General features: G+C 35.2%; 140 protein-coding genes, 1 tRNA gene and 1 rRNA gene (1 of these 142 cut by a window edge). 24 read left to right on the top strand and 118 right to left on the bottom strand.

Going from position 1 to position 114,034, the window contains the following annotated elements; genetic code table 11:
- From NW240_RS04475 to NW240_RS04490, 4 genes are all read right to left on the bottom strand, one after another.
- Nucleotides 1–82: ribosomal RNA gene (locus tag NW240_RS04475) — 16S ribosomal RNA — on the bottom strand; the annotation flags it as partial.
- Nucleotides 83–608: 526 nt separating this feature from the next.
- Nucleotides 609–1,952, bottom strand: a complete 1,344-nt coding sequence (locus tag NW240_RS04480; protein ID WP_258436280.1) for a glucose-6-phosphate isomerase — start codon at nt 1,950–1,952, stop codon at nt 609–611.
- Nucleotides 1,953–1,963: 11 nt separating this feature from the next.
- Nucleotides 1,964–2,371, bottom strand: coding sequence for a CvfD/Ygs/GSP13 family RNA-binding post-transcriptional regulator (locus NW240_RS04485; protein ID WP_258436281.1), 408 nt, complete (start codon nt 2,369–2,371; stop codon nt 1,964–1,966).
- A 10-nt stretch (nt 2,372–2,381) separates the two neighbouring features.
- The gene (locus tag NW240_RS04490) at nt 2,382–2,969 is read right to left on the bottom strand and encodes a peptidylprolyl isomerase (protein WP_258436282.1); all 588 of its coding nucleotides are present in this window, start codon (nt 2,967–2,969) and stop codon (nt 2,382–2,384) included.
- A 124-nt stretch (nt 2,970–3,093) separates the two neighbouring features.
- On the opposite strand from NW240_RS04490, the gene NW240_RS04495 reads away from it, so the two are divergent.
- From NW240_RS04495 to NW240_RS04505, 3 genes are read left to right on the top strand one after another with little or no spacing between them, the layout of a single operon-like run.
- The gene (locus NW240_RS04495) at nt 3,094–3,609 is read left to right on the top strand and encodes a divergent PAP2 family protein (protein WP_258436283.1); all 516 of its coding nucleotides are present in this window, start codon (nt 3,094–3,096) and stop codon (nt 3,607–3,609) included.
- Nucleotides 3,610–3,622: 13 nt separating this feature from the next.
- The gene (locus NW240_RS04500; protein WP_258436284.1) at nt 3,623–4,624 is read left to right on the top strand and encodes an NAD(P)/FAD-dependent oxidoreductase; all 1,002 of its coding nucleotides are present in this window, start codon (nt 3,623–3,625) and stop codon (nt 4,622–4,624) included.
- Nucleotides 4,617–5,156, top strand: coding sequence for a phosphatidylglycerophosphatase A (locus NW240_RS04505; protein ID WP_258436285.1), 540 nt, complete (start codon nt 4,617–4,619; stop codon nt 5,154–5,156). Before NW240_RS04500 ends, NW240_RS04505 begins: the two co-directional genes overlap by 8 nt.
- Before the next feature lie 40 nt (nt 5,157–5,196).
- Here NW240_RS04505 and NW240_RS04510 read toward each other — a convergent pair whose 3' ends face one another.
- From NW240_RS04510 to NW240_RS04520, 3 genes are all read right to left on the bottom strand, one after another.
- A complete protein-coding gene (locus tag NW240_RS04510) occupies nt 5,197–5,826 on the bottom strand; it encodes a TIGR01906 family membrane protein (protein WP_258436286.1) in 630 nt (209 codons plus the stop codon).
- A 28-nt stretch (nt 5,827–5,854) separates the two neighbouring features.
- Nucleotides 5,855–6,568 (bottom strand): YutD family protein, encoded by a 714-nt coding sequence (locus NW240_RS04515; RefSeq protein ID WP_258436287.1) that lies wholly within the window; start codon nt 6,566–6,568, stop codon nt 5,855–5,857.
- 965 nt (nt 6,569–7,533) lie between these two features.
- The gene (locus NW240_RS04520) at nt 7,534–8,157 is read right to left on the bottom strand and encodes a hypothetical protein (protein ID WP_258436288.1); all 624 of its coding nucleotides are present in this window, start codon (nt 8,155–8,157) and stop codon (nt 7,534–7,536) included.
- 157 nt (nt 8,158–8,314) lie between these two features.
- On the opposite strand from NW240_RS04520, the gene NW240_RS04525 reads away from it, so the two are divergent.
- Nucleotides 8,315–9,157 carry a DegV family protein gene (locus NW240_RS04525; protein ID WP_258436289.1) on the top strand — a complete coding sequence of 281 codons (843 nt, stop codon included), beginning with the start codon at nt 8,315–8,317 and terminating at the stop codon, nt 9,155–9,157.
- Between the two features lie 61 nt (nt 9,158–9,218).
- Here NW240_RS04525 and NW240_RS04530 read toward each other — a convergent pair whose 3' ends face one another.
- The 4 genes from NW240_RS04530 to NW240_RS04545 form a co-directional block, all read right to left on the bottom strand.
- A complete protein-coding gene (locus NW240_RS04530) occupies nt 9,219–10,334 on the bottom strand; it encodes a lysophospholipase (protein ID WP_258436290.1) in 1,116 nt (371 codons plus the stop codon).
- 14 nt (nt 10,335–10,348) lie between these two features.
- Entirely contained in the window at nt 10,349–11,119 is a 771-nt protein-coding gene (locus NW240_RS04535) for a hypothetical protein (protein ID WP_258436291.1), read from the bottom strand.
- A 9-nt stretch (nt 11,120–11,128) separates the two neighbouring features.
- Nucleotides 11,129–12,019: a polysaccharide deacetylase family protein gene (locus tag NW240_RS04540; RefSeq protein WP_258436292.1), complete on the bottom strand. Its 891-nt coding sequence runs from the start codon at nt 12,017–12,019 to the stop codon at nt 11,129–11,131.
- A gap of 147 nt (nt 12,020–12,166) precedes the next feature.
- A complete protein-coding gene (locus tag NW240_RS04545; RefSeq protein WP_258436293.1) occupies nt 12,167–12,595 on the bottom strand; it encodes a MarR family winged helix-turn-helix transcriptional regulator in 429 nt (142 codons plus the stop codon).
- Between the two features lie 180 nt (nt 12,596–12,775).
- Between NW240_RS04545 and NW240_RS04550 the strand changes: the two genes are divergently transcribed.
- A complete protein-coding gene (locus NW240_RS04550; RefSeq protein WP_258436294.1) occupies nt 12,776–13,351 on the top strand; it encodes a GNAT family N-acetyltransferase in 576 nt (191 codons plus the stop codon).
- Nucleotides 13,352–13,438: 87 nt separating this feature from the next.
- On the opposite strand, the gene NW240_RS04555 is transcribed toward NW240_RS04550, so the two are convergent.
- The 13 genes from NW240_RS04555 to NW240_RS04615 form a co-directional block, all read right to left on the bottom strand.
- Entirely contained in the window at nt 13,439–13,915 is a 477-nt protein-coding gene (locus NW240_RS04555; protein ID WP_258436295.1) for an S-ribosylhomocysteine lyase, read from the bottom strand.
- Between the two features lie 60 nt (nt 13,916–13,975).
- Entirely contained in the window at nt 13,976–14,275 is a 300-nt protein-coding gene (locus NW240_RS04560) for a hypothetical protein (protein ID WP_258436296.1), read from the bottom strand.
- A gap of 89 nt (nt 14,276–14,364) precedes the next feature.
- A complete protein-coding gene (locus tag NW240_RS04565) occupies nt 14,365–15,345 on the bottom strand; it encodes a ComEC/Rec2 family competence protein (RefSeq protein WP_258436298.1) in 981 nt (326 codons plus the stop codon).
- A gap of 87 nt (nt 15,346–15,432) precedes the next feature.
- A complete protein-coding gene (locus tag NW240_RS04570) occupies nt 15,433–16,728 on the bottom strand; it encodes a ComEC/Rec2 family competence protein (RefSeq protein WP_309302397.1) in 1,296 nt (431 codons plus the stop codon).
- A gap of 2 nt (nt 16,729–16,730) precedes the next feature.
- Entirely contained in the window at nt 16,731–17,423 is a 693-nt protein-coding gene (locus NW240_RS04575) for a helix-hairpin-helix domain-containing protein (protein WP_258436300.1), read from the bottom strand.
- Between the two features lie 114 nt (nt 17,424–17,537).
- Nucleotides 17,538–18,023, bottom strand: a complete 486-nt coding sequence (coaD, locus tag NW240_RS04580) for a pantetheine-phosphate adenylyltransferase (protein ID WP_258436301.1) — start codon at nt 18,021–18,023, stop codon at nt 17,538–17,540.
- A complete protein-coding gene (gene rsmD, locus NW240_RS04585) occupies nt 18,016–18,594 on the bottom strand; it encodes a 16S rRNA (guanine(966)-N(2))-methyltransferase RsmD (protein WP_258436303.1) in 579 nt (192 codons plus the stop codon). Before rsmD ends, coaD begins: the two co-directional genes overlap by 8 nt.
- 8 nt (nt 18,595–18,602) lie before the next feature.
- Nucleotides 18,603–18,959, bottom strand: a complete 357-nt coding sequence (locus NW240_RS04590) for a YlbG family protein (protein WP_258436305.1) — start codon at nt 18,957–18,959, stop codon at nt 18,603–18,605.
- Nucleotides 18,959–20,230: an FtsW/RodA/SpoVE family cell cycle protein gene (locus NW240_RS04595; RefSeq protein ID WP_258436306.1), complete on the bottom strand. Its 1,272-nt coding sequence runs from the start codon at nt 20,228–20,230 to the stop codon at nt 18,959–18,961. The genes NW240_RS04590 and NW240_RS04595 overlap by 1 nt, the downstream gene beginning before the upstream one ends.
- 199 nt (nt 20,231–20,429) lie before the next feature.
- Nucleotides 20,430–21,032, bottom strand: coding sequence for a superoxide dismutase (locus tag NW240_RS04600; RefSeq protein ID WP_258436307.1), 603 nt, complete (start codon nt 21,030–21,032; stop codon nt 20,430–20,432).
- A gap of 139 nt (nt 21,033–21,171) precedes the next feature.
- Nucleotides 21,172–23,001: a translational GTPase TypA gene (gene typA / locus NW240_RS04605; RefSeq protein WP_258436309.1), complete on the bottom strand. Its 1,830-nt coding sequence runs from the start codon at nt 22,999–23,001 to the stop codon at nt 21,172–21,174.
- A 9-nt stretch (nt 23,002–23,010) separates the two neighbouring features.
- Nucleotides 23,011–23,790: an inositol monophosphatase family protein gene (locus NW240_RS04610; RefSeq protein ID WP_258436310.1), complete on the bottom strand. Its 780-nt coding sequence runs from the start codon at nt 23,788–23,790 to the stop codon at nt 23,011–23,013.
- Nucleotides 23,791–23,799: 9 nt separating this feature from the next.
- Nucleotides 23,800–24,075: a UPF0223 family protein gene (locus NW240_RS04615; protein ID WP_258436311.1), complete on the bottom strand. Its 276-nt coding sequence runs from the start codon at nt 24,073–24,075 to the stop codon at nt 23,800–23,802.
- Between the two features lie 305 nt (nt 24,076–24,380).
- On the opposite strand from NW240_RS04615, the gene NW240_RS04620 reads away from it, so the two are divergent.
- Nucleotides 24,381–25,790 (top strand): MATE family efflux transporter, encoded by a 1,410-nt coding sequence (locus NW240_RS04620; protein WP_258436312.1) that lies wholly within the window; start codon nt 24,381–24,383, stop codon nt 25,788–25,790.
- Between the two features lie 303 nt (nt 25,791–26,093).
- On the opposite strand, the gene NW240_RS08565 is transcribed toward NW240_RS04620, so the two are convergent.
- From NW240_RS08565 to NW240_RS04840, 45 genes are all read right to left on the bottom strand, one after another.
- Nucleotides 26,094–26,324: a DUF5960 family protein gene (locus NW240_RS08565; protein ID WP_396134564.1), complete on the bottom strand. Its 231-nt coding sequence runs from the start codon at nt 26,322–26,324 to the stop codon at nt 26,094–26,096.
- Between the two features lie 90 nt (nt 26,325–26,414).
- The gene (locus NW240_RS04625; RefSeq protein WP_258436313.1) at nt 26,415–27,434 is read right to left on the bottom strand and encodes an N-acetylmuramoyl-L-alanine amidase; all 1,020 of its coding nucleotides are present in this window, start codon (nt 27,432–27,434) and stop codon (nt 26,415–26,417) included.
- Nucleotides 27,427–27,675 carry a holin gene (locus NW240_RS04630; protein ID WP_258436314.1) on the bottom strand — a complete coding sequence of 83 codons (249 nt, stop codon included), beginning with the start codon at nt 27,673–27,675 and terminating at the stop codon, nt 27,427–27,429. The genes NW240_RS04625 and NW240_RS04630 overlap by 8 nt, the downstream gene beginning before the upstream one ends.
- A gap of 1 nt (nt 27,676) precedes the next feature.
- On the bottom strand, nt 27,677–27,964 hold the full coding sequence (locus NW240_RS04635) for a hypothetical protein (protein WP_258436315.1): 288 nt from the start codon (nt 27,962–27,964) through the stop codon (nt 27,677–27,679).
- Between the two features lie 52 nt (nt 27,965–28,016).
- Nucleotides 28,017–28,148, bottom strand: a complete 132-nt coding sequence (locus tag NW240_RS04640) for a hypothetical protein (protein WP_258436316.1) — start codon at nt 28,146–28,148, stop codon at nt 28,017–28,019.
- Nucleotides 28,123–28,554: a hypothetical protein gene (locus tag NW240_RS04645; RefSeq protein ID WP_258436317.1), complete on the bottom strand. Its 432-nt coding sequence runs from the start codon at nt 28,552–28,554 to the stop codon at nt 28,123–28,125. The genes NW240_RS04640 and NW240_RS04645 overlap by 26 nt, the downstream gene beginning before the upstream one ends.
- On the bottom strand, nt 28,544–28,879 hold the full coding sequence (locus NW240_RS04650) for a hypothetical protein (RefSeq protein WP_258436318.1): 336 nt from the start codon (nt 28,877–28,879) through the stop codon (nt 28,544–28,546). Before NW240_RS04650 ends, NW240_RS04645 begins: the two co-directional genes overlap by 11 nt.
- A gap of 9 nt (nt 28,880–28,888) precedes the next feature.
- Nucleotides 28,889–30,193, bottom strand: coding sequence for a gp58-like family protein (locus tag NW240_RS04655; protein WP_258436319.1), 1,305 nt, complete (start codon nt 30,191–30,193; stop codon nt 28,889–28,891).
- Nucleotides 30,194–30,206: 13 nt separating this feature from the next.
- Nucleotides 30,207–31,109 (bottom strand): hypothetical protein, encoded by a 903-nt coding sequence (locus tag NW240_RS04660; protein WP_258436320.1) that lies wholly within the window; start codon nt 31,107–31,109, stop codon nt 30,207–30,209.
- Nucleotide 31,110: 1 nt separating this feature from the next.
- Entirely contained in the window at nt 31,111–32,811 is a 1,701-nt protein-coding gene (locus NW240_RS04665) for a phage tail spike protein (protein WP_258436321.1), read from the bottom strand.
- The gene (locus NW240_RS04670; protein ID WP_258436322.1) at nt 32,808–33,533 is read right to left on the bottom strand and encodes a phage distal tail protein; all 726 of its coding nucleotides are present in this window, start codon (nt 33,531–33,533) and stop codon (nt 32,808–32,810) included. Before NW240_RS04670 ends, NW240_RS04665 begins: the two co-directional genes overlap by 4 nt.
- Nucleotides 33,526–35,862 (bottom strand): hypothetical protein, encoded by a 2,337-nt coding sequence (locus NW240_RS04675; RefSeq protein ID WP_258436323.1) that lies wholly within the window; start codon nt 35,860–35,862, stop codon nt 33,526–33,528. The genes NW240_RS04670 and NW240_RS04675 overlap by 8 nt, the downstream gene beginning before the upstream one ends.
- Nucleotides 35,862–36,236 (bottom strand): DUF5361 domain-containing protein, encoded by a 375-nt coding sequence (locus NW240_RS04680; RefSeq protein ID WP_258436324.1) that lies wholly within the window; start codon nt 36,234–36,236, stop codon nt 35,862–35,864. Before NW240_RS04680 ends, NW240_RS04675 begins: the two co-directional genes overlap by 1 nt.
- A 14-nt stretch (nt 36,237–36,250) precedes the next feature.
- Nucleotides 36,251–36,511 carry a hypothetical protein gene (locus NW240_RS04685; protein WP_258436325.1) on the bottom strand — a complete coding sequence of 87 codons (261 nt, stop codon included), beginning with the start codon at nt 36,509–36,511 and terminating at the stop codon, nt 36,251–36,253.
- Nucleotides 36,511–37,074: a phage tail protein gene (locus NW240_RS04690; RefSeq protein WP_258436326.1), complete on the bottom strand. Its 564-nt coding sequence runs from the start codon at nt 37,072–37,074 to the stop codon at nt 36,511–36,513. The genes NW240_RS04685 and NW240_RS04690 overlap by 1 nt, the downstream gene beginning before the upstream one ends.
- A gap of 10 nt (nt 37,075–37,084) precedes the next feature.
- On the bottom strand, nt 37,085–37,420 hold the full coding sequence (locus NW240_RS04695; RefSeq protein WP_258436327.1) for a hypothetical protein: 336 nt from the start codon (nt 37,418–37,420) through the stop codon (nt 37,085–37,087).
- Nucleotides 37,421–37,657, bottom strand: coding sequence for a hypothetical protein (locus tag NW240_RS04700; RefSeq protein WP_258436328.1), 237 nt, complete (start codon nt 37,655–37,657; stop codon nt 37,421–37,423).
- On the bottom strand, nt 37,650–37,988 hold the full coding sequence (locus tag NW240_RS04705) for a hypothetical protein (RefSeq protein WP_258436329.1): 339 nt from the start codon (nt 37,986–37,988) through the stop codon (nt 37,650–37,652). The genes NW240_RS04700 and NW240_RS04705 overlap by 8 nt, the downstream gene beginning before the upstream one ends.
- Nucleotides 37,948–38,367: a phage Gp19/Gp15/Gp42 family protein gene (locus NW240_RS04710; RefSeq protein ID WP_258436330.1), complete on the bottom strand. Its 420-nt coding sequence runs from the start codon at nt 38,365–38,367 to the stop codon at nt 37,948–37,950. Before NW240_RS04710 ends, NW240_RS04705 begins: the two co-directional genes overlap by 41 nt.
- 8 nt (nt 38,368–38,375) lie before the next feature.
- Entirely contained in the window at nt 38,376–38,657 is a 282-nt protein-coding gene (locus NW240_RS04715; RefSeq protein ID WP_258436331.1) for a Rho termination factor N-terminal domain-containing protein, read from the bottom strand.
- A 1-nt stretch (nt 38,658) separates the two neighbouring features.
- Nucleotides 38,659–39,546 (bottom strand): phage major capsid protein, encoded by an 888-nt coding sequence (locus NW240_RS04720; protein ID WP_258436332.1) that lies wholly within the window; start codon nt 39,544–39,546, stop codon nt 38,659–38,661.
- 6 nt (nt 39,547–39,552) lie between these two features.
- Nucleotides 39,553–40,032 (bottom strand): DUF4355 domain-containing protein, encoded by a 480-nt coding sequence (locus NW240_RS04725; protein WP_258436333.1) that lies wholly within the window; start codon nt 40,030–40,032, stop codon nt 39,553–39,555.
- A gap of 287 nt (nt 40,033–40,319) precedes the next feature.
- Nucleotides 40,320–40,667, bottom strand: a complete 348-nt coding sequence (locus NW240_RS04730; protein ID WP_258436334.1) for a hypothetical protein — start codon at nt 40,665–40,667, stop codon at nt 40,320–40,322.
- A gap of 151 nt (nt 40,668–40,818) precedes the next feature.
- Complete coding sequence (locus NW240_RS04735) at nt 40,819–41,004, bottom strand: hypothetical protein (protein WP_258436335.1); 186 nt, start codon at nt 41,002–41,004, stop codon at nt 40,819–40,821.
- A gap of 2 nt (nt 41,005–41,006) precedes the next feature.
- Nucleotides 41,007–42,419, bottom strand: coding sequence for a DEAD/DEAH box helicase family protein (locus tag NW240_RS04740; protein ID WP_258436337.1), 1,413 nt, complete (start codon nt 42,417–42,419; stop codon nt 41,007–41,009).
- A 29-nt stretch (nt 42,420–42,448) separates the two neighbouring features.
- Complete coding sequence (locus NW240_RS04745; RefSeq protein WP_258436338.1) at nt 42,449–42,979, bottom strand: hypothetical protein; 531 nt, start codon at nt 42,977–42,979, stop codon at nt 42,449–42,451.
- 76 nt (nt 42,980–43,055) lie between these two features.
- A complete protein-coding gene (locus tag NW240_RS04750; RefSeq protein WP_258436339.1) occupies nt 43,056–44,381 on the bottom strand; it encodes a phage portal protein in 1,326 nt (441 codons plus the stop codon).
- A 118-nt stretch (nt 44,382–44,499) separates the two neighbouring features.
- Nucleotides 44,500–44,844, bottom strand: a complete 345-nt coding sequence (locus tag NW240_RS04755; RefSeq protein ID WP_258436340.1) for an HNH endonuclease — start codon at nt 44,842–44,844, stop codon at nt 44,500–44,502.
- Nucleotides 44,845–44,960: 116 nt separating this feature from the next.
- The gene (locus tag NW240_RS04760; protein ID WP_258436341.1) at nt 44,961–45,395 is read right to left on the bottom strand and encodes a hypothetical protein; all 435 of its coding nucleotides are present in this window, start codon (nt 45,393–45,395) and stop codon (nt 44,961–44,963) included.
- 182 nt (nt 45,396–45,577) lie between these two features.
- On the bottom strand, nt 45,578–45,988 hold the full coding sequence (locus tag NW240_RS04765; protein WP_258436342.1) for a hypothetical protein: 411 nt from the start codon (nt 45,986–45,988) through the stop codon (nt 45,578–45,580).
- Nucleotides 45,989–46,401: 413 nt separating this feature from the next.
- Nucleotides 46,402–48,297 (bottom strand): phage/plasmid primase, P4 family, encoded by a 1,896-nt coding sequence (locus tag NW240_RS04770; RefSeq protein WP_258436343.1) that lies wholly within the window; start codon nt 48,295–48,297, stop codon nt 46,402–46,404.
- A 21-nt stretch (nt 48,298–48,318) separates the two neighbouring features.
- Entirely contained in the window at nt 48,319–49,923 is a 1,605-nt protein-coding gene (locus NW240_RS04775; RefSeq protein WP_258436345.1) for a hypothetical protein, read from the bottom strand.
- Nucleotides 49,924–50,067 (bottom strand): hypothetical protein, encoded by a 144-nt coding sequence (locus NW240_RS04780; protein ID WP_258436346.1) that lies wholly within the window; start codon nt 50,065–50,067, stop codon nt 49,924–49,926.
- A gap of 74 nt (nt 50,068–50,141) precedes the next feature.
- Complete coding sequence (locus tag NW240_RS04785) at nt 50,142–50,372, bottom strand: hypothetical protein (RefSeq protein WP_258436347.1); 231 nt, start codon at nt 50,370–50,372, stop codon at nt 50,142–50,144.
- A gap of 55 nt (nt 50,373–50,427) precedes the next feature.
- On the bottom strand, nt 50,428–50,910 hold the full coding sequence (locus NW240_RS04790; protein WP_258436348.1) for a DUF669 domain-containing protein: 483 nt from the start codon (nt 50,908–50,910) through the stop codon (nt 50,428–50,430).
- Nucleotides 50,900–51,028 (bottom strand): hypothetical protein, encoded by a 129-nt coding sequence (locus NW240_RS04795; RefSeq protein ID WP_258436349.1) that lies wholly within the window; start codon nt 51,026–51,028, stop codon nt 50,900–50,902. The genes NW240_RS04790 and NW240_RS04795 overlap by 11 nt, the downstream gene beginning before the upstream one ends.
- Nucleotides 51,029–51,393: 365 nt before the next feature.
- The gene (locus NW240_RS04800) at nt 51,394–53,202 is read right to left on the bottom strand and encodes an AAA family ATPase (RefSeq protein ID WP_258436350.1); all 1,809 of its coding nucleotides are present in this window, start codon (nt 53,200–53,202) and stop codon (nt 51,394–51,396) included.
- A 164-nt stretch (nt 53,203–53,366) separates the two neighbouring features.
- On the bottom strand, nt 53,367–53,741 hold the full coding sequence (locus NW240_RS04805; protein ID WP_258436351.1) for a hypothetical protein: 375 nt from the start codon (nt 53,739–53,741) through the stop codon (nt 53,367–53,369).
- Nucleotides 53,738–53,932, bottom strand: a complete 195-nt coding sequence (locus tag NW240_RS04810) for a hypothetical protein (RefSeq protein WP_258436352.1) — start codon at nt 53,930–53,932, stop codon at nt 53,738–53,740. Before NW240_RS04810 ends, NW240_RS04805 begins: the two co-directional genes overlap by 4 nt.
- A complete protein-coding gene (locus NW240_RS04815; protein ID WP_258436354.1) occupies nt 53,929–54,228 on the bottom strand; it encodes a hypothetical protein in 300 nt (99 codons plus the stop codon). The genes NW240_RS04810 and NW240_RS04815 overlap by 4 nt, the downstream gene beginning before the upstream one ends.
- A gap of 4 nt (nt 54,229–54,232) precedes the next feature.
- Nucleotides 54,233–55,465 carry a DEAD/DEAH box helicase gene (locus NW240_RS04820; RefSeq protein WP_258436355.1) on the bottom strand — a complete coding sequence of 411 codons (1,233 nt, stop codon included), beginning with the start codon at nt 55,463–55,465 and terminating at the stop codon, nt 54,233–54,235.
- A 19-nt stretch (nt 55,466–55,484) separates the two neighbouring features.
- Nucleotides 55,485–55,721 carry a hypothetical protein gene (locus NW240_RS04825; RefSeq protein ID WP_258436356.1) on the bottom strand — a complete coding sequence of 79 codons (237 nt, stop codon included), beginning with the start codon at nt 55,719–55,721 and terminating at the stop codon, nt 55,485–55,487.
- On the bottom strand, nt 55,721–55,888 hold the full coding sequence (locus NW240_RS04830; RefSeq protein ID WP_258436357.1) for a hypothetical protein: 168 nt from the start codon (nt 55,886–55,888) through the stop codon (nt 55,721–55,723). The genes NW240_RS04825 and NW240_RS04830 overlap by 1 nt, the downstream gene beginning before the upstream one ends.
- A 12-nt stretch (nt 55,889–55,900) precedes the next feature.
- A complete protein-coding gene (locus NW240_RS04835; protein ID WP_258436358.1) occupies nt 55,901–56,227 on the bottom strand; it encodes a hypothetical protein in 327 nt (108 codons plus the stop codon).
- Between the two features lie 33 nt (nt 56,228–56,260).
- Entirely contained in the window at nt 56,261–56,452 is a 192-nt protein-coding gene (locus NW240_RS04840; RefSeq protein WP_258436359.1) for an XRE family transcriptional regulator, read from the bottom strand.
- Nucleotides 56,453–56,514: 62 nt separating this feature from the next.
- On the opposite strand from NW240_RS04840, the gene NW240_RS04845 reads away from it, so the two are divergent.
- Nucleotides 56,515–56,733, top strand: a complete 219-nt coding sequence (locus tag NW240_RS04845; RefSeq protein WP_258436360.1) for a hypothetical protein — start codon at nt 56,515–56,517, stop codon at nt 56,731–56,733.
- Here the strand turns inward: NW240_RS04845 and NW240_RS04850 are convergent.
- Both NW240_RS04850 and NW240_RS04855 read right to left on the bottom strand, forming a co-directional pair.
- Nucleotides 56,714–57,013 carry a hypothetical protein gene (locus tag NW240_RS04850; protein ID WP_258436361.1) on the bottom strand — a complete coding sequence of 100 codons (300 nt, stop codon included), beginning with the start codon at nt 57,011–57,013 and terminating at the stop codon, nt 56,714–56,716. The two genes, NW240_RS04845 and NW240_RS04850, sit on opposite strands and share 20 nt — an antisense overlap.
- A 21-nt stretch (nt 57,014–57,034) precedes the next feature.
- The gene (locus NW240_RS04855) at nt 57,035–57,451 is read right to left on the bottom strand and encodes a hypothetical protein (RefSeq protein WP_258436362.1); all 417 of its coding nucleotides are present in this window, start codon (nt 57,449–57,451) and stop codon (nt 57,035–57,037) included.
- Nucleotides 57,452–57,745: 294 nt separating this feature from the next.
- Between NW240_RS04855 and NW240_RS04860 the strand changes: the two genes are divergently transcribed.
- The 4 genes from NW240_RS04860 to NW240_RS04875 all read left to right on the top strand — a co-directional run bounded on the left by NW240_RS04860 (nt 57,746) and on the right by NW240_RS04875 (nt 61,252).
- Nucleotides 57,746–58,066, top strand: a complete 321-nt coding sequence (locus NW240_RS04860) for a helix-turn-helix transcriptional regulator (RefSeq protein ID WP_258436363.1) — start codon at nt 57,746–57,748, stop codon at nt 58,064–58,066.
- Between the two features lie 12 nt (nt 58,067–58,078).
- Nucleotides 58,079–58,480, top strand: a complete 402-nt coding sequence (locus NW240_RS04865) for an ImmA/IrrE family metallo-endopeptidase (protein ID WP_258436364.1) — start codon at nt 58,079–58,081, stop codon at nt 58,478–58,480.
- A 137-nt stretch (nt 58,481–58,617) separates the two neighbouring features.
- The gene (locus NW240_RS04870; protein WP_258436365.1) at nt 58,618–59,943 is read left to right on the top strand and encodes a DUF4041 domain-containing protein; all 1,326 of its coding nucleotides are present in this window, start codon (nt 58,618–58,620) and stop codon (nt 59,941–59,943) included.
- Nucleotides 59,944–60,133: 190 nt separating this feature from the next.
- Nucleotides 60,134–61,252, top strand: a complete 1,119-nt coding sequence (locus tag NW240_RS04875) for a site-specific integrase (protein WP_258436366.1) — start codon at nt 60,134–60,136, stop codon at nt 61,250–61,252.
- 22 nt (nt 61,253–61,274) lie between these two features.
- Here NW240_RS04875 and lpdA read toward each other — a convergent pair whose 3' ends face one another.
- The 4 genes from lpdA to pdhA all read right to left on the bottom strand — a co-directional run bounded on the left by lpdA (nt 61,275) and on the right by pdhA (nt 66,564).
- Nucleotides 61,275–62,681, bottom strand: coding sequence for a dihydrolipoyl dehydrogenase (gene lpdA, locus NW240_RS04880; RefSeq protein ID WP_258436367.1), 1,407 nt, complete (start codon nt 62,679–62,681; stop codon nt 61,275–61,277).
- A gap of 7 nt (nt 62,682–62,688) precedes the next feature.
- A complete protein-coding gene (locus NW240_RS04885; RefSeq protein WP_258436368.1) occupies nt 62,689–64,401 on the bottom strand; it encodes a dihydrolipoyllysine-residue acetyltransferase in 1,713 nt (570 codons plus the stop codon).
- A gap of 73 nt (nt 64,402–64,474) precedes the next feature.
- Nucleotides 64,475–65,452: an alpha-ketoacid dehydrogenase subunit beta gene (locus NW240_RS04890; protein WP_258436369.1), complete on the bottom strand. Its 978-nt coding sequence runs from the start codon at nt 65,450–65,452 to the stop codon at nt 64,475–64,477.
- A gap of 2 nt (nt 65,453–65,454) precedes the next feature.
- The gene (gene pdhA, locus NW240_RS04895; protein ID WP_258436370.1) at nt 65,455–66,564 is read right to left on the bottom strand and encodes a pyruvate dehydrogenase (acetyl-transferring) E1 component subunit alpha; all 1,110 of its coding nucleotides are present in this window, start codon (nt 66,562–66,564) and stop codon (nt 65,455–65,457) included.
- 292 nt (nt 66,565–66,856) lie between these two features.
- On the opposite strand from pdhA, the gene NW240_RS04900 reads away from it, so the two are divergent.
- Both NW240_RS04900 and NW240_RS04905 read left to right on the top strand, forming a co-directional pair.
- Nucleotides 66,857–66,930 (top strand) — tRNA-Arg (locus NW240_RS04900).
- 175 nt (nt 66,931–67,105) lie between these two features.
- Nucleotides 67,106–68,074: a sulfurtransferase gene (locus NW240_RS04905; protein WP_258436371.1), complete on the top strand. Its 969-nt coding sequence runs from the start codon at nt 67,106–67,108 to the stop codon at nt 68,072–68,074.
- A gap of 98 nt (nt 68,075–68,172) precedes the next feature.
- Here the strand turns inward: NW240_RS04905 and efp are convergent, their stop codons facing one another.
- The 15 genes from efp to NW240_RS04980 all read right to left on the bottom strand — a co-directional run bounded on the left by efp (nt 68,173) and on the right by NW240_RS04980 (nt 82,617).
- Nucleotides 68,173–68,736 carry an elongation factor P gene (efp, locus tag NW240_RS04910; protein ID WP_258436372.1) on the bottom strand — a complete coding sequence of 188 codons (564 nt, stop codon included), beginning with the start codon at nt 68,734–68,736 and terminating at the stop codon, nt 68,173–68,175.
- 95 nt (nt 68,737–68,831) lie between these two features.
- Entirely contained in the window at nt 68,832–69,398 is a 567-nt protein-coding gene (def, locus tag NW240_RS04915; RefSeq protein WP_258436373.1) for a peptide deformylase, read from the bottom strand.
- A gap of 23 nt (nt 69,399–69,421) precedes the next feature.
- Entirely contained in the window at nt 69,422–70,651 is a 1,230-nt protein-coding gene (gene hflX / locus NW240_RS04920) for a GTPase HflX (RefSeq protein WP_258436374.1), read from the bottom strand.
- Nucleotides 70,648–71,601, bottom strand: coding sequence for a tRNA (adenosine(37)-N6)-dimethylallyltransferase MiaA (miaA, locus tag NW240_RS04925; RefSeq protein WP_258436375.1), 954 nt, complete (start codon nt 71,599–71,601; stop codon nt 70,648–70,650). The genes hflX and miaA overlap by 4 nt, the downstream gene beginning before the upstream one ends.
- 11 nt (nt 71,602–71,612) lie before the next feature.
- Entirely contained in the window at nt 71,613–73,337 is a 1,725-nt protein-coding gene (recN, locus tag NW240_RS04930; protein ID WP_258436376.1) for a DNA repair protein RecN, read from the bottom strand.
- A 20-nt stretch (nt 73,338–73,357) separates the two neighbouring features.
- Nucleotides 73,358–74,173 (bottom strand): TlyA family RNA methyltransferase, encoded by an 816-nt coding sequence (locus NW240_RS04935; RefSeq protein WP_258436377.1) that lies wholly within the window; start codon nt 74,171–74,173, stop codon nt 73,358–73,360.
- A gap of 10 nt (nt 74,174–74,183) precedes the next feature.
- Nucleotides 74,184–75,065 (bottom strand): polyprenyl synthetase family protein, encoded by an 882-nt coding sequence (locus tag NW240_RS04940; protein ID WP_258436378.1) that lies wholly within the window; start codon nt 75,063–75,065, stop codon nt 74,184–74,186.
- The gene (locus NW240_RS04945) at nt 75,062–75,307 is read right to left on the bottom strand and encodes an exodeoxyribonuclease VII small subunit (RefSeq protein ID WP_258436379.1); all 246 of its coding nucleotides are present in this window, start codon (nt 75,305–75,307) and stop codon (nt 75,062–75,064) included. The genes NW240_RS04940 and NW240_RS04945 overlap by 4 nt, the downstream gene beginning before the upstream one ends.
- Before the next feature lie 3 nt (nt 75,308–75,310).
- The gene (gene xseA, locus NW240_RS04950; protein ID WP_258436380.1) at nt 75,311–76,678 is read right to left on the bottom strand and encodes an exodeoxyribonuclease VII large subunit; all 1,368 of its coding nucleotides are present in this window, start codon (nt 76,676–76,678) and stop codon (nt 75,311–75,313) included.
- A 128-nt stretch (nt 76,679–76,806) separates the two neighbouring features.
- A complete protein-coding gene (locus tag NW240_RS04955) occupies nt 76,807–78,570 on the bottom strand; it encodes a DUF1002 domain-containing protein (RefSeq protein ID WP_258436381.1) in 1,764 nt (587 codons plus the stop codon).
- 152 nt (nt 78,571–78,722) lie between these two features.
- The gene (nusB, locus tag NW240_RS04960) at nt 78,723–79,163 is read right to left on the bottom strand and encodes a transcription antitermination factor NusB (RefSeq protein WP_258436382.1); all 441 of its coding nucleotides are present in this window, start codon (nt 79,161–79,163) and stop codon (nt 78,723–78,725) included.
- 1 nt (nt 79,164) lies between these two features.
- Nucleotides 79,165–79,590: an Asp23/Gls24 family envelope stress response protein gene (locus NW240_RS04965; RefSeq protein ID WP_258436383.1), complete on the bottom strand. Its 426-nt coding sequence runs from the start codon at nt 79,588–79,590 to the stop codon at nt 79,165–79,167.
- An 11-nt stretch (nt 79,591–79,601) separates the two neighbouring features.
- Nucleotides 79,602–80,663: a Xaa-Pro peptidase family protein gene (locus tag NW240_RS04970; protein WP_258436384.1), complete on the bottom strand. Its 1,062-nt coding sequence runs from the start codon at nt 80,661–80,663 to the stop codon at nt 79,602–79,604.
- 30 nt (nt 80,664–80,693) lie between these two features.
- On the bottom strand, nt 80,694–82,403 hold the full coding sequence (gene rnjA / locus NW240_RS04975; RefSeq protein WP_258436386.1) for a ribonuclease J1: 1,710 nt from the start codon (nt 82,401–82,403) through the stop codon (nt 80,694–80,696).
- A gap of 1 nt (nt 82,404) precedes the next feature.
- Nucleotides 82,405–82,617, bottom strand: a complete 213-nt coding sequence (locus tag NW240_RS04980; RefSeq protein ID WP_258436387.1) for a DNA-directed RNA polymerase subunit epsilon — start codon at nt 82,615–82,617, stop codon at nt 82,405–82,407.
- Between the two features lie 191 nt (nt 82,618–82,808).
- On the opposite strand from NW240_RS04980, the gene comGA reads away from it, so the two are divergent.
- The 7 genes from comGA to NW240_RS05015 are packed head-to-tail and all read left to right on the top strand — an operon-like array spanning nt 82,809 to nt 87,197.
- A complete protein-coding gene (gene comGA, locus NW240_RS04985; protein WP_258436388.1) occupies nt 82,809–83,861 on the top strand; it encodes a competence type IV pilus ATPase ComGA in 1,053 nt (350 codons plus the stop codon).
- A complete protein-coding gene (gene comGB, locus NW240_RS04990) occupies nt 83,839–84,885 on the top strand; it encodes a competence type IV pilus assembly protein ComGB (protein WP_258436389.1) in 1,047 nt (348 codons plus the stop codon). The genes comGA and comGB overlap by 23 nt, the downstream gene beginning before the upstream one ends.
- Nucleotides 84,886–84,897: 12 nt before the next feature.
- Nucleotides 84,898–85,242 carry a competence type IV pilus major pilin ComGC gene (gene comGC, locus NW240_RS04995; RefSeq protein WP_258436390.1) on the top strand — a complete coding sequence of 115 codons (345 nt, stop codon included), beginning with the start codon at nt 84,898–84,900 and terminating at the stop codon, nt 85,240–85,242.
- Nucleotides 85,242–85,697 carry a competence type IV pilus minor pilin ComGD gene (gene comGD, locus NW240_RS05000; protein ID WP_258436391.1) on the top strand — a complete coding sequence of 152 codons (456 nt, stop codon included), beginning with the start codon at nt 85,242–85,244 and terminating at the stop codon, nt 85,695–85,697. The genes comGC and comGD overlap by 1 nt, the downstream gene beginning before the upstream one ends.
- Nucleotides 85,698–85,719: 22 nt before the next feature.
- A complete protein-coding gene (locus NW240_RS05005) occupies nt 85,720–86,013 on the top strand; it encodes a hypothetical protein (RefSeq protein WP_258436392.1) in 294 nt (97 codons plus the stop codon).
- Entirely contained in the window at nt 85,973–86,455 is a 483-nt protein-coding gene (locus tag NW240_RS05010) for a competence type IV pilus minor pilin ComGF (protein WP_396134567.1), read from the top strand. Before NW240_RS05005 ends, NW240_RS05010 begins: the two co-directional genes overlap by 41 nt.
- Complete coding sequence (locus tag NW240_RS05015; RefSeq protein WP_258436394.1) at nt 86,445–87,197, top strand: hypothetical protein; 753 nt, start codon at nt 86,445–86,447, stop codon at nt 87,195–87,197. Before NW240_RS05010 ends, NW240_RS05015 begins: the two co-directional genes overlap by 11 nt.
- Nucleotides 87,198–87,248: 51 nt before the next feature.
- On the opposite strand, the gene smpB is transcribed toward NW240_RS05015, so the two are convergent.
- From smpB to NW240_RS05055, 8 genes are all read right to left on the bottom strand, one after another.
- Nucleotides 87,249–87,716, bottom strand: coding sequence for an SsrA-binding protein SmpB (smpB, locus tag NW240_RS05020; RefSeq protein WP_258436395.1), 468 nt, complete (start codon nt 87,714–87,716; stop codon nt 87,249–87,251).
- 47 nt (nt 87,717–87,763) lie between these two features.
- Nucleotides 87,764–90,103, bottom strand: coding sequence for a ribonuclease R (gene rnr, locus NW240_RS05025; RefSeq protein WP_258436396.1), 2,340 nt, complete (start codon nt 90,101–90,103; stop codon nt 87,764–87,766).
- A gap of 21 nt (nt 90,104–90,124) precedes the next feature.
- On the bottom strand, nt 90,125–90,886 hold the full coding sequence (locus tag NW240_RS05030; RefSeq protein WP_258436397.1) for a carboxylesterase: 762 nt from the start codon (nt 90,884–90,886) through the stop codon (nt 90,125–90,127).
- A gap of 135 nt (nt 90,887–91,021) precedes the next feature.
- Complete coding sequence (gene secG, locus NW240_RS05035; RefSeq protein ID WP_258436399.1) at nt 91,022–91,255, bottom strand: preprotein translocase subunit SecG; 234 nt, start codon at nt 91,253–91,255, stop codon at nt 91,022–91,024.
- Nucleotides 91,256–91,437: 182 nt separating this feature from the next.
- On the bottom strand, nt 91,438–92,568 hold the full coding sequence (gene rlmN / locus NW240_RS05040; RefSeq protein ID WP_396134568.1) for a 23S rRNA (adenine(2503)-C(2))-methyltransferase RlmN: 1,131 nt from the start codon (nt 92,566–92,568) through the stop codon (nt 91,438–91,440).
- Nucleotides 92,569–92,694: 126 nt separating this feature from the next.
- On the bottom strand, nt 92,695–93,978 hold the full coding sequence (locus NW240_RS05045; protein ID WP_258436401.1) for a dihydroorotase: 1,284 nt from the start codon (nt 93,976–93,978) through the stop codon (nt 92,695–92,697).
- 10 nt (nt 93,979–93,988) lie between these two features.
- On the bottom strand, nt 93,989–94,909 hold the full coding sequence (locus NW240_RS05050; protein WP_258436402.1) for an aspartate carbamoyltransferase catalytic subunit: 921 nt from the start codon (nt 94,907–94,909) through the stop codon (nt 93,989–93,991).
- Between the two features lie 4 nt (nt 94,910–94,913).
- A complete protein-coding gene (locus tag NW240_RS05055; RefSeq protein ID WP_258436403.1) occupies nt 94,914–95,837 on the bottom strand; it encodes a dihydroorotate oxidase in 924 nt (307 codons plus the stop codon).
- 320 nt (nt 95,838–96,157) lie between these two features.
- Between NW240_RS05055 and mnmH the strand changes: the two genes are divergently transcribed.
- A complete protein-coding gene (gene mnmH, locus NW240_RS05060) occupies nt 96,158–97,183 on the top strand; it encodes a tRNA 2-selenouridine(34) synthase MnmH (RefSeq protein ID WP_258436404.1) in 1,026 nt (341 codons plus the stop codon).
- A gap of 48 nt (nt 97,184–97,231) precedes the next feature.
- Here the strand turns inward: mnmH and NW240_RS05065 are convergent, their stop codons facing one another.
- Both NW240_RS05065 and NW240_RS05070 read right to left on the bottom strand, forming a co-directional pair.
- Nucleotides 97,232–98,008, bottom strand: a complete 777-nt coding sequence (locus tag NW240_RS05065; protein ID WP_258436405.1) for a nucleoside phosphorylase — start codon at nt 98,006–98,008, stop codon at nt 97,232–97,234.
- A 262-nt stretch (nt 98,009–98,270) separates the two neighbouring features.
- Nucleotides 98,271–98,708, bottom strand: coding sequence for a histidine phosphatase family protein (locus NW240_RS05070; protein ID WP_258436406.1), 438 nt, complete (start codon nt 98,706–98,708; stop codon nt 98,271–98,273).
- Between the two features lie 224 nt (nt 98,709–98,932).
- Between NW240_RS05070 and NW240_RS05075 the strand changes: the two genes are divergently transcribed.
- Together NW240_RS05075 and NW240_RS05080 are read left to right on the top strand one after the other, a co-directional pair.
- A complete protein-coding gene (locus NW240_RS05075; RefSeq protein WP_258436407.1) occupies nt 98,933–99,739 on the top strand; it encodes a hypothetical protein in 807 nt (268 codons plus the stop codon).
- A gap of 245 nt (nt 99,740–99,984) precedes the next feature.
- Entirely contained in the window at nt 99,985–100,860 is an 876-nt protein-coding gene (locus NW240_RS05080; protein WP_258436408.1) for a hypothetical protein, read from the top strand.
- A gap of 52 nt (nt 100,861–100,912) precedes the next feature.
- Here NW240_RS05080 and pepI read toward each other — a convergent pair whose 3' ends face one another.
- Nucleotides 100,913–101,794 carry a proline iminopeptidase gene (gene pepI, locus NW240_RS05085; protein WP_258436409.1) on the bottom strand — a complete coding sequence of 294 codons (882 nt, stop codon included), beginning with the start codon at nt 101,792–101,794 and terminating at the stop codon, nt 100,913–100,915.
- Between the two features lie 134 nt (nt 101,795–101,928).
- Here pepI and NW240_RS05090 point away from each other — a divergent pair, with 134 nt between their 5' ends.
- Complete coding sequence (locus NW240_RS05090; RefSeq protein WP_258436410.1) at nt 101,929–102,234, top strand: DUF4298 domain-containing protein; 306 nt, start codon at nt 101,929–101,931, stop codon at nt 102,232–102,234.
- A gap of 41 nt (nt 102,235–102,275) precedes the next feature.
- Here the strand turns inward: NW240_RS05090 and NW240_RS05095 are convergent, their stop codons facing one another.
- The 17 genes from NW240_RS05095 to NW240_RS05175 all read right to left on the bottom strand — a co-directional run.
- The gene (locus NW240_RS05095) at nt 102,276–102,476 is read right to left on the bottom strand and encodes a cold-shock protein (RefSeq protein WP_090290170.1); all 201 of its coding nucleotides are present in this window, start codon (nt 102,474–102,476) and stop codon (nt 102,276–102,278) included.
- Nucleotides 102,477–102,752: 276 nt separating this feature from the next.
- Nucleotides 102,753–102,953, bottom strand: a complete 201-nt coding sequence (locus tag NW240_RS05100) for a cold-shock protein (RefSeq protein WP_090290170.1) — start codon at nt 102,951–102,953, stop codon at nt 102,753–102,755.
- A 276-nt stretch (nt 102,954–103,229) separates the two neighbouring features.
- On the bottom strand, nt 103,230–103,430 hold the full coding sequence (locus NW240_RS05105) for a cold-shock protein (RefSeq protein ID WP_090290170.1): 201 nt from the start codon (nt 103,428–103,430) through the stop codon (nt 103,230–103,232).
- A gap of 288 nt (nt 103,431–103,718) precedes the next feature.
- Nucleotides 103,719–104,375, bottom strand: a complete 657-nt coding sequence (locus NW240_RS05110) for an ABC-2 transporter permease (protein WP_258436411.1) — start codon at nt 104,373–104,375, stop codon at nt 103,719–103,721.
- 59 nt (nt 104,376–104,434) lie between these two features.
- Entirely contained in the window at nt 104,435–105,100 is a 666-nt protein-coding gene (locus NW240_RS05115) for an ABC-2 transporter permease (RefSeq protein WP_258436412.1), read from the bottom strand.
- Nucleotides 105,097–105,501 (bottom strand): hypothetical protein, encoded by a 405-nt coding sequence (locus tag NW240_RS05120; RefSeq protein ID WP_258436413.1) that lies wholly within the window; start codon nt 105,499–105,501, stop codon nt 105,097–105,099. Before NW240_RS05120 ends, NW240_RS05115 begins: the two co-directional genes overlap by 4 nt.
- A gap of 9 nt (nt 105,502–105,510) precedes the next feature.
- Nucleotides 105,511–105,945: an ATP-binding cassette domain-containing protein gene (locus tag NW240_RS05125; RefSeq protein WP_258436414.1), complete on the bottom strand. Its 435-nt coding sequence runs from the start codon at nt 105,943–105,945 to the stop codon at nt 105,511–105,513.
- On the bottom strand, nt 105,932–106,318 hold the full coding sequence (locus tag NW240_RS05130) for a GntR family transcriptional regulator (RefSeq protein WP_258436415.1): 387 nt from the start codon (nt 106,316–106,318) through the stop codon (nt 105,932–105,934). Before NW240_RS05130 ends, NW240_RS05125 begins: the two co-directional genes overlap by 14 nt.
- A 117-nt stretch (nt 106,319–106,435) precedes the next feature.
- Nucleotides 106,436–106,636 carry a cold-shock protein gene (locus NW240_RS05135; RefSeq protein WP_090290170.1) on the bottom strand — a complete coding sequence of 67 codons (201 nt, stop codon included), beginning with the start codon at nt 106,634–106,636 and terminating at the stop codon, nt 106,436–106,438.
- Between the two features lie 219 nt (nt 106,637–106,855).
- Nucleotides 106,856–107,719, bottom strand: coding sequence for a GNAT family N-acetyltransferase (locus tag NW240_RS05140; protein ID WP_258436416.1), 864 nt, complete (start codon nt 107,717–107,719; stop codon nt 106,856–106,858).
- A gap of 720 nt (nt 107,720–108,439) precedes the next feature.
- Nucleotides 108,440–108,832: a YbgA family protein gene (locus NW240_RS05145; RefSeq protein WP_258436417.1), complete on the bottom strand. Its 393-nt coding sequence runs from the start codon at nt 108,830–108,832 to the stop codon at nt 108,440–108,442.
- Nucleotides 108,833–108,852: 20 nt separating this feature from the next.
- Nucleotides 108,853–109,683, bottom strand: a complete 831-nt coding sequence (locus NW240_RS05150; RefSeq protein ID WP_258436418.1) for a TspO/MBR family protein — start codon at nt 109,681–109,683, stop codon at nt 108,853–108,855.
- A gap of 135 nt (nt 109,684–109,818) precedes the next feature.
- Nucleotides 109,819–110,076, bottom strand: a complete 258-nt coding sequence (locus tag NW240_RS05155) for a DUF5960 family protein (protein WP_258436420.1) — start codon at nt 110,074–110,076, stop codon at nt 109,819–109,821.
- Nucleotides 110,077–110,246: 170 nt separating this feature from the next.
- Entirely contained in the window at nt 110,247–111,863 is a 1,617-nt protein-coding gene (locus NW240_RS05160; protein ID WP_258436421.1) for a PucR family transcriptional regulator, read from the bottom strand.
- Nucleotides 111,864–112,139: 276 nt separating this feature from the next.
- The gene (gene allD, locus NW240_RS05165) at nt 112,140–113,210 is read right to left on the bottom strand and encodes an ureidoglycolate dehydrogenase (protein WP_258436422.1); all 1,071 of its coding nucleotides are present in this window, start codon (nt 113,208–113,210) and stop codon (nt 112,140–112,142) included.
- A 9-nt stretch (nt 113,211–113,219) separates the two neighbouring features.
- Entirely contained in the window at nt 113,220–114,008 is a 789-nt protein-coding gene (gene allE / locus NW240_RS05170) for a (S)-ureidoglycine aminohydrolase (protein WP_258436423.1), read from the bottom strand.
- Nucleotides 114,009–114,034 carry the 3' portion of a DUF2877 domain-containing protein gene (locus NW240_RS05175; RefSeq protein WP_258436424.1) on the bottom strand. Its footprint extends 907 nt past the window's final position, so only the last 26 of its 933 coding nucleotides appear in the window; its start codon lies beyond the right edge, outside the window — the gene reads right to left on this strand; it ends in the stop codon at nt 114,009–114,011.

The raw sequence follows: 114,034 nt of genomic DNA on the forward strand, positions 1-114,034 counted from the left end.
GTTCTCTCGCGGTTCGTTCGACTTGCATGTATTAGGCACGCCGCCAGCGTTCGTCCTGAGCCAGGATCAAACTCTCATGAAAGAATTTGAGCTTTTGCTCATTACTATTACTAGCTATTGATTTTTTTGACTGCTGCTCTGCAGTATGTCTCGAATTTTATTCGGTTGTTTCTATCCGCTTTTACGAATAGACCCTTACACATTTTGGTGTTTGTCTTTGTTCAGTTTTCAATGAGCTTCGCTGTCAGAAGTGACAACTTCTATATACTAGCATGGTTTGGTTTTTGTCAAACCTTTTCGCTTTCATTGGGTCGTTCGTGACGACAAGAAATAATATAACATAAGCTTTTTAATAATGTCAAATACTTTTTGTACTTTTTAATATTTTTAGAAACTCAAGTTTTATTACTTTTCGCTCGTAACGACAAGAAATAATATAGCATGGGGCATCACTTTAAGTCAATAGTTTTTTGAATTTTTTGTAAATTTTTTGTAAATTCTTTTTATTGCTCAATTATTCTAATGACTTATAATGTAGAAAAATCATTTGAGACGGTCTATAACTCGACCATCTCAAATGATCTCAGCTTTTTTATTGATTGATAAATCTATTTTCTCTGACTAAGTTCCTTCGTTAGTTCTTCATAACCAGGTTTACCAAGTAAAGCAAACATATTTCGTTTATAGGCTTCGACACCAGGTTGATCAAATGGATTAACACCATTTAGGTAACCTGAGATTGCGACAGCCATTTCAAAGAAATAAATCGTTTGGCCCAGACTTTCTTCATTCATTGCTGGAATATTAATAATGAGATTAGGAACCTCTCCATCTGTATGGGCAATCATTGTTCCTTGGTAAGCCATTTGATTAACAGATGACATTTTTTCTCCCTCTAAATATGAAAGACCGTCAATATTCTCTTCTAATTGAGGGATTGTTAAATCTTTTCTAACCTTTTTGACATTTAATACTGTCTCAAATATATTTCTTTGGCCATCTTGAATAATTTGACCGATTGAATGTAAATCCGTTGAAAAATTGGCAGTAGATGGAAAAATTCCTTTATGATCCTTTCCTTCAGACTCGCCAAATAACTGTTTCCACCATTCACCGAAAGCTTTTAAGGCTGGTTCATAGTTTACTAACAATTCATTGACCTTGCCTTTGCGGTAGAAAATATTTCTTATAATTGCATACTGCATGGCTTGATTTTTTGCTGAATCTTCAATCAAATAGTTTTCTCTAGCAATTTTAGCGCCTTCTATCAATCCTTCTATGCTTGCACCACTTACAGCAATTGGGAGTAAGCCAACGGGAGTCAAGACCGAGAAGCGGCCGCCAATACCATCTGGTATTACAAAACTCTCATAACTATTTTTTTCAGCTTCTTTTTTTAGTGCTCCTTTAGCTTGATCTGTTGTAGCGTATATCCGCTGATAGGCTTCTTTTTTTCCATATTTATCGATTAATTTTTCTTTTAAAATTCGAAATGCAATAGCTGGCTCTGTGGTAGTTCCAGATTTAGAAATAATATTAATAGAAAAATCACGATTTCCTATTACTTCTATTAAGTCATTCAAATAAGTAGATGAAATACTGTTTCCTGCGAAAAGTATTTGAGGCAAACCCTTGCTTGCAGCCGTCATGTTATAAAAGGTATGGTTCAAAAAATCTATGGCTGCTTTGGCTCCTAAATATGATCCTCCTATACCAATTACTACTAAGACTTCAGAGTCTTTTTGGATTTTTTTAGCGACTTCATTAATTCGCTCAATTTCACTTTGAGGGAACTCAAGTGGCCAATTTACCCAATCTGTATATTCAGAGCCTGTTCCTGTTTTTTCTTTAAGTTGACGTAAAGAAGATTCTGCAAACTTGCTTAGATACTTTATTTCCTTTTCTTGAAAGAAATTCAAAGCCTTCGAATAATTAAAACTAATTGTTTCCATTCATAAACCTCCTAAACTTCTATCTTAGTATTAAACTCATTTTCTTCAATAGACTTCATTGCCTGATCAATCCAATAAGGCATTTTATCTGCTATGGTTTTAAATCCAATATCTGGTAAATTCCGTCTTTTTTTTCTTCGGTTTCTTACAGGAAACAATGGGGTGTTGATTTTATCTAGTGCCCGCATGGATAAAGAAATTTTTTTACTATATTCATCAATATCAATTACAACTACTTTAACTTTTTCTCCAATACTAATGAATTCGTCTAAAGCTCCTACATATCCATGTTTACATTCTGAAATATGCACTAAGCCTTGCTCTTCGTCAGAAAGTTTTATAAAAATACCATAGTTCTGGATACCTGTGACTTCCCCTTCAATAATGTCTCCTATTTTAAACTTCATATCTATCGCCATAATTTCTCAATTATTTAGAGACTGTAACGGATTGAATAATCACATCTTCAACCGGTTTATCCTGAGGTCCTGTTGTAACATTTTGTATGGCTAAAACATTTTCCATACCTCCGGTGACTTGCCCAAAGACAGTATGGCGTTGATCTAACCATGGTGTACCTCCTTTTTCTTGATACCCTTTCACTACTTCCTCGGGAAAACCTAAGTCTTTTAACTGCTGAAGTAAATCTGCCGGTACATTTGGAGCTGTTACAATAAAAAATTGACTACCATTCGTATTAGGCCCAGCATTGGCCATTGATAAAGCGCCATAGAAATTGAAAAGATTCATTGAAAATTCATCTTCAAAACTTTCTCCCCATTTGCTTTCACCACCCATGCCTGTTCCTGTTGGGTCTCCTCCTTGAATCATAAAATCTTTAATAACTCGATGGAAAATAACACCATCATAGTAACCTTCTTCGGCTAAAGTAATAAAGTTCTCAACTGTCTTAGGGGCCTGCTCTTTAAATAAAGCCAGTTCAATATCACCCTTATTAGTATGTAGAACAACTTGAGTCTTTAAGTCCTCTGTTTTTAATTGTGGAAATTTATTCATTTTATCGCTCCTTATATCTATTTTCTTCTTCATTTTAACTGAAAAAAAACTAAATTTATAGTTAAAGGACCTTATTTTTGTTAAGATAGTTAGTGTTAAAAATAAAAAGAAGGACAAGGATGCTATGAATTACCCATTAATTGCTGCTTTTACTGCCATTTTCTTCGCACAGATGATTAAATATCCGATTGCTTATTATTCAAAGCGAACTCCTAAACTTGATATCATTACTTCTACTGGCGGAATGCCCTCATCTCATTCGGCTGCCGTAGCAAGTTTAATTGCCAGTTTAATATTTGAATACGGTTTTGCTTCCGCACATGTAGCCATCGCAACTGTATTTGGTGTTATTATAATGTTCGATTCAATGGGTGTCAGACGTCAAAGTGGTGAACAAGGGCTTGTAATTGATGCAATCATTAGGCATCTGTCTCAATCAAATCTTGATAGTTTAAGTGTTCAATCAATAAAAAAAGAGCTTGAAAGTCCTGAATTTGAAACTGAAATTATTGATAACTATGAAGATCTCATCGTTACCAAATACCTCGGACATAAACCTACAGAAGTATTTGCTGGTATCATAACAGGCGGATTTGTGGCAGTGGTAATGCGTTTAGTATTCCTTGCGTTTTTTTACTAGAAAGGCAAGATTTATGAAAAAAATTTATGACATAACAATTATTGGTGCGGGTCCAGTAGGACTTTATACTGCTTTCTTTGCTCACATAAGAAATGCTAAAGTAAAAATTATCGAGTCGTTAGAAGAAGTTGGCGGTCAACCCAAGCATTTATATGGTGAAAAAATGATTTTTGATATCCCCGCCTACCCTTCAATTAATGGAAATAATTTGACTCAAAAACTACTTGATCAGGTCAACCTCTTTGAAAAAGACCTCTCTCTAGGAGAAGAAGTTTTAGACCTCTCTCCTAATGAGGATGGCATCTATATTATTAAAACCAATAAAGATTCATATTATTCAAAGACCGTCATCATTGCAGCAGGTAATGGTGCCTTTCAACCCCGAAAACTCGAAATAGACAATGCGAATCACTTTGAAAATCATTCCTTACATTATATAGTTAAAAAGCCCGAAAATTTTAAGCATCAAAGGGTAGCTGTATGTGGAGGAGGCGACTCTGCAGTTGATTGGGCACTCACCTTAGAACCGATCGCTGAGGAAGTCTATTTAATACATCGACGTGAAAATTTTCGCGCTTTAGAAAGCTCAGTTTCTAAACTACATGCCTCGACTGTCAAAGTTCTGACTCCCTACAAAATTTTAGAATTAGCGGGCAAAGAGCATCAAATTGAATCACTGAAGCTTCAGCAGGTAAAATCCAAAGAATTAGAAGAGCTTGAACTCGATCAATTAATTGTTAATTATGGCTTTTCTAATTCATTAGGCCACATAAAAGATTGGGGACTCAAGCTTTCTCGCAATCAAATCGAAGTCTCATCATTAATGGAGACCAATTTACCTGGTGTTTTCGCTGTCGGAGATATTGCTGATTACCCAGGTAAGGTGAAAATCATTGCTGCTGGATTTGGGGAAGCCTTATTAGCTGTTAATCAAGCCTTGCACTTCATCGACCCTAACTATCGTCCGTCACCCTTACATTCATCAACTATATTTGAAGGAGAATTCAATGACTAAAGATTACATTCACTTAAAACACTTAGAATCTAGATCCTATGAATTGCTAGCCGAAAGAGGTGTTAGCATTGAAGAAATCGCCGAAATCGTCTACGATTTACAAAGTAGTTATGTTGATACTTTGACCATGCAAGATTGCATTGATAATTTGCATGCGGTGATGCAAAAACGTGAAGTACAAAATGCTATTATAACTGGAATTGAATTAGATATTGCTGCTGAAAAAGGACTTTTATCTCCACTTCTATGTGACTTATTAATGCGCGATGAGGGTCTTTATGGAATAGATGAAATTTTGACTCTGTCCATCGTCAATGTTTATGGATCAATCGGTCTTACTAATTTTGGTTATTTAGACAAGCTTAAACCGGGTATTATCGGTAAACTAAATGATGAAAAAGATCAGCGTTGTAATACATTTATTGATGACATCGTGGGTGCCTTAGCTGCTGCAGCTGCAAGTCGCATTGCACACGCACAACCACAAACTGATGAAATTTCTGTTCCTCCAAAAAAGCCAAGTCACTTATAAACTAAAAAAAGATAAGCTCTACTAATGAGCTTATCTTTTTTTATATTTTCATTTTAATGAATAAGTGAATAATTCCTAGCAATAATTCATATAGCATAACGACAACAATCAATAATAGAAAAAAGTAGCTATCTGGAAGAACATTAATGATAGGATCTGTTAAGGGATCGAAAAGCCATAAATCATTTTGAAAGAAAATTTGGTGAAAAAGAATAAAGATTTTATCAAAAGCTATGACTGCTAAAAACAATAAACCGATTGGTAACATGTAACTTAACATCAAATACATCTTAAGGTAAGGGTTACGTCTTCTTTGCTTGCGGATATTTATCAAAACAAGCACTAAAACAAAAATCATAAACAAAGCTGCCATCATGGTTAGCTGGATTAAAACTTTAACTTCAGAAAAATGTTGAATCCCACCGTCAGAAAAGGCAAAATCAGGTAGTAGCAACTGACTTTCCATCGGATGGGTTAAGAAATCGACAATTGTTTGATAATTTTGATTTAATTGCTCACTCGTTAATCCAACTATTTCATGAAGTTTATAATATTGATTAAAGAATCGATAAATAACTGGTGATAGAAAAACCGTCAGTGTGATTGCTCCGGTTAATGATGCTAGGCTAAATAGGCAGGCTCTGGCAAAATTTTTTATATGATAAGTCAAGCTGCTAATCCTCACTTTCTAACAAAGGCTAGTTGGATCTTTTTTTAATTACAAAATCTTTTTTATGTTTGATTTTATTAGCGGGCTTATGCATATTATTTGATCCGCCATTCGAATTGTTTTTATTTTTAGCTTTAACTTGTGAAGAGTTTTTTTCATTTCTTCTTTTTATTTTAGGGGTAACAGTCTTTGAACGATGACCGAGACTTTGAATTTTTCGGTTTGTTCTTTTTTGATAGTTACGACCTCGTTTATTTTTATTTGAAGTTCTTGGATAAAGTGTCTTACTTTGAATATTATTTAACTTACCCGCCCTCAATCGATCTAGTAAATGAGGGTATTCAGCGATAGAGCTTTTTTTACCAATAACAAAATACTTCGCTCCAAAATTACAGTATTCATTAATATAATCCTCTAACGTTTCAATCCGTTGATCAAAGGCCACTTTGGGCGTTCCGATTTGGTAGAATCCTCTTAATCGAAGTTGATCGAAAGCCCAATCACCAACAATAAAATCATATTTAGCGAAGAGGTCTTGGTAACGATTATAGAAAGCTTCAAAATCAAACGCTTCTTGATAGTTTATAATCAAATCATACTCTTCGTCTTCAATCATTAAGGAATTTTCATTGAATAGTTTAATGTTTTTAATGATTTCTTCATTCGCTTCATTACTCGTCAGATCGTCTAATAGTTGATCCAATTGCTTATTGATTTTTATTTCTTTTGATGAATCTTTCATATTCTACTCCTGTTCTAAAGGGACTTATTTCTGAAAACACTTGCTTAAAATGGTTTAAAAACTTAAGAATAATAATCGTCAGTTTCCCATATTTCATTATACTCGTATAAAGACAAGGGAGGTAGAATGCCCTACTCCGTCTAGTTTATAAGCTTGGTCAATGTTGAATAATTTTAGTTTATTAACCACTGATTACTTTTATATTCATTAGAAATGCCCTTAAAAACTATTTTACCAAAAAGTTTACCTCTAAATCCATTGTCACATTCTTTTTCGCTTTTTAAGGTAAGCCTTTGATTATTAGTTTTTTCGAAACCAACTTTTGAATACCTACCCTTGAGTTCAACAATCATTGCTCGAACCAAATGTGTTTGAGTTTCATAAAATCAATTGAAGTTCATTGTCTCTTTTTACAAATCTAATAAATGAACCGAAAATCAAATGATATTCAGTTTATCGTTCAAAATCTATAACACTTTGGCTTACAAGTGATTATTTCAATATTTTTAGACTACTACTGAGATGGAAATGAAAGAACAAACCACATTTTTATTACCAAGCTGGTTGCCCCCTTTTAATAAAAATAATCAATGAACTCTAGCAACGCTTTTCTAAGCTTTCAAAAAACGAGCGATTGCTTGAAGCATCCATTATTATCGCTTATAAAAACATCATAGTTGGCTGCATGAAATAAATCAACACCGATTAACGCTTGCGTAATTTCTCTAATAGAATGGGAAAGATTCATCGCAACACCTAATTAACAAATGATATTATAATCTCTACTCCATTCAATACTTTTTTAGCTAAGTAACATCAACTATTATATTCTTATTTTCAAGGTGACTGAATAACTCATTAATATATATATATATATAATGTGATTTAATTAATTATTTTTTTGAAGAAGCTCTCTTCAATATAAAAAGACCTCCTCTTAATAAATAAAAGGAGATTTTTATATATTATTTGAAAATACTCAATAGAATGTAAGCGACAACTAAAAAAATCACTCCAAATATTAGATAAGTCATCCAATCTTTTTTTAGACGCGGAATTGGTTTTGCAATTACATAAGCAGCGGCCAAAGCTATCATTACAATCATAATGACCACCGAAAAGACAGATGAAGGTAAAAGGTAGCTTAATAGATAAAGAATCGGTAAAATAACTGCTACAAAAATTAATGGAAGACCCAAATAGAAATTCTCTTCATCCGTTTGATAAGATTGGAATTCTAATGGACGGTTAAAATGTGCTAATCGAATGGCTACAGCGATTATATAAATTGCGATGGTGATAATACCTAATGTTCCTCCTTGAGTAGCTGTTAATAACAGACCCACTGGAATTAAACCAAAAGACAGAAAATCAGCTATTACTTCTAACTCTGTAGAAAAAGCAAGCTGTGCATCTGTTTGATCAAATTGTTCGGAAATATCAATAGAATATTCATTTAAAATAGCTGCTATCATCATAGATATTAAACCATACTCAACTGCTCCTATATAGGCAAACCCTAAACCTACAATCGAAAAAACTATTTGAACCAAGACGATTAAATTGGACCGATGTAGATCTCCTAACATAATCTTTCCTCCTCACATATAATGTATGTCAATTCCTATTTTACCGATAATATACTGTTTTTAGCAAGTATTAATATTAAACTTTCCATAAATTGAAAGTGATTCTAAAATTAGTTATACTACTGATAATTAATTGACCATAATTGGGGGAAATAATATGCAGTGGAAAATAGTTACAGACTCTGGCGCTTGTATTCGTTCAATCAAAGATATCAGTGAGGAAATAGAATTTGAAGTTGTTCCTTTAATGTTGAATATCGATGATCATGCCTATGAAGATAACGATCAAATGGATACCCAAATACTAATTAATAAAATGGAAAGTGGCCAGAAGACTGGAACTGCTTGTTCAAGCCCTGAAAGTTATGCTCAGAGATTTAAGTCCAGTCCAAATGTTTTATGTTTTACACTATCTTCAGGTGTTTCTGGCTCATACAATGCTGCTTGTTTAGGTAGAGAGTTGGCCTTAGAAAAAAATCCAGATGCTAAAATAAAAATTATCGACAGCCGATCGGCCGGAGCTGAAATCGACCTTCTTATTAGTCTTGCTGCAAGTATCATAAAAAAAGAAAATGATTTTGAAGCGGTAGTAGCAAGAATCGAAAAGGAACAACTAAATACAAACGTCAATTTTCTATTAGAATCTGTTGATAATTTAGTGAAAAATGGACGATTGTCTAAAGTTGTCGGAAACATGATTGGATTGCTGAATATTCGCTTAATAGGAAAAAGAAGTCCTGAGGGTACGATTGAATTAGCGCAAAAAGCTAGAGGTCATCAAAAAGCAATAAAAAAACTTTGGTCAGAAATAAAAAATAACGGGTTTAATGGTGGAAAACTAATTATTAATCACGTACTCAATCCTGAAGCTAGTCAAGAACTTCAATCGATGATTCTTGAAGAATTTCCACAAGCAGAAATTAGCATTATACCTTCTTCTGGCTTGTGTGCTTTTTATGCTCAAAGAAATGGTCTAATTGTCGGCTACCAAACCAAATAATTTAATAAAAAAACTGACTTAATTATTGCTTAAGTCAGTTTTTTTATTAACACTTGATATCTCATGCATTTTTATTTACAAAATGAACGATTTGACTAATTACCTTTTTCACTTGATTATCGTGACCTAAAAGAATTTCATGTTCGCTTGAAGGGACAAGATAATTTAATGAATCGGGAAGACAATTATAGAAATGGAAAATTCCTTCTTTTTTAACAACTTTATCATTAGCTGCTCGGAAAATTAAAGTTGGAAAAGTCATTTTTTTTATTTCTTTTTCCTGATGAATAGTTTGTATAGCATCTAAAGATGCATTCAACCAATTAAAGGAACCTGACTTTGTAGGATAAAGATGGAGTTTCTTATTGAGTTCAAAAAAGAAACGACCTCTCGCTTCAGAGTTAGACAGCTGATTGGGCATCTTAAAAACCAAATGACTACCATTTTCTGTGTGCGAATTTTCTGGTAAATAGTACTCACCCCGGCCTAATTTTTGCATCAAACTTGCGCTCATATGAGCCAATTCCATTGGTATCCCTTTAGTGCGAATAGCAAGCATTGGAGATGATAATATCAAACCATCCACTAAATCTGGCCATATTTGAGCAAAACGCGAACTTACAGCCCCACCCATTGAGTGTCCAAAAATAAATAAAGGCTGTTCTTCTCCACCAAGTTCTTTTACTTTTTTCACTAGGCATTTCAAATCATTGATATAGACATTAAAATCCATAATGTCTATTTGAGTTTGGTTAGGGAACAATTTAGATTTCCCATGACCACGCGCATCATATGTCAATACTTGAATTCCTGATTGTAATAAATAATAAACCAGTTCCCGATACTTTTCTTTATATTCATTAAATCCATGAACTATAAGAAAAGTTGCTTTGGCAGACTCTAAAGCATAGAATTCAAATGCTAAGTGATAACCTTCCCTGTCGATTGATCCATCTTGCCTTTTTTTATCGATATAGGGGACTAGCTTTTCATCCCAATTTTTCTCATATTCTTCTTCTGTCAACCAATCAATGGCAAGTTCATTTCCAGCTAATTCAAGTAATCTTTCAGCATGACTAATCTTAGGAAGTGGATGATTAAATTTTTGATGTAATTTAGAAACAGCTGTAACACCCGCTAATGTGAGTGCCCATCTAAAGTGATTTTTATTTTTCATATTTTCCTCCCTATTTAAAGCTTCTGTGTATCAAAATTTAACACCACAACGATACGCACATAGGACGAATCGTCTAAACGAAAGTCAGTAGCTGAAGCTTTAGCGGATAAGTATACCCTCTTCATATCATAAAAATCTTCTGTTTGTTCAAAAAAAGCTTCGGCTAAATATTGAGCAAATACTGCTTCATCTTTTGACCAAGTATCTAAATGAATATCATCGGAAGAAATAAAAACCTCATATAAGTTTTCTCCAATTCGATATTGATTATCTTCAATGCCATAAAAACGCTCTCGGAAATTTACACCATCAATTGTTTTAGAATCCAAATAAGCATAGTCATTTAACTCTTCGAGTCTAAGCAAATTACCATTTGACAGATAAGGAGCTGGAAAGACTGTTCGTTGAGTAAAATAAGCTCTGTTAACTTCTTCTACAAAAGACCTGTTTAACTCACTTATATCTAATTGATCATTAAAAAGGTCTGCCTTTTGTTGACTCTTTATAAATCGAGGATGTTCTACAATTGCTGGAGGATACTGGATAGGTTGTTTATTCCCCGGATATGACTGTATCTGATTAATTATATCTGGAGACTCTTCATCAGGAAGCTTTTCAATCCCAATAAGTTCTTTCGATATTTTACTGAGTCTTTGAAAAGTAGATAGACCTTCTTGGGACAAAACTTGATCAATAACTTCTTCATGACAGTAATAGGCAGTACCAAATCCAAGCACTATAAATAAGATTTTAAAATAAAAAGATAGAGGGAAATGTTTTTTCAATCGGTTCGCCTAGCTTTCTTTTTCAAAATTTGGTTTGCGAATTAATAAAGGATCGACAATATGGTAGCCTTGCTCACGATAACCGTCTACCATCCTTGAAATGGCATCATTTGTCCATGGACGATCATGCATAAGAATGTTTGCTCCTGCCCTTAAATAATCATTGTTTAAAGACACTTCTAATAAAGCTTCACTCTCTAAATAATCATCCATCCAGTCATAACCAAAATTCCAAGTCATTAACTGCATTTCTAGCTCTCGGCATATCTGATAAGTATCCATATTAAACAAGCCAAAAGGCGGTCGGAACCATCTAGGCTTCTCACCAGTAATTTCTTCTACTAAGTCACTAGTTTGCTTAATTTCTTGATATTGTTGATCGTAGGTCATTTCTTTCAAGTTAGGATGATGTTGAGTATGGTTACCAATTTCAAATCCCATATCATAGATTTGCTTAGTAATCTTTCTCCCCTTTTCCTCCGTTAAGAACATACCATTCACTAAGAAAATAGCATTCACATCTTTAGCTTTTAATTGCTGAGCAATTTCAAGTGCATAAGAGTCAGGTCTTTGAGGCGTATCATCAAAAGTAAATAAAAGAACTTTATGATCACCACTATCGTATAAAGGAAATATTTCTGAAGAAATATCAGGATTTTCTTGCATATAATAAGCATAACCATCCTCATCCACTTCAGCATATTTGGAATAATCTGTCCATGCCTGACGTGTGCCATCCTTCTTTAATCGACCTTCTTTAGCGGAATCTTTTTCTTGAGTACTTTCTTTCACTTTTATTTCATTAACCTGTACTTGACTTGCTTCAGTCACTTCTTCTAATGGTGCCTTTTGACAAGCAGATACACAAAATAACAAAAGAATTAAAGCAGAGAATTTCATCAATAATTTGTCCTTTCTAAATCCAATTTGCCTTCTTAGTTTATCATAGAAAGAATTGAAGTTGAAACTAAGAACAGATCCAATTTAAATTTAACTAATTTTTAAAAAAAGACCCCTAACTCATTAAAAGAGATAGGGGTGAATATACTATTCATAACGGGTTAATTTTTGTAATAAACGTTTCATTTCAAGCACTTCATCTGTACTGAAATCTTCAAAGACATCCAACAAGTGTTTACGGTGCTCAGGATAAATCTCATCCATCAACTTAGTACCTTCTGCTGTAATTTCAGCAAAAGTCACACGACGGTCATTTAAATCTGGCTTTCGTTCTACGTAACCCTTATTACACAACTTATCAATCACATAAGTGGTTGAAGATGATGCAATTAATATACGGTTACCAATTTGTTGAATTGGTTGAGGACCACGATTATATAATAATTCTAACACGGCAAACTCTGTCACGTTCATATCTGATTGATTAGCATCCTTTTTCACTAATTTCTCAAAGTAGCCGTGAGCTCTCATCATTCCAATATAAGTTTTTAAAACTTCTTTATCTCGATCTGACATCTACTCTCACCTTCTTCTCTAATAATTTTTATATCTCGAAAGTGAAATAATTATATCTTATCTTTTTAATTAAGTCAACACGCTAGTCTTTATTTTTACAAAAATTTTACAAAATTTTGATTGTAATCCCTATTCCAATATTTATACTATTCTAGAACAAATAAAAAGGAGGCTTCCACCATGTTAATTCATCAAAAAGATATGATCATTAGACACGCTCAAACTATTGATGCTTCAGCAATCCAAAGCATTTATAGTCCTTACATTCTTAAGACCAACTTCAACTTAGATTCGGAAGTCCCCACATTGGAATCAATCAAAGAAAGAATCGAAAACTTATCTCAGAAATATCCTTTTATTGTGGCCGAATATAAGGGAGAGGTGATTGGATTCGCATATTTGAGTGACTTTTATGAGGCTTTCTTAGCACATACCGCTCTTCTATCCATTTATACCGCCGAAAATTGTCCACTAAAAGGGATTGGTCATGAACTTTATACAGTTATCGAATTTCTACTTTCTCAAACAAGTACTGAATATATCATTTCTACCATTGTCGCTGATAATTATCGCTCTTTACGCTTTCATGAAAAAGAAGGCTTTGAACTTATGCTTACTTTTCCAAAATTAGCTCGCAAAGCTGATTGTTTTATTGATGTCGTTTGGATGCGAAAAGCAATAAACGCTGCTTCACCAATCATTCAATACCCTGCAGTTGAGTTCGACTTTGAAAGAGACCAATTAATTACTGAATAATTTTTCAATACACAATCAAACAAATAGCAGGTTTACATGAAGTTGTATTTTAAACTCCATTGTAAACCTACACTTATTTAAAAAAAACTATTCAGGATAAGTAAAGCTTAAGTCAGTCACTTTTTCAAGATTTTTAAGATACCGATTTGCTTGATATTTAGCCATCGGTAAGTTCTGATCCAGATAATTTCCACAATCTCTGGCAGTAGCACCAGGAATTTCGCCTTCAAAGTTTGCTGTGAATTTAAAGGTCTCTTTAATTATGCTCAAAACTTCTTGACCTTCTAAGGCATCCGTTAAAATTAAGTAGAATCCCGTACGACACCCCATTGGTCCAAAATAAATGACTTCGTTTTTATATTTTTCGTGATTACGTAAAAAAGTAGCTGCTAAATGCTCAATCGTATGTATTTCTGCCGTGTTCATTACGGGCTCAGCATTCGGTGCTGTGAAGCGCAAGTCATAAGTGTGTATCTTCCTTCCACCAATCTCATCCGTTCGAGACAAGTAGACACCTGGTTTTAAATTTAAATGATTGATGGTAAAACTTGGTATTTTTTCCAAAAGAATTCCTCCTTTATATTGCTTCAAATGTAACGAAAGAATATATATCTGTCAATTTTTTTAGTTAAATAAAAAGTATATTAGAGTAAAATGGATAATTAAACGTAAAACATGATGACTTATATTAATTTGTCGACCACTTAACAAACGATCTCGATAAAGCGTAATTGAAAGGGCTAATAATAAAATAGAAATAACAATGTCTAAAAGATTCAAGCTTGACCATAAATTAATTAAGGTCAAAAGAAATAGTAAATCAATAACAGTCAATGTTATCTTTGAAATCTTGAGCTCATTTTTTATTCCTAAAATTCCAGTTATAAACATTATACATGCATAGATAAAGACTATTATGTTCATCATATCCCTCCATTTACTTCCTATATATTTTTAAAAAAACATATCACATATTGCTAATTTAGTAAATGTGGGTTTCTAGTCTATTTATTTCAGTGATTCTTGTCTATTGCTGTTCTAATTGACCAACCATAAAAAGGCAGGTATGAAATTTCAATAGCACCGACATCTTGCGTGTCTAAATAATTAAGACCTCTTTTTTCTAATTTTTCAATTGTTTCAATATGAGGATGATTATAAAGATTTTTCTTACCGGAAGATATAAGAGCTAATTCTGGTTGCAGTTGGTCTAATAATGCTTCACTAGTAGATGTTTTGCTGCCGTGATGACCTATTTTTAAAACATTTATTTTTTTACTTGCAAAAAGTTGTAAAAAAGACTTTTCTAACTCAACTGGTAAATCCGCCATATTGAGGAATTTTTTATCATTAATTAAAAAAGAAGTGATTAGAGAAGAAGCGTTACTATGATCATCTTTTAGATTAACAGGTATGTCCAAACTAAATATCTCAATTCGATTATCTCCTAATCTCATCTTAGTTCCCGGATTTAAGATATGGTGCTGGGTCTGATTAGGAATTTCATTTGCCATGGTTTGCCATACTTCAGACTCTTTAGTGAATTTTGAGTAATACAGATTTTTTACATTTAATTCTTGGAAGAGTATTAATAAGTTGCCAAGGTGGTCGATATCAGGATGAGTAATAATGACACCTTCTAAACTAGAAATTCCTTGTGCTTTTAAAGATGGAATTAAATTTTTAAAAGCAAATTGAGTATCTATTCTATTATTCTCCTGAAAACTAGCCATCTTGCCACCCGTATCAACTAACCAAGCTTCTTTTGAAAAAGCTTTTTTATAAAGCAAAGCATCTCCTTGTCCTACATCTAAAACTATGATTCGCTCTCGAGGATCAAGATAAGGGTAAAATAAAATTCCGATTAAATAGCCAAAAATTAATAATTGCCAAGCCAATTTTGGTTTGCTTTTTAAAAAATAAAACCACATAATAGCTAAACAGAATAAAAAGATTGGTAAGAAAAAGTTTCCGCTTCCTAATAAGATTGTCACATTTTCTATAGCAGAATGAAGCGGAAGGAATTCCCACATTCTTTGGAAGACATCAGATAAGTAAGTAATGAGCTTTAGTAGAGCTGGTTAATACTGACTAACATTCAATAAAATTGTGAAAGTAAACATGCTTGGCAGAATCCATTTTTCGAAGATAGGCGTAAATAAAAGCACGACTGCTAGTTGTAAAAAATTAATGGGATAAGTACTTGAGAGTAAAAGGGGCCATGAAAATAAGAAACAAAATAAAGTTAGTTTACTTTTTTCTTTCCAAGTAGTTGAAAAGCTATCGACTATATTTCCTTGATAAAAATAAATAAGATAAGACATTAAAAATGATAAAAGAAAGGCTAAACTTTTTATATTGAAGGGATTAATAAGCAAAAAGGCGATATAAATCACTGACAAAGCGTCTAATGAAGAAGGTGGCCAATCAAACTTTTTTCGTAAATCGTTAATTAAAATAACTGCCATAGAACGGATAACCCCTATAGGCCAAGCTACTAACCAAGCAAAAAGAGTTAAAAGTATGAAATTGATGTTTTTACTTACTAAGGGAGAAATACCTACTCTTAATAAGAAGGTATTGAGAAGTCTTCGTAGGTAGTTAACATGAAAACCTGAAATTGAGAAAAAATGTAAAATTCCTAAAGTCATAAAGGCTTGTTTGTAGTCTCGATAAACTGAAGAGTTTAAATTAAAGAGTAATTTATTATGAATACTAACTAAGGGAAGCTGACTGCACTTTCGCATATAATGGGTTAACTTTGCTCTAACATTAGCAAGAAATACTAAAGGATAGTTAAATAAATCAGATTGATTCAATGAAATTTCTTTAATTTTCTTTACTTCCAATTCCCAGACAATGCCTTTTCTTTTTAAATAGCTTTGATAATTAAAAAGATCAAAATTACGGTTAGGCTCTATTGGTTTAATTTTTCCTTCTACTTTTGAACGATAGGAAGTTAACGTCAAGTCTGGCAAGTCTTCTTGAGAGTCTTCATCATTCCAATAAGTCAGTGTCACAGGTATAGTTATATTATTTTTGATAAATAAGTGGGCTTCGCCATAAAAAGTATTTTCATTTTGTTGAACCTGATTAGGATTGATAGCTATAGTGGCTTCAATTTTCTCTTGTTCATTAAAGATAGAAAGTTGTTCTTGCAACTTGTTTTCTAAAAACCGATGTCTTGCAAACACTACCAATAAAAAAAAGACAGCTAAAATGTTTAAGGCCTTATTATCACACTTAATAATTCGTATAAGACTCAAACAAAATAGAATGAAGAAAGATAAGGTGGAGTGTATAAGAAATAATAAAAATAAACTAATTAGCATCGCAATTAAAGTCCAGTGATAGCGACAACTTCTCAACATATTCATTGCTAAAACCCTACTGTAATAAGATCCTTTAATCCTTCAAAGGTTTTAGGACCGATGCCTGACACCTGTACAATCTCTTCAATGTCTTTAAACGAGCCATAGTCTTGACGATATTGAATGATTTTTTGCGCTTTAGATGGACCAATTTGTGGTAAAGTTTCTAATTCTTCTTGATCTGCTATATTAATATTAATGAGAGTTTGCTTCTCTTCTTCATTAGAAGCTCCTATTAACATTAAGTCATTGTCTAAAGCCAATGTTTTTTGCTCTGATTGCTCGTCTGAGATCAGGGTGTCCCATTCAGACTGACTATATACCGTGACCATCATCTGGTCTTCTAACAATAAAGCTAAATTTAAACTGTCTTGTGCCGCATCTTCAGTAAAACCTCCAGCCTTTTCGATTAAATCAATTAAACGTGACCCTTGCTGTAATTGATAGACTCCTGGTTGTATAACCTCCCCCTTCAAATCCACATATAGTTGATTTAGTAAAGTAGTCTCGTTTTCTTGACTGGTCATTTCTATAGTTAGCGTCTTATCTTCTGCTTGTATGTCTACAGTATCGTTTAATATATTATTTTGGTTCAGCAGCATAAAAATACATGCACAAGCAAACATTATTAATACCAATGGTTTGTTTGTCACTTTTTCCCAAATAGATACTTTTTGGTTTTCTTCAAAATAAGATTTCATGTCTTTCCTCCTTACTTGTCGACTATAAATACAAGGAGAAATTCTTAAAGGTGCTTTAAAGGCCCCCAGCTTCAAAATACTGGGAGCCTTTAGATTAGCTATTGATATTTATTATCATTGCATCTTTTTAGCAAGTGCTTTGGCAACATTTGGAGGAACCATTTGCGAAATATCTCCGCCAAAATGTGCTATTTCTTTGATTAAACTTGAGCTTAAATAACGATATTTTTCATTGGCTAACAAAAGAACTGTCTCAAGGCCTGGCAATTGCGTCCTGTTAACAGTCGCAATGTTGGCTTCAAATTCAAAATCTTGTGCCGAACGCACTCCCCGAATAAGGGAAGTCGCCTTAACTTTTTGATAGTAACTTGCGATTAGACCGTCTTTTAAGTAATCAATTTTTACATTTTTAAATGCTGCTGTAACATCTTCGATTAAAAGCTTTCGCTCCTCAACCGTAAAGACGGTCTTTTTTGTGGTATTCACTGCGATTAATACGATTACTTCATCAAATAATTGGCTAGATCGCTCGATCAAGTCTAAGTGTCCATATGTTAAGGGATCGAATGAACCTGCAAAAACACTAATCTTTTTACTCATGCTTTTCATTCTCCTTACCTTGATATTCATAAATTTGAATCACTGTTATGCCATATTTTTTGTTTTTTAATTTAACAAAGTTTGGAATTTCTTTTATAGAGTGTGCTTCATCAGCTTCATAAACGACTAAGCATTTAGGCTTAAGAAAGTCGTTAGTGATTAACCACTTTAAGTCTTCCTCAACTCGACTTTCAGCGTAAGGCGGATCTAAAAATACAAGGTCAAAGCCTCGCTTGTTATCTAAACCCCAATCTAATAACTTGGAACGGTTTTTACCACTTAGAAGAACAAACTTTTCTTCTTCTTTTGTTATCTTTATATTTTCTTTTATCGTTAAAATGGCTCGCCGATCTTTCTCACACATAACGGCACCCGCCAACCCTCTTGAAACAGATTCTATGGCTAGAGCTCCTGATCCAGCGTAAAAGTCTAAACAATAGCCATCAATTGGCAATCGAGTAGCTAAGAGGTTGAACATCGATTCTTTTATTTTATCGGTTGTAGGGCGTGTGTTTTTTCCAGGAACTGCTTTCAAAGGACGTGAACGATAACTTCCCGCAATGACTCGCATTATACCACCTACTTATTATCTTTTGCTTCTGGAACAATTTCTTGGGCGAGATCTTTAAAGAACTCATCAAAGGAAACATCTTCTTCTTCGTCAGATTTTAAATCAGGATCTATCCGATCCTTTATGGCATTTTTGAACGTCATATCAATATCATCTCGGTATGAAACCTCTACTTCCCGAACAAAATTTAAATTTCGTAAAGAAGTTAGGGTTTCATCAATCTGAGAATCATTAACATATACTATAGCATATTTTAAACGTTCGCTCAGATAATGTACTGTTCCATATTTTCTTAATTGCTTCCATTGTTTCAGGGTATATAACCACACAACAATCGATTTCCTTTTAACTGTTTCAAATGTCATTAGCGTCCACCTTTCAAATTAGAAACCTTGGAGAGACTAGTTGTTTGTTTCATTCGAGCTTCTTCACTGATAAATTTTTGAACAATACCTATCATCAATAAATTTGCCACCATACTTGTACCCCCATAAGATATAAAGGGAAGGGTCACACCAGTAAGTGGGATTAAGCTTGTTAATCCTCCAATATTTACAAATGTTTGCGTAAACAACAAGATAGCAAACCCAGTAATACAAATACGGTGAAACAGTTTGCTCATCATACCGGCTGTTCTTAATAGGTAAAAAACTAAGCCGAGTAATGTCAAAATAACAACGGTTACTCCTAGCAGTCCTGTCTCTTCTGCTATCACTGATAAAACGAAGTCTGTATGAGCTGCAGGGAGCATTTCTTTTACTACTCCTTGACCCAAACCCACACCGAAAAGGCCACCATTAGCGATTGCTTTATACGATTGAATGACTTGATAACCTGTCCCATGTTGATATTTAAACGGATCAATGAAAGATCCCAAGCGCTCAAATAAGTGGCTGCCAGAAGCGACAAAATCATCCGCAAAGTATTTAGAAAAAAAATAAAGGGCGATTAAAAAAGTCATGAAGCTAACAATAGAAAGTAAATTTTTCTTCTTAGAAAGGTAAAAAATCATAAATGGACTGTAAGCACAAAAAATAATGAGAGCCAATGTTCCATAATCTGGTTGCTTAAATATAAAAAAACCAGACAGTACCATTAATATAAAAGGAAATTTTACATTCCAAAAAGAAGACTTTTCTAGAGCTATCAGGTAAGTTCTTTTGAAATAAATGATTAAACGACTACATGTAAGTACCACCATAACTTTAAATAACTCAGAAGGTTGAAAATTATAACCATAAACATTAATCCAAGAAGAAGCCCCTCCCCCTTCTTGGCCGAAATAGGTGGCATAAAAAATTAAGACCATTGTTAGAAAATTTAAAACGTTAAGTAAAAATATGTTAGTAAACCATTCGTCTGGAACAAGCCGTACGAGTAGAATCATGCAAAAGCCAATCAGCATTGACAGACCCTGCTTCTTCACCATACCTAATGGGTCTTGTGACATAGTGGAAGAAAAGACCGCTAAGAGGGAGAATAGTAACAATACAGCGACAATAAGCATCAATAGCTTATCGCCTTTACCATATAAATCAAAATTTTTCTTAAAAGTTGTAATAAATCCCTCTTGCTTCTTTGCTTTAGAATCTAATCCTCTAGGTTTAGGAGTGATATATAAGACTTTGTTTTCCATAATTATTCCTCTCTAATTCACTAAAAATATTATAGCATAAAGCATTCATGGTGGGTATTTATGAAAAAGAGATATCAATTTCCATTAATAAAATTAAAATTAAAAAACACTTACTTTTCTTAGGTCTAATGACTTGGAAAGTAAGTGAAAACTATATAAATAGTTTCAGTAAAAACTTTTTGATTTTTTATTCAAAATATTATGCTGAAAAACGTTCAGCTACTTTATCCCAATTAACAATTGACCAGAAAGCCTTAACATAATCTGGACGTCTGTTTTGATAATTTAAATAGTAAGCATGCTCCCATACGTCTAATCCAAGTAATGGAGTTAATCCTTCAGTTAAAGGATTGTCTTGGTTAGGTGTGCCTAAAACTTTTAATTTTTCGCCTTCTTTAACTAACCAACCCCAACCCGAACCAAATTGACCAGTAGCTGCTTTGGTAAATTCCTCTTGGAATTTTTCGAATGACCCAAAGTCTTCATCAATCTTTTTAGCTAAGTCTCCTGAAGGCTTGTTATCTTCTTTAGGAGCTTGCAATGATTCCCAGAACAATGAATGGTTATAATGCCCACCACCATTATTACGGACAGCTGTTTGAATGTCACTTGGAAGCGATTTTAAGTTTTTAATGATTTCTTCAATCGATTGATCGGCATATTCTGTTCCCTCAACGGCTGCGTTTAATTTTGTTACATAGCCATTATGGTGTTTAGTATGATGAATCTCCATTGTTTTTTGATCAATAGCTGGCTCTAAACTGTCATAAGCATACGGTAATTCTGGTAATTTGAATGTCATTTTAATTCCTCCTAATTTCATTTGTTATATTCATATTATCACGCCTTAGTAAGCAGTCAAAGAAATATGCTTACACTTTTACTTCTATAGATAATAAAAAACCAAAGTAGCGATGCCACTACTTTGGCTTTATTTGATCCTATTTCTTATTTTTCTTAGACTTTTCACGTAAGGACTTATCTAAAATTCGCTTACGTAAACGAATGGATTCCGGGGTAATCTCACAGTACTCATCATCTGCCATAAATTGAATAGCTTCTTCTAAGGTCATTTTCTTAGTCGATTTAATGACTGCTGTTTGATCTTTATTAGCAGAACGCACGTTTGTTAATTGCTTAGCTTTAGTGATATTAACTGTTAAGTCATTCTCACGATTGTGCTCGCCAACAATCATTCCTTGATACACTTCGGTACCTGGTTCAACAAAAATAGTTCCGCGGTCTTCTAAGTTCATGATGGAATATGTTGTTGCTTGACCACTATCAATAGATACTAAGGTTCCATTACGACGTTGACCTAATTCAACATTAATCATGGGACGATATTCATCATAAGTATGATTCATGATCCCATAGCCCCTCGTTAGGGACATAAATTCGGTTGAAAAACCTATCAAACCACGAGCTGGAATTGAAAAGACCAAACGAATCTGGCCATTACCAGAATGTACCATATCAGCCATTTCACCACGACGATTACTAATGGCCTCAATAATACCGCCCATATATTCTTCAGGAGTATCGATTTGTAGACGTTCAAAAGGCTCTGATTTAACACCATCAATTTCTCTAATAATAACTTGTGGACGAGATACTTGGAATTCATATCCTTGACGTCGCATATTTTCGATAAGAATAGATAAATGCAATTCACCACGACCAGCCACTCGGAAGGTATCTGGTGAATCAGTCGGGATCACATTAAGGGAAACATCCGTATGCAATTCTTGCATCAAACGATCTTCTAAATTACGAGCAGTAACGTATTTTCCTTCACGACCTGCGAAAGGCGAATTGTTGGTTAAGAAATTCATTTCAAGTGTTGGTTCATCAATATGTAAAAGTGGCATTGCTTCTGGATTTTCAACCGAAGCGATTGTCTCTCCCACATAAATATCATCCATTCCTGATATTGCAATCAAGTCACCAGCCATGGCTTCTTTAATTTCAATTCGATCTAAACCTAAAAAGCCATATAATTTAGTCACACGGAAATTTTTCTTAGAACCATCAATCTTAATAACGGTTACTGAATCACCGACTTTAATTTTACCTCTGAATACCCGGCCGATTCCAATTCTACCGACAAAATCGTTATAATCCAGCATGGTCACTTGGCATTGTAAAGGTTCATCCGAATTATCAATGGGTGCAGGAATATGCTCAATCACTGACTCAAAAATTGGATCCATAGTATTCTCTTGATCTGCTAAATCACTTGACAGTGAAGAAGTTCCATTAATAGCTGAAGCATAAACAACAGGGAACTCTAGTTGATCATCATCTGCGCCTAATTCAATCAATAAGTTAAGCACTTCATCAACAACCACTTCTGGTCGAGCCGATGGCTTATCGATTTTATTAACAACTACTAAAGGAGTTTTCCCTTCTTCTAAAGCTTTTTTCAAAACAAAGCGTGTCTGAGGCATGGTTCCTTCATAGGCATCCACGACTAGAATGACTCCATCAACCATTTTCATTATACGTTCAACTTCCCCACCGAAGTCCGCATGTCCAGGAGTATCCATAATATTAATCCGTGTACCTTTATAGTTTACAGCTGTGTTTTTAGCTAAAATCGTAATCCCACGTTCACGTTCAATATCATTTCGGTCCATTGCACGGTCATCGATTTGAGCCCTTGCATCTAAAGTATCTGATTGTTTAAGTAGCTCATTAACCAAGGTTGTTTTACCATGGTCGACGTGGGCAATAATTGCAATATTTCTTAAATCATTTCTTATTTTCATTAAATTCTCCTAATTTTCTTTTAAATTGACTATCTGTAAAACTTCCTCATAAACTGCACCATTGCAAAAGATTCCTGGGTTAGCTGTTAAAAGATTCAGAGCTTTTCCATTAGGTTGACTGTATTTAAATCCTAAAGATTCTAAAATAGCAACTCCCGCTGCAAAATCCCAAGGCATTAGTCTACTTGCTAAATAAAAAGCTGATTCCCCTCTAATAACAGAAATCATTTCATAAGCTGCACAACCATAAGATCTAGATCCTAAGGAAGCACGTAAAAGATCTTGACTATTGAATTGGTTTCGAACTAAAATGTGGGCATTTGTAACCATCAGTGATTCTGATAAGGAGTTAATTTTTAACGGCTGCAAAGGACGGTCATTTAAATAGGCACCTTGCCCTACGATTCCATAATAAAGGTCTTCTTGCATCACGTCATAGATGTAACCCGCTAATGGCTGACCATCTACATAAATACCAATCATGATACCGAAGAAACGACCTTGCTTAACAAAATTTAAAGTGCCATCGATAGGATCTATGATCCATAGAACTCCTTGAGTATCCTTAATGGAGTGACCCTTTCCTTCTTCACTTAATACCCGATGATCCGGATAGTGAATATTAATTTGTTGGGTTAAATACTCTTCAACTTCTTTATCCATTCGCGTGACTAAATCACTAGCGTTCGTTTTTTCTTTCACCATTAAATTGGTATTTAAGGAAGCAATCAACGAGTCCCCCGCAGTTTTTAACCAAGACATTACACGTTGATGTATTTGAAAATCCATATTGACCTCCTAAGGCATTTTTAAAGTTTGAGATTCTTTCAATGTTTTAGCTTTTTGCATACATTGATAGATAGAGTACCCTGAAGCCGTTTGAAATTTACGATCAATTTGTTTTTCTTCGCTTATCGAATTGACAATTTCTTTAAAAGCCCGGTACTTATCTTTAATCCGTACTACTTTAATTCCTGTTTCATAGGCGGATTCAACAGCTGCTAAAAATTCAACAACAATCGCAATTTCTTGACTCGACCAATCTTCATTTAATGGATAAGAATAATTAGACATATTATTGCACCTCCAACAAATTCATTTCGGTTAATACTAATATAACGCATTTTTGCGTAAATGAAAAAGTATTTCGAATATAAAACGTTTTCTAACACTAATATTATGAAATTTTATTCACAGAGAGAAACTTGAGTCACTTGTTAAAAGAATTGACTAAGCGTTCTAACTTTTATTAGAATTAATAAATAAGAATCAGAAATACTCTACGACTACCTTAATATTTACCTTTAGAAATATTTGTGCTATACTGAAAAATCGATTCAATCAACTTCTTTATAATTTTATAAGAAAGGAAGAACTTTGTGACCCGTAATAATGAAACAATTAAAACAGTCTCCAAGCAAACGCCTATAGAAACCGAATCGGTCTCAAAATTACTGAGACAGTTTGCAATCCCTAGTATTATAGCTAACCTAGCTAACTCTCTTTACAATATAGTGGATCAAATCTTTATTGGACAAGGAGTTGGCTATTTAGGAAATGCTGCAACCAATATCGCTTTCCCTATAACAACTATTTGTTTAGCGATTGGACTACTAACAGGAATCGGAGCGGCGGCTAACTTTAATTTAAATGTCGGTCGAAAAAATTATTTAACCGCTCGGAATACTCTTGCAACAGCTTTTGGTTTCCTGATTTTATCAGGGATTGTGCTCGCCTTCTCAGTCTTTTGGCTAGCTGGCCCACTAATGGCATTTTTTGGAGCCACCGAACAAGTTTATCCCCTCTCCGTTCAATATGTCCAAATAATTGCTATCGGCATTCCTTTTTTTATGTTAAGTATTGGTGGTGCTAACCTTGTAAGAGCGGACGGGAGTGCAAAATACTCTATGGCTAGTATTCTTCTCGGTGCAATGATCAACACAATCTTAGATCCAATCTTTATTTTTGTCTTTAATTGGGGTATTCGCGGAGCCGCTTGGGCAACTATAATCGGCCAAATAGCCTCCGGACTCTTTATTCTTGCCTATTTCCCAAAATTTAAACAAGTCAGCATCACTTTCCGTGAAATTACAATTCAATTGAAAGAGCTTTTAGAAATATTTAAACTAGGTGTCAATGCTTTGGTCTTCCAACTTTCGAATACGGTTGTCCAAATCATACTCAATAATACGCTAAAATTTGCTGGGGCTAGCTCGATATACGGTGCAGATATCCCAATCGCTGCGGCCGGTATTACTATTAAAGTCAACACCTTGTTCCTCGGTGTTGTAATAGGAATCGTTCAGGGTGCACAACCTATTTTAAGTGTCAATTATGGAGCTAAAAATTATCAACGTGTAAGAGATACATTTAAATTGGAAATGAAGATCTTAGCTGTTTTTTCTTTATTAATGTTTATAGTTTTTCAAACTTTAACACGTCCATTAATAAGTATCTTCGGTAATGGTGATGATTTGTATTTTACTTATTCCGTACATTACTTGCGCACCTTTTTATTTATGACAGTTATTGCAGGTATGCATATTGGAATGGCCAATCTTTTATCAGCTATCGGCTTTGGATTTAAGAGTGCAGTGTTAGCCTTGAGTAAACAAATCATATTTTTACTCCCTCTTATTCTCCTTTTTGGTCATTACTTTGGCGTAGAACTAGTTCCTATGGCGGCGCCAATTGCCGATGGATTAGCTTTTATTCTAGCTAGCTATGTCATCTATCATCAATTCAAATCAATGCCAAAAAATGATTTGGGGACATTACCTTCTCGCTAAATCTTTAACTATACTAATCTCAAAATTTTAAAACCCATGCATAAATTTATGCATGGGTTTTAAGTTAATTATGTTATTTTACTATTAAATGTAATGCCTTCAGATGAGTAAACAAAAACCCTGACAACTTCTGTCAGGGTTTTAAATATATTACATATGAATTGGCATACCTAACAACTAGGCATACACAAATTTATATAGCGTTATGTTCAGCTTTAAATAAGGGTTTTTAATCAAAAATGAGAAGAAGTCTTATACAAAAATATATACTGTTATATACTTTTTGCCCCTTTTTTGCCCCTTTTATTCATAGTGACTATATTCGTACTTGCCATTTTCAATGGTAAAGAAAAATTTATGCGGTATACCATCAGCGCTATATTTCCTGGATATCTCGATAAAGTTTTCATTCCTGGAATCCATAGCTTTTATCATATCATCAATTAGTATGTATATTGGATAACCATAAGTACAAAGTTGCGTGAAGTCTGATTCAAATCTTAAGTGTTTGGGTGTAAAGAAATTATATTCCATGTCATCTCTCCTTCACTTGAATTATAGGAACATTTGTTCTTGATGTAAACAAAAATAACCCCACCTCCGATTAAGGAAGTGGGGTTTGTTTTATAATTTGGTAGCGAATTGTTTGCCACCAACTGCACCAATTTTTACGAATCTTTGTTTGCCGGAGTAAGAGGTGTATTGTCCCCATACCCAGCCATCGCGATCGAACACTTTTTCCAATGAAACGGTATCGTCTTTGTCGTACATGTAACCATCTTTTGAAACGGTATCTTTGCCCTCGTACGCCTCGTTACGCACCCAAACTTTAGTGTTGAACTTGTAAACGCCGACCGACTTCGGTATTTCTACCGGTTTCTTCTTACCGGTGTTCAATTCATCTTTATACTTAGCGACTTCTGCCTGCACAGCTGAATAATTATAGCCGGCTTTGGTTAATTTATCCTTGCGTTCTTGACCGTTACCCCAATCTCCACGATATACTTGTTTAGCAATCTCCCTATTCGTCAATTTAGGTGTGGTGTTAGGTGTTTTCGGTTGCTCTTTGATGTTTTTATCAATGTAAACTATACCACGCTGAGAATCGACTAATTTTCCTGTTTTGACGTATAACTCCAAATCAGCTTTCCAAAGCTTCCACTTCTTCCAGTCGTTAGCCATCCAGTTACCCGGACAAGATTTTCGGCTTGCGTCATAGTGTCGAACCACATGAGATAACGGCACGTTGTACTCTTTCATTAAATGAGCGAACACTAAAATAGCTTGCATTCTTGTGTCTGGGTGGAAGTCCCATTCCCACGCATTGCGTCCGGTTGAGGTGTCTTGGCAAAGTTCAACGCTAATTGAATTGTCATTACTGATTCCATATCTGCCCTGACCGTCTCCAACCGCCCACGATACGCGGTTGAAAGGTACCACTTGCACGGTATAATTCGGGTCAATAAACAAGTGAGCTGACGCATAACGCATTTTATTTTTGAAAAAACTAGCGTTGCCGTAAGCCTGGCCTGCTGCGCCGACAAAATGAAAGACCAAGTATTTAACTCGGTCTTTACTCATGTATCCGCCCATATTGACATTGGTTATCTCTTGCTTGAATGGTCTTAGTTCATATTTACTCAATCTCTGCACCTCCAGCATTTATCTTCTCGCCAGTGTGATAAAGCCCGGTTGCTGTTGCCCCGTATAACAACCCTTGGAAACCATGAACAAAAATATCTTGGCCATAATAAAAACTATAAAAAATACCCAATACAAAGCCGATTAAACAAGCTAGTAATGGGATATATTTCGAAGGTGTGTATTGTTTCAACAGCTCCGTCAAAATCATAGTTGCAGGTACGATAAACATATTAAATTCCATTTTATTTCCCCCTGTTATATAAAATATTAATTCTTTCTTTGTTAACAATAATGTTATCTTCGTTTTTACCGATTCGAGTTTCATGTTCTTTCAAAGTGGCACGAATATTACGTCGATCTTCTTCCGCTTGTTTCATACGTGTGTTCCATAACTCCAACTCATGTTTAATATCTTTTAAGGTGTTGTTTATGAGATTCACTCCTTTGTATGCACCAACGAACATACCTATTAAAACTGAGATAAGAAACCACCATTCTTTTACAAAAAATAACATTTCTTTAATCCACATAATCTACTCCTTCTTTCAAATTAAAAAGCACCCCGAGAGGTGCTTGAACTTATTATTCAATGATTAAATCTTCTGCATCCATCAAAATTAATTGCTCTTTAACAGCTGGTTTCAGCATGTTAGGAACACGCTTATAACTATAGTTGCCATTCACGATATTAATTGCCATTAACATTGCCATCATTAACTTCACCTCCCTCAGAACCTTCAGCATCTTTAATCATTCCTTTCATTTGCTCAATTAAGGGGTATACCTGCTCAGCCATTTCAAACAAAGCCATATTCGCCATTTGAGTCTGGTCCTTAGATTCTTGAATCGCTTTCTGCATTTCTTTGAATAATTCTTCAAACTTTTTCTTCGATTTTTCCAATTCATCGACTTTTTGTATCGCTTCTGGCATGGCTCGGTCAACAAATATCTTTTTGAAAACATCGTCTAAAGCCAAGTCGATAATTTCTTTATCCGTCTTATCATCAACACTTCCGACAATTTCGGCAGTTAAATATTGATAAGGCTCTTCACACGTTAAATTAACACGTGTTACATTCATTGGCTTGTCATAATATTTACTAGTTATTTTAAATATCATTTTCTCCCTCCTTTATAAGCGGCTCTAACATTGCCAGTAAGTAACCATCAATTTCTTTTGGTAATTCATCTAAGCTAATTTCAATCAGGTCAATATCTGATTCTTGATCTAGTAACTTTTCTTGTTCAGCTAGAACTAAATTTTCTAAATCAGCTTCTTCTTGATTGTCTGCTTTAAACTTTTCAATAGCCGATATGACTACCTGCAATTCATCCCCAATACGAGTTCTAAATTTGATTATTTTAAAAGCTATACGAGTGTCCAGCTTTTCATTTAGTAATATTCGTGTTGCATTGTAGATTTCATAAAGATTTTTTAGTTTCATTGTTTCCTCCTAAACTATATTGCCCCAGCCATTTGCACGATATAAGCGATTAATGATTGCTTTCAAACTAACGCCATTTAGCATAATTTCATCTGTAAACAAATTTGACCAAGTATTTCCAGTTCGACCAAGAGTTGCCTCGCCTTTATCTTTGTGATACGACGGATATAACTGCGTTTTTTCATCTTTTGATTTCGCTAAGTTCATCCAGATATTATTTTGATAGGCAGCCTTATCTCCAGTATTAGTGAATTCAATCAAATCCGCTATCAATTGCACACGGTCAACGTATGGTGTTTTCTTTGAGTTGAAAATTCTTAAACCAGCGAAACCACCATCAGTAGTAACGTCATTGTTCAGTCGGTTTGACCCAATAGCGGTAGAAGCCACCTCGACAATTTCCGTTCCATCATTTGAATAAACTTCATCTAATCCAAATTGTACAAACTGGTTAGGGTATCCTGTTCTAATTCTTCGAATTGCAGGATAATCTGTGTAAAAATCTAGCGCTCCTGAATTTAAATCAAAACGAGTGGAGCTATTTAACGCAGTTAAAACCCCACCGCGCATATTTATACCCGACAGAGTTCCCGAAACAATGGAATTAGCATTAAGATTAACAACGTTAACGTTATTTGCGTTTAGTGTCCCGGAGGTAATCTTATCTGCACTTAACTCAATAAAATTAGCAATTTGTGCAGATAGTTTCTTCGCAAACACATCACCATCTAAATAAATTTTGCTAGCTTTTATCATTGTTTGATCTTTTGATTGATTAATTGCATTAACTATTTCTCCCGCACTGTTTTTTATAACACTTTGGATACTGTCCGAGTTTTGTTGTAAAAGCGTTGAAAAATCATCAATAGAAACAATCTTGCTTGAAAATATATCTGACCCCATAACCATTTCAGCAAAGTAGTTGTTGTCTTTAGTAATTTCTACTGAGCCTTCCGAAGTTTCAGCAACATAATAACTTGAGCCATCATCTCGTATGTATCGTCTTAACATACCTTCTGAATTCAATTTAATAAGGTTCTTAGTGTTCTCTCCGCTAGTTGAAATAGCAAACTCTTTCGCATCCTCAATAAGGCGAGAAAGCAACGTCTCTTCTGAGGAGTTATCTTCAAAATCAGTAGGCGTTTCACCTTTTTCGAGTTGAGTCTGTGTGAAATTAATGTCGCATATTTCATTTCCATATATACCGTTATCAACAGCAAGCTTATCATCAGGAGAGGTTGGGATAAATGTAACGTATTTTCTTGCGCCGTCTTGCTTTATTTCTAAGGGTTGTCCGTTTAATGTTATTTGCAATTAAAACAACTCCTTAAACAATTGTTTTACCAATAGCAACATCTAATTTATTAAAGAAATAAGCATCTTTCATTATTACGTCCATTTGTTCTTTTGGAGGCTCTTTACCAAGACCATAAATTGATGTCAAGTTAATAGCGACTGCTCTATAAACGTTGATAACGGCTCCTGGGTTCGCTCCGATAGCAAATCTTGTTTGTTCCGGCTGGGTGAAATTTGAGGACCCTATATCGCTTAAAACCTCTCTTTTTGTAGATAACGTTTTAGTGATTACCTTTTGGTATCCAATGCCGACCTCAATTTCAGCACCATTACTGCTGGACACCTCAACAAACAAGTAAATTTTGTTGTTTGGATTATCACTTATTGAATCCTCTTGAGTAAAGTGGTTGCTGCTGCTTCTTATTAAAGGACCAGTTCCTGTGAACTGAGCTCCGTTAGCTATTTTTCTCCCTTGAATAGAGCTTGAAACATTCCAATAATTCAAGTTATCGCTAAAGTCACCATTTTTAACAAGATTCACTAAAGTTTTAGGATATAAGATAACAGTCTTGGCTAAAATGTTGCTTTCTATGTCTTTTAAATCTTCCTTAGTAGGAATTGACTCTTTATCAACAGAAAGCGTATCACCTTCTTTAGTGAGACCTTTGCCTACTTGAATAACATTCTGCTTCTTATCAATCTCAGTTCTTAGTGTTTCGTCATTAATAAATATATGAGTATGACCTTGAACAGTCATATTTTCAGCACCGTTCACTACTAAATCTTCAATATAGCGACTGACTCCATCTTTAATTAATTCCACTTGATAAGTACCGTGTTCGACATTATCAAAGTGAATGGTATTATCATCAGAAGTCATTTCATAACTTTTGCCTTCTGTGTTTTTGTTTGTTAATTTAACAACTATCGCCATTTTATTCCTCCTCAAAATTGACCGTAACTGAACCAAGGCCGATGCAATTTTCTTTTGTTTCAGACCAACTTAAGGTGTAAGGTCTACCGACTATGAAACCTTCGCCATTGTGCCCGACAGTTACCTTTTCATATTTCGGTAACTTAAAATCAGTTAAACTCTTTCCTTTGATTTTAGGGTCAGGTCTTTCAATAACATTCAACCTGTTTTTGCTGTACGTTACTTTCCCATCTTCACCAATAACATCCATCGTTAAATCAGAACGATCTTTTAATTCTTCAATTGCTTCAGCAGATTCTTTTACTTTTTCTACGGATTCAGAAATTCGTTCTTCTGAGTCTTTGATTTCTTTAGAAAGAGATTTTGCTTGTTCGTCTATCCTTTCGAATTCAACATCAATCTCTCTTCTGAAAGTTTCGGTATCCATATATTTGACCCAGCTATCTCCGCTCCAAAAATACATTCGCATATACTTACCGTTAGGTTGCCACCATTGATCATCCACTTTAAACCCGCCAATTGGTGGTTTAGGTTCAATTTCATTGCGATAAATTTTATTGATGCCGTTGGATGATAGCATGATTGTTTGAGTGTTGTTCTCCACCTTCTCAATTCTGCCAGATAAATCATCAACGATAGTTGATTTTAAGCTGTTTGACAACGTTCCAATTGTAAGCGATATATACTCTTCTTTAATTGGGTCCCACTTAGTAGCGACTACTTTTGCGGCGTTATCTCGGATTCCTAATTTAGGAAAGATAAGTGTTAAAACATCGCACAGCTCAATCGTTTCAGCTTCCCTTAAGTCACCACCTTCAAGCGTTTGTGCTAAGTCCACAAACTTAACTTCCGTGGAAACTTTAGGGATACCTACCCTGTTTGATTTAATGAACTGTTTAGCAAGGTTTCTTAATTTGTCTTGCGTCACTTCCTCTTCGTGTTCGAAGTTGCTGGAAAAGTCTTTTACGGCAATCCGTCGCTGTGGATAGTTATTTACATACTCAGAGTCAATGTATAATTCATCAATGGTATAAACAACTTCATCTTGAACTGCGTATGGATAGATACTGGTGTAAGTTTCATCGATTGTTTCATCTTGTTCAATATCGGTTAAGTTTTTGCCATAGATAATAGCAGCGGCGCTCTTTCGCCCCATACTTGACCATAGACGGATGACGTTATTATCAAACTCATATTCGCCGCCCCATATATCGAGAATAGAGCCAGCAACGCCTCCCAAAACGTTTCTAGCGTTCTGCATTTTATCAATGCGCCAATTAGCGTTGTTTGAGGTGGTGATGTCGGACCATGTTTCAAAATTGTGTTCTCCAACCAGATTGTTTTTCCATATGGTTAGCGCTGCATTTGCATCTCCTACTACTCCGAATTCTGGTTTTAGTCCCAAACGCTTAGTACGATACGAATAGTGCTGCGCATAAATTTTAATCTCTTGATTGTTTATTTTTTGAGTTCGGATAACATCAAAAAGCTGGCCCTTGGTTCTTGGACCAGATGACATTTTTAATATTTTCCCTTTTTCAATTACTTCTGCATTTAAACCGTTAGTTGGATAGGTTCCCTCAAAAATATACTGGCCATTTCTTTCTCTCAAAACAAATGTTGTATCCTTCTTGAAGTCGGTTAACACACCCAGTCCAAGGTGCTTAAAATCAGTTTCATTTGATTTGTAGATAGTTATCAAATTCTAACCCCCCAATTTGGTTTAACTCGTAGTGTAAAGTCGTCGTTATCCCAAGTGATTGTATTGTTTCCCGGAGATAAATAGATAAAATCAGAATACATACGGTCATATTGTGATTGATTCAAATAGGTAACATTTTTCTTTTCCATATCGATGGTTATTCCGTTAGTCACGTTTCTTAATACTAGTTTCTGACTCCCCACGGTGACAGTTACGTTACCGGTTCCCTTTAATATAAAGGTTGGTTGTGCATTCTTGTTATTAGGGTTGAACAACGTTTCACCATTCGGAACATCTACAAAAGATTGTCCACCTTTGTTGTACTTGATTGGATGCATTAAGAAGTTAATAACGCCTTTGCCAAATTTTCTAGTTGTTTCAGTGACATCAAACCCCTCAATCACAGCCGCTTTATAAATGTATTCTTTATCCCAGCTGAGCTCTAAATCTTTAAAACCCTTGACTCCTAACCACGATGACATCCGCTCTTCTCTTAATACGATTGTTTCTTCACTGTCCTGTGGCACTCTAATAGAAAAAGGAAAAGGGCGTTTAACTGGGTTCATTCTATCGTTATCCGATAACAAAACGCCATCACGACCCATTACCTCTATTTGTTCCATGTCATTGGAAGGAGATTCATATTTCGATTGATTGGCTACTATCACATCAAAGTCCAACGATGACGTTCCGTTGAAAATAATATAAGGCAAATTATCCATCTAAACGGTCTCCTTCCCGCTTCGTAATCCAAGTGAATTGTTTAAATAAAGATTCTGCATCACTATCAGTAGAGTTATAAAAATTTTCAATGTGTAAGGTTGGATTGTATCCGCCATTCACACCTTCTCTGTTAGCAAGGCTTGCTGTTTGCATTGTATTAAACGCTAAAGCACTTTCTAATTGAGATTGAGGAAGACTCACTCCGCTTACAGAGCCAGAAACTGCGTAATTCAATTCAGTTCCCATTGAATTTTGAATCATACCAGCTATTCCCGATACAGACTTTTTAACCTCGCCGTAGTTGTTTTCTAAACCATTAAGCAAACTGCCCATAATTGCATTACCAGCAGGGATCAAGAGTTTCTTATCATAAGAGATTGGACCTTTATTTCTTCTAATCCAATCAGCAATACCGCCAACAAAGTTTTGAACTCTTCCCCAAGCTGATTTCAAACCGCCTAAAAAACCATTCATAATAGCGGCACCTGCGCCCGAGATATTGATATTCGCCAACCCTCTAATTGTGTTAGCCACGCCGTTAATAATATTTTTGATTGCACTTCCTACATTTGAAACGGTATTTTTGAAACCGTTGAAACCTGTTTTTACGGCATTAATAGCGCTGGTTATTAAACTCTTAGCTGAACTCATAGCAGACTTCATTGCATTCCAAGCTGACGTGAAGCCACCTTTTAATACGTTGGTTGCTGCTTGCAATCCGTTCCAACCAGACTTAATAACGTTGACTGCCCCACTTATTAGGCTCTTACCTGTATTTATGGCTGAGCCGATATTTGACCAAGCGCTTTTCACAGTAGCGCCTAAGCCTTGAGAAGCTGTTCCAAGATTAGAAAATATACCGATAACATAACCGACTTTTTCAGCTATAACACTTAAAACAGGTTGGAATTTTTTCAATTGTCCCACTAACCACTCAACCGCAGGAGTTAAGAACTCTATAACTTTTGCTAAAGCATCAAAAGCAAATTGTAACCCAGCTAAAACTCCTGAAAGAACACCGCCTAAAAACGAACCCATAACTTGAAAAGCGGGTGTTAGTCCACTTGCGATAACAGATATTAATGGTTGAGCAGCGTTCCAAAGATTAACGAAGGAATTTACAATCCCTTCAATCGCCGGAGATGCCACTGCTGCAAAACTTGAAAATCCAGCTTGTAATGCGGGAATGATTGCTTCTGCTAAATCAGTAAACCCACTAAAATCAAGTTGAGTGAGAGCGTTTTGTATCACTTCTACAAAAGGTAATACAGCCGCCCCTACTTGAGAGAACAACCTCGGTATTTGTCCGGCCATTGTTTGAAAAGAATTTAATAGCGGTTGAAGATTGGCACTCATCTTTGAAGCGAATTCGCCCACACCATTATTAAAGCCAACACCAAGTTGATTCATTAAATCTTGTCCAGCTTTCATAAAGCTAGGGGTAGCTGCCGATATAAACGTACCAATAGCACTAGGGAGACCTTTTAAAATATTTCCTACCATTGGAATTAGATTTCTGAATAAGAAATCAGAAACCGTCTTGGCTAAAGCTGATAAAGCCGGTTTAACATCTTCACCTAACGAAAGATTCCCCATAACATTTTGCCAAGCAGCTTTCATAGCTCCTAAAGATCCACTAAATGTTTCAACGGATTCTTTGGCAAAGTTACCTGAATATTGCTGAGTGCGTTCCATAAACATTTTCATGGCTAACTCTGCTTTTTCTGCCTGAGACGCAGTATTCCACTTAAAGTTTAAACCTTTTTCAAGCGCATAAGCTTCTAAAGTGGTGGCATTCATGGCCACACCTAAGTTGTCCATCATTGTGAAGTTACCTTTTGCAGCTCCGGCAATAGATTCCATCGCCATTGTAGTGTCGATACCCATTACGGATGCCACATCAGCAGCTCGTTGCATAGCTTCGGACGTTAAATCTAACGCTCTTTGTTGTTCTAACCCAGATCCTTGGAATAACGACCCCATTTTATTGGCGGTAGCCATATAGTTCGATGCAGAAAGCCCCATGTTTTTGTAAGCATCTTCTGCTGACTTTTGAATTTTTTTGGCGTGGTTTCCAAATACAGCCTCAGTACCCCCTAAGTTTTGTTCGAGTTCAGCGCCTTCCATTAAGGAAGATTGGAATAGTTTGCCTATCCCAGCAGCCGCTACAATTCCGGCTGCGGCTTTTACTAAACTTTTGCCAAAGCCAATACCAGCAGTTTTGCCTGCTGCTAGCGTTTCTCCGCCCATTTCCTTTTCAATTAAAGACTTAATTCCTTTTGCTGACGGCATTATCTGGACATACGCTTTTCCTAAATCAGTTGCCATTAATTACCGCCCTCCATACTCTCTATTAATTGCATACGATATTTTTCAAAATCCTCACCAGAAGTGAAAGTCTCGACTTTACTTTCCTCTGGTTCTTTAGTTAACAACTCAAAAATAGATTGAGGTCTGTTCTTATTCTTTTGGCCATCTTTTGTTTTAAACCATGTTTGAATAGCCAATTGATCCATTATGCTAGCTAGCAGCATTTGTTCAACTGTTATCTTCTGGTCTGACATTTTCATTTTTATTCTTGAGTTATCACGCAAACCTGCAGCAAAAACGGCCACCATTGTTGCTGGTAGCCGTCTATATTCGTAGATATTATATGTTTCTGCTAAGTCACAAATTAAAGCTTCTTCATCGAGAGCTATCATTCTAGCAAGGATTGTTAGTTTTTTACTTCTTTACTTTCTGAAAATATATCCGCAATTTCTTTAGAAATCACTTCTGCATCAACTATACCGTCTTTATCACGGACATGCTCTTTCAGTTTATCCATTTGGTCTTTACCTAACAACATCTTCATCGCTTTAGGTAAAAGGAATGGATTTTCATCTACTTCTGCAAAGAACTCTAAAAGTTCATAGTTATTTAGTTGCTTGTCGTCGATTTCATACTTAAAGCCAGTTTTAGTTTTCCCTGTAATCACTATTCAGTTTCCCCCTTAGCTTTAATGTATTCGTAGTGAGTATTACCGTTCTCGTCTGGCAATCCGTCCACAGTTAATCCGTAACCAACCACTTCGTCGTCTTTATAAACGATTTCACCAAGGCTTGAAGTGGCTGCGTTAGGGATAACCATACGCTTGACAATGCCACCTTTAAGGACCGTCTCAACTACCAATACACGGTTAGGCAATTCTTTCGAATTAGCTTTTACGCTGATTCCCGTTGATAGGTCGCCTTCTACGTTATCCGGACCAAAAACTTCTTTTAGCACATCGACGTTCAAACTTTCAATTAAAACATAAGTGAAGGCGTCTGTTTTCTCAGTTTGAGCGACCATTACAATGTCGCCACCCCAAGCCTTTATCTTTTCAGATTCCATGGCTAATTCGTTAGTCAATCCATCTTCTGATACATAACCTAACGGCTTAAACGCCATATCCAATCCACTTGTTGCATCTGTCGGTAACGTTGTTCCTAATGGGGCTGTATAAATAGCGCCACCTAGTTTAGGTTTTGCTGCTGTTACTTTTTTTACATCTGACATGTTTTTCCTCCTAATAATGATTTATATCGAATACCGCTTGATAGCGATATTCTTTCGTTTCTGTATCTGTAAAGTTGTAATCGGAATTGAGATGAACACCTGAAACAATATCCACGTGATCAAACAATTCCATTACTTCTTTCACTTGTTCATTTAAGCTTGCCGCTTCATAAAGTGAGGGAGCGTAACTTTGGATAGCGAAAGTTGATGATTTTAGCTTGTTCTCGCTTCTCCCGCCTGTTCGCTCGACCACCACATAAGAAGTCGGCATGCTATTTTCGCGTTCAAAAAAAGACGGTACATTTAAATGACCGTCTAGAAACTTTTTAATTTCTACTTCAATCACTTAACGCACCGCCTTTAAAATCGTATTGTTTTTTGAGTTATCTTTTCTTGCTTCAATCGTTTCAGCCATTACAGAAGCATTTGCCCTGTTTTTACCGACGTGTAGACTCGTTGAATAGCCATCTCCACATCTATCTCTAGCGCTTGAGGCTTTTTCCATTAAAATACTCTGCATTTCTTCAGATTTTAATAAGTCTCGAACGCCCTCTTGATTGAGTTTAAATTTAAATTTACTCAATGCGTTCCACCATCACTTTCTTATTCCATTCAAGGGGGATCAAGTCTTCGATACCTTCTAATGGAATGCCAAAAGTTCGCCATCGTTTGCCGAAAAAGATAACTTCTTTGTTTTCCCAATCGTGAGTATCCTCCTTAGGAATTCCTAGTGTGTATACAGCTTTTCGACCTGTTAAGTTGATTTGAGTGGTAATATCATCAGCAGAAGTAGGAGCGACAATGACATTCTCAACGGTAATTTTTTGGTCCTCGTAGATTGTTTTTCCTAGTGGGTCTTTACCGACCTCAATCTTATCTAATAAAACAATCGGGATTCCTTTTATCTTCCCCATAAAGATGTATAGCCCCCATTCGCTGTTTTTTAAGCCCTAGACGCTTTAATTCTTCTGTTTTGATAAATAGGCCACCTCCGGGAGTTAAGAACGTTCCCGACCAAGAATAGCCCAATGCTGACTGTGATTCTTGGACCATTGGCTCTTTATCTGTAGCAGTCATTAGAGTTCTAGCTACCACATCGACAGTGACCGATTTCAAAACGGAAGCAAAGACAGAGTTCTGTCTTTTATCGTCTAAATCAACACCAACCTTTTCAGCTTCAAGCCTTAAGGTATCTGAAACGATTGGCAACAAGGCAGTAGCCCTTTCGGTTTCTTCCGGTGTCATTTCACGCCATAAACTTTTAAGGTCTTCAAGTGTTGCAAAAGATTCCATAAAATCACCTACCCTTGGAAGGCTTCGGCAATAATTTCAATGATTTCTTCTTTCTTAGCTTCTGAAGGTAATTCGATTTGATTTTCTGCTGCATAGTCACGTAGCTCTGCAACTTTCATCTTTGTTAAGTCAAAATCTTCTTCCACTTCTTCGACTGGTTCTTCTGCTTTTGGCTCTTGAACTTTTTCAACTGACTTAGATTGAGCAGAGTTAAACTCTACCCAATCGCCGCCAGAGATTTTGTGTTCAAAATCCATTACAATCCCTGTCTCTCTGTTGATGTATTTCATGTTACTCGCCCGCTTCTACAATCTTAGCGAATGAATTAGCATCTAAGATTCCCCAACCAATAAATGTTTCGGCACGTAAATAAACCTCGTTATGACCTGCTAAGTCTTTGCCGGAGTTGTCTGGGTCACCATAAGGAATAACTTGTAATGGAATTTCCTTAGCGATTCCGTATTTGAACATTTGACGGAAGTCTCCTACAACACCTTCTAATTTAGAGTTGATAGTCACATTTTTTGATACTTGAACCGGTAATGAGCCTAAAGATCCCGGATTTCCACCGAACTTAAACTCTGGATATAATTTAACACCTACACCGTTTTCGATTTTAGCTAGTGAAGCTCCTGTTAAAGAAGATAATGCAGCTCCGCTGATTTCGCCGTCTGCTCCAGTAACCAACTGAGTTGCTTCTTCGATAACGTCGTCGATAGTTCCAGCTTCGAACGTTACGGATTGAGTAACTTTGTCTGCAAAATTATTCGCTCCAATGATATCTGATTTAGACCCTGTACGAGGGTTTGTTCCAGAGAAAGCCATAATATCTAAACCTTTAGCAAGTTTCTTAGCGTAGCCTTCATTGAATTTTTGTAGTAATTCCAATTGACGCTCTTCATCGGCAATTAGGAATTCATCTGATACACGAGCACCATATTCAACCTTTAATGGCACTACGGTGATAGGTTCTACCTTGATTCCACCGTGAGATTTTGAGCCAGATTCTGCTACAATGTCGATTTCGTTTTCAAATTCGAAAGTGAAATATTTATTCCCATCAAATGAGATAGCATCTTGTTGTGAAAGTTTGGCTAAAACCGATTCACCTTTCACCTTGCTAATTAAGTCATTTACTACTTGCTCATTAAATAAAGTTGATTTTGTTAAAGTTGCCATATGTTATTATTCTCCTTTTAAGTCTTTTAGTGTTTGTAATAAGGCTGAGCGTGTATCGTCTTTCGGTTCACTCTCGGGCTCATAATTCTTAAGCGGTTGCGTTTGTTTTACGCTCACAAATCCCGCCAACCGTTCAGCATCTTGTTGAAGCGATTCTTCATCTTCCCCCATTAAGCGATCGGCTAAATCGAGTGGAAGATTGTTTTTAAGTGCGATAGACGTTTTCAAATCTTTAGTCTTTAACTTTCCGTTTTCTTGAGTTAAGGACTGATTTGTTTGTTCTAATTCTGAATATTTAGTGGTTAGAGACTCTTTTTCATCGTTTAAAGCTTTTATAGTTTTTTCAAGATTCGCCTTTTCATTCTTGAGGGTTTCGTATTCCTCCAGCTTATCCTCACCAAACTTAACCGCTTTTCCGTGTTCGGCCATGATTTTATCTACTGCAGTGTCCTCTAAACCTAAATCTTTTAAAAATTCTCGTTTCATTTTTGTTTCTCCTTCTCGTTTTGTTTTCGCAGTCCGACTGCGTGAAGTTCGCTATTTGTCGCATAGCTGCGTAGTTTAATGTCATTCCGGACAAAATAAATAGCCCTATCACTAGGACTTGTTTGTTTATTATTTAATTGTCGCTAAGTAGCGTTATTACATACCGCAACCACCGAGCATTTGCTCTTGGGTTAGGATAACCGGATCTTTTGGTTTTTCTTCTTTGGTTTCTTTTTCTTTGTTTTCTTCGAACGTTTCAATTTATGGTATCCACATAGTTATACCTCCTAACAAATATCTATTTCTTCAAACATCGTTTTTAATTTCGGAAATTGGATAGCTACCCAATCAACAATTTCCTCGTTCCTTGCCCAATCTGAATTATGGTCAAGTCCACTTTCATATAAAAACGCATGCACCAACTCGTGTCTGATGGTTCGATTGCGGTGTTCCAGTAAGTTGTCTTTTATATAGCCGTTGTCTTCGCTAATATCTGATATGTATATTGTTTTACTAGTGAAGTCACAATAACCATCATAGTTCGATTGGATGCTAAGTTTTCCACGTTCATCGTCACTTTCTTGGATAACAGTGTACTCGGTTCCTAACACATTTACTTTTGCTAATTCTTCCATGTAACCTCCAATTGATAGTTAGATACAGCATCTTTCAGCAAAAGGATCACTACTCCTTTCAGACAAAAGCGACAACAACAAAATTAATTGCCATTAAATCACTTCTTTCGGAAAGAATGGTTATCTACTTATTCTTGCTAAAACGAACAGCTTATCGGCGTTTGTTCATCTCTTCAAGCAACGTTTCAGCATCTTCTGTTTCTATCCTTACAACTTGTTTTGAAACAGACGATAGCATATCTTTAAATAACGATATTAAACCGGCTAATACCAAAATAAGTATCATCAGCAACAAAACCGCGTTTTCTAAATGCCAAATAGTATTCACTCCTTTCAACGCTAATACCCCACTCTTTGTTTTCGCTTAGGTTTGGACTCTACGCAAGCCCAGTAAGCTAATATCATGCTATCCATTAGTGCGATCTCGTGGTCTTCAAACTGGCTGCGATAGCCAAAACCACCCGATGAACCAATCGGCCGCTTCTCACAGTTAGTGACTACTTGAGTGAGCGACGGTTGATTCTTATGAGCGATATTTTGAGTGTTTACACCACGCTCAAAGGCAGCGTTGGCTACAATAACCTCCGAAACCTTAGGTAAGATTGGATGTGGCTTAATTCGCGCTTGTTTCATTTCTGATTCAAGCAATCGTTGACCACTGGCGCCGTCAATAACAACCTTTTCTACATCCGAACGGTTTAAGAAGTCTAAGATCCAACCGTTTCCGTTTCTGACTGATTGGCAATCAATCGCTTCAATGAATATCCGTTCAGTTGAGGTTTTGACTGCAATTGACAAGGCGACATTCACGCCATTTTGGCCATACTTAATACCGACATACAACTTAGAAGCCAATCGAGGAATCCGTTTAACTTCCATATCTTCCCATTCTTCGGTTGTAATGGCTGATTTTTGGTTGTATTTAGGCCAATAACCTAAACGCTGAACGTTATGGTCAAGTTCATCGTCTCCAAGCTCAGCCTCAATTTTACGCTCGTTTAAGTGATAGCCCATTGATGGGTTGGTTTCATACCACGCATCAACATCTCTTATGTCTTTCATATCCGGAACAGACCACTCAGCCCAACCAGAATATTTATTGCCACCGTCTAAAGTGGTTTGTCTGTATTTAGTGAATACCGTACCGCTTGAAACAGGAGTCGGTGGCGTTCCTAACATAATAGTCTGTGGATTGTCTGAGTCGGTAACTGTATATTTTAAAGCTGACTCTTGGTCATCTGTATACTCTTGAGCTTCGTCAATGACTAACAAATCAAAACCTTCACCCAATCCACCGGTAGACGTTCTTGTTCTGAATTGGATAACTCCACCAGAGTTATAGAGTTCTAAACGTTCTTGTCCTTTAGCTTTGATAGAGTTGAAATCTTCACCTTCTACATAACCGAACATTTCAAGATATTTCTTTACCTTCTCATAAGATGAGTGGGCCGTGCTGATTCGGTGGGCAGTGTGTAAGATATTTAAACCTTTTTCTAAAGCCCACAATTCTTTTATATAGACAACCTCTGTCTTACCGTTACGACGCGGAAGTGAATAACCAAATTTTTGGTGAGTCCATAGGCCGTCATCGTCAACGGCCATTAAAGGCTTTAAAAGGTTTTTCTGCCATTCGTAAACTTTAAGACTTGTTCGCTCGTAATATTTAACTGCTTCTTCAAAATCACTTTTATCAAACTCAAAATAATAACTAACGGTAGGTGTTTGTCTCCCAAGTTTCGTAATAACTGACACCCCTTTCTAAGGGCTAGGCATTCCCCTTTCTACGTCCACGTTTTAGAGTGGGCATTCTGTCTTCTTCCATCTCCCGGAAGGTAATTTACTTCGCATTGACAATAGCGATGCCGCCTATAAACATCATTTCCAGTATCCATAACATTTTTATAGTCATACACTCCAGCTACTTCATCACACCAATCGCAGCAGTTAGCATTAGCCGTTCGAATTATCTTAGGTTTTAAGCCAGCGTCATAATGGAATTGCGCATTAGTCTTGATCGTATCATCTACAACTGATTGACTAAAATTGATAACCGGCTCACCTAAAATCCACTTAATATCATCAAAAGACTCTTCCAGCGCTAAGCGTTGAACGATACCGTCGATTCTGTCTTGGTTTATTTCTGGTTTAAGTCCTCTCATACCCAAGCCGGCTGATTGATTTAAAACGGTTTGTACTTCTTGTGAAACCTCAGAAATAAGCAAAAAGTTGTTAACCATCATCGGGTCAACAACTTTCTTTGCGATATTGTAGTAAAGTTTGCCATTCGGTAATACTTCGCTTGATAAATTCATTTTGAACGATTTAGCAAGTAACTCGCCCACAATAATTGCATAGCGGTTGGCCTCTCTATATGTGGCTGTACCGTCTTTAAGTTTCTTGCTGATTGTCACCAAGTTCGGGTTGTTCCTCAATTGTTTCTGGAATTGCTTGTGTATTAAATCCAGCAAGTCCTGCGATATGTCCATCGATTGCTTCTCCCTCCATTCCTGTTAAATCTCTAAGATTTGCTTTACCAAAGTAACCAGGCACCGACTGATTAATCTTAATTACGCCATCGCCGAGAGCAGAAATGGTTGCTGCATCTGGCTCAAAAACCGGTTCCCATTTTGCCTTTGTCTTATAAAAAGCCTTTCTTTCGTAAGTAAAATTATCACGTACACAAGCGGCTAGAATACCGACATTTAAAAAACCACTACCAAAATTTCGTTGAGCTTTTCTAGCAGCCACTCTTAGTGTTTCGTGCGCTGCTTTAATCGCTTCTGAACTAGATGGATTATCTGACACAAAGCCTAAGTCATCTAATGTTAATCCTGCTTCGCCCGCAAAGCCAGCTGCCGCCATTCTTAACTGTTCCATAAATGGAGCCATTGATTGAGTTGTGAATTGACCTAGTGTTGGTTTTTCTCCTTCATCGTCTTTAGTGAACTCTAACATTGATGAAATGGTAGCTCTCCAACTATCTAATTTTTCTGAATCTTGGCTAGTTCCTACTACATATTTTTGAGGGAATGAATAGAATTCAGCGGTTACATCAGAGCGTTCTAAAACTCGCTTAGCATAATTTTGCCAATACATAGCAGATCTTGAAATTCTAGATCGTCCAAACGGCCTGACGGCATCTGGTCTATGGATTATTGGCACTAATAATGGCGCTGGCGCTGTATTCGTATAATATAACGGTTCCTTGTCTTTTTCGTATATAGTAGTCAAGCCTTTTTCAAAATAAGCTTCAATCAAGGGGTTATTATAAGAATCTCTCTTTAGAACTGCATAGCCCTCTGATAAGAAACCAGTAATTGGATCGATTTCACCAGTGGCTTCACTCGCTTCGATTACTTGCAACCTTGGATAGCCATTTTCATCTTCGGATATATAGACAAAACAACAAGAAGCGATCAAGGCAGAAAGAACTGCACTATCAAAGAAAGTGTCCGGATTGTTCATCTGGAATATCTCATTGAGATTGAAGTTGTCCTCCGCAAACTCTCTAAACACCAGTCGGTCTGCTAAAGTATCCACAGCTTTGGGAGCCCAGCCGATTGTTGATTTAAACATTCGTTGAATCTCTGGTGGCATAGTGAAGCTCTTGTTGAAATTATGGTATTTCATATCATAGTATTTATATCGAGTTTCAACCCTTCGCCTATGTTTCTCTAGTTTTTTACTTAAATATGTAGGTCCTTTTAAGGCCAAATTTAACACCTCTTTTAATTTTTAAATGTTGTTAGGGTGGGGATAGTATGGCGTGAGAAAATATGTACAGTACGGCGTGAAGTCCGGCCGACAGAGGGGAGGGGGAGGTATGCCCCCTTCATCCTTCGAACCGGTAAGAAGTCCAATCTTTCGACTGAGGCAAATTACGGTTGCCTATTACCTTCTTGTTCTTCTTCATGTTCTCATCATTATTAAATAATTTGTCTGACTTTTGTCTATTACAAGTCCAATGTGCTAGTTGTAGGTTAGCTATGTCCGAGGGGTGTCCACCTTTAGCTACTGGAATGATATGGTCCACTACTGCACTCATAGGGTTGGGGGCTTTTAAACTAAAGTCCACAGGATACCCACACAAAGCACAAGTATTCTGGCTAGCAAAGATTCTTTTTCGATTCTTTTCATAGGCAGCACGATGGCCACCGATACGGTCTGTTCTTACCATAGGCTAACCTCCTGGGTCTTTAAATAATAGAGACTAGGTACATAATAAAAAGGCCTACGGTTTGGCCTTGAGGGGTGGGTATAATAAAAAGACACCGGGTGGGGTGTCTTAAAAAATTAATTTGGCTGATTTATTTTTATCATAGCCATCGTATATATACCGTTTAAAATCTTAAATAGAATAGCTATATTCTGAGCTGTTTCTCCTGATTTATTAATTGTTTCCAAAGCTTTTGTTAATAAATTATCAGCTTCTTCCTTCGTATTAGCCTTTGCTATTTCATGAATTGAAGTCATTACCCTTTGAAGTTCTTCTGTCGATAATTGGGTTTGTCTATTGATCTGAACTATTTCTTTTAAATAATTTGTATTCTCTACAACCTGTTTTAATAGTTCATTAGCTTCTTCTTGCTTTTCAATAAGCTCGTAAGTTGGATCAACCTGAATTTCTAATTCTCCCAATGAACTATCTAAGTTACTTGGTTCTATTAGATTGTTCAAATTGATAACATTTTTTTCTTGAATATGCCTTATTAAATCATCATAAACCATACTTGCCTTCTCCTTTTTTGATATAACTATACCAAAAACCACCCTCGTCGTATAGGGTGGTAAAGAAAGGAGGTAATTGGTTTTGCGAGTCAGCAAATCAATCACAATTTGCTCAATACCATCATACTATAGAATATCAATGCTTAGTGTGGGATGAGTGTGGGATATTTCATCACACACTTTCAAACTTCTGTTAAGTCACTCATTGAAATCTTATCGGCCAACTTAATTGCCTGGACTAATCGGGAGTGTCTGTCTCTGATATGGTCATAGGAATATCCTAGGTCTTGCGAGATTTCAAATAAAGATTTCTTCTCAATATATTTCATGACTAAAATCTGAGAATCTAAATCTTCAAAGCCCTTAATTAAATTCGTTAATTTATCCCGACGATCTTTTAATATTTCTAATTCTTTTTCATAACGTTTAATGTTTTCTTCTAAGTTACTGGATAGTGAGTCAGGTTCTAATTTAATCTTTTGTAGATCCCCTTCTACCCAGCGCTTGAGTTCCGCTTTGGATTCTTCTAATTGAAACTCATAGAACTCAATCTTATTTTTTATTTCTTTAAAGCTTTCCAGCCATTCAAACAATTTTTATCACCTCATTTGCTAAATTTTGTCTTAGATGTGTCTTAGATCTAAGACACTCACTATCGTTGATACATCAAGGTTTATTAAACTTTTGTCTTGTTTTGTCTTAGATAAAGTACTATTTTCTTTATATTATTATTAGTACTTAAAAAAATTTTTTATTTTAAAATATTAAAGAAGTGAAAAACATCTAAGACATCTAAGACAAACCCTTAGTATTATCTATACATCAAGCTTTATAGCTGTCTTAGATGTGTCTTAAATATGCGTTTTTGTCTTAGATCAATCTAAGACATTTACTATTTTTGCTATCAAAACAGGTCATTTTATACCACTGATGACAAAAAAACTGTCATCAACTCTGCCAAAAACATAGGTTTTTGTCATGTCATTCGCCAATAAATTGTTATTTTTTAACTATCTGATGACACAAAATAGTATTTTCTTCGTTTTCCATCTCTAATTTGTTTAGTCTCCAAGTCTAATGTCTGACATATTTCTCTACTAAATGCTGTGCTTCCTAACGGTTTTAACTGTAACTCTTCACACCAGGCAGCATATTCAATAAATACTTCTTTAGTAGGTCGGTCAATTATTTCTGTTTCTTTAATGAAACGTAATAGCGGATTGTTGTACTCATTGTATGCATCTGATTCTTTCTGAATAACATCTGATTGCGTGAAGTGTTTGCGCTCCAGTATCATTTTCAATCGAATAATCCCTAACTTCAATAAGTATTCCATCGCTTCTTGACTTGTCACCTTATCTTCAATCTGCGGGTCAAAGTCAGGATCCTGCGGAGTAAACTTAGCCTTGAAAGGAATGATCAACAAACGACTGACAATACCATCTGACTTATCATTTACACGAGGCGGTTCATTTGCAGAAAAGATAAGCTTCGCATAATTATTAAAATCAAACGGATCTAGTCCTTTGCGCTCTGCGTTGACAGTGTCTCCTGTTGAAAGCTTCTTAAACATCGAGGAGTCTTTTATGTATAACTTACTAATGTCATCTCCAATGTTTGCTAACTTCCCAAAAAGTTCTGCTGTCTTGAAGCGTTCTGATAATTCATTTAGATCAAGTGCAGATTTATTATCTTCCCCGACAAATTTTAATAACATCTTTAAATATGTAGACTTACCATTTTGCCCATGTCCTGTTAGTAAGAATGTTTTTCTTAAAACGTTTCTTCGATAGAGAATATAACCAAAGATTTCTTCCAACACCATCCGCACTTGTTTGTCTTTGACAGCTACGTTATTAAGAACTTTATCAACAGGCGCACATTCAGCAGCAGGATTGTAATTCCAATTAATTTTATTCTTAATCACAATCTCAGGACTGAAAGGTAATAACCGATCTTTATTTAAATCATAAATACCATTCTTAACCGCAATGAAATGTGGCGGAGATAAAGGTTTATCATCTGTCGCTAATTGAAGATAAGCTAATACTTCAGACCGCTGTGTTTTCTTAAGGTTTCTTATTTCATGTATCATCGCTCTTTCAATGTCATGTAAGTTATCTGAGTAGATACCTTCTTTGTATATGTGAAGAACATCTTTGATACGAATGATATTGTATTCAGAGATTAAGAATTGAGCGAACTTGTCATGCAAGAAACGATTTCCTTTGAAGAAAGATTCCTTTTTAAAAGCTTCATCGCGTAAGATGACATTTATTTCTCGTTGATCAAGCGGCCTTTCTAAAATGTACTTGTTCACTAGATTAATTGTTTCTTTTATTTCTTGTTTACTTAACTCTGCGGATTGGAGTTTTAAGATATAATTAAATAAATCTTGATTGCGACTACCTTCTGATATTTGGTCAATGTAATTATTGTCACGATTCTTATTAATCTTAACCATTGGGTATAACCATTTGGGAAGTTCGTCATGTCTTTTGGATTTTAAATACCAGGAACGTGTTTCGCCATCTATTTTTAATGGATCAGCAGTATTCCTGGAACCAAGTTTAATGGTTACTTGAATACCTAATGGACTCCACCAATCAATTTTATTTGACCTTAAATCTTCAGGTGCTTTAAAGTAAACATGAATACCGTTAGTAGTTTCTAAAACAGAACAGTTTATTTTCATGTCTTCAATAATATCTAATAAAATATCTGATTCTTCAGGACTATCAATATCTAACATGAGCATGTCATCTGACAATATCCCTACGAAACTATCATATCTTCTAGCAGTATTGTATTTGACCAGGACACTGTCATCCCCTTTGAATTCAACAGCTGATGACTTTCCATTACCTTTAAGGTATCCTTTATATATTGAGATGTTAATCACCTCGCTTTCTAAACTGAATAACTACCAAAAACTAATCTGCTCCACTACACTGTCATTCTTGGCAGTGTTTTTTACTCCTAAAAATTCATTTACTCTTTTATTAGCCAGATCAATATACCATTGTTTATTCAACCAGCCAGGTATCGGTTGACCTACAATATCTTCATTAACAATTCTGCAGAAGTCTGGGATATTCCCTATCTTAGTTTTCTTGCCCTTATTAATTCTCAAGATAGACTGACCGTATTTATCAGCAAAGACCCGATACACTTTGTCATAGAGATACTCCCCACCATAATCAATGGTTTCTGCTTTAATGATTCGTTGAAAGTCTATTAATGAATTAGACTTATTTATTATTTCACTTACATCTACTCCATTAATAAAGTATTCTCTAATCGCTCTATTAACTATAGGTAAATCATTATCTAAGTGGTTTAAGTCTTTTACGTAAGCTCCTGCTGCTTCAACTTTATCTCCAATAAAAATATAGTTATTAACATCCTTTTGATAAACATAATCATAGTATTTAAAAGCTAAAGTCAATCCTGTGCGTTCTTCCCACTCAGCACAAACACAATCAACTAAATCAAAATCTTTTTCATCTATTTTGAATAACACTCCATCGGTATTGGTTTGGATTAATTCAATGTATGGATCTAACTTATCAATTAAATCGGTCATGAATAATTGACCATTGATAACAACATTGTGATATTGTTGCATATCATACATTAAGCTAAATTGGTCACCTGAAGCTCCAAACCCTTTGTTCACAATAGATTTATAAACTAATTCTTTTGAATCTTTTTTCTTTTGAAGGGTAAATCTTTTTTTCAGCAATTGGCTGTATTTCTTAGGATAGCTCACGTTCCTACTTAAGAAATTATATTTATCAATAATAGTTGGATACATTGATTTGCAATCAGCTAAGATAAAGAATCCTTTACCAATGTAATTCTTTCTTGCTCCATGTAAACCGCCTAATCCATATCGATGTGGTACACCAGCTACCTCTGCTTCTAAGCTTTCATCATCATTAAGATACCAATCGTTAATGTGAGAATATTTTCCTAATTCATGATTTAAAATAGTTATTTCCCAATCGTCATAACGGTTCAGTTTCTTTGCTCTTAGGATATATGCAAGCAATTGAGTTTCTGTTTTATCCATATGTTTTAAAGGTAGTTTAAACTCAAGTAATAAATCTAACTTAGTTAAGAAACTATTGACTTGATAAGCAAATACATACATCAAATCCTCAATTGAATCCTTAACCTCTCTGCCTTGAAAAGCTGTCAATTGTTTTAAAGAGTACTGCCTGCTCAACATTGCATCATAAGAGCTAAGAGGGATGTAATTTAATGTTTCACTGTAACTCCATCCCGATAAACCCTTCATTATATGCTCATGAACTCCATAAGGGTTAATGCCAGCTATAATACTTTTTAAAATAAATCGATCATAGTTATTCCCATTAAAAGCAATCCATAAATCATTTTTATAATCATTGTAGAGGTCAATGATTTCTTCTGGATCACTGGTTACAAAATCAACTCTTTCTTGAGTGATTGCTATTTCTGCATACCAGGAATCCTTTTGGACTGTAAACTTGTAAAAAATCAATCACTTTTTACCTCCTTGAAACTGGTCAGGGTGCCTTAAAATATAGGTCTCACCGCTAACCTTAATAACAGTAGCTTTGCCATTCTTCATCTTTTTAATCGTAACGATGGGACGATATCGGTCGCCTACCTTACGTTCTTTCACTCAAACTCATCCTTTCTATAAATCGCTCGGATAACTAAAATCGTCATTAGTATGGGTAATGGTAGGTTCATTAATCAGGCCTCCTTACTATCTAAAGTTGCTGTTGTCACACTACTGACCTGCATAATTAATTTTAAAATTTCTTCTTTAGTTTCCTTAACTACATAAGCGTTAGATATAGCGGGATCGACTAATCTTAGGAGTATTGCTCCACATCCTTCAATATTATAGATTATAGATATTTCTGATATGTTTAAGTAAAAACTTTCGCCATTACCTGAAAAGTGTAATTCAATAAATTTCATTTATTCAACCTTCTTCTTTCTATTTAAAAAGGGAGAATAAATCTCCCTTATTTATTTAGTCTAAAACTTCAAGAATCTCATACTTGTCATAACCTTTATTAGTTAATGACTTCTCAATAATGTATTCCCAACCATCTTCAATAATCTCTTCAGCAATCGCATCAATTTCTTCTGCATATTGACTAAAGTTTTTGAATGATACATCATCACTATCAATTAAGCTGCGTAACATTTCATTGTTACTATGAACTTGATAACCAATCGCTCGTTCATTGCCTGGTTGCATAACACCATTGTAAAATAATTTGTAACCTTTAAACTCGCCGTCTAAAATTTCAAAAGTAATCTTAAGCATTGGATCTCCACCTGAACCATCCTCTTTCTTTTTGGATTGGCCAAGTTCCATGCTATCGACTTTTACTTCATATTTTCCTAATGGTATTTCAGGGAAGTCTCCCATTTCTGCTGCTTCTTCAACCTTGTTTTGAATACCATCAAAATCAACCATTTTGTCAAATTTATCCCAATTAATTGCCATTTACATTCTCTCCTTTTAGCGATTTATTTGTACCAAATGCCTTAGATAAATTACTTAAATCTTCGTTGTATTTTTTCACTTCTGAAATAAAGTTTTTATCATTTGACTCTTTTTTCATTAACGACTTATTTAACTTTTCATAAATTTTTGCAGTTAAAAGGTAACAGACAATTGAGACTATCATGTCTAAAATTAAAATAAATATTAAAATTATATTTAGAGTCATTTAATCCATCTCACTATTCTGTTCTTTTTTATTGATTTCCGTTTCCATAATGCCAGCTGGTATGTTGTATTTCATATCAACCTTAACTAAGTAATATTCACCATTCTTATTTGATTTCAATTGGATACTATGACCAATCAAATCCTAACCAAATTCTTCTTTGGCATCTTCAACGATTGCATTTGCTTCTTCTTCAGTATCAGCAAACCATTGCTCTTTAGTGTTTAGTTGTCTTTTCATATTAATCTTCCTTTCTTTTAATCACGTGAGCGACGACGTCTTCTACGTTTAGGTGCTTCTTTTACTTCTTCTTCCTCAGTTTCTTCCTCTTCTTCTCCTGGAGGTGTATCGTCTGTGGCTCTTGATCTTCTTCTGCGACGAGGTTTTTTCTCCTCTTTGACTTCTTCCTCTGCTGCTTCTTCTACTTCTTCATCTTCGCTTGGTTTTTCTTCTGGTTCAGGCGCTTCCTCTTTTTTACGTCTACTACGTTTAGGCTTTTCTTCGGTTTCTTCTTCTGATTCATCTGTCTTATCAGCTTTCTTCAATCCTTTATTCGCTTCTTCATAGACACCAATAAATTCATCATAATCAAGATCAATTTCATCTACTGGTAAGTTAGGAATTCGTCCTCCACTGAAGACATAAGACTTAGATTTAAAGACAAGTTTTCTTTCATCACCATCTGTTACCACACGTCCTACAATATCAACCATACCTGCTAACTTGAGCGCTACTTTTTCTCTTAGGTTTGGTTGAATACTTGTAATCTTATCGCCAGATCGTTTAGTAACATCTTTAGTGGTATCTTCGTGGCTGATAAAGATAATATTTTTCATTGGTAAATTTGATATCCGTTTAACCATATTTAGAAACTTAGTGGTTACTATATCCCAAGCCTTGAAACTATTATCAGATTCATGTTCGATACCTAAATCTTCATAAGTTTTAATTCGTGCAGCTTCATAGACATCTTCAATCAAGTCAACAACGACTGTTTCAAACTCATGATCACCTTTCTGTAATTCAATAACCGTCTCTTCTAAAACATCCCATGCTAAGGTGGTGTCTAAAATACGGCCCTTTTTCTCAACTTTTTCAACAATACTTACATAAGGGGCATCTACGAATTTTATATTTCCATCAGTGTTTAGCATGATGACATTAGGGAAGCTATTAGCAAACCATGTCTTACCACTAAAAGGCGCACCATACATCCAAAGCACTCGTTTGTTTACTTTCGTAACATCTCTTCGTTCATTTTTAGGTAACATTTCTATAATCTCTCCATTCTCATTTTGTATGTAATTTATAAAATTAGGTGGTGTTAAAACTGTGTAGCGTCCATTTTCTTTTGCTTCAATAGCATTACATGCAAAGCAATCTCCATGTGGATTACGCTCCCATGTTGTATCTGATTCAATAGCTTCAATTGCCCAATCAAATTCCAAGACCCTTCGCTCGTCATATTCAATGGGTACAAAGGTAACTCTCGCTTTATCTAGTTCATTACGTAATCTTTTTCTAAACTGATAAATATCTTCATTCTTTTTGTACTTAATTTTTACTTTTTCGATAAATAAGAAACCTAAGTTCGTTACATTAAAGCCTGCTTGATCCAAATAATATTTATAGATATGCATCTGACCTGATTTCTTATAAGCTTCAATACTATTTGAATACTTAAAGTCAATGACCAGCGTTCGGTCTTTGTCTTTTACGATTAAGTCAACAAAACCTTTATAGTCTTCTGTGTCAATTTCATATTCATGAATTAACTCAGCGCCATCGAATTGACTTAGAAATTCAAACACTTTAGGCAGCATGCACTCAATTTTTATAATCTCGTTTATGTGTGCATCGGTTATCATAGGATAAGCATTAATGTATTCATTAACTGCATAATCAAGGCTTCCTTTTTCAATGCCACTATGAATAGCATGACCGAGTATTAAAGGACTTGTTGGACTGTAATCAGGTATTTCTTTAGCTTTATCCAAATACTTTAATTTAAAGTGGTAAGGACATCTGTCGTATAAATCAACACGGCTGTATGAATATTGTGTCAAATTTGAACACCTTCTTTCTTAATGATATAATTTGCTAAAATTATTTATTCTGGCAGGGACAACCCTGGGTACGACACCTGACATTTTCTCAGGAGGTGATGCTTTTGATTGAATCTTTTTTAAGTTCTCCTAAGCATATTTCTTTAACTTTAATGTTAATTGCCTTAATTTTTGACTTTGTCGCTACAGGTGTCCCTACCAGAGTAAATACTTTTTCTTAACCACTCCTTCCATTCTTCGAATTCTAATTGGTAATAATTAAACTCATTAACGTACTTTAATTTTTTGTACTTACTAGGTCTTAATATATATCCTTTACCACCTGATTGATTAATTTGGTCCATGTGATAAGCTTGTAGCTTACTTTCAGTACCAACATCTGTTTTAAGTTCAATACCGTGAAATTCACCATTAATACAAACTAATAAATCAGGTACTCCTTCTTTGGTGAAAACTCCTCCACCCCAATATTTAATAATGTAAGCACCGATTGATTTTAAATAATTGATCACTTCTTCTTGGAATTTTGATTCTTTCATTTTTCATCACGCTTATTAACTTCAACCGCATAATACTTACAGTAGAAAAAGTTGATGTTCACTTCTTCTCTGCCATGCTCTTTAACTTGAATAAGCGTATAGCCATTAGAATTATATATATGAGGATAGCTATCAGATTCAATTGTTAATGTAGTTTCATCTTTAAAATAAAACGTTACTAAATATCTCATTTGATTTTCACCCTTACTGAAGCTTTAACGTTACTTACTTTCTTATACTTTTCAGCTACATCTGGAAGTTCTTTTTTCAGCTTAGTGCTGTCAATACTCTCTCTAGTTGTTGGTTCTACATAAGTAATGTTGAAATATTCGTTCTCCCACTTTTTAACGTTATAGTCCTCCATAATATCGACCAGGTCTGCTCTAAGAAGTGATTGCCTTTCTTTAGCTAATTTAATTTGTCTTTCTAATTCATAAAATTCAGTAACTATCGCTAAGTCTTGTTTATTCAATTGTGTTAGTTCCATTTAATTATTCCTCCCATTTAAAATCTTGTTTAAATAATGCGTCTGTATAATCTACACCACGCTCTAGTGCGCTATAGACCTTATACTCGATACTGTCATCAGTGATCATTTGATAGTAAAAAACAGGTCTCTCTTGTCCTATTCGATGAACTCTTTTTAAGCTTTGCATCCAGTTCTCAACACTGTCTGGTGGGCTTAAATAGATAATCTTATTGGATTTTTGTAAATTATGACCTTTACTTCCTGCCTGGTACTGAACAAGTGTGATACTATCGTCACACTCTTCATAATTCTTCTTGTCGACTAATCCGCCTTTTATATAACTCAATGGCCTATCAGTGATAAGTTTCTTTAGTGCTTCCAATTCTTCGTTATAGTTATAGAAGATAATTAAGCGATCATTCGTTGAATCAATTAAATCTTTTAATCGATCCATTTTATTTTTATTGCGCACACTTGCGAAAAGTCTTAAATTAATCCTGGCCACTGTGCTTGTGTCTCCAACAATTAATTCTTTTCCATAATTAATAATGTGGTGAGTATTGAACTCCTTATATTCTTTAGAAAGATTGCAGCGAATCTTTACATAATTTTGTTTAGGTAAATCATAAACTTCTTCTGTTTTCATAAATACCGCACCATATTCTCTGAGCTTGGCCTTTAATTCTTCTACATTCTTATAACCCAGTATCTTGATTCCTCCCCAATATTTATTGGGTTTAAAATCTACATAACGTTTCATATACTGTGTTTTACTAATTTCCCACCCTAACAATTTAAGCTGGCTGTATAGTTTTTCATACTTTCCACCAGTAGGTGTTCCGGATAATAGAACGACATTATCAGGCTTAAGATTAAGAATGAACTTTGTTCGCTTTGTTTTTTCGTTTTGAATTAAAGAACTTTCATCCAACATTAAAGTGAAGTTTTTAAGTTTCTTTAACTCAGGCCTGCGCCAAACTTTGTCATAATTAATTATGATGATTGATTCTGGTTTAACTTTTTGAGCTTTGTCATAAATTATTACTTCATAGTCGTAATACTGTTTAAAATGACTCGCCCAATCGTTTATTTGAGACTTTTGACAGATTACTAGGTTATAAGGTGTATTCAGTTCCCAAAGCTTCTGGGAGCCAATAAATGTCTTACCTAACCCCATGTCTAAGTAGTATGCCACTCGATCAAAATCATAGGTCTCATCTAATACTTGTTCTTGGTGTGGGAATAATTTAATCATTCCAATCACCTCTCTTGTGTTATACTTTGTGTGTAGTTTCGTTAGTCCGCATTGCCGTGCGGGCTTTTTCTTTTTGGAATTCAAACTCTTTATTTAATTCTTCTAAAGCTTGTTCAGTTGTAATAATTTCGTCCGACCACCTTATGATAGTTAAGAAAATTTGATCATTCATAATACACCCTGAATGAAACATTTCTTTAAGAAAGTCATTTATTTCCTCATTAGCCACTACTTTTTGGAATGTCTCATATTTCATTAAGACCACCCCAATCTGTAAATTACGAAGGCTATAATCGGCCACGAAAGAAGTAGTAAGACCGGTAAAGTTAAAACAAAGTAAATGATGTTCTCTTGTCTTTTTTTTAGTGCCTGCTCACGTTCTCTTCTTAAAACTTCGCATTTTTCTTCCAACTTGATATTCATTAGTAAGTCTCCTTATTTAAATTTTGTTGAATCTTTCTTCCTTAAGAAATCGATAAACCTCGAAATTATAACTATCGTTGTCTTTTGCGTTGGTTTAATTACTCCGTCTGAAAATTCAGGGTCTTGGTACATTTCTGAAACATACTTAGCAGCTTGTTGCTTACCCAAACCAAGAATGACATCAGGCAATTTTTGAGTGGTCGTCGCAAACGCCACATCTTGTGGAATTGGTGTGAGTTCCATGATTGTCCTCCCTCCTTTTAGCTCTTCTTTTATTACATACCGAGCAGTAATAGGTGACTGTTTTCTTTGTCTGTTCCGCTTTAACCATTCGAACATGGCACACAGGACATTTCATGAGCTAACCCCTTTCTATGCCAAACCAAACATCTGAATTAACTTCAAAATAATTTTGTTAGAATAAGGTGTTTGAGATTTACCAGTTAAGGCTTTATGAATCTCTGGTTTAGAATATCCAGTCATTATTGCCAACTGCTCATAAGAAATTTTGTTTTCATCCTTATAATCTAAAACCCTTTGTCTTGCTTCTATTGTCTCTGGCATTAAATCAGCTCCTTTCTTTATTGTTAATTTGATATACTCTCCTTTAGAAAGGAGGTGAAAATATGGAAGAAATCAGAATCGGTGAACATGTACATAAAGCTATGTTAAAATACGACAATCAGATAAACGAAATGACTTCGGCCTTTTTAGAACTTCTTGAAAAAGATTTAACGAAAGAAGAAAAAGAGAAAAGTATAAAAGAAGCTATACAAGTTCTAATTGTTCATAGCGCTATCGTTGCTCTAGATGCTAACTATTCAATTATTGAATCTCGTAAGTAATTTCTTTAGTATTCTCAAAAATTTGTTTTAGATCGTTTTTCTTTTTTTCGATGTTAGGAATAGAATTAATTGACTGATTCATACTAAGTTCAATAATTTTTTTATTTATTTCTTCATCAATAACTGAGCCAAGTTCACCGTACTTATACCCAAGTCTATGTGATTTGGCTTTTTTAATAGCTTCACCATAGGTTTCTGAATCTTTTAATATAGCTTTTGCTCTTATATCAATTAAAGCCTCTATTAAATTCATGAAACTGTTATTGTCTAGATAGTTCATTTCAATTCTCCTTTCACTTAATTAATAATCTTCACTTTCAATAACTTCTGTGTTCTCAAGCCCAAATCGAATAAACTTTTCAACTATCTTCTGGATTGGAATTCCTGTTTCTAGCTTCAACTCTTTTATCTGATCTAATAAATCAGAATCAATTAATATTGGTCTTGAAACATTACTAGGAACCTCTTTAACCAATATTACTTTGTCTTTTTTAGGCACATTTTTCACCTCGCTTTCATCAGGGAGAAGAACATTTACAACTTGTGTATCTGTAAGATTCAAAGCATTTTTTAGTTTTACAATTGTTTGAATGTTGAAATTCATTGTTGGAATTTGTCTTCTGAAAGTATGATATTTAACTCCAACCACTTCAGCGATTGAATGAACATCATGTCCCTTATCAGTTAACAATTGCCTAAATACTTCTGAACGATCCATAAGAACGTCTCCTCTCTCTTTATTAAGTAAGGTAATTCGTTAGTTTTTTTGTTATAATTTAATACTCTTATTGACTAACAGTACAAAATGTTATACTATAAAAGCGTACTAAATAACCGTTATTTATAAATTACATCACCGTTCCCCAACAATAATGTTTTTAAATAACTTACAAATTTAGTAACGAATTACCTTACAAGTAGAATAGTATAGTATTTTATACCAAAGGTCAACCCTAAAGTATATTATTTTGTACTTTTCTTTTTGTAACGGTTTAGAAAGGTTGATAATTCAATGTTTGACCGTATAAAAATTTTGTGCGATAAGAAAGGTATATCTATAACAGAGTTGGCTCAAAGGATGGGATGGGCAGATAAAGCTATATACAACTGGAGATCCAGTACCCCTTCCGCGGATAAAGTAAAAGCTGTCGCAGATTTCTTTAATGTTTCTGTTGATTATATAATGAATAGAACTGATAACCCTAAGGTTGCTGATAGTAATAATGATGATGACTTTTTAGTAGCTGCTCATATTGATGGAGATTTTACAGAAGAAGAGTTAGAGGATATTAAAGATTACATTGAGTTTATAAAATCAAAACACAAAAAATAAGTTGGTGATTATATGAATGCATTTGAAAAATTGTTGGCAGAATTTGATAATGAGTTAACGTTTGTGTTCGATAAAAACATTCCTGATAAACTTCCAGGCTTGATATGTGATAAGACGATTTATTTAAATAAAGACCTCCCTTTCGATAAAGCTATATGTGTTTTATCGGAAGAAATTGGCCATTATAAGACCTCCACTCCTAAAGACATAACAGATTATAAAGAGAATGGTAAAGAAGAACGTAAGGCCAGGAATTGGGGATATAAGAAGTTAGTTCCCATTGAAAAGTTAAAAAATTTTTTCGTGAAAAAGGAGAGCGTGATGCCATACGAGTTAGCAGAAGAATTTGGAATTACAGAAGAGTTTGCTGAAGAAGCTGTGCAGATGTATAAAATAAAAGGTGAGTTAGATTGATTACAATACTATATTGCGACCCAATCATCGTCAATAAAGATGATAAGCCACGTATTATTGGTAAAGCTGTTAAGGTTTTTAAATAATTTATAAAAAATTAATTTATATTTATTAAAATTATCATTAGGAGGAAGAAAATGGAAGAAAAGGTACCTTTTTATTTTAATGATTGGTTTATAATAGTTTGTTCGACTTTGTGGCCAGCCTACGGTGTCTCATTAATTATCGCAATAATAGTATTGATTCTTAAAAAGAAAAAATACCGCACTATAGACCGAAAAATAATTGATGATTATATGAATGAATATGATAGTTTAAACAGAATTAAAGATGAACATGTTTCAATTTTAGAAAAATTCAATAATAAAATGGAAAAAACTAAAAATAGTGTTCAAGAAGAAATAGATGTTTTGATTGGAAAGAAAGAAGAGATTCAATTCTTTATCGATGCAAATACAGATAAGTACCTTGAAAAACAAATATTTGTTGAATTTGATGATAATCTAACATCAGATGAAATAAAGAATCAGTTAGCTATGCATAAACTAAAAGAAAAAGATGCTGTAAAAGCTTTAGTTTTTAGTGAGAGATATAATAAAACTGAAACTAATAAACAATTGAAACAATTAATTAGAGGCTTTAATACGGAATCCGACTATTATATTAGTAACGTTTCTTCAAAAAACATTGATAAGTATAGAGAAAAAATAATGAAATCTTTTGAAAATCTCAATAAATTATTTGAAGTTGATGGAGTAAAACTTAACAAAGATTACTTGAAACTAAAACTTGATCATCTTTCAATTGTCTATCAGTACCAAATAAAAAAAGAAACTGAACGTGAACTATTGAAAGCTCAGAAAGAGGAAATAAGAGAGCAACAGCGTGTTGAAAAAGAGCTAGAAGATCAACGTAGAAAGCTTGAAAAAGAAGAAACGCAATTTAATAATGAGATTAATAAAATGATGTCTTACCTTAGTAAATCTAGTAGTGATGTTGAAAGAGAAATCTACGCTGAAAAGATTAGAGATTTAGAAGAAAAGCTTAAAAAACTTGAAGCAGACAAAGAGGACGTACGTCAAAGACAGACAAATACAAGAGCTGGATTTGTTTATATCATTTCTAATATTGGCTCATTTGGAGAAAATATTTTTAAAATTGGTATGACTAGACGTTTAGAGCCGATGGATAGAATTAATGAATTAGGTAGTGCTTCTGTTCCCTTCAAATTTGATGTTCACGCTTTAATATTTAGTGAAGATGCACCTGCGTTAGAAAATCTTCTTCATAATCACTTTAAGAATAAAGAAGTTAATAAAGTTAACTCAAGAAAAGAATTTTTCAATGTTGATTTGAGTGAGATTAAATCTTTAGTTCATGAAAAATTTGATAAGACCGTTACGTTTTATGAAGAACCAGAAGCTCTTGAATATAGAGAATCTCTTCGTAAGAAAAATATTTAATAATAATATATAATTCGATAAAATTCAAAAGATAAGATAGTTACCTAAGCAATCTAAATTTAATTAATCCAAAAAAGCCACAACCCACCCCGCCAAGAGAAAGTTGTGACTATTTGATAAATATGAAAAGACCCTGTTTAAAGGGTGTCTTTTCTGTACCCAATTATAGCAAAAGAAAGGAGAATTGACTATGTGGGTTGAAGAATTACCCAATGGTAAATATAAATTCGCTGAAAGATTCTTTGATGAAAAGACTGGAAAGAATAAAAAAGTTTCAGTAACTTTGACAAGCAAGTCTGCTCAAGCAAGAAAACAAGCGACTAAAATTCTGAATGAAAAAATCCACTCTTATTTGAATAAAAAAGAATTCAAATGTGCTACATTTACTGAGGTATTAGATGAATGGCTTGCATATTATAAAGCGACTGTTAAACTTTCGACCTTTTTAAGACTTAACCAAAATTTTAAAATAGTTAAATCTATCTTATTAAAAGATATTTTAGTAAATAAAGTTGATGATCAAATTATTCATGACTTACTTCAAAAAATGCATTATGACCTCAACTATTCAAAAAGTACGATAAAACAAACTGTTTCTGGTTTGAATATGTTTTTTAAGTATTGTCTGAAAATGAAATACATACCATACAACCCTATCGACTTAATCGATTTTAGGTTTAAACCTCAAGTTAAACGTCCTATCTCAAAAAAATATGTCACAAAAGAAGAGCTTTCTTTAATTATTAGGTACTTTAAAACCCATAACAAACGATATGGCGATATGACAGAGCTTTTTGCTTTAAACGGGTTCAGATTTAGCGAGTTAGTTAATCTCAAATATCGTAATGTTAATAATGACAAAGCAACTATTATTGACTCCAAGACAAGCACAGGACTTAGAGATGTTTTTTTAAACAACCGATCGATCGATATTTTCCAAGAAATAAAGTCTGAGAACAAACTTATAGATAGCGACTCTGATAATTTTTTTATTACTAGTGCAGGGAATATCATTCGTAATGAGAATTATAACCGCGCTTTAAAAACAGCTACCAAGAAATTAGGTATAAACAAAACGATAACCGCTCACACTTTCAGACATACACACATCACACTTTTAGCCGAAATGGATGTAGATATAAAAACAATTATGCATCGTGTCGGACACGCTAAACCAGACGTAACTCTTCAAACATACACTCATGTAACTCAAAAAATGAACAAAAGCGCACTAGATAAATTAAATAATCTTGCCCCTTTTCTGCCCCTTTTTGAACAAAAAGAAGAAAAAACCCCTGATAGATATTAATCTATCAAGGGTTATAAGAGTATTACATATGAATTGGCATACCTAATGCCGCTTCTGCTGCGTCCATTGTTGCTTCACTTAATGTTGGGTGAGCATGTACTGTCAAGGCGATATCTTCTGCATTCATACCCGCTTCAATCGCTAAAGTAATTTCTGCTAAGACATCAGATGCATTTGGGCCCGCTACTTGAGCACCAATAATAACGTCATCGTCTTTTCTTGTTACTAGACGAACAAAACCATTATAGTGGTCTAAAGCTACTGCACGACCATTTCCCCCAAACGGGAATTTAGTAACAGTGACTTCAATACCTGCTTCTTTAGCAGAATCCTTAGTGTGTCCGGCTGAAGCTAATTCTGTATCTGAATAGCATACAGATGGCATTGCTTTATAATCAACAATATCTTTTCCACCTGAAATAGCTGATGCAGCAACTTTAGCTTCGAAAGAAGCTTTATGCGCTAACATAGCTCCTGGAACAATATCACCAATTGCAAAAATGTTTGGATTGGATGTACGTCCTTGATTATCAACTTTGATAAATCCACGTTCATCTACTTCAACACCTGCTTGATCTAAACCACAGTTATCTGTATTAGGACGACGTCCAACAGTAACCATTACATAGTCAGCTTCTACTTGAACTTCCTTGCCTTTACGTTCGTATGTTACAACTACACGATCGCCTTTTTCTTCTGCTTTCTTAGCCATCGCATTTGTTACAATTTCAGCACCTAAAGCTTTTAGATCTCTTTCAACAAGACGTGTCATATCTTTTTCAAATGAAGGAATAAACTGTTTAGATCCTTCTAAGATAGTAACATTTGTTCCTAAGTTGGCATATACGCCACCTAATTCTGTTCCGATAATTCCTCCACCAATAACCACTAAATCTTTAGGGATTTCTGGTAAGTTTAATCCGCCTGTAGAATCAATTACACGACCTTTGAATTCAAAACCTGGAATTTCAATTGGACGTGATCCTGTTGCAACAATTGCATGCTTGAAAGTATAGGTTTGGGCCTCTTCTCCATTTACAACGCGAAGAGTATCTTTATCAGAGAAGAACGCTTCTCCTTTAATAACCTCAACCTTATTCTTCTTAAGTAGCATTTCAACGCCAGAAGTCATCTTCGCAACAACTTCGTTTTGTTTCCAATCTTGTGTTTTTTTCCAATCAATTTCCACATTAGAAGCCGAAATACCAAAAGTATCACCATGCTTAGCTTGATGATAAACATGTCCAGCTTGGATTAATGCTTTTGAAGGAATACATCCTACGTTTAAACAAACGCCTCCAAAATATTCTCTTTCAACAATTGCTACTTTTTGACCTAGTTGTGCAGCACGAATAGCAGCTACATAACCTCCTGGACCTGCTCCAATAACGACTGTATCTAATTCAATTGCGAAATCTCCAACTACCATTTGATCACTATCCTTCCATTAATAATAGTTCTGGGTCTGCTAGGAAGCGTTTCACTTCATTAAGTGCACGCTGCGCAGTTGCTCCATCTACAATACGGTGGTCAAAGCTTAATGACAACTTGCATACACGTCCCACAGCTAACTCGCCCGCTTCATTGACAATAGGTTGTTGTACAATTGAACCGAAACCTAAGATAGCTACTTCAGGATGATTGATAATCGGACTGAACCATTTTCCGCCAGCTGATCCAATATTTGAAATAGTAATTGTTCCTTCTGTCATTTCAGACATCGGCAATGATCCCTCATGAGCCTTATTTGAAAGCTCAACGATTTCATTAGCGATTTGGAACATATTCTTAGTGTTAGCATCTTTAATGTTAGGTACATATAGTCCACGTTCTGTATCTGTCGCAATACCTATATTATAATAGTTTTTGTAAACAATTTCATTAGAAACATCATCAATTGATGCATTAATAACGGGGAATTGCTTAGCAGCAGCGATTAAGGCCTTTACAACATAAGGCAAGAACGTTAATTTAACCTCTTTTTCAGCTGCGATTGCTTTGTATTTCTTACGATGTTCCCATAATTTAGAAACTTCAACTTCATCAAATAGAGTAACGTGAGGAGCTGTATGTTTAGAATTAACCATCGCTTTTGCGATAGCATTTCTGGTACCGGATAGGGCAACGCGTTCTTCTCGTTCTGTTTGGCTAGAAACAAATGGTTTAGCCTCAGCTTTTGTTGGTTGAATTTCAGTTTGAGCTGCAGTTTCTTTATCAGAGTTAGAAGTACTCACTTCTTGCTCAGAATTAAGAGCTGCTGACTCATTCGTTTTAACTGATGAATTAAAGTTTGTAAGATCCTCTGCTGTGATGCGGCCGTTCTTACCAGAACCTGGAACGCGTGTAATATCAATTCCCATATCACGAGCTAGTTTACGAACAGAAGGCATAGCTAAAACGCGTCGGTTAGCTGCCTCATCATCAGAAAGACCTTGAACTTGAGGTATATCTTTAGTTACAGAGGTTTCAATTACTGGATTTTTTTCAGCCGGAGCCGCTGCATCATCATAAGAGTTAGCAATAGCCTCTCCTTGTTCTTCTGCACTGATGTCTTCTGATTGACCATTATGCTCTGGTGAATCAATTTCAACAATTACTTGACCCAATTGTGCGATCTGTCCTACTGGAACATGAATTTTTTTAACGGTACCAGCTACTGGGGAAGGCAATTCTTCAACAGACTTATCGTTTTGAACTTCAACTAAACTATCATCTTCTTTGATGCTGTCACCTTCTTTAACAGCCCATGAAACGATTTCTCCTTCCATAATTCCTTCACCTAAAGCTGGTAACTTGAATTTGAAATATGATCCATTGGATCCAGCTTGACTACCATTTTGTTTAGCTTCTACTTTCCTTGCAGGCTCTGCCGGAGTTTCTTCAACCTCTGGAGCCGGTTCATCTTCAAAACCTGGCGCATCAATTTCTACAATAATCTGTCCTAATTGAGCAATTTGTCCTGCTTCTACATGAATTTTTTTAATTGTTCCAGCTACTGGAGAAGGTAATTCTTCGACGGACTTATCATTTTGAATCTCAACCAGTGTATCGTCCTCACTTATTTGGTCGCCTTCTTTAACAGCCCATGAAACGATTTCTCCTTCCATAATTCCTTCACCTAAAGCTGGTAACTTAAATTGGAATGCCATATAATTTTTTCTCCTTTTCTTAACCTAACTAGAAAGCAAGCAGATGAAACATCTGCTTGAAATCATTTATCGTCTAAAAATCTTCTAATTCTTTTGCTTTCTCTACAATATCTTCTGCATTTGGTAACCAATCTCTTTCAGCCATTCCAAATGGGAAAACTGTATCAGGTGCAGCCACAAATCCAATTGGTGCTTTTAGAGAAAGAACTGCACGTTCAGAAATCTCAGCAATCACTTTACTTCCAACACCTGCTTGACGTTGTGCTTCTTGAACGACAATTACTTTTCCTGTTTTTTCGACAGAAGCAATGATAGTTTCAATATCTAATGGTTGAACAGTTCTTAAGTCAAGAACTTCAACATTAACGCCTTCTTTAGCTAATGTTTCCGCTGCTTTTACTGATTCTTGTACCATAGCACCGTATGCAATTAAAGTTAAGTCTGTACCTTCTTTAACAACTTTGGCCTTACCTAAAGGAACAGTATATTCTCCTTCTGGAACTTCTTCACGGAAAGAACGGTATAATTTCATATGCTCCAAGAAGTATACTGGATCATTATCGCGGATAGCTGAAATTAATAATCCTTTAGCATCATAAGGATTAGAAGGGATCACCACTTTAAGTCCTGGTGACTGAGCCAATAGGCCTTCTAATGAGTCTGCATGAAGCTCAGGTGTGTGAACTCCACCTCCAAAAGGAGAACGGAATGTAATTGGTAGATTACGTGAAGCTCCCATACGATAACGTGTACGGGCTGCTTGAGCCACAACAGAGTCCATTGTTTCAAACACAAATCCATTAAATTGAATCTCAGGAATTGGACGGAATCCTTCAAGAGCTAATCCGATAGCCATACCACTGATACCAGATTCAGCTAGCGGGGTATCCATTACTCGTTCTTCGCCAAATTCTTCTTGTAAACCTTGAGTTGCACGGAAAACTCCACCGTTTTTACCCACATCTTCTCCGAAAACAAGTGTACGGTCGTTTGTGCGCAATTCATTGGCTAAGGCTTCTGTAATAGCCTCAATCATTGTTAATTTAGCCATAATTATTTATTCTCCTTTGCTTCAAATTTACTAATTTGTTCTTGTGTCACATAATCTGGTGTCTCATACATATTTTTTAAGAAGTCAGAAATTTTTTGTTTTGGTTCTTGATCAGCTAATTTAATTGCTTCTTTAACTTCATCTTTTGTCCTCTGAATAACTTCTTCTTCTTTTTCATCTGACCAGAGTCCTTTAGCAGTTAAATATTTACGCATACGAATTAAAGGATCTTTAGCACGCCATTCAGCCTGTGCTCCTTCTGGTTGGTAACGTTTAGGATCATCTCCAGATAGGGTGTGAGGACCAAAACGGTAACAAATAGTTTCGATGAGTACTGGACCATTACCCGCAATGGCATATTCTCTGGCAGCTTTTGCTACTGCATATACAGCTAAAATATCCATACCATCTACTTGAATACCTGGGATACCTGCGGCAACTGCTTTTTGAGCTAAAGTAGGAGCAGCTGTTTGAACAGAACGTGGTGTTGAAATCGCCCATCCATTATTTTGAACAACAAATACTGCAGGTGATTGATAAGCACCAGCAAAGTTAATTCCTTCATAGAAGTCACCTTGCGAAGAACCACCGTCACCTGTCCATGTCATCGCAATCGCTTGACGATTATTCTTTTTAATTCCTAAAGCGACACCTGCTGTTTGAACATACTGCGCACCAATAATAATTTGTGGCGGATATGCTTTTAAGTCTTCATCAAAAGTTGATCCGGCTACATGTCCTTTTGACCATAGAAAAGCTTTGTGTAAAGGAAGTCCATGTTTAATTAATTGCGGAACATCACGATAACCCGGTAACAACACATCTTCTTTTTCAGTAGCCAATACAGTACCCAATTGAGAAGCTTCTTGACCAGAAGTTGGTGCATAGAAACCTAGTCGTCCTTGACGGTTAAGCGCTGTTGAACGTTCAAATAATTCGCGAGCCCACACCATTTCTTCCATAAATTTAACCATATCCTCATCAGAAATATCTCCTAAAAGATCTGGGTTAACGATATTCCCCTCTTCATCCATTACTTGAACCATTGAAAAATCAAAATTATCTGGCTTCAGTAATTCATCCATTGTCACTTTTGCTTTAGCTCGTGCCATTTTTTCACATTCCTCTCATTTTTTGTCCTTAATAACAGTTAGAATAAAACTGTAGCAATAATTGCTCATTTTTAACGATAACATCTTACTTATTCAATTGCAAGAAAAAGATAAGCAATCTGTGAGATTACAATCAAATCATAGTTCCTTCAACAATAGTTTGAGAAAGAATGCACAAAGAACTCTGTCACAACTGTTATAATTTATTTTATAATTCTGTTATAGTTAAACATAGTTTTATAAAACAGCTTGACAAAATTTTAAAAAAATCCTATACTAACATAGTTGTTATGTGCCAGTAGCTCAGCTGGATAGAGCAACGGTCTTCTAAACCGTAGGTCGCAGGTTCGAATCCTGCCTGGCATATTTTATAACATTTAAACCACTTCAGTTGTTCTCTATTGATAGAGTTCCATTGAGGTGGTTTTTTATTTTGATTATTTAATATTCTAATAGATTGCATCTACTTATAGAATTATTTCATAGATATTTACTACCATTTATTACTTAATAGTACTAGAATACTGGCAGGAGGGATATTATGAAAAAAATCACAAATCTACTTATCGTTTTATTATTATCAGTAGGTCTTAGCTCGTTTAACAGTATCACTAGCTATGCTAATGATACTGAGAACTCCAATGTTGAAACTGTTGAAGATGAATCAAATGAAGATAAAACTAATTCCAATCGTTTTAATGGAGATTATATCGTTGATGCTGATTATTTGGCTTCAAAAATCGGTGATTCAGATACTATAATTATCGACACCCGTGGTCCCAAAGAAGCTAAAAAAGGTCATGTCTCAGGGGCCATTGCTATGGTTTGGCAAGATTTAGCAGATGTGGATAATAAAAAACCAGGCGAAGAAGGATGGGGACATATCCTAGCTAAAGAAGAATTAGCTAAGAAGTTAGGCGAATTAGGAATTGATCCTGCTAAGGAGATCATTCTTTATTCTGTAGCTAATGCTGGCTGGGGCGATGACGGACGCATTCTTTGGGTGCTTAAAGCCGCTGGTTACCAGAACTTAAAAATGGTAGATGGCGGCTTCCAAGCAATTGCTAAATCTGATATCGAAATGGTTAAAGACCAAGTAACTTTAGAACCAGTGGAAGTAACTGTCGAAGATATCGATCGCACAGCTATTATTGATACACAAGAATTAACTGAGACAATTGCCGATTATAAAATCCTTGACTCACGTGAAAAAGACGAGTTCGAAGGTGCAACTTATTATGGAGAAGCCAAAGGTGGTCACTTACCTGGTGCAATTAATATTCCATATACAGAGCTTTATAATGATGAGGACTTATTAAAATCAAATGAAGAATTAGAGGCTCTTTTCTTAGAAAAAGGATTTAATAAGGAAGATGCTATCGTCACTTATTGTACTGGAGGTATTCGTTCGGCCTATATGCAATTAATTATGGAAATGCTAGGTTTTGAAAATGTTAAGAACTATGAAGGTTCTTATTATAATTGGGCAACTATTAATGAAGTTGAATAATTGATTAAAAGCCCCTTGCTGATAAAAAATCAGTAAGGGGCTTTTATTTTTGAATACCCATAAAATAAAGAAGACTCAGCAAGCTGAGTCTTTTATACTTATTTATTCGCTCTTCCTTTGTAAGATCCGTCTGCTGTTCCGATTTCTAAAGCTTCTCCCGCTTCAATAAAATCTGGTACATTGACTACTAGACCTGTTTCCATTGTAGCAGGCTTACCTGATCCTGTAACAGTAGCGCCTTTAATAGAAGGTTGTGTTTCAGATACCGTTAACACAACTGTTCCTGGCAATTCAACTCCGATTACTTCGCTGCCGAAAAATTGGATTTTACAGTTCATATTGTCTAACAAGTATAATAATTCGTTTTCAATGGTATCAGCTGGTAATTCATATTGCTCGTATGTTTCTAAATCCATAAACACAGCCATACCATCCATCTTGTATAGATATTGAACTTCTTTAGTATCTAAATATGCGCGTTCAAACTTTTGATCAGGTCGAAAAGTAGTATCATAGGTTGCCCCTGAGCGAACATTGCGAAGTTTCATACGCATAACAGTATTCCCTTTACCCGGCTTATGGTGACTTGCTTCTAATACTTTAATTAAGTTCCCATCATCCACAAAAGTCATACCGGCTTTTAAATCTGTTGCTGAAATCATCCTATCTTCTCCTAACTTCTTTCAAATTACTTATGTATTATACCACAGAATATTAAATTCAAACAATCTATTCCCTAGATTAGCCAATAGTAGAATTAGATTATTTTTAAATCTTTTTTAGCATACCAAGGCGCTTGATCATTAATATGATCATAAAACATGATACCGTGTAAATGGTCGATCTCATGTTGAGCCACTACCGCTTGATAGTTTCTTAGTTTTAAAGTGTGCTCTTCTCCTTCTATATCTTGATAAGTAAGCGTGATTCTTTGAGGACGAGCTACATAGCCTTCCACTTCACGGTCGACAGATAAGCATCCTTCGCCCTCACTCAAAGCAACTTCTTGAACAGAATGTCTAGTAATAACAGGATTTATAAAAATTTGACTCATTTCTTCACCCGAAATATTTCCTTCATCATCGAATGTATAAATTTGCATGGCAAAAATCTGTTTACTTATATTGATTTGAGGAGCTGCCAAGCCAACACCTGCTCTTAGACCATATTTTTCTGCCTTTTCCTTATCCTGACTATTCTTTAGAAACTCAAGCATTTCCAAAGCTTTTTCCTTTAAAGAAGGGTCCATGGGAAAAGCTACCTTTTCTGCCTTTAAACGCAAGGTTGGATGTCCTTCTTTAATAATATCTTTCATCGTTAACATTTTCATCCTCCTTTAAAATCATACTAATGGTTTAATTTACGACGGTAGCCCGTCACTCGATAGAATTGATGCTCTTCATCAAATTCTAAACTTTCAACTAACGTATTTTGCTGATAAAGCGATAAGAGATCTGCTTCTTCTGGTAAAACTTTTACAGAGTATGCTTCAGCTGATTGAATACAAAGATCCCAAATCGCTTCTTTTAATTTTTCGATATCTGCTACCTTTAAAGCAGATATCGTTATATTAGGTTTTTGAATAGCGACAAAAGACTCTTCCATTGCATCTTTTTTATTATAAACAGTTAAAATAGGAATATGGTCTGCTTCAATATCTTTTAAAATGCGGTTAACTGTCTCTTCGTGCATGAGATGGGCAGGATTAGAAGCATCCACTACATGTAATAAAACATCCATATATCGAATTTCTTCCAACGTTGACTTAAAGGACTCAATTAATTGAGTAGGTAATTCTTCAATAAAGCCTACTGTGTCCGTCAAAGTAAACATTGGGTGACCATGGATGGCGAATTGTCTTGTAAGAGGGTCTAAAGTCGCAAATAATTGGTTTTGAACAAAAGTTTCACTTTCCGTCATTTTACTCAAAATAGTAGACTTTCCAGCATTTGTATAGCCTACTAAACCAATATTGAACTCACGACCACTATGACGATTTTCACGTGTTCGTTTGCGATGCTGTGCTACTTCCTGCAATTCTTTTTTTATTTGAGTAATGCGCGAGCGGATATGACGTCGATCGGTCTCTAATTGAGTTTCCCCTGGACCTCTGGTACCAATTCCTCCTCCTAAACGAGAAAGAGACTTACCTTGACCACCAATTCTTGGTAATAAATATTGATATTGAGCTAATCCGACTTGCAGCTTTCCTTCGCGACTCTTAGCTCGCATGGCAAATATATCGAGAATTAACTGAACACGGTCAATGACTTTCACACCTAATTCCGCTTCAATCACCTTATTCATACTTGGTGAAAGAGCATTAAAGAAGATAACCAGATCAATAGCATCACTTTCCACATAGAGCCTGATTTCTTCTAACTTACCAGATCCTACAGCAGAATGATGATTTAGCCTGGGTAAGTTTTGTATTATTGTTTTAATGACCACGCCTTTTGCTGTTTGGGTCAAGGATTCCATCTCTGAAATTAATTCCATAAAACGATCTTCTTGATAAGCATCCGTTCGGATACCTACTATTAGGACCCTTTCGGGCCCTTTACTAGTTTCAATCATTGTTTCTCCTTTTCAATTTCTTCTAGGAAATTTGCGATTAATTTACTGGCTTCTTCTTCATAATCTGGATTGCTTAAGTCAATCCAATGCTGATTTTTCATACGGTTACGATACCATGTCAATTGTCTTTTTGCATAACGGCGACTATTTTGTTGAATGGTTGCAATTGTTTCTTCAAGTGATTGTTCTTGTTCAAAATAAGGCCACCACTCTTTATAGCCAATGCCTTTCATACTTGAAAGGTCTAAATTTTTATTGCTTTGATAAAGTTGACGGGCTTCATTTTCCAAGCCTTCTTCAATCATTAGTTCAACTCTACGATTGATTCGATCATATAATTCTTCACGAGGGCGATTCAAAATAATCAGCAGTTCATTAAACCGCGATTGACGATTGCTTATATCAGTCTGACTTGAAAACAGTTTGCCCGTTTGCTTGATAACTTCTAGAGCTCTTACAATCCGACGGCCATTTTGTAGGGGAATTTTCTTTGCAGCTAAAGGGTCGATGGCATTCAATTCTTGCCAAAGAATAGTTTCTCCTTCTCCTTGCAATCTTTCTTCTAAATGTTTACGGTATTGAGAATCCATTGACTCCTGACCACCAAATGAAAGATCGTAAAGTAAGCCTTCTAAATAAAGGCCCGTCCCTCCCACTAATATGGGCAAATCTCTTTCGGCGGAAATTTGCTCGATTGCATGACTAGCATCGGCTTGAAACTGGCTGGCATCGTAATTTTCTTGGGGATTATTGATGTCTAAGAGGTGGTGAGGAACTCCTGCCATTTCTTCCGGTCTAATTTTACCTGTTCCAACATCCAATCCACGATATACTTGCATTGAATCAGCATTTATAATCTGTCCTTTAAAGCGTTTAGCTAAATTGATTGAAAGAGCTGTTTTTCCAACCCCTGTTGGTCCAGTAATCACTACTATCGGTAGTTTATTCAAACTAAAACCTCCTAATTCTGTTGATAGGATGTGAGCAGGTCTTGAGCCACTTTTAGACTGGATTCAGATTGCACTTCACCCGACATCATGCCAGCAATCATGTTTACTCGCTCTTCTGCTGATAAATAATCCACTTGAGTAACCGTACGTTCTTGATTAATTTCTTTTTTTATAATTAGCTGTTGGTCAGCTGCGGCAGCTACCTGTGCCAAATGGGTGATGCATAAGACTTGTTTGTTCCGAGCAATTTTAGCCATTTTACTAGCTATAGCACTAGCGACTCTACCAGAAACACCGGTATCAATTTCATCAAATATTAAGGTCTCAACCGCTTGATTTCTTGCAAAAATTGTCTTTAAAGCCAACATAAAACGTGAAAGCTCACCACCAGAAGCGATTTTGGCAAGAGGTTGACTTTCTTCTCCCAAGTTAGTCGTCGAGTAGAATTCAACCTGATCCATCCCCGTTTCATTTAAACGTATATAAGACTTAGAAAAGAATGATTGCAAGCTAGAATCCTCTTCTAGCTGACGTATCTTGACCTCAAATTGAGTATGTGGCATGTAGAGTTCTTTCAACTGACCTTCAACTTCGGATATAATTTCTTTTGCTGCTTCTTTACGAAGATTTGATATGCTTTGTGCTAACTCAAAAGCCTCTTCATAAGCTTTAAGGAAAGCTTCCTGCGTTTGTTTTTGATAACTTTCAAAATGTTTAATTTGATCAATTTCCTTTATAAGTTCAAGCTGATAATCGATTAATTCTTCAAGATTGCGTCCATATTTTTTTTGAACTTTTTCCAACTGACTCAATCTTCTTTGAATTTCATCTATCACTTGTTCATCATAATCTGGAACATCAAAGGAAAAGGCAATTTCTCGACTCAATTCTTTCAAGTCTACTTGCAGGTTTTGCAAACGCTCCTCAAATGTTAAGTATTGATTATCAAATTTTCCTAAGTTCTTTAATAAATAAAGCACTCGCTCAATTTGCTGATCAATACTGGCTTCTTGATCGGTCAATAGCTGATTAATTTCATTAAGATGCTGACTCATTAGCTGCGCATTTTGGAGCCTTTTACTTTGCTGTAGCAGTTTCTGATCCTCATCTGCCACTAAATCTAAATTATTTAATTCTTCTAACTGGAACTCTAAATAATTTAAACGTTGAAGTGCTTCTTGTTCGTCAAATTTCTTAGTTAACAATTGCTGTCTTAAATTTTGATAATGTCTATAAGCTAGCTGATAATTTTCTTTAACTTGAATTAAACTCTCACTAGCAAAAAGATCTAGTAATTCAAGATGTCGTGAGGAATCTAACAGAGCTTGATGTTCATTTTGGCCGTGAATATCTACCAAATAACGCCCAATTTGTTTTAGCATGGTAACATTAGCTGGTCGTTGATTAATTTTAATGACATTCCGTCCACTCTTATGGATCTCACGCTGAATCAAAAGGTCATCTTCTGGGTCCTCAATTTCAATTCCAATTGCTTGCAATTGCACTAAAAGTTTGTCATTTCCCTGCAGGCTGAAGAGACCTTCAATAAATAGATTTGAGCTTCCTTTTCGAATAAACTCAGTAGAACCTCTTCCACCGCATAAAATACCAATTGCATCAATAATAATCGACTTCCCTGCACCGGTTTCCCCTGATAGCACAGTCATCCGTTCATCAAAATCAATAGAAACTTGATCAATAATTGCAAAGTTTTCAATTCTTAAACTGATTAACATAAGGCACCTCTTTGCATTGTTTATTCAAAAGTTTGATGGCTCTCCTCCACAATTTTTGCGATATCAATTGTTGAGTAGCTGAGATTATCCGCTTGATTGGCATTGACTAAATGGACTAAGTATTCAATGTTACCTTCTCCCCCTGTAATTGGAGAATAGGTCAGCTCTTTGATAACAAAACCAATTTTACTAATAAATCCCAGTACTTCTTCAAGGACTTCTTGATGAACTTCTGGGTCTTTTATGACACCTTTTTTGCCAATCCGACTAGGGCCTGCTTCGAATTGTGGTTTAATCAAGGCAATGACAGAGCCATCTTTTTTTAGAATCGGCTGTAATGGCGGTAAAATTAAAGCTAAAGATATAAAAGAGACATCGATTGTAGCTATTGTTGGCTGTCCTTTTGTAAAATCTTCCGGGCGAGCGTAGCGAAAGTTTTGACGCTCCATCACTACCACTCTAGGATCTTGTCTTAAGGAATAAGCTAATTGATTGTAACCTACATCTAAAGCATAAGATAAACGGGCGCCATTTTGTAAAGCCACATCAGTAAACCCTCCTGTTGAAGCACCGATATCTAAAAGAAGATGGTCTGTAATATCAATATTGAAATAAGATAAGGCTTTTTCCAACTTTAATCCACCGCGTGATACATAAGGGAAAGGTTTCCCTTTCAGATAAAGTTCGCGATCGATCGGTATTTTTTCACCAGGTTTATCATAGCGTTGATCATTTTGATCATAAATTTTTCCTGACATAACCAAACGACGTGCTTGTTCGCGTGAGTGAGTAATTCCTGCTTGAACCACTAGTTTATCGACTCTTTCTTTTTTCATTCATTACTCCTTATAGATATTTTTCGAGAGGTGTTAAAAAGTTATCTAACTGTTGGAAAGATTTATGACTAACTTTTTCCAAATCCTTTAACACTTTTCTTGCCAACTGGATTTCTTCAACCAAACTCACTTTAGCCTGTTCTACTCCTAATAGGCTAGGATATGTTGATTTATGATTAATAATATCTGAGTAAGTTAAGCCATCGACTTCTTCCTTCAAGTCAATGACATCTTTTAAGTCATTATGAATTTGATAAGCAACACCATAGTGCTGTCCAAATGTTATCATGAGCTCTTTCTCATCTTGATCAGTCTCTAAGATAATGCTTGCTGCTTTCATCGCAAAAATAAATAAAAGGCCGGTTTTCATCAAATGAATTTGTTGTAACTGCTCAATATCAATCGTTTTATTTTCTGCCTTAATGTCATAAAGTTGTCCAGCAACCATTCCAGATGAGCCTGTAGCATGAGCCAATTCTCTAATCAGAGCTATTTTCTGATGGGCTTGCAAGCTTTCATCCTTAGATAAAATCGCGAAAGCATCCGCTTGTAGGGCATCACCAGCTAAGATTGCTGTGGCTTCATCAAATTTAATGTGAGAGGTCGGTTGGCCTCTTCGCAGTTCATCGTTATCCATTGCTGGTAAATCATCATGGATTAAAGAATAAGTATGAATAAATTCTAAAGCAATAGCTGTTGAAATGGCCTGATCAACTTTTTTGGGGTTAAGAACTTCAATAGTTGACAATAAAAGTAACGGTCTTAATCTCTTTCCACCGCTATTAAGCGAGTAAACCATCGGCTTCACCATTTCTAAAGGGGATTTTAAAGAGAGGACTTGCTCTTGCAAAGCGTGTTCAAATTTGGAACGTAAAGGTCCACCTAATATCATTCTGTTTTATTCTCCTCATCTAAAGGCTGTAATCCTGACTCTGTCATCATTTTGGTAACTGTGGCTTCTGCTTCAGTTAATTCTTTTTGACAATGCTGACTTAATGAAACTCCTTTTTGAAAGGCTTGCAAGGCATCTTGCAGAGGAAGTGTCCCTCTTTCTAATTGCTGAACAATTTCTTCTAATTCTTGTAACGCCTGTTCAAAGCTAATGGATGACTCTACTGTTTTATTTTCTGACATGGATTAATCCTCCCTATCTATTGGTTCTTTTTTATCGAGCGATTCTACGAGAACATTTGCACGGCCCTTATATAATTGAATACTTAAGCGGTCCCCTTCAGTTAATTGACGCGTTGAAGTTACCTGTTGACCCTCTTTTTCAACTAAAGAATATCCTCTTGCCATTATTTTAAGAGGACTAAAAGCATCCAATAAGGCACTTGCTTTAATATGTCGATCCTCTTTTCGTCTTATAAGATCACCTAAGGAACGCTGTAGGTTCAATTGAAGATTTACTAATTTTTCTTTTCGGTAGCCAATTTGCTGTTGGGGGTTATAGGCATATACAGCCTGTTTTAGTTGATTGACTTTTTGTTTTTGTCGTGAAAAATATTGCTCTTGCCTCATTCTCAAACGCTCATTTAAATGCATGACATTTTGCAAATACGACTGATAAAGTCTTTCTGGCTGGGTGAGAACATACGATTGAGCTGATCTAGCTAGGCGCTCTTGAAACCACTCTAGTCGGGCTCGAAAAGCATTTATTAAACGCGCTTGTTTTTGACTAATCGTCAGTAGAACTTCTTGTAATACAGGAACAGATAGTTCAGCTGCAGCGGTCGGAGTTGGAGCTCTTAAATCAGCCACTAAATCAGCTATTGTAGTATCTGTTTCATGACCAATCGAAGATATTACTGGTAAGGGACATTCAAGAATGGCATGGGCAACTCCTTCATCGTTAAAACACCATAAGTCCTCAATCGAACCGCCTCCGCGTGCTAGGATAACACCATCAAAAGGAATCGTACTTTCATTTAGTTTCTTAAAAGAGGTAACAATTTCTTTAGCAGCTTCCTTCCCCTGAACTTTAGTTGGAAAGACAACAATTTCGACAATTGGGTAACGGCGTTGGACCGTCGTAATAATGTCACGTATGACAGACCCCGATGGACTAGTTATGACTGCTAGTCGTTTAGGATATTTGCATATTTTTTTCTTTGGACGATCAAAGAGCCCTTGGGCTTTCATTTTTTCTTTTAATTGTTCGAGTGCTAGGTATAAAGAGCCAATGCCATCAGGCTCAATATTTTCAACATAAAGTTGATACCTTCCTCCACCTTCATAAACGCCCACTCTAGCTGTTACATAGACTTTCATACCTTCTTCTAATTTAAAATTTAAACGGTGAAATTGACCCTTGAACATAATCGCATTAATTTGAACTTGGTCTTCTTTCAAAGAAAAATATTGATGAGAATTAGGGCGATAACGATAGTTAGAAATCTCTCCCAAGACTCTAATCCTTTGAATATGCGGATCACGATCAAATTTTTGACTGATATATTTTGATAGGGCTCCTACCGTGATATAGTTCTTTTGATCTTGGGCCACTTCATCACCTCTCTTGATATCATTCTTTTCTATTTTAGCACAATCTAATTCAGAGAACTAGAAAACGAAAAAGAACCAGGTGGTCTTTGACCCTGGTTCTTTTTTATAGTTTATGACCTTGTATCAGTTTAAGATAGATCGACATCCTCTGTCTCTTCAGCTGGAACTGTCTCATCCATGTTTTTTTCACTCGGTGCTTCTTCTTCAAGAACATCTTCAGCTGGCTCTTCTTCAGGAGTTTGAGTTTCTACAGAACCAACTGGTTCTTCAACCATTTCTTCTAAAGTTGTTTCTTCTTCAGTGGATTCAACTGGTGTGTATCCAGGAATCATATAATCAACTGGGACTTCGTTCGCAAGATAGTTATTTTCAACATTAACACCATAAACGGCATTGAAATCATAAGTATCTTGACTTAATGGTACAGCTTCCATAGATACTGGATCAACTTCACTAATTACTCCCGTTTCTAAGTCATATTCAAAACGTGCCAATGTACTCATCTTAGTAGGGCTATCTTCTGCTACAGATAGACTAATAACTTTATCGTCTTGCTCAATATCAGTATATGTATACACTTGTGGAGCAAATCCTGTAGCATTAGCTACCAACTGAATAATCTCGGCTAAAGCTACATCAGAACTTTCAAGATTTTCAACTTCTTGTAATTTAGCCATCCATTGGTCTTTGATTGGTTGGAATTCAAAGCCTTCATTTTCAGCTGCTTCTTTTAAATCTCCTTCGAAAGTAGCTGTATATTGATAAAGCAACTCTCTTAAATTATCTAATTCCGCTTTTGTTTCAACTGTTAGATCTGGTTGAATAGCTTCAAGAACAAAGGTATGAGCATAAATATCATCCACACGGATTCCTTGTTCAACTGCTTCTTTAAAGCGATTGTAAAGGGCTGGTAGAATTTCGTGATACTTTTCTGTATCAGAAAAATCAGGAGTCTCAACTTCTTTAATTTGATCAATGGTCATTGAAGGTTGGAGTTGAGCTAAGATATCCCCCCATTTTTTATCTTCAATTGACGCATCAAGTTGACCAACAGTATCTTTATTAGCTGCTGCATCTGTTTGAGCAAAATCATTAGCATATTGTTCTAATTCTTGCTTTGTTTCATCAGAAATAGTGACATCTGTTGCAACTGAATTATCCACAACGTTCCCATCACCATTAACTTCTGTGTTGTTAATTACATTATTGATAACGGTATTCACTATTTCAGTAGAGTTGGCTTGACCATTATTTTGTACTTGGGAGGCAACCTCTTTCTTAATTTCAGCAATAATCACATTAACTTGAGAATCGGTTAGGCCAGTTTCTGTTTTCACATTACTTACTACAGAAATTTCGTTTTGAGCTGTTTGCATATCATGCTGCTTAACTACAACACCTTGTGACTCTAACAAAGCATATAAGCCTGTAAGCGCACCTTCTCCTGTTACAGGTAGAAAACTGCCAATTTTTAAAAGAGTGTTTTGAGCTCCTGCAGTAATAGCTGCATTTTGATAAGTTGTCGCTGAAACATCTGTGATATTTTCAGGAGTTACTATTTGAACCTTAATGCCAGTGCCAGCTGCTTGAGGCTTAATATAAACTGATGAATAAACATCTGTTGAGGCATCTGAACCGATATTTAAGTAGCGATCTATCATGACTCCATCTACGTAGATCGTATTCTCAGCTGTTACACTGCTAGCGCCTAATAATTGAATAGTTTGTTGAGCTTGTTGAGAGTTTAGTGTCGCTCCTAAAGCTAACTTTTCTTGTTGCAAGGTTTGACCCGCTTGCTCAACGGCTAAAGCTGATTGACTGATTAAAGGCATACTTGCTGGAAGAGCAGTAAGAGCTGCTAAAGCAAGTAATAATACTTTTTGTTTTTTCATAAATTTTATGCTCCTTTTTAATTAATATAATGACACTTTGATTATATCTATCCTAAAATACTTATACAAGTTATAACCTTTTCTTTAACAAATTCTTATAAGAAAAAAGCCAGAAAAAGAATAATTTCTTCACATTCTTTTTCTGGCTTCTTTTAGTTTTGGTTAGCTAAAAGTTTTGCTAGAACGCCCGAGATAAATTTTCGTGATTGATCATCTGAAAAGGTCTTAGCTAATTCAATCGCTTCATCAACCGCTACTTTAGCTGGTACTTTTTCTTCATCAATGAAAAGCACTTCAAAAAAAGCTAAGCGTAAAATGGTTAAGTCAATACTTGCTATTCTATCAAGTGTCCATGATTGGCTGAGATATTGTTTAATCATATCATCCAAAGCCAATTGATTATCTTTCACTCCTCTAACTAAGGTTATTAAATAAGAGTCTATCTCACCTGAATACCCCTTCTCAGGATCATTACCAGCTTCTAAAGCGAATTCTACAGCATCCTCACTTTGAAATTGGTCACTGGCTATCACTAATTGGTATAAACTCTGTACTGCTTTTTCTCTTAGCTGATGACGTGATAATTTTTTCATCTTATTCTCCGATTTCTTTTTCGCTATTCCTAATAGTTTTCAAAGCTGCATTCATTTGAGGCTCTGTATCAATGGACTGAACATGAACATTCACTTCGCTAACAATAAGGTCTGTCATGTATAAAATTTGTTCCTTAACGCGCTCTTGAATAGCTGCAGCTATAACTGGAACAGTTTTCCCATATGCAATCCTTACGTTTATGTCGATTGAAATCCGGTCTTCAACTTGACGCATTTTAGCATTAACGTCAGCCCCTTGAATGCGTAAGAATTTTCCTGCTTCTTTTTTTTGAGAAGAGCTGAGTACGCCATCAATCTCTGAAGCAGCCTTAGCCGCAATGTCTTCTAAAACACCCATAGTAATATTAATTTCGCCTAAGTATTGTTCGCCGAGAGATTCAAACGAGACAGTTTGTTTATTTGACATCTTTTAGCCTCCTATATAATTATTAATTCTTTTGGACTACGGTTAATTGATATTACTCGATCCTCTTGTACAATTAAATCATCTTCAATTCGAACACCACCGATACCTGGCAAGTATATACCAGGTTCGTCAGTAATCACCATATTCGTTTTCATAACCGCTTCAGAACGACTAGAAACCGCAGGTCCTTCATGAACATTTAGACCTACACCGTGTCCGGTAGAGTGTCCAAAGTACTCGCCATAACCTTTTTCTGTAATATAATCACGGGCTAGTGCATCCACTTCTTTACCAGTCATGCCTGCTTTAGCCTCTCTAATTACGCGTTGGTGTGCTTCAAGTACAATTTCATAGACTTCTTTCATCTTATCAGAAATAGATCCTACCGCAATCGTACGAGTCATATCAGACGAATAACCTTTATAGTAGCACCCAAAATCTAGGGTTACAACATCGCCATCTTCAATCACTTTTTCACTGGCTACACCGTGAGGCATAGCAGAACGTTCACCAGAAGCTACAATTGTATCAAAAGACATACCTGTTGAGCCTTTATCCTTAAGAAAAGCTTCTAATTCATTGGCAACCTGAATTTCAGTTACACCAGGTTTAATAAAGGTTAAGATATGTTCAAATGCTTGATCTGTAATTTCACATGCTTGTCGAATGGTCTCAAGTTCTGATTCATCTTTAATTAAACGAATTTTTTCGATTAAGCCTTGACTAGCTTTAATTTCTGTTGCAAAAAGATCTTTAATTCTTAGATATTGACCAACATTCATATTATCCGCTTCTATAGCTAACGTTTTAACTTTTTCTTGATCGATTAAGTTTTTAACTTCTTGATCCACTCCGTTTTGATGGATAACAACTGTTGCAGACTTAACTTGGTGACTAGCTTGAGTAGTATAGCGGAAATCAGTAATAAAGAAGGCCTTATCTTTTGTTACAAATACGGCACCAGCCGAACCTGTAAAGCCGGTTAAATATCTTACATTTAACAAATCCGTTACATAGATTGCGTCGAATTCTTGTTCTTTAAGTGATTGACGTAATTTATTTATTCTATCCATAAGATTGCTCCTTTACTTGTTATAATTCTACTATTTAGTTTGATGAGGTCTTACCCCTTTATTAATATCTAATAAAATCGGCATAATCATCGGATTTCTCTGCGTTTTTTGATAAATAGCCGGTTCCAATTGACTGAGCAATAAATCACGCACACTTCGTTCATTTACATTAGGTCCAGACTCATTTAAGCCACGGTTGATAATCGCTCGTGCTTTATTTTGAATATCATTAATCAAATCGGCTGATTCACGCATGTAAATAAAGCCTCGAGACATAATATCCGGTCCAGCAATCAATTGTTTAGCTTCAAAGTCGATAGTAGCTGAAACAATGATTAGGCCTTCTTCTGACAGAGCCTTACGGTCTCTCAGTACAATATTACCAATATCGCCAATACCATTACCATCCACATAAACATCTTGAGCAGGAAATCGTCCTGCTATACGAGCAGAGTCAGCAGTAAGAGCAAGAACATCGCCATTAGACATAATAAAACAATTTTCTTTTGGAATCCCCGTCATTTGTGCTAACTCAGATTGGATTTTTAACATCCGATATTCACCATGAACTGGCATGAAGTATTTTGGCTTCATTAAACGGTGCATTAATAATTGCTCTTGTTGACCACCGTGACCAGAAGTATGAATATTATTGACCTTACCATGAATCACCTTGGCCCCTTGTTCACTCAATTGATTAATGACACGATTAACACTCATGGTATTTCCTGGAATAGGTGAAGAAGAGAAAATAACGGTGTCGTTAGGTTGAAGAGAAATTTGTCGATGTGTACCATTAGCAATACGACTCAAGGCTGCCATCGGCTCCCCTTGTGAACCGGTACATAGGATTAAAATTTTATTAGCCGGATATTTATTAATATCTCTTGGTTCAATAAAGATGTCTTCCCCTTTATCATCCACATAACCTAATTCTCTAGCTGTCTTAATGGATGACTCCATCGAACGACCGAAAACAATTATCTTCCGACCTGTCTCGTAGGCTGTCATTACAACTTGTTGCAATCGAGACACATTAGATGCGAAAGTAGCGAATATAACGCGTCCTTCTTCTTTTTGGATAATGTTGCGAATCGATCGGCCGACAATTTTTTCTGAATTAGTAAAGGTTGGTACTTCGGCATTGGTTGAATCTCCTAGTAATAATAAAACTCCTTCTTCACCAATTCGAGCCATCTTATGTAAGTCAGCTGGCTTACCTACCGGTGTAAAGTCGAACTTATAATCCCCTGTGAAGACAATATTTCCTGGTGGTGTTTTAACTACCACTCCGTATGCTTCTGGAATCGAGTGCGTTGTTAGATAAAAACTAACGCTTGTTTTACGAAAACGGATTACAGAATCCTCATTAATTTCATGAATTTCTGCATCGCGTAATAATCCTCGTTCTTGTAACTTATTGCGAATCAAAGCTGAGGCTAATTTACCGGCGTATATTGGTACGTTTATTTCTTTTAGTAAGAACGGAATACCACCTATGTGGTCTTCGTGACCATGAGAAATAATAACCGCCTTGATCTTATTACGGTTTTGTAATAAGTATTGATAATCAGGAATAACATAGTCAATACCTAATAATTCGTCTTCTGGGAACATTACACCAGAATCCATGATGATGATTTCATCTTGAAATTGGACACCATACATATTCTTACCAACTTCATTTAAACCACCTAAGGCAAATACACCTACTTCATTATTTTTAATATTTACTGACATCTTAGAACTCCACCAACTTAAAGTCTTCTTGTTCTTTTTCGTATGCCAAATGCGCCTCATCTAAGGCTTGGACATATTGGATATTGTATGATGTGTTTTTTGTAACTTTTTCAATCGCTTCTACGCGATTTTCTGCTTCAAGATAAAGGGAAAGTGTCCTTTCTCTTGTTGGAACTTGATCTTTACTTTCTTGGTACATTACTTTAAAAATCATGTGTTAAAAACTCCTTTATTATTTTTTATTTCAACTGGTGGGTGAGCTAAACACTCGTTGTCAATTTATTCTATCACACTTTCATATTTAGGTATAGTTAGACACCGAGACTCTTATTTAAATAAAAAATACAAGCACCCTTTTTATTTTTTTATTGTATTTATCAGCAGACTATTAAAAAGGGTGAGTTGATGATCGAAGAAATATCAAAATCACTGATTAATGAAGCCATCGATTTATTAGCTTCCGATATTCATTTTATGCCAAACATTGATAGTTACCATGTTTTCTTTCGGATAAATGGTCAACTCCACTACCACAAAAAAATTCCATTAAGTTTAGGGAGAAAAATAATCGCCCATTATAAGTTTTTAGCCAATATGGATGTTGGTGAAAAAAGACGGCCTCAATCTGGAGCTTGTCAATTTAAAATTACTGAAGAACAAATGGTTGAATTAAGATTGTCTACTATTACCAACGTAAACCTTATAGAATCCTTGGTCGTTCGAGTAATATTTAGTAAAGTTCATAAGTCTCAACAAATCAACACCTACTTTCCCAATCAAATTAACCTCATTCGAAAATTGATTAGAAGTAAATCTGGAATGATACTGATTTCGGGTCCAGTCAATTCAGGTAAAACCACAACTATCTATCAGCTTTTAAGAGAAAGAATGAATGATGAAAAGTTACAAATCATTACTATGGAGGACCCTGTGGAAATCAAAGAACCTTCTTTTTTACAAACGCAGGTAAATGAAAAAATAGGCATTTCTTATGACTTATTAATTAAGTCCTCGCTCAGACATCATCCCGACATTCTTTTTATTGGAGAAATTCGGGATGAGGAGACTGCACGTATGACCTTAAGGGGTGCTTTAACCGGTCACTTAATGATTGCAACTATTCACGCTAAGGATACCTTTGGGGTTATTGCGCGACTTAAAGAGTTAACTATTAGTCAGCAACAATTAAAACAATCTCTCATCGGTGTCATCTCACAAAGACTTGTCCCTCGATTTTGCCCTCTTTGTAAGAGTAGTGTCCAATTATCTTGCAATCATATTCCTAAAGAATTTCATCGAGCTGCATTGTTCGAAATATTATATGGTCAGCATTTGAAAGAATATTTGAATCATTTTGATTTGCCTCTCAATTTCTTCACCCTTAACCAACAACTAAGAAAGGCATGGGCCTATGGATACATTCATAAAAAAGAATATGACCACTTTGAAGTTCTTTAATAAAGAAAAATCATTTTTTAATCAAGATGAAAAAATATACTTTTTACAAATCTTAGCAGAAATGCTTCAAGAAGGTTTTTCTATCTACCAAAGTCTGCAATTTATGAAAATACTTTTACCTAAAAGAATCTTAACTATTGATCAAATATTGAAGAGTTTAAATATGGGGCAAAGTTTCGATCAGGTTCTTTTAAATTATGGATATTCGAATCGAATTGCCGCTCAATTATTTTTTGCTCAAAAACAAGGACGATTTAATCAAGCTCTTTTTGAAATTGTAAACCACTTAAAAACAATGAGAGACTATCAAAAAAAATTAATAAAAACACTTATTTATCCGTGTTTTTTAATGATTTTTCTAACATGCTTATTATTTGCAATGAGACATTGGATGCTTCCGCAAATTTTATCTTTTATCAATAAAGAGATTTTAGAAACTTATTTATTAGCTCGTTATTTGCTCATTCTCTTTACCTTACTACCACAAATCAGCATCACTTTTTTAGCACTTATTTTATTTGTTTATCTAATTATTGATTTTTATTTATTAAAGCTTTCAATTATCAACAGATTTCAACTCTTAGTTAAGCTGCCTCTCTTAGGAAAACTAATTAGAAAATATGTATCTTATCGTCTAGCTGATGAACTTTCATATTTTTATGCAGCTGGATTTTCCATGCAAGAAACGCTTAGTCTTTTAATTTCATATCCCATCGATCCCCTAATTAGTGAATTAGCGAATTACTTACATCAACAATTTTTAAGTGGGAGCGAGTTAAGTGATTCGTTAGAAAACATAGGTATTTTTACAAAAACGCTTAGTTTAGTTATATACCAAGGGGAGCTGACGAGTCAGACCGGTCAGAAATGTAAACTTTATGCTAAAAAAATATTTGAGGAGGTGGTCGAAGATCTTAATAAAAAACTTAGTTTTGTTCAGCCAATACTGTTTTTAGTAATTGCTATTATTGTAATGGCCATGTACCTCGTTCTAATGTTACCAATGTTAACCATGGAGATATAGAAGGGAGCTTTCATGAAAGTAAGAATCATAAATAAAATTAACCTTTATCGAATTTTTGAAGACAAAAGAGCATTTACACTCATTGAAATGCTAATTGTGCTTATTATTGTATCACTATTAATGGCTATTATTATTCCCAATGTTTCCGGTCAAAAAGACCGTATCGACCAACAAGCAGTTGAAAATATTACAGAGATTGTTGAAACTCAAGCGGATGCTTATTACCTAGTAGAAGATACCCAAGAATCATTAAGCTTGGAAACTTTGGTTAGTGAAGGTTATCTTACTCAAAAGCAAGCAGACGAAGCGGCTGAAAGGATTGAAGCTGAAGTCCTCAATCAAATACTGTCTCCTTAATGAAAGCTAAAAATCAATCAGCCTTTACACTAATCGAAGCTTTGTGCGTACTTTCAGTTTTTAGTATATTGATGATTTTTCTGACGTCTTTACCTTATCAACAATTAAAAGCTAATTATCAGACAAAAGTTTTTAAAGATCAATTGAAGAGTCAGCTATATTTAGCTCAAGATAAAGCAATTATTGATCAAGATCCGGTTCAGGTTGTCTTTAGTAAAAGAGGAATAATCTACTTTTGGCAAATAGAATCCCGCAAGAATTTTAGTCAACTCATAATCCCTAAACATTTAAAACTACTTAACTCTTTTTCTTTTTATTACTTAAGTAGTGGTCGTATTAATGATTTTGAAACTGTTTACTTTGAAAATTCAGAAGGCAATAATTTTGAGCTTGTTTTTCAACTAGGAAGTGGTCAATTTGTTTTTAAGGAGCAAAAAGGGAAGCAGTCTTATTGAAGCATTAGTAGGCTTATTGATCTTGTCTTGGATTTTGAGCTTTTATTTACCTAGTTTTAATCAAGAATTAAGAACTTTTAAGCAATTAAAAACAGAAAATAATGAATGGCAATTATTTTATCAACTAGTGGATATTCAACTTTCTGATTTAGATTTAAATAAAAAAGAGACACTTATCCAATCTACAATGGAAAGTTACCAATTATTGTTTTCAGTCGAGGTTGATGATTTTTCGTGCGACTCTGTTTCCTGTCAAATAGAGTTTAAGAGAGGGAGTGTCTATCAGATTGAAATTCAAGCTATTCAATCCTTATAAACAATCAAAACAGGCCTTCACCTTAATCGAGTGCCTTATAACACTCTCTATTTTTGCTTTAATAATGAACACTCTCATGATAAGTGTTTCTCATTACCGCAAATTGGATGAAAATATGCGTCAAGATCGTTCGTTAGATTGGCAGCACTTCACACTGATGATGGAAAGTGAATTTAATCAATTTTTAATTATGGATGTCTCTTCACAAGAAATAAAACTTTGTCTCAAAGAAGATCACGATGAAGAGAGCTCAGTCATTTTAAGAAATCAAAAAATTTATCGCAGACCCGGACATCACCCTTACCTCTTTCAAGTAAAATCATGGCATCTAAGTCCACAAAAACCCTTTATAACAATCTCTGTGGAGCTAACCAATGGTCAAATCTTCTCACATACCTTTCATTCTAATTATATAAGAACGGAAGATTTTGATGAAAAATAAAAAAGGGCTTATCCTACCAATGGTATTGTGTTTTATGATGTTAAGCCAAGTTATTTACTTAGGAGTCATTCAACTTAATGCTCTCCACAGACAAAGAATCCACCAGTCAAATAATTATTATCAATTACAAATTCAAACTCTTTTAGCAGATTCTAACCTGCGTCCTATTCTCCAAGACCAATGGACAAAAAGCCTAGAAGAATCTCTTCAAAGAGAATGTCAACTTCTACAAAAAGAAAGTTTAAATGACTTGGGCCTGTTTACAAGTGATTCCTTAATTCAAACGATTAACTTAATCGAAGTTGAAACTTTAGACTTTGATTCATTACTTCTACTCTATAAGACGCTTATTTTTATAGAAAAACCATCAAATTTTGAGCCAACTTTTTCAATAATAGAAGCTGATGGCGAATGGGTAGCTAATGATCAAGTGACTCTTTTTCCTAATTCTTCTAAGGAAGATTCTTTCGATGCTAGTCACTTACTACTTAGTTCGCAAGGCTATCTAATAAATAAAGGTCTTAATAAAAATAAAAAATCGCAGTGGGTAGGAACACTTGAACAAGAATTTCAGATTGAATTTAATACTGGAACAAGCAAGATTTTAACTTCTGGGTACAAATTAATTTTCGACTCAAGACTTTCTACTGGTGAGTCATTCGAAAAGAAACAAGACTTACCTCAACTAAATTACCTCCTCCAATGGCATGGGAATCTCTATCAGGATTCTAAGGCTAGTTAACGAAGAAACAGCAAGCATTCTCAAATCCTCCAGAGTGCTTGCTGTTTTAATTTATCTTATTTTAAGGGCTCGATCGATATCTCGCTTAGCTTGTTGTTCTTTGAGAGCCTGGCGCTTATCATAATGATGTTTCCCGCGAGCAACCCCAATTAAGAGCTTAGCTCGGCCTCTGACTAAATAAACCTTTAGGGGGACAATAGTCATCCCTTTTTGGCGTGTTGCTTGTTCCATATCCACTATTTCCTTATGGTGTAATAATAATTTTCGATCTCTTAAGGGATCGTGATTAAACAAATTACCATGGTCATAAGGACTTATGTGAACATTCTTTACCCAAGCTTCGCCCCCATAGATTGAAATAAAGCCATCTTGAATGTTTATTTTTCCTGCTCGAATGGATTTAATTTCTGTTCCTTTGAGCACTAGACCGGCTTCGTAAGTATCAATTATCTCATAATCATGTCTAGCCTTACGGTTTTGAGCCAATGGTTTATCATGTTCTGCTTTATTTTTTGCCATAAAATCTCCTTGCTAGTGCTAGGAGTCTATTATAACCTGATGGACTCCTAGTATTTCTTTTTTTTAGTTCTTTTTGCTTTCTTAAAGTTTCCCTTAGCAGAAACTTTTTTACCTGCTAAATTTTTACCTCTTTTAGGATTCACTTTATTGGCTTTATTCTGTTGATTCTTTTTCTTATTTTTAGTTGAAGATTGAATAATTTTTGGATCGATACCTTCTACTGGTTCAGCTTCAATTAGCTTAAAATCAATTTGTCGATCTTCTACACTGACATTACTAACTTCGATTTTAACTCGTTGGCCAATTCTGAAGATTTTGTGTGTTCTCTCACCAATCAACAGCATATGGTCTGGATTAAAATGATAATAGTCATCATCTAAATTCTGAATAGAAACAAGTCCTTCTACCGTATTAGGAAGGGCCACAAAAATTCCGAAAGAAGTAACCGATGAAATAGTTCCCCAGAAACTTTCTCCAACTTTATTCATCATATACTCAGCTTTCTTGAGAGCATCGGTTTCTCTTTCTGCATCAACTGCCCGACGTTCCATTTTAGAAGCATGAGTCGCAATAGTTGGTAGTTGGTCTTCTAACTTAGAAATTTCCTTATTAGAAGGTTTCCCTGATAAATATTGACTAATCAAACGATGTACGATCAAATCAGGATAACGACGTATTGGTGAAGTGAAGTGTGTATAGTCCTCTGCCGCTAAACCAAAGTGTCCTGCCGCTTCATCTGAATACTTAGCTTGTTGCATAGACCTTAGCATCATAGTTGAAACAGCTTGTTCGTAATCCTCACCTTTAACCTTTTTAAGCGCCTCTTGTAAGGCTCTAGGTGCCATGTCTTCTGTATTACCTCTAAGAATGACCCCAAAGCTCGAAATAAATTCTGCGAAGCGGTCCATCTTATTAGAGTCTGGTTGTTCATGAATTCGATAAATAAACGGTAGTTGCTTCCCTAAATATTCTTTTGCTACCGTTTCATTAGCAGCTAGCATAAAGGATTCAATTAATCGCTCACTGGTAAATCTTTCGCGCAAAACAATTTCTGTCGGGTGCCCCTTTTCATCTACCAATATCTTCGCTTCAGGCGCATCAAAGTCGAGTGCCCCTCTACGACGACGCATTTGATAGAGAATTTCGTGTAACTCGGCCATCTCTTCCAACATAGGAACAATTTCTTGATAATCTTGTCTTAAAGTTGAATCGCCGTCTAAAATAACATTCACATCTGAATAAGTCATTCGATAGGATGAATGAATAACCGATTTAAAAATGCGATGCTTAATTACTTGTCCTTGATTATTAATCACCATTTCGCATGACAAGCTCAAGCGATCTTCTCGCGGATTCAAGGAACAGATTCCATTAGACAAGCGTTGAGGTAACATTGGGACTACCCGGTCGGTTAGATAAACAGAAGTCCCTCGTTCATAAGCTTCGCTATCGATAGCAGAACCTGGTCGCACATAATGCGATACATCAGCAATATGGACACCTAAGCGATATTCCTTATCAGAAATTTTTTCTAAACTAATAGCATCATCTAAGTCCTTAGCATCTGCGCCATCAATGGTAATAATCAATTGATCACGTAAATCTTCACGACCTTTAATTTCTTCTGGATTTATTGTCTGATTCACAGCTTCAGATTCCTTAAGCACCTCTTTTGGAAATTCATGAGGAATACCAAATTGGAAGAGGACGGCTAAAATATCAACCCCTGGAGCATCTTTGTGGCCAATTTCTTTAGTCACAAGACCTACCATTTCATTCGGTTTACGACCGTCTGGATATTCAGCGATTTCAACAATACAAATAGTGTGATTAGCTGGATGAATACCATCTGGACGTATAAAGATTTTAGTCTCATCTGGAAACTCACCTTGTGGCTTTATGTATCCAACATAGCCTGTGGACTCACGTTCTTCTTGATTAAAGCCATAAAATTCACCGACTAGCTGGCTAGCTTTACGGTCAATCACTTCAATTACTTGGGCTTCAGACCCTTTGCCAGTAGCTGGGTTAACATGCTTAACAATTCGAACACGAACTGTGTCTCCGTCCATTGCGCCCCCATTTTTACCTCTGGGTACAAAATAGTCACTTTCTCCTTCTTCATGAGAGATAAATCCAAAACCTTTTTCATTTGCACGGTAAATGCCTACTACTTCTTCATTTGAAGAAAAAGCTTTAAAATGACCTTCAGGCGTTAATTGGATTTCACCAATTCTTTCTAAAAAGGCTAAAGCCTTTATTAATTTTTTATAGTTTTTAGTTCCTCGATAATTAAAAAATTGGGATAGCTGGTCTACTGAAAAGGATTCTTCTTTATTTCCTTGTAAAAAAACAATAATGTCTTTTTCTAATCTAGATAAACTCAAGATTTATTCTCCTTTCTCAACCTAAAAGGGTTGGGTCACTTGCTTGATGAAATCTAAAACCGATTTTTCAAAAGCTTTACGGTCGCGGTTTGTAGGAATGGAATGTGTATTATGTGGGAAATAATGAAAGTCAATGCGAGCATTAATCAAGGCATCTTGAAGTAAATAAGAATCATCTGGCTCTATTAATTCATCTTCACCCGATTGAGCGATATAAAAAGGTACTTTAATATTTGATAATTGAGAAGTAATTTCTTCTTTGATAATCTCTAAGTCTTTCATCTGATGCCAATGATCTTCTAATATATCATCAAACTCTTCCATGAATGTCTCTGTATCATGCCGTTGAGTGGCTAAAAATTTGCCTAAATGCATAAATGAGTCAGAAATATCAATTGGATCTTTCGTCATAACTGGTGCATTAAAGATTCCTCCACCACTTCCTTTAAAATCTTTCTTAGAAATAATATCTGTAGCCATGACCCCTCCTAACGAAAGCCCAAAGACTAAGAGGTGCTCAAAATCCTGTTCCACCATCCAATGATAAGCTTCATAAGCTTCTTGACGCCAGATAGTCGGGGAGTAGTCCAAAACCGATTTGATATCTTGTGTATCATGACCACTAAATAGCGGCACTAATACATTATATCCTTGGCGATTCAATAACCTTCCTAATAGATTCATATCACGTGTTGATCCCGTATAAGCATGGAAGAGTAGAATCCCTACCTTCTTATCTTGACCTACTAAATAAACCGCCTTATCAAATGGAACTTTCACCATTATTTTCACTCCTAACCTCTTAGTATCATTGTATCTAAAGCTCGCTAGAAACAAAAGAAATACCCCTGTTTCTAAATAAATACGCACATGTGGCCTAAAAAGCCAACATGTGCGTCTATTCAAAATCTTTAACGATTATTTAGCCGATAAGTATGCTAAAGCTAAGGCAATGACAAAGAACAGCACGCCCAAAACAGTTGTTGCACGAATTAAAAAAGCTTCAAAGCCACGTGCTTTAGTTTTTACGGTACCATCATCTCCTCCACCGGTTAAGGTTGAAGCTGCATTACTCTTAGATGGTTGCATAATTACTAATAAGATGATTAAAATGGATACCACTATTAAAGATATCATCAAAGCGTTATACATAGTTGCCCTCCTTCATATGGACTATCTAGGAAATTATATCACACATTTTTGAAAAATGTGATAGATAATCGCTAGAACATACAGATAAATTAAAAAAAGCCCTCAGAAGTAGATCAAAGATCTTCTTTTAAAGGGCTTGACTTACTTTTAATAGTTTTTTTATAAACATCCCATTATTTACTTTAATTAGAAACCGAATTAGCCGCCTTACGAGCTTGTGAAAGTTTACGGATTTCTTCCTTTGTCTTCTTAGCAGTTTTAGCTCTTCTTTGACGTTCGTATTGAGACCTTAACTGACCGCAAGCCGCTTCAATTTCTGTTCCGTGTTCTTTACGTACGACACAATTAACCTTATTCTTCATTAAAATATCAAAAAATTGCGCAATATTTTCAGCCTTTGAACGCTGGAAAGAATTTTCTGCAACTGGATTATAAGGAATCAAGTTGACATAAGCTAATTTAAGCATCGGTTTTAATAGATTAGCCAATTCTTTAGCATGTTGAGGTGTATCGTTGACCCCATCAATCATAATATATTCAAAAGTCACCCGTCGATTCGTTTTTTCGATATATTCATAAATGGCATCAAACAACTCTTCAATTGGATACTCTCGGTTAATCTTCATAATAGAAGATCGAGTCTCATTGTTAGGGGCATGGAGAGAAACCGCTAGATTGACTTGTAATCCTTCATCAGCAAATTTACGGATTTTTGGTGCTAAGCCAGAAGTTGAGACAGTAATATGACGTGCCCCAATAGCTAGTCCCTTATCTGAATTCACAATTCTTAAGAACTTCATCACGTTATCATAGTTATCAAAAGGTTCACCTATACCCATAACTACAATATGAGAAACTTTCTCACCTTGACCTAATTGATCTAAGTGTCGTTGAACGTACATGATTTGAGCAACTATCTCTCCTGCTTCTAAATCTCTTACTTTAGGAATTAAACCTGAAGCACAGAACTTACAGCCAATATTACAGCCAATTTGCGTCGTCACACAAACTGAAATACCATAATGATGATACATTAAAACCGTTTCAATCATTGACTTATCTTGTAATTCAAACAAAAATTTAGTGGTTTTATCTTGGGCTTTTTGTACAATTTCTGTTTTTAAAGGAGAAAAAATAAATTCCTCGGATAAAGGTTCTAAAATCTTTTTGGGGATATTGGTCATCTCTTCATAGGAAGCCACATGATGACGGTAAAGCCATTGCCAGATTTGATCTGCCCGGTATGGCTTTTCACCTCTTTGAGCTAGCCATTCGATTAGATCGTCTAGGGTTAAACTATATATTGATTTCACTGATAAAACTCCTCTATTTATATAAAACTTCATGTTCAGTTTAGCACAAACAAAAGAGCCTGTCTTTATTTTATTTACCTTCTAAAGAATAACCATCAGCCTCTAACAAAAATTCATGAGATTTTCTTAAGCCTGATAAACAAGATGACCCTGATAGATAGTTGCCAAGGTCTTACCTTTAACTTGCCAACCTACAAAAGGTGTATTGGTTGATTTAGAAGCAAAGTCCTTCGGATCGATTGGAAATTCATGGTCAATGTCAAAAATGGCAAGGTCAGCAATGCCCCCCACTGTTAGATCTGAAGTTTTTAAATTAAAAATCCTAGCTGGTTCACATGACATCCAATTGATTAATTGTTCTAAACTACAAATTCCTCGTTCAACAAAATAAGTGTATAGCAAGGCAAAAGCAGTTTCTGATCCAACAATACCAAAAGGTGCTTTGAGCATACTCTGATTCTTTTCTTCTGCCATATGCGGAGCGTGATCGGTTGCTATGCAATCAATCGTTCCATCAAGTAAACCTTGAATTAAGGCTGCTTGGTCTGCGCGACTTCTTAATGGTGGGTTCATCTTCCAATTACCATCATCATTTGGAATGTCCTCATCACACAAGAGAAGATGGTGGGGGCACACTTCACAAGTTACTCTAACGCCTTCAGCTTTGGCAGCACGAATAACAGCCACACTTTCTTTAGTCGAAACATGACAAACATGGTAGTGGCAGTCTGCTTCTTTAGCCAAAATACAATCCCTGGCAATCTGACTGGATTCAGTCGCAGAGTATATTCCTGGTAAGCCCAACTTTTCACTTACCTTCCCTTTATGCATAACCCCGCCAAAGAGAAGTGAATTGTCTTCAGTGTGAGCGACAATTGGTCGGTCTAATTGCTCAGCTATTTGCATAGCTTGAAGCATTAGACCAGCCGTTTGAACGCCCTTACCATCATTAGTAAAGGCAACAGCTCCTGCTTGTGTTAAAGCAGGAAAATCAACCAGTTCTTCTTCGGAAGTAATTTCTAGAGAAATCGGTGCATACTGATGAACTTTGATGCAGGCTTCTTGCTCGTTTAATTGCATCAAAGCTGTAAAATCTGCTAGATTATCTGGAACTGGATTTAGATTTGGCATGGCACAGACTTGTGTATAACCGCCTCTAGCCGCTGCTTTTGATCCGGTTTCAATGGTTTCTTTCCCTTCAAAACCAGGCTGACGAAAATGAACATGCAAATCTATTAGTCCCGGAGTAATTAAACCATTTTGACCATCGAAAATTTTAAGTTCTTCATGCGATAATTCATCTAAAAGATTTAGACCGATTGCACTAATTTTCTGGTCCTTAATTAATACTTCCACTGCTTGGAATTCGCCTTGACGATTTAGCATTCGCACATTCTTAATTAATAACATCTTATTTTACCTACTTTCCGTTCATCACTGCTTCAATAATTGACATACGCATAAATACACCATTTTTCATTTGTTCAGCTATTACAGATTTTTCTGACATGACTAATTCATCGGCTATTTCTACCCCCCGATTGACCGGTGCTGGGTGCATAATAATTGCATGGTCTTGCATACGACTGGCTCTTTCAATATTTAAACCGTATAAACGATGATAAGTTTCTGCTTCGAAACTATCTGGCTGGTCATGGCGTTCTAATTGGACTCTTAAAAGCATTAAAACATCGACTTCTCCAATCAATTCATCCATTGGTAGATAGCTTCCAAAATGATCAAATGTTTCGTCATACCACTCTTCTGGTCCTGAAAAAAATAATTCAGCCCCTAAACGAGATAAGATTTCAGCGTTAGAGTGGGCAACACGCGAGTGACTCAAGTCACCTACTATCGCTATTTTCAAACCAATAAAGCGCTGGAACTTTTCATAAATTGTCATTAAGTCTAGCATACACTGTGTAGGATGCTGAGAAGCTCCGTCCCCTCCATTAATAATCGACAAGTTTAAATGAGGTGATTTCATCAAAGGTTCAAAATAGTTTTCTTCTCGAGTACGCACAACTACTGTATCTACGCCTAAAGATTCTAGTGTTATCAAAGTATCCAGGAGGGTCTCTCCTTTGGAAAGTGATGAGGTTTTCGCATCAAAAGCAATGACCGGCATACCTAATTTTTTCTCTGCCATTTCAAACGAAAGATGAGTTCTAGTTGAATTTTCCAAAAAAACATTACAAACAAAGTGGCCAGGATATTGTGGTAATAGGGAACGATCGAGGTTCTTAAATTCGATGGCTCGATGGATCAATTTCATTACCATACCGGAATTTAGTTTCTTGGTGGATTCGAAATGCTTAAAAACTAAGTTGTGATTACTCATTATTTTATTCCTCCATGTACTGTAATTTGCCGCGGAAATCTTCTAATTTTTGATAGCCATAAGCTGCCATTTCATCCGTTAATTCTTGATTCAATCGTTCAAAAATTTGTGGTCCTTCTTCCATCAAAGCAGTTCCTACTTGAACCATTGAAGCCCCACATAGAATATGTTCAAAAGCATCACGGCCACTTGCAACGCCTCCAGTACCAATAATGGCTATAGTGTCATTTAGACGCTGGTAGAAGGCATGCACATTAGCCAAAGCCGTTGCTTTAATAGCGGCTCCACCAATCCCACCGAAGCCTTGTTTAGGCTTGATAGATACGGTCTGATCTTGAACCCACAAACCATTACCAATTGAATTAACCGAATTGACAAAGGAAAGAGGAAATTGATTCAAAATTTTGGCCACTTGATCGAAGTGAACAAGGTCAAAGTAAGGAGGTAATTTTACTCCTAACGGTTTGTTGACAAAGCTAAACACTTCTGTCAAAATTTCGCGCATAAGTTCAAAATCATAGGCTGTTTGAGGTTTACCGACTACATTAGGACAGGATAGGTTTAACTCGATCAAGCCATTAAATGAAGAATCTTGAACTTTATGTAATACTTGATAGATTTCTTCTTTAGAAAGGCCCGTTACCGATAAGAAAAGATCGGTTCGTTCTAATTCTTCAATATAGTCTAAGTAATAATCAATTCCTAAATTAGGCAAGCCCATCGAATTGATTGAACCATGAAGATCACCCACATAGCGCGGCTCAGGATTGCCCTTGCGCGCTTGATTAGTGGCTGTTTTGGTAACAAAAGTAGCGGCTCGAGACGCTAAAATATCATTTAGCTCTTCTCTTGTTTGGCAATGAACGCCAGCGGCGTTCATTAAGCAAGATTTAAAGTGATGGTTGGCAATTTGGGTCGTAAGCGTCATTTCATACTTCCTTTCATAAGTTGAATTCGCTTAGTTTTAACCAAAAAAAAGAGGTCAGTAACGAAAAACCGCTACTGACCTACTTGCGCACATAAAAGGATATATCATTAGAGAAGTTCCTCCACTGATCTATTCAAATAAATCTTTCATGTATCTCGTACACGGTTAAAGACTAATAAAATTTTACTTATTATAGCCCGCCAACTCAAAAAAAGCAAGACTTTCTTCACAACAAACAATCAACTCTTTCATTTTATAGTTATTAGATGTAGAATTTACTATTGGACTTATCGAATTCGCAAACAAAAGAAGGTGATCTTATGTCAAAATTAATTTCTTATCAACAATCACAATCCTTATCGAATCCACTTTGGATTGATGTTAGAAGTTCTAAAGAATTCGAACACGGCCACCTTCCAAATGCCATCAACCTTCCTGTAATGGATAATCAAACGCGTCATGAGGTGGGAACACTTTATAAACAAGGAAAAATCGATTCAGCTAAACAAGTAGGTATTAACTATATGAGCGGTGTTTTACCGACCTATTTCAGTCAAATTTTAACACATAGTCACCGCCATTCTTTGATTTTTTATTGTAAAAGTGGTGGTTTTAGATCTTCTTCAATCGTCGGCTTATTACAAGGTTTAGGCCTTAACGTGTATCAGTTAGCTGGAGGTTATCAAACTTACCGTCAATACGTTTTAGAAAGTTTAGAAAAACTACCTGAACAGTTTCAGTTTGTTTCTTTGGACGGGATGACTGGTACGGGGAAAACGCTGATTTTAAATCATATCGAAGCCCTAGGAGGACAAGTATTAGATTTAGAAGGTTTAGCCAATCATCGAGGATCTCATTTTGGAAAAATTGGATTGGGTCCACAACCTAGTCAGGCTAATTATGAGGCCGCTTTAGTAGCAAAACTTGAAACATTCAAACCAGGAATTGTCTTTATTGAAGGAGAAAGCGCCAGTATTGGAAAAGTACACACACCGCTTACCCTTTATAACGTTTATAAACAATCTCCCCATCAAGTTTATATTGATTCACCACTCGATTTACGTATCCAACGCATTGAAGAAGAATATATTAATACATCCGATATTAATAACTTAGAAGAAATTAAAAAAACATTAATCAATATGAATAAAATGAATTCAGAACGCAAAAGCAAACATCTCCAAGCACTCGATCAAGGAGATTACGCTTCTGTCATCGAAGATTTAATTGTTTCTTATTATGATCAACATTACACACTAAAAAACAAAGTTTTTGAATACCAAATGATTAATTATCATTCAAAAGATACAGCACGCGCCTTATTGGATCTTTATGAAGCCTTATAAAGTAAAAAAAACAACGACACACTCTCTGTCGTTGCTTTTTATTGTTTCTTAAGTCCATTTCAAAGCAAAATCTACTGCGATTTGTGCAATCAAGTCTTTCGAATCTAAAGCAGCATCATTGGCTAAAGAACGGCTATCCCAAACTTCTTCGTTCAAATGATCGGCTGCATAAAAGAAATGACAGACTTCTACTGAACGAAACTGCGCCCAAGCGGCTACTGCCGAGCATTCCATATCGACACCTATACCCCCTTGCTCTTTGCGCTTTCGATATCGGTCGATTGTTTCTCTATAAATAGCATCTGTGGTCCATACTTTTCCGACATAGGATGAAATATTTTTTTGATTTAAATAGTTTTGAAAACTTGCTAAACTCGTCTGATTGACTTCCATTTCGTAACTAGGTTTTAAATAATGGAAGGAGGTTCCCTCATCTCGTATGGCTTGATTCGGTATAATAATTGATACATCTTCAATTCTGTCATCTAAAACACCACAGGTACCGAACAAAATCAATCGTTCCATACCCATTGCCCATAAGTCTTCTAAGACTGCTACACAAGCCGGACTCCCCACTTGTGAGTTGAAAGCTGCAAGCTCTTTATCTTCAACTTGGAGACGATAAATCGGTATTTCTCCATGAGCCGTTGAAGTAATGGCAATTATTTCATTGGGATAGTTATTTATCATACGTTGAAAAGTTGAGCGTGCAAAACAAGAGACTACTGTCTTTGGAAAATTTTCAATTTGCTCATTCAGGTCTTCAGGGTTAATAATCGCTTTAGAATTTGAATCAAATTCATGTAAAGGTAGGTGTATATCCATAAAATTTCCTCCAAAGAGTTTATTTAATATCATACTAAATCCTTTAGTTGCTAACAATAGAAAAGTAACTTTTATTATGCTTTATAAAGAAACATAGTTAGTAATATCTTTATTGTTTCACTGTGCAGTAAATATTCCCCCCCACAAACTAATTAAGATGAATATCTTCCCATTCCTCAACTTGTCCCTTAGAATACTTTAATTCATAAACTTGAGGCTGTTTCATACTTAAGAAATCTTTATAAGTAAATTTTTTGTTTGTCTAAACATTCATTAGAACGGACAAAGCTGTTCCATGACTAGCAATAATGATATTTCCTTGTGATTGCTCTATTATTTCCTCAAAACAAGATAAGACTCGATGCGATACTTCATTTAGTGACTCCCCAGTTGTTAACTTATAATTAAAATTATTCCATTGATTTTGTGAAAATGATGGAAAATCTTCCACCCATTCCCCAATCGTACGCTCTCTTAAATCTTTCTGGTAAAAAATTTTTAAATCTAATCGTTCAGCTGTTGGTTCAATTGTTTGTTTAACGCGAAGATATGGACTCGAATAAATTTCACTAATTTCCTTCTCTTCGAAAAAACTTGCCAACTTTTCAGCCAATTTTTTTCCTTCATCCGTTAAGGGAGCTTGTTCATTTTTAACCGTAAGATCTCTTATTGAATGTCTGACCAAATAAATCTTCCTCATATTTAATCAATCCTTTCGATTTATTCATTCAGGTCCTCAGTGTTGATATTCGCTTGAGATTTTGAATTAAATCCATGCAAAGTTAAGTGTATATCCACAAAATGCCCTCCAATAAAAATTATAGCTATTCTAACAAATAGCAAGAAAATAAGCTAGGAATTGGATATTATAAATAAGTTTTCATATAATAAAGGTACATTTCAAAGGGAGTGACTTTTACTAAAATGACTAAAAAATTCTTACAATCATTTATTTTAACTTTAAGCTTATTGCTTCTGATTCCTACAAATGGACATGCTCAAACGGATAATCCTTTTGCAGGGGAAGTTGAACACGCTCAATTAATCCAAAAAAAACCGGAAGAATTATTTCAATCCATTCGTGCGGCTAACGAATCGGTTCAATCAATTAATCAAATAATTAATACAACTATCGTCTCTCAGACTGAGAAAAACCAATTCTTATCTCAACAAATATCAACAATGGAACTACTCTTTGATTCCAATCAAAAGATTAGAGGCGGATACTTATACAATGAATTCGCTCAAGAAGATGCGTCTTCTTATAGTGAAAAATATTTACCCCTCAATGAAAAAGCTATTTGGTCACGTAGTTCTGAAGTTGAAGAATGGGAAAAAACTACGTCAGATTCAGAAAATAAACCAGTCTATTATGCAAAACCAAACTATCACTCATTAATTGAAAAACTGACTTCAAACGCTGAAAACTTTAAAATATACGAAGACAACACTTCATACATTATGATTAACGATAATCATTCTGCAGACCTGTTTAAAATGCTACAAAAAGAATTTCAAATAACTCTATCAGGTGTTCAAGCCCAAGATTTCACAACAAATCTTATGATTACCTTTGATAAAGAAAAACTCCATCTGCAAGATCTTGTAGTGATTTCACGTTACCAAACGGAAAATAATTACTTAGAAATGAATATTATTACTGAATTTAGTGATTGGGATCAGTTGCGAGAAGAAGACTATGAAATAGATACTCAAGAAGATTTGAATTAGATTATTTTTTATTTTTAATATACAACTCTTGCTCACCCGACACTTTCAATGAATTATTTGCGAGGCAGTTAAACTGTCTCGCCTTTTTTTATTAATTTATTATTCTATTCCATTTCTTTACCTTAGCCTAAATAAGATCGATATTAATCAGTAGTATAATAATTTTAAAAATATATTAAAACAACATAGTAGATATACCCTATTCATTTCTTTATAATTTAAGCATAACTATAAGGGAGTGATTGATGATGAAAGTAAAGCCCTTTTTCAACCGAATTGTTGTGCTACTGTTTGCTGTATCCATGTTATTACCTATTAAGACACATGCTCAGATTAATAATTATTTTGAAGATTTTATGACTGAAGCTAAACCTAGTCGAAAAACGGCTACAGAATTATTTGAGGAAATTAAAATCGCCAATGAGAAAGTCACTTCCGTAACAGAAAATGTAAGTCTCTATTCTACGGTTGAAACAGAGGACGAAAACACTTTTTCACAACAGTGGGCATTGCTCGACCTACTTTTTGATCAAGATCAAGCGATTAAAGCGGCTATCCTCTATTTCGAATCTGAAGAAAATGATCAATCCTACTTTGAAGAGAGCTTCTTGCCTTCAGACGAAAAAGCTGTATTAGTCCGTTCCTCTGAAAATGATGAATGGGTCAATCAAGTAGAGGACTCCTCTGAAGATTTAGAGTATTTTGCTAATCCTAACTACCACTTATTAATGGATTCACTAGTAAATATTTCAGATGGCTTGCAAGTATTCGAAGACGAAAACCATTACATTTTTTTAAACAATGGTCAAGACATGAATCTTTTTGATGAATTTCAACCTCACTATGATTTGTATGTAACCGGAATTGATTCAGAAGATTTCACAACTGATATTATGGTGAGCTTTGATAAAGAAACTTTACTACTAACAGAATTTTCTTACATATTATATTATGATAAGAATGACGAGTACTTAGAAATTAGTGTGAACACAATTATGGAAATGTGGAATGAATATCACGAAGATATGTTTAAAAAAGAAATCATAAATAACACTCCTGACCTTGAGCAAGAATTAGAAGAAATAAGAGATTCAATGAATCTAGATGATATCAAAATTTAATTTTTAAAGAGCCCATGCAAATGTGCTTAGGCTCTTTAAATTATTGAAATAATTAATCTTTTCGGTTCAACCAATCTCTTAAAACGTCAATATATTTTGCTGTTTCATCGATATAGCACATGTGACGGCTATACTGGAATAATTCCCACTCTGCATTAGGCAAATGGTCATATAAAGTTTTGGCAATATATGGAGAAGATAAGTCCATCGCCCCGCTGATTACTAAGGAAGATTGGCTGATTTCCTTTAGTCGGTCCGTATATTCAAAGCCTGATAATGTGCCAGTTGGTGTAAACTCGTTAGGTCCCCAACCTACCAAATAAGCTTCTGAACCAGCTAGTTTTTGGCGTTTTAAACAAGCGGGCGAATCTTCAGTGACTGGACCACAACAATACCTTTCCATAAAAGCGTTGAGTGCTTCCAAATAATCTGGAGATTGATAGTCGTTACTCTCTTCAGCTTTTAGAATAGCTTGTCGATGCACATCTGGCATTAAATTAACCCGGCGCATCCCTTCTTCTCGCCACAGTTTGGCTGAAGATAAAGTGGAAGAAAAGATATAAGACTTCACACCTTCAGGCTGTTCTTCAATTTGATAGATTTGCTGCAGCATACCTCCCCATGATTGGCCTAGAATATGAACCTGATCGAGCTTTAAAAAGTCTCTTAAAGCCACTAATTCCTCTTTCCAGACCTGTGCAGTGAACAATTCAGGATGATCAGTCACCATCGACAAGCCACAACCGATTTGATCATACATAATTAACGGACGATCGTCTAATTCAGCAAGTGGATCTAAGACCTCCAAGTAATTATGGGTGGAACCCGGACCCCCATGTAGTAAAATTAACGGCGTTTTATTCCCATCGGGATTAACTATACGATAATATGTTTCATGCCCTTTAAAAGGCATCTTACCTTCAAGTATCCTCATAATAACGTCTCCTTTTAATTTGCTCGTTCTATTATCTCTTAAACACTTGTTCATTTCCACTCGCTAAATATCTTAATACCGATCGTATTCCATTTAATGGTAAGATAGCATTGCTAACTAAAGGAGGTTATAAGATGGATAAAATTGATCATTTTATTGAAATGGAAGAAAACTATTTAGCCGTTGATCAAGCAGTGAATGACCTTATGCATCAACTAGAAGCATTCCAAAGCCAAAAAGAAAAGGTTAAAAAGCTAATTGAATATTATGGTAGTCAACAATGGTACGATCACCAAGAATTAGATAACATGGGACTATTGCCTAAAACATCGACTCGAGCCGTTCTTGGTCAAGACTATGCCTATGACACATTAAACAATTTAAAAGAGTGCGCCATCCAAATGTTAGAAATAAGCACAGATATTTTAAAAATATATTAAAATAAAAAAGCCCACCAGCTAAGCTGGTGGGTTAAGTTTTATTATAGTTTTACGATGTTTGCGGCTTGATCGCCACGATCGCCTGAAACAACGTCGTAAGACACTGCTTGGCCTTCATCTAATGATTTGAAGCCGTCTCCAGAGATTGCTGAGAAATGTGCGAAAACATCTTTCCCATCTTGTCCTTCGATAAATCCAAAACCTTTATCTGCATTAAACCATTTCACTGTACCTGTATTCATATATAAATCCTCCTGTGTGCGTCTTAAGCACTTTGTATTGCAATAATTAAATAATTAAAAAGAAGATTTACATTTGTTGGATGAAAATGACTTAATTAACTTATTTCTTTACTACTTACCTAGTATAGTTCTTAAATATTGATCTGTCAACTTTTATTTGAAAGTAAATTGCGTTTTCATAGATAATGCGCTGGGAGGTCAAGCGGCTGTAGGTAATTTTGTTTGAAATGAAATTAATAAAAAAGCCCACCAGCTAAGCTGGTGGGTTAAGTTTTATTATAGTTTTACGATGTTTGCGGCTTGATCGCCACGATCGCCTGAAACAACGTCGTAAGACACTGCTTGGCCTTCATCTAATGATTTGAAGCCGTCTCCAGAGATTGCTGAGAAATGTGCGAAAACATCTTTCCCATCTTGTCCTTCGATAAATCCAAAACCTTTATCTGCATTAAACCATTTCACTGTACCTGTATTCATATATAAATCCTCCTGTGTACGTCTTAAGCACTTTGTATTGCAATAATTAAATAATTAAAAAGAAGATTTACATTTGTTGAATGGAAATGACTTAATTAACTTATTTCTTTACTACTCACTTAGTATAGTTCATAAATATTGATCTGTCAACTTTTATTTGAAAGCAAATTATGCTTTCATAAATAAAGAGCTAGAAAGTCAAGCGGCTGTAAGCAATTGGATTAAAATTAAATAGATAAAAAAAGCCCACCAGCTAAGCTGGTGGGTTAAGTTTTATTATAGTTTAACGATGTTTGCGGCTTGGTCGCCACGGTCACCTGAAACAACATCGTAAGACACTGCTTGGCCTTCATCTAATGATTTAAAGCCGTCTCCAGAGATTGCTGAGAAATGTGCGAAAACATCTTTCCCATCTTGTCCTTCGATAAATCCAAAACCTTTATCTGCATTAAACCATTTCACTGTACCTGTATTCATATATAAATCCTCCTGTGTGCGTCTTAAGCACTTTGTATTGCAATAATTAAATAATTAAAAAGAAGATTTACATTTGTTGAATGGAAATGACTTAATTAACTTATTTCTTTACTACTCACCTAGTATAGTTCATAAATATTGATCTGTCAACTTTTATTTGAAAGTAAATTACGCTTTCATAAATATAGTGCTAGGAAGTCATGCGGCTGTAGGCTAATTGAAATAATACGAACTTTTAAATGCTGTTTTAACATCCTATTTTTTATCTCTCACTGAGGGTTTTACTATTTAATATTCACGTCTTTTCATAATCTTCATGCTTATATTTATGGAAGCGAAATATGTAATACTCATGGCTAGTATTGAAGTAAAGAGTTGGCTCCATTTATTTGAAAAGAAGTTTTTCAAAATTCTATATAAATCTGCTGAAATTATCTTCTCATTGAATAAAAAGAAAATGACACTAAAAATACAGAGGACTAAAAAACTAAGGATTATTAACAATGTCCCTTCTGAACCAAATTTTAATTGAATAGGTAACAGTATTAAAACCAGGATTGAGCTAACAGCCAAAATCATTAATATAGTCAAAAGATTGTCTATAAAATTGAAAGTTTGTGGATTTTGAAAATAAGCGACGAGTGAAGTCAAACAAACTTCAAAAACTAATAAACCTATTAAACCTATGATTAAGGAAAAGTATTTTGAATGTACGTAATCTTCACGCGAGTATGGTAATGTTAAAAGCATTGGCATTCCATTTTCGCTCTCATCATAAGTTATAGTTGGCAGTATCAAAGATAAGATTGAAACTGAAATAACACTCATCAAAGCCATCTCACTAGATTTAATATAAAAGATAATAAAAATTATTATTATTGGTACGAAAATATGTAACTTGGTCTTTTGAATTAATAGCCAATCTTTATATAGCAAACCTTTCATAAGCCACCACCTTCCTTTTATTAATTCTTCATTGCCTCACTCTGTTTTGCCTTCACCATTTAATACTCCCGCTTTTGCATAACTTTAGTGCTGATAAGGTATGAAAGCCCCATAAATGTTGCCATCGTTATACTTAATATAAAGAAAACGTTCCAGTCATTAGCTAGGAAATCGAGTATGTACTTTAGGCGGGCCGTATTAAGTAGATCATATTTTTTAACAAGAAAAGCAATTCCTAGACCTGCTATGAAAACTATGCCCCCCACTATCACTATTGCTAACATTGATTTTTTAGCACCATATTTCAATTGAACCGGAATTAAAATCCAGCATATAATTGAAGCTAATGACAAGACAACCACAATTTCTAAAAAGTTATCTAAAAAAACAAAATTTTCAATACCTTTGAGAGCAGCCATCCCAGAAATCAAACTCACTTCAACTATCAGTAAAACAAGCATGGCTAGGCCTGCAAGCAGATATTTTGCTCGCACATAGTCTTGCCGTGTATATGGCAAGGATAAAAGCATGGGCATGCCATTATCATACTCATCATAAGTAATCGTTGAAATAATAGACAAAAAGCCTACCATGCTAGTGTATGCTATAAAAAAATACTTATCTTCTCCACTGTAAAGAATAATGATACCCACTACTAATGGTATCAAAGCTTGTAGTCCCATCTTGCGGATTAATACCCAATCTTTATAGAGCAATCCTTTCATTTACGATCACCTGCCATTAATTTAATTAAGTCATCTATCGAAGCTTTTTCAATGATTACATGCGGATAATTTTCTAAATAAAACTGTCTTTGATTTGTTAAACAACAATAACCATAATTGGTCTGATCAGTCTTTAGGATATGTATTTGATCGATCTGATCCATTTCATCTTGACGAATCTTTAGAATACCATAGCTAGATAAAAGTTGATCCATTTCCTCATGCATCATTATTTTACCTTGATCAATTAAGTAAAAATCATCACAAATCCCTTCTAAATCACTTGCTATGTGAGAGGAAATTAAGATACTTGTTTCAGGATATTCTGCTAAATAATCTCGCAGTATATCCAACACTTCCTCACGTGATACGACATCTAAACCTGAAGTCGGTTCATCCATAATAAGAAATTAAGCTTTATGCGAAATAGCCGTAATTAATTTCAGTTTTGCCTGCATACCTGTTGAAAAATTTTCGAACTTTTTATCCCATGGTAAGCCTTGCTGATCCACAAACTTTTTAAACATCTGTTCATCAAAATTTTGATAGCTACGTTTTAAAATGGCTAAAACATCTTTACAAGTCATCACCCGGCTAAAATTAGAATCCGATAAAACGACTCCAAATTTTTCCTTATCTCTGCCAGAAAGTTTGTCAATGGGTTGACCTAAGAATTTGACTTGTCCTTGGTATGGAAAGATTAAACCAAGAATGGCCTTGATTGTCGTTGTTTTTCCAGAGCCATTTCTACCCAATAAGCCTGTTACCATTCCCTCTTTAACTTGAAAATCACAATTCAATTGAAAGTGACCATAATTTTTCTTTATATTACTAACTTCTAACATTCCAATCCCCCATTAATAAATCAAATATAGACTGCATATCTTCTTTACTTAAGTTGAAACGTTGTGCTTTCTCAATTGCTTGAGCCACAGCAGCTTCTACTTGCATCAGCTGTTCATTGCGTAATAGTTCTTGATTGGCTTCTAATACATAGGATCCTTTACCATGAACGGTTTCAATATAGCCTTCTCTCTCCAACTGGTCATAAGCTTTTTTGACCGTTAGAGCACTGATTTTCAGTTCCTTAGAAAGGGATCTAACAGAAGGAAGCGCACTTGAAGCCGGTAATTCTCCCCCTAAAATCATAGCAGCAATCTGCTGTACGATTTGTTCATAGAGGGGAGTCATACTGGTATTATCGATAATTATTTGCATGCAATTTTCCCCTTTCGTAAACAGTGTATAACAGAGTATATCAGTTGTCAATCTTAAAATACCAAAATTTAAATAAACAAAAAAAGCCCACCAGCTAAGCTGGTGGGTTAAGTTTTATTATAGTTTTACGATGTTTGCGGCTTGGTCGCCACGATCGCCTGAAACAACGTCGTAAGACACTGCTTGGCCTTCATCTAATGATTTAAAGCCGTCTCCAGAGATTGCTGAGAAATGTGCGAAAACATCTTTCCCATCTTGTCCCTCGATAAATCCAAAACCTTTATCTGCATTAAACCATTTCACTGTACCTGTATTCATATATAAATCCTCCTGTGTGCGTCTTAAGCACTTTGTATTGCAATAATTAAATAATTAAAAAGAAGATTTACATTTGTTGGATGAAAATGACTTAATTAACTTATTTCTTTACTACTTACCTAGTATAGTTCATAAATATTGATCTGTCAACTTTTATTTGAAAGCAAATTACGTTTTCATAAATAAAGAGCTAGCAAGTCAAGTGGCTGTAGTAAATAGTTAATTTTTAAATTTCAAATAAACAATGCGAGTAATTTCACTAAAGCCTAACTTTTTATAGAGATTAAATGCGGGCTGGTTGTTTAATTCGACTGTTAAGTGGAAAGGCTTATTATTTAATTTAATCAAGTCATTAATTGTTTGCTTCATTAGGTAACTAGCGATTCCCTGCCCTTGAAAGTTTGGGTCAACTGCAATACCAAACAAATAATTGACCTCTGAACTTTGATCAGCAGAAATGGAGGCAACCACTTTCCCTTGGTGCAGGGCTATATAGATCGGACTGTCTTGGTTTTCAACTGTTTCTCTGGCATATCTTAAGGTCAAATCATAATCATCCTCAAAGCTTTCGGATTGAAAACGAGCAATCGCCTCTACATGGTCCTCAGAAGCAATCAGAACTTTAATATCAAAACGTTCTTCAACTGAATAAGGACTTTGCCCATAAGCCATTAATACTTCCTCATCCGCAACTAATAAATTCCGGGAATTTAATAGTTGCGGATGTTTTTCTAAAAATACGCGCTCCGTTTTAAAAGTAACGGATTTAATTCCATAAGAAGCAGTTTCTGATTGAAAATTTTCGTAAAGTTTAGATGCTACGTTCTTGCGTCGATAATCTGGATCGACAACGATTGAGACTTCCACTTCAGCATCATCGGCATATACTGCTAGTAAACCTATCATCTTGCCATCCTTATGAGCCATATAAAAACTAGGCATCGATTGATCAAAATTGTATCGATTAAATAGATAGGGATCAGAAAAGGTTCGATCCACTTGATGTTTGTATTTTAAAAGAGCTTTTGCAGCTTGTAATTCCTTATTGGTTAAATTTTGTTTACTGTGATAGTGAATTCCCATCTTACACACCTACTTCAATCAAAATAAGTTTGTCTTTTGAAAGTTTTAACTTAAAAATTATAGATTTACGAACAAATCTTTATTCGATATTAAATCAAAATAAAAGTTGTTGATATTTGATAAATTGTATACATATTATCAATATCAGAATATTTTAAAGATATTTACTATCAAAAAAATTAATAAAGCCCTCTATTTAACATTGGGAATTATGAAAATTACTCTTGATAATTATACCAAAAATTGTGTGAAAGAGTATTCCTCCAAAAATTTAAAACAATTTATTATTAGAGAATAAGAAACTGTAAAACCTGGGATCATGACCAATATTAATAAAAGATTGAAACAACGTAGTTACAGAGAATGATAAGAAGAACAAAGATTATCAAAAGCAAGAAGCAATCCCTAACATTCAAACACAATTCCTATATAACTATTTCTATAATGAAAAAGATTCTATTTCTTTCCTTGTGCCTTGTCTATTAAAGGAACTGTTGACATGGCTGACTTTATGCTTGTCGTTGGGATAAAGCTATTGGCCAAACGGATTTTTTTATAGCTTATCGTATCTGGTAGATACCTATCTTTAAATTAACCATAATAAATTGCGACCTCCCTTTGGAGGTCTTTTTCTAATAGAAAGAGCCTTTGACCATTCAATTTAATATAAAAACCTTAATTTGAATGATTGGAAGACTCTGATTGAAAATTATTTAAATTCTATTTATTTTCATTAATTAAAGTCGATGCCTGCAAATAGGAATTGGGATATCGTTCAAGTAAGTACTTGATATATTCAATGACATCATTTTGTTCAATTTTGGCTTGTTGATAAGCATCTAACCTACTAAAAAACCCATTTTTTTCCTGCTGATTGGCCTGCTTTTTAAAATAACCCCATATATGAAGCAAGGCATTTACGCTTTGCTTTTTATTTTCGGGCAATTTTTCGGCAATCTCTATTTTCTTTTGAACATATGCAAGGTCAACATGATCATTTTTAAGATACTCTCTAATCTCCAAGTATAATCTTTGTGATTTAGATAAAACTAAATACTTGTTTTGACTCCAAAGCGATTGACTTTCTCTCTTTTGAACTTTATGACCTTCCATATTTGTTACCTTTCTATCTATTAGTGTCTACTGAGTTCTGTCTTTGGAAAGATACTATTCTTATTCATAACAAAGCGATAAATAGCCGTTATCACTAAGATAGCTAAACCGACTAACAGGAGGATCTTAATACTTGAAGCTAAATTCGGACTATGAACACCTTCTTCATAATTACTATAAATACCATAGAAAGCCCAAGCTATTGAGATTGGGAAGAAAGCATTTTTATACATAAAGACATAGCCTACAACAAAAACAATAGCAATCGTAATAACCACCAGTGACCACACTGAATCTGAAATACCAAAGCCATTCCAGCCTATTTTGACAAAGAAAATAGAGATATTCAAGAATGTTGCGATTAAAACCCAAGCAGCATAGAGTGTGAAGGCATAGGCTGGTAAAGCATAAGAAATGTCTTTACTTTGATAATTAATTTTTTCAATCAGTTTCATTAATGCTAAGAGTAATAAAAAAATCATCACAACAGAAAGACCAATTAATTCATAAGAAAAGCTGAAGATCCAGCCCATATTAAAAAAACAGGAAATAATAAACAAAGGAGAAATCAGTGAAATAGTACGCATAATTTTTTGGTTATCACGCTTAAACGCTAAATAAATAAGCGTAATTAGCACCATAGTATAAATTACTCCCCATATACTAAAAGCGAATCCAGCGGGAGTAATCAAAGTTGTATATTTAGCGGATACCTCTTGTTGGCTCATATCATTAATTAAACCAGACCCTCCCAAATAATTAACAAATAAAGTGAGGAAAAATGAGATAAAATTACCAACTAACCAAAAATTTGTTTGATTACCATTTTGACTCTTTGCTTTTTCTAACATAATAATCATTCCTTTTTACATTTTAGATTAACGGCCTTTAGATACCCTCTAATCTATCAATAAACCGTTTCCACTATTATACCATCTTTACTTATTAATGATACTATTCTGTATTTTTATCCATTCCATAAATTTTTAAAATAAATCGCATCCACGATATTCATAAAACTTATCAACTACCCGAAAATAGAAATAATGATTTTTTCCGTCTAAACTTTTTGCTCGAGGTAAAATAAAAAAGGTTACCTCGTCTCTTTGCATCATTTTGATAATGCTATCGATCACACAATACAAAGGTAAGCCTATAGCTGAATATTTCATATAATCTTCTTCTAATTGTCGATAAGCTAAATCAAAAACATTAATTTCCATCGGTTGTTCTTTCTTCAACATCGAATCACCTCTCTAATATTATAGAACGTACGTTCGCTTTTTCAAGAGGTTTTCTACTTTTTAGTTTTTTCTTTTTGAGTGAATTGTTCTAAAATAAAATAACAAACCCTCTTAACTCTACCAACAAGTCATAAGGGTTTGCTCAAAATGATTTGAATATAACTCACAAGCTAAACGCTGAGCGTCAAGGCTATTCGAATGTTTAAGGACGCTTTAGGGTCAGTCACATCAACACCTAATAATTCTTGACATTTTTCAATACGATATTTGACGGTGTTACGATGGATAAACAAAATATTAGCGGTTAGAGTTGTCTCACACTGATTATCTAAATAGACCTTAAGTGTTTCACGTAATTCTTTTAAATTATTTGTTTTAGGATAAGCTAACTCTTTTAGTACCGATTCACAAAAATAATTAATATCTTTACTATCGATATCATGGAACAAATGTTGGACTCCCGAATTATTGTAATAGCTAATCGTCTCTTTATTATAATCTGTCAATCGTGCTTTAAATGCTAAAGACGCCTGGTCAATCGACCTTGATACTTGATCAATTGAGCTAACTGATTCGCCTACGCTAAAAATCATGTCAATATTAACCAATTTCAACAAATCATCATGACACTGCAATAATTTCTCATCAAGATTACCGACGTGATTTTGTAAAATTAGGTAGAGATGGGCATTAGCATCTGTTTGAAATAAAAACATGTCCTTGAAATATTCTTGCCCGTAATTTTTTAGAAAATCTAAAATCAAAGCATATTTTTCATAAAGTTTAACTGTTTTAAACTTAGGTTCTAGTGCACTGGAAACATTTACTTCAACAGCCAAGTAATAGTTTGAATCAACATATTTAATTTCCTCAATCGTTTTATAAAGAATACCCTTACTTAGAGTATCTCCCCCCATGGTCTCTAACATAAAACTAGAGGAAGTGTGTAGATAACTGGAAAAAACTTTTTCAGTTTTATAAAGAATATAGGAGAGTACTAGTTTAGCTTGATCAATAGTAAAGGCAGAGATAGGATAGGTCATATTCTCTGGATTTAATATTAGTAAGTAATGAGGAAAGTATTTAAATACGAAAACACTACTTGCAGAGACTAAAAGTATTTGGCCATTTTCATCTTTCATTTTAAAGTAATCATTGGGGACCTCTTTATTTTTAAATCGCTTTTGAAACTGCTCTTGTAACGATTGCATGAGTAGTGGATTCTTAGTGAAATGATGCGAATAACTCACAACTTTTTTTAATGGGCTCAAGAGAATAATCGGACATTTAATGATTTTGCTGAATTCATTAATTACTTTATCGATGGAGGTATTGTTAAGTAAGAGATCTGAAAATTGCTTCTGAATGCTTAGAGCAAACTCAATTTCTTCTTTTCGTTGATTCCAAATATAATTTGATATTTGATGCAGCAAGCGTCCTAATGGATACTTATCAGGTATATTAATAATAGGAAAGTTGCGTTGATTGGCGTGATCAATCACTTTGGGATGAAGTTTTCCATGAAGAAAACGACCTGATTTAATCGCTAAACCTGCTCCTTTAGCACGAATTAATGAATCGATAAAGGGAATCATCTGCAACTGATCGTCTTTAAAAACCATTCCGGTTGTAAGAATTAAAGTCTCCGGACTAATATAAAATTCAATATCGGGAGTTTCAGTTATTTCGACATTACTAACTTCTTGGTGTTCAATTGTTTTTATATCTGTTAATAATTTAATTTCCGAGAGGTAATCAATTTTTAATAATTTTTCCACTAATACCACAGAAACCATCTCCTTAGTAAACTCATTATACCAAGAGATTTTATTCCTTCCTACTTTTACAAGCCATCTTTTAAAGCAAGTAAACAAATTCTAACCGAAGTTATTAAAAATAATGTTTTTTTGTTTAAGCAATTTTCTATCTTGATTCTGTTTTCTTTCTTTTAAAAAGCATGAAGATTATCACTTTCCTCAATACAAAAAGAGTCTAACAACTTATAAATTATTAGACTCTTTTCAAAATTTTTATTTACATACTTTTTATAAGCTTTTGTCTTTCTATTCTGCAAAAGCACCTTTATTACCATATTGATCAAAATGAACAGTATCTGATTCAAGGTAATCCACAATATGTTTTGGAATATCAATGCCTTCTTCAAGATTACGCTCTGTACTTAAGACTGCTAATTCTCCTGGATAATAAACTTGGTCAAAGCCATCAGCCGGTTTAATAGCGTGTAGTTCTTCTACCATTTGTTCAATACTGGAAGTAAATTGATCTAAGCTAGTGAAGCGTTCAGGATCAACAGCGATATAAACATGTCCTAAATCTCTGCCCTTGTCTAAATCATTGTACATAGACGAAACACTTTTACCAAATGGTAAACCAAAAAGCATACCAGAAAGAATATCAACAATCATCATTAAACCATATCCCTTAGGCCCAGCAATTGGCAAAAGACCTGCTACTTTATGTGGATCGGTTGTTGAATTGCCTTCGGCATCAACTGCCCAAGTATCTGGAATTGATTCGCCTTTTGAACGCGCATCTAAGACTTTACCCCAAGCTTGAACAGTAGTTGCCATATCGAAAAAGATTGGTCGCCCTTCTTTACGAGGAGCTCCAAAAGCGATTGGATTGGTTCCAAAATAATTTTCGGATCCTCCAAAAGGAACTACCATTGGATCTGATTGAGTCATAGATAAGCTAACATAGCCTTCTTCCGCTAACTTTTCAACATAATAAGCTAGCATTCCTGTATGACTCACGTGGGTGACACCTACCATCGCAATGCCATTTTCTTTAACTAATTCGATTACTTTTTCTAAAGCAAGATTCGCAATATAGTGACCTTGACCATTGTCTCCATCAAAAGTAGCTGTCGCAGGTCCCGTCTTAGTATAGGTAATCTTTGGTTTTTTTGTCACGCCACCTTTCGCGATACGTTCAGCATAATATGCAACACGAACGGCTCCATGGGAATGAATATCAGATAAATCAGCATAAGTTAAGTGCTTCGCCGTCTCTAAAGCCGAATCTTCTGGAAGTCCAGCTGCCATTAACTTCTTTTTAATTAAGTCTTGCAGACGACTGGCTTGAATTTTTACTGTTTCGTTTTTATCTGTCATTTTATCCTCCTATAATTTAGGGTTGCGGTTAGCATCTTTAGAATAAACATAAGATAAGGGTTCGTCACGTCCAACAGCATAAGCAGCTTGCAAGGAATATCTTCCCATAAAGATATAATCACCTTTTTCAACTGGGAACCACTTATTATCTAAATTATACATTCCTTGACCAGAAAGTAGATAAGCACCATGTTCTTGATAGTGGGTTTCAATATAACCATGACTAGCACCTGGTTGGAATTCTAGTATATGGATATTCATATCAAAGCCAAAATCATCTGTTGGTAAGAAGTTCCATAAGAGTACATCTTTCATACCTTCATATTCAATTGGCTGCAAATCAGCTTTATTACCAACTACTTTATGCGCTTCATAACCTTCAATAGCATCATAACGACGTTGATATAAGAAAACTTCTGTCATCTCTTTTTGAGCATTTTCCATATACATTAATTGATCTACTGGGAAGAATGCATAGCCACCATGTGTTAATAGGTGTTCTTCTTTGCCATCACTTACTTTTAATTTACCTGAAATAACATAAGCAAAAGTTTCAAGGCCTTCTCCACCAAAACCACGCTCGTTCTTTCCACCTTCTTGGAATTCTGCAATATAATCGTTAAAGCTAGCGCCTAGAGCAGGAGAACCTAAAATTGATATTAAAACATTCTCAAATCCAGGAATTTGATTATTCACTAAGCCATCATGCGGTAAAATTGCATATAAATCTTTCTCAATTACAGCGCGACTTTCTAATAAACCATCTCTGTAACCTGTTTTATTGTTCTTGTATCCCATCTATACCTCTCCTTTTAAAAGTTTGT

The sequence above is a fragment of the Facklamia sp. 7083-14-GEN3 genome (genome assembly GCF_024742075.1).
Taxonomy (GTDB): Bacteria; Bacillota; Bacilli; order Lactobacillales; family Aerococcaceae; genus Facklamia.

Bases quoted from the DNA above. Each gene is read 5' to 3' on its own strand.
- NW240_RS04480 (WP_258436280.1), bottom strand. From the start codon at position 1,952: ATGGAAACAATTAGTTTTAATTATTCGAAGGCTTTGAATTTCTTTCAA.
- NW240_RS04485 (WP_258436281.1), bottom strand. From the start codon at position 2,371: ATGGCGATAGATATGAAGTTTAAAATAGGAGACATTATTGAAGGGGAA.
- NW240_RS04490 (WP_258436282.1), bottom strand. From the start codon at position 2,969: ATGAATAAATTTCCACAATTAAAAACAGAGGACTTAAAGACTCAAGTT.
- NW240_RS04495 (WP_258436283.1), top strand. From the start codon at position 3,094: ATGAATTACCCATTAATTGCTGCTTTTACTGCCATTTTCTTCGCACAG.
- NW240_RS04500 (WP_258436284.1), top strand. From the start codon at position 3,623: ATGAAAAAAATTTATGACATAACAATTATTGGTGCGGGTCCAGTAGGA.
- NW240_RS04505 (WP_258436285.1), top strand. From the start codon at position 4,617: ATGACTAAAGATTACATTCACTTAAAACACTTAGAATCTAGATCCTAT.
- NW240_RS04515 (WP_258436287.1), bottom strand. From the start codon at position 6,568: ATGAAAGATTCATCAAAAGAAATAAAAATCAATAAGCAATTGGATCAA.
- NW240_RS04520 (WP_258436288.1), bottom strand. From the start codon at position 8,157: ATGTTAGGAGATCTACATCGGTCCAATTTAATCGTCTTGGTTCAAATA.
- NW240_RS04525 (WP_258436289.1), top strand. From the start codon at position 8,315: ATGCAGTGGAAAATAGTTACAGACTCTGGCGCTTGTATTCGTTCAATC.
- NW240_RS04530 (WP_258436290.1), bottom strand. From the start codon at position 10,334: ATGAAAAATAAAAATCACTTTAGATGGGCACTCACATTAGCGGGTGTT.
- NW240_RS04540 (WP_258436292.1), bottom strand. From the start codon at position 12,019: ATGAAATTCTCTGCTTTAATTCTTTTGTTATTTTGTGTATCTGCTTGT.
- NW240_RS04545 (WP_258436293.1), bottom strand. From the start codon at position 12,595: ATGTCAGATCGAGATAAAGAAGTTTTAAAAACTTATATTGGAATGATG.
- NW240_RS04550 (WP_258436294.1), top strand. From the start codon at position 12,776: ATGTTAATTCATCAAAAAGATATGATCATTAGACACGCTCAAACTATT.
- NW240_RS04560 (WP_258436296.1), bottom strand. From the start codon at position 14,275: ATGAACATAATAGTCTTTATCTATGCATGTATAATGTTTATAACTGGA.
- NW240_RS04570 (WP_309302397.1), bottom strand. From the start codon at position 16,728: ATGAATATGTTGAGAAGTTGTCGCTATCACTGGACTTTAATTGCGATG.
- NW240_RS04575 (WP_258436300.1), bottom strand. From the start codon at position 17,423: ATGAAATCTTATTTTGAAGAAAACCAAAAAGTATCTATTTGGGAAAAA.
- coaD (WP_258436301.1), bottom strand. From the start codon at position 18,023: ATGAGTAAAAAGATTAGTGTTTTTGCAGGTTCATTCGATCCCTTAACA.
- rsmD (WP_258436303.1), bottom strand. From the start codon at position 18,594: ATGCGAGTCATTGCGGGAAGTTATCGTTCACGTCCTTTGAAAGCAGTT.
- NW240_RS04590 (WP_258436305.1), bottom strand. From the start codon at position 18,959: ATGACATTTGAAACAGTTAAAAGGAAATCGATTGTTGTGTGGTTATAT.
- NW240_RS04595 (WP_258436306.1), bottom strand. From the start codon at position 20,230: ATGGAAAACAAAGTCTTATATATCACTCCTAAACCTAGAGGATTAGAT.
- NW240_RS04600 (WP_258436307.1), bottom strand. From the start codon at position 21,032: ATGACATTCAAATTACCAGAATTACCGTATGCTTATGACAGTTTAGAG.
- typA (WP_258436309.1), bottom strand. From the start codon at position 23,001: ATGAAAATAAGAAATGATTTAAGAAATATTGCAATTATTGCCCACGTC.
- NW240_RS04610 (WP_258436310.1), bottom strand. From the start codon at position 23,790: ATGGATTTTCAAATACATCAACGTGTAATGTCTTGGTTAAAAACTGCG.
- NW240_RS04615 (WP_258436311.1), bottom strand. From the start codon at position 24,075: ATGTCTAATTATTCTTATCCATTAAATGAAGATTGGTCGAGTCAAGAA.
- NW240_RS08565 (WP_396134564.1), bottom strand. From the start codon at position 26,324: ATGGAATATAATTTCTTTACACCCAAACACTTAAGATTTGAATCAGAC.
- NW240_RS04630 (WP_258436314.1), bottom strand. From the start codon at position 27,675: ATGGAATTTAATATGTTTATCGTACCTGCAACTATGATTTTGACGGAG.
- NW240_RS04635 (WP_258436315.1), bottom strand. From the start codon at position 27,964: ATGTGGATTAAAGAAATGTTATTTTTTGTAAAAGAATGGTGGTTTCTT.
- NW240_RS04640 (WP_258436316.1), bottom strand. From the start codon at position 28,148: ATGATGGCAATGTTAATGGCAATTAATATCGTGAATGGCAACTATAGT.
- NW240_RS04645 (WP_258436317.1), bottom strand. From the start codon at position 28,554: ATGATATTTAAAATAACTAGTAAATATTATGACAAGCCAATGAATGTA.
- NW240_RS04650 (WP_258436318.1), bottom strand. From the start codon at position 28,879: ATGAAACTAAAAAATCTTTATGAAATCTACAATGCAACACGAATATTA.
- NW240_RS04660 (WP_258436320.1), bottom strand. From the start codon at position 31,109: ATGGCGATAGTTGTTAAATTAACAAACAAAAACACAGAAGGCAAAAGT.
- NW240_RS04670 (WP_258436322.1), bottom strand. From the start codon at position 33,533: ATGGATAATTTGCCTTATATTATTTTCAACGGAACGTCATCGTTGGAC.
- NW240_RS04675 (WP_258436323.1), bottom strand. From the start codon at position 35,862: ATGGCAACTGATTTAGGAAAAGCGTATGTCCAGATAATGCCGTCAGCA.
- NW240_RS04680 (WP_258436324.1), bottom strand. From the start codon at position 36,236: ATGATAGCTCTCGATGAAGAAGCTTTAATTTGTGACTTAGCAGAAACA.
- NW240_RS04690 (WP_258436326.1), bottom strand. From the start codon at position 37,074: ATGTCAGATGTAAAAAAAGTAACAGCAGCAAAACCTAAACTAGGTGGC.
- NW240_RS04705 (WP_258436329.1), bottom strand. From the start codon at position 37,988: ATGGGGAAGATAAAAGGAATCCCGATTGTTTTATTAGATAAGATTGAG.
- NW240_RS04710 (WP_258436330.1), bottom strand. From the start codon at position 38,367: ATGGAATCTTTTGCAACACTTGAAGACCTTAAAAGTTTATGGCGTGAA.
- NW240_RS04715 (WP_258436331.1), bottom strand. From the start codon at position 38,657: ATGAAATACATCAACAGAGAGACAGGGATTGTAATGGATTTTGAACAC.
- NW240_RS04720 (WP_258436332.1), bottom strand. From the start codon at position 39,546: ATGGCAACTTTAACAAAATCAACTTTATTTAATGAGCAAGTAGTAAAT.
- NW240_RS04725 (WP_258436333.1), bottom strand. From the start codon at position 40,032: ATGAAACGAGAATTTTTAAAAGATTTAGGTTTAGAGGACACTGCAGTA.
- NW240_RS04730 (WP_258436334.1), bottom strand. From the start codon at position 40,667: ATGGAAGAATTAGCAAAAGTAAATGTGTTAGGAACCGAGTACACTGTT.
- NW240_RS04745 (WP_258436338.1), bottom strand. From the start codon at position 42,979: ATGAATTTATCAAGCGAAGTATTACCGAATGGCAAACTTTACTACAAT.
- NW240_RS04755 (WP_258436340.1), bottom strand. From the start codon at position 44,844: ATGGTAAGAACAGACCGTATCGGTGGCCATCGTGCTGCCTATGAAAAG.
- NW240_RS04760 (WP_258436341.1), bottom strand. From the start codon at position 45,395: ATGGTTTATGATGATTTAATAAGGCATATTCAAGAAAAAAATGTTATC.
- NW240_RS04785 (WP_258436347.1), bottom strand. From the start codon at position 50,372: ATGAAATTTATTGAATTACACTTTTCAGGTAATGGCGAAAGTTTTTAC.
- NW240_RS04790 (WP_258436348.1), bottom strand. From the start codon at position 50,910: ATGGCAATTAATTGGGATAAATTTGACAAAATGGTTGATTTTGATGGT.
- NW240_RS04795 (WP_258436349.1), bottom strand. From the start codon at position 51,028: ATGAAAAAAGAGTCAAATGATAAAAACTTTATTTCAGAAGTGAAAAAA.
- NW240_RS04805 (WP_258436351.1), bottom strand. From the start codon at position 53,741: ATGAAAGAATCAAAATTCCAAGAAGAAGTGATCAATTATTTAAAATCA.
- NW240_RS04810 (WP_258436352.1), bottom strand. From the start codon at position 53,932: ATGAGATATTTAGTAACGTTTTATTTTAAAGATGAAACTACATTAACA.
- NW240_RS04815 (WP_258436354.1), bottom strand. From the start codon at position 54,228: ATGGAACTAACACAATTGAATAAACAAGACTTAGCGATAGTTACTGAA.
- NW240_RS04820 (WP_258436355.1), bottom strand. From the start codon at position 55,465: ATGATTAAATTATTCCCACACCAAGAACAAGTATTAGATGAGACCTAT.
- NW240_RS04825 (WP_258436356.1), bottom strand. From the start codon at position 55,721: ATGAAATATGAGACATTCCAAAAAGTAGTGGCTAATGAGGAAATAAAT.
- NW240_RS04830 (WP_258436357.1), bottom strand. From the start codon at position 55,888: ATGAATATCAAGTTGGAAGAAAAATGCGAAGTTTTAAGAAGAGAACGT.
- NW240_RS04835 (WP_258436358.1), bottom strand. From the start codon at position 56,227: ATGTTCGAATGGTTAAAGCGGAACAGACAAAGAAAACAGTCACCTATT.
- NW240_RS04840 (WP_258436359.1), bottom strand. From the start codon at position 56,452: ATGCCAGAGACAATAGAAGCAAGACAAAGGGTTTTAGATTATAAGGAT.
- NW240_RS04845 (WP_258436360.1), top strand. From the start codon at position 56,515: ATGGAAGAAATCAGAATCGGTGAACATGTACATAAAGCTATGTTAAAA.
- NW240_RS04850 (WP_258436361.1), bottom strand. From the start codon at position 57,013: ATGAACTATCTAGACAATAACAGTTTCATGAATTTAATAGAGGCTTTA.
- NW240_RS04855 (WP_258436362.1), bottom strand. From the start codon at position 57,451: ATGGATCGTTCAGAAGTATTTAGGCAATTGTTAACTGATAAGGGACAT.
- NW240_RS04860 (WP_258436363.1), top strand. From the start codon at position 57,746: ATGTTTGACCGTATAAAAATTTTGTGCGATAAGAAAGGTATATCTATA.
- NW240_RS04865 (WP_258436364.1), top strand. From the start codon at position 58,079: ATGAATGCATTTGAAAAATTGTTGGCAGAATTTGATAATGAGTTAACG.
- NW240_RS04870 (WP_258436365.1), top strand. From the start codon at position 58,618: ATGGAAGAAAAGGTACCTTTTTATTTTAATGATTGGTTTATAATAGTT.
- NW240_RS04875 (WP_258436366.1), top strand. From the start codon at position 60,134: ATGTGGGTTGAAGAATTACCCAATGGTAAATATAAATTCGCTGAAAGA.
- lpdA (WP_258436367.1), bottom strand. From the start codon at position 62,681: ATGGTAGTTGGAGATTTCGCAATTGAATTAGATACAGTCGTTATTGGA.
- NW240_RS04885 (WP_258436368.1), bottom strand. From the start codon at position 64,401: ATGGCATTCCAATTTAAGTTACCAGCTTTAGGTGAAGGAATTATGGAA.
- NW240_RS04890 (WP_258436369.1), bottom strand. From the start codon at position 65,452: ATGGCTAAATTAACAATGATTGAGGCTATTACAGAAGCCTTAGCCAAT.
- pdhA (WP_258436370.1), bottom strand. From the start codon at position 66,564: ATGGCACGAGCTAAAGCAAAAGTGACAATGGATGAATTACTGAAGCCA.
- NW240_RS04905 (WP_258436371.1), top strand. From the start codon at position 67,106: ATGAAAAAAATCACAAATCTACTTATCGTTTTATTATTATCAGTAGGT.
- efp (WP_258436372.1), bottom strand. From the start codon at position 68,736: ATGATTTCAGCAACAGATTTAAAAGCCGGTATGACTTTTGTGGATGAT.
- def (WP_258436373.1), bottom strand. From the start codon at position 69,398: ATGTTAACGATGAAAGATATTATTAAAGAAGGACATCCAACCTTGCGT.
- hflX (WP_258436374.1), bottom strand. From the start codon at position 70,651: ATGATTGAAACTAGTAAAGGGCCCGAAAGGGTCCTAATAGTAGGTATC.
- recN (WP_258436376.1), bottom strand. From the start codon at position 73,337: ATGTTAATCAGTTTAAGAATTGAAAACTTTGCAATTATTGATCAAGTT.
- NW240_RS04935 (WP_258436377.1), bottom strand. From the start codon at position 74,173: ATGAAAAAAGAAAGAGTCGATAAACTAGTGGTTCAAGCAGGAATTACT.
- NW240_RS04940 (WP_258436378.1), bottom strand. From the start codon at position 75,065: ATGATATTAGGTGGACCTTTACGTTCCAAATTTGAACACGCTTTGCAA.
- NW240_RS04945 (WP_258436379.1), bottom strand. From the start codon at position 75,307: ATGTCAGAAAATAAAACAGTAGAGTCATCCATTAGCTTTGAACAGGCG.
- NW240_RS04955 (WP_258436381.1), bottom strand. From the start codon at position 78,570: ATGAAAAAACAAAAAGTATTATTACTTGCTTTAGCAGCTCTTACTGCT.
- nusB (WP_258436382.1), bottom strand. From the start codon at position 79,163: ATGAAAAAATTATCACGTCATCAGCTAAGAGAAAAAGCAGTACAGAGT.
- NW240_RS04965 (WP_258436383.1), bottom strand. From the start codon at position 79,590: ATGTCAAATAAACAAACTGTCTCGTTTGAATCTCTCGGCGAACAATAC.
- NW240_RS04970 (WP_258436384.1), bottom strand. From the start codon at position 80,663: ATGGATAGAATAAATAAATTACGTCAATCACTTAAAGAACAAGAATTC.
- rnjA (WP_258436386.1), bottom strand. From the start codon at position 82,403: ATGTCAGTAAATATTAAAAATAATGAAGTAGGTGTATTTGCCTTAGGT.
- NW240_RS04980 (WP_258436387.1), bottom strand. From the start codon at position 82,617: ATGATTTTTAAAGTAATGTACCAAGAAAGTAAAGATCAAGTTCCAACA.
- comGA (WP_258436388.1), top strand. From the start codon at position 82,809: ATGATCGAAGAAATATCAAAATCACTGATTAATGAAGCCATCGATTTA.
- comGB (WP_258436389.1), top strand. From the start codon at position 83,839: ATGACCACTTTGAAGTTCTTTAATAAAGAAAAATCATTTTTTAATCAA.
- comGC (WP_258436390.1), top strand. From the start codon at position 84,898: ATGAAAGTAAGAATCATAAATAAAATTAACCTTTATCGAATTTTTGAA.
- comGD (WP_258436391.1), top strand. From the start codon at position 85,242: ATGAAAGCTAAAAATCAATCAGCCTTTACACTAATCGAAGCTTTGTGC.
- NW240_RS05015 (WP_258436394.1), top strand. From the start codon at position 86,445: ATGAAAAATAAAAAAGGGCTTATCCTACCAATGGTATTGTGTTTTATG.
- smpB (WP_258436395.1), bottom strand. From the start codon at position 87,716: ATGGCAAAAAATAAAGCAGAACATGATAAACCATTGGCTCAAAACCGT.
- NW240_RS05030 (WP_258436397.1), bottom strand. From the start codon at position 90,886: ATGGTGAAAGTTCCATTTGATAAGGCGGTTTATTTAGTAGGTCAAGAT.
- secG (WP_258436399.1), bottom strand. From the start codon at position 91,255: ATGTATAACGCTTTGATGATATCTTTAATAGTGGTATCCATTTTAATC.
- NW240_RS05045 (WP_258436401.1), bottom strand. From the start codon at position 93,978: ATGTTATTAATTAAGAATGTGCGAATGCTAAATCGTCAAGGCGAATTC.
- NW240_RS05050 (WP_258436402.1), bottom strand. From the start codon at position 94,909: ATGAGTAATCACAACTTAGTTTTTAAGCATTTCGAATCCACCAAGAAA.
- NW240_RS05055 (WP_258436403.1), bottom strand. From the start codon at position 95,837: ATGACGCTTACGACCCAAATTGCCAACCATCACTTTAAATCTTGCTTA.
- mnmH (WP_258436404.1), top strand. From the start codon at position 96,158: ATGTCAAAATTAATTTCTTATCAACAATCACAATCCTTATCGAATCCA.
- NW240_RS05065 (WP_258436405.1), bottom strand. From the start codon at position 98,008: ATGGATATACACCTACCTTTACATGAATTTGATTCAAATTCTAAAGCG.
- NW240_RS05070 (WP_258436406.1), bottom strand. From the start codon at position 98,708: ATGAGGAAGATTTATTTGGTCAGACATTCAATAAGAGATCTTACGGTT.
- NW240_RS05075 (WP_258436407.1), top strand. From the start codon at position 98,933: ATGACTAAAAAATTCTTACAATCATTTATTTTAACTTTAAGCTTATTG.
- NW240_RS05080 (WP_258436408.1), top strand. From the start codon at position 99,985: ATGATGAAAGTAAAGCCCTTTTTCAACCGAATTGTTGTGCTACTGTTT.
- pepI (WP_258436409.1), bottom strand. From the start codon at position 101,794: ATGAGGATACTTGAAGGTAAGATGCCTTTTAAAGGGCATGAAACATAT.
- NW240_RS05090 (WP_258436410.1), top strand. From the start codon at position 101,929: ATGGATAAAATTGATCATTTTATTGAAATGGAAGAAAACTATTTAGCC.
- NW240_RS05095 (WP_090290170.1), bottom strand. From the start codon at position 102,476: ATGAATACAGGTACAGTGAAATGGTTTAATGCAGATAAAGGTTTTGGA.
- NW240_RS05100 (WP_090290170.1), bottom strand. From the start codon at position 102,953: ATGAATACAGGTACAGTGAAATGGTTTAATGCAGATAAAGGTTTTGGA.
- NW240_RS05105 (WP_090290170.1), bottom strand. From the start codon at position 103,430: ATGAATACAGGTACAGTGAAATGGTTTAATGCAGATAAAGGTTTTGGA.
- NW240_RS05110 (WP_258436411.1), bottom strand. From the start codon at position 104,375: ATGAAAGGTTTGCTATATAAAGATTGGCTATTAATTCAAAAGACCAAG.
- NW240_RS05115 (WP_258436412.1), bottom strand. From the start codon at position 105,100: ATGAAAGGATTGCTCTATAAAGATTGGGTATTAATCCGCAAGATGGGA.
- NW240_RS05120 (WP_258436413.1), bottom strand. From the start codon at position 105,501: ATGGATGAACCGACTTCAGGTTTAGATGTCGTATCACGTGAGGAAGTG.
- NW240_RS05125 (WP_258436414.1), bottom strand. From the start codon at position 105,945: ATGTTAGAAGTTAGTAATATAAAGAAAAATTATGGTCACTTTCAATTG.
- NW240_RS05130 (WP_258436415.1), bottom strand. From the start codon at position 106,318: ATGCAAATAATTATCGATAATACCAGTATGACTCCCCTCTATGAACAA.
- NW240_RS05135 (WP_090290170.1), bottom strand. From the start codon at position 106,636: ATGAATACAGGTACAGTGAAATGGTTTAATGCAGATAAAGGTTTTGGA.
- NW240_RS05140 (WP_258436416.1), bottom strand. From the start codon at position 107,719: ATGGGAATTCACTATCACAGTAAACAAAATTTAACCAATAAGGAATTA.
- NW240_RS05145 (WP_258436417.1), bottom strand. From the start codon at position 108,832: ATGGAAGGTCATAAAGTTCAAAAGAGAGAAAGTCAATCGCTTTGGAGT.
- NW240_RS05150 (WP_258436418.1), bottom strand. From the start codon at position 109,683: ATGTTAGAAAAAGCAAAGAGTCAAAATGGTAATCAAACAAATTTTTGG.
- NW240_RS05155 (WP_258436420.1), bottom strand. From the start codon at position 110,076: ATGTTGAAGAAAGAACAACCGATGGAAATTAATGTTTTTGATTTAGCT.
- allD (WP_258436422.1), bottom strand. From the start codon at position 113,210: ATGACAGATAAAAACGAAACAGTAAAAATTCAAGCCAGTCGTCTGCAA.
- allE (WP_258436423.1), bottom strand. From the start codon at position 114,008: ATGGGATACAAGAACAATAAAACAGGTTACAGAGATGGTTTATTAGAA.